This is a genomic window from uncultured Sulfitobacter sp., from assembly GCF_947502895.1.
Taxonomy (GTDB): Bacteria; Pseudomonadota; Alphaproteobacteria; order Rhodobacterales; family Rhodobacteraceae; genus Sulfitobacter.
The window spans coordinates 1-115343 of the sequence record NZ_CANNBM010000005.1 but is presented as its reverse complement, the minus strand read 5'-3'; the positions used below and the strand labels follow the sequence as shown (position 1 = coordinate 115343).

Sequence of the window (115343 nt, the reverse complement as noted above, 5' to 3'; positions counted from 1 at the left end):
AAATCCGTGATCCCGATGCTGGCCAGCGCGCCGCGCAAATCGGCATACAGCGGACTGCCTGCTGGCGGCGCGATCCACGGATAGGATGCGATGTCAGTCAGTTTGACTGACGACATTCTTGCAAGAGGATGCGAGGGTGCGCAGGCAATCACATTGCGCCCCCGCAAAATCGGCTTGAACGCAAATCCTGCAGGCACATCTGCACTACGCACAGGACAAATAGCGAGGTCTATGTTCCCTGCATTCAATTGCTCTGCGAGGTCTGGCAGATAGCCGTAGCTTTGATGAATAGTGACATCAGGAAACGCGCCCTGAAACGAGGCCATCATGTTCGAGATCACGCCGTCCATAAAGATAGGCGTTCCTGCGATACGGGCAGTGCCGGACTTGCCCCCTGAATAATGCGCGGCCGCCTGACCTGCGTTCTCGCTGGCTTGCGCAATGATGCGCCCTTGCTCTGCTAAGGTCAGACACAGCTCGGTTGGCCGCAGGGGCCGCCTGCCCTTCTCGAACAACCGCGCCCCAAGCCGTGCCTCAAGCATCGCAATCGTGCGCGATACGCTGGGCTGGGATTTGTTCACAGCACTCGCGCCCTCGCTCAACCCGCCTGCGTCGATGATTGCTGACAGGATATGGAGGTGGTTGGGATCAATTTTCATATCATAGAGTTATATTAACTGCATCATTTTGGATCAACTGATCATTTGTGGGAGGTTAATGATTAGCAACACCACTTTGGGGGGGGAATCCGATGCCATTATCTGAACCAACATTGACGCAGGCTGTTCGCGTCTGTTTCGGCGCGGATATACGCAAAACGATTGCACAAGAGGCGCGGTTGCTTGGCGCATCTCGCGCGCTGGTCCTTTCTACCCCACACCAATGCGATGCGGCGTTGGAGATTGCAGAACTGCTCGGCCCCCTCGCGTCAGGTGTATTTTGCCAAGCGGAGATGCACACGCCTGTGCATGTGACGAATGCCGCGATGGCCCATGTGGCTGAGACGCAGGCAGATTGCGTGATTGCGATTGGGGGCGGCTCGACGATTGGCTTGGGTAAAGCGATTGCCTACCGCACCGACCTGCCCCAGATCGTCATCCCCACCACCTACGCAGGTAGCGAAGCAACCCCGATCCTTGGGCAAACCGAAGACGGTGTGAAGACGACGCTAAATGACCCAAGCGTACTGCCCGAAGTGATCCTGTATGATCCGGAATTGGTCAAAACCTTGCCTGTAGAGATGACAGTTACTTCTGCGCTCAATGCCATGGCTCATGCCGCCGAGGCGCTTTATGCGACCAACAGGACCGATGAAACAGATAAGATGGCTGTTGAAGGCCTCACCGCATTTGTTGAGGGTTTGCCAAAAGTGATTGCCGAGCCAAGTGACCTCGCTGCTCGCGAAGCCACCCAGCGCGGTGCTTGGGCCTGTGGCACGGTACTGGGCAAAGTCGGCATGGCTCTGCATCACAAGCTTTGTCACACGCTCGGCGGATCATTCGACCTGCCGCATGCGGAAACCCACGCGATCCTGTTGCCCCATGCCATCGCCTATAATGCCCGCGCAGCAAGTGCCGAGCTACAACCAGTTTGCGATCTGTTGGGCGGGGATAACGCGGGCCTTGCGCTGCACGGATTTGCCAAGCAGATGAATGCGCCTCTTGCCCTGCGCGATCTGGGCTTGGATGAGCGCGATCTGGACCGTGCCGCTGATCTGGCAACCACCAAGCCATATCCGAACCCGCGCCCCGTCACACGCGAGGACATTCGCGCATTGCTACAGGCCGCATGGGCCGGAGATACACCAATCATCTGAATAAATGACGTCAGGGAGGACATCATGTTTACACGCCGCAAGTTACTCAAGTCGACCGCCGCCACGGGTCTCACGCTCGCCGCTGGGGGCCTTGCCGCGCCCGCTATCGCGCAGGGTGCCAAAATCCGGCTGGGCTATGTCAGCCCGCAATCTGGCCCACTTGCCGCCTTTTCTGATGCGGACAAGTTCATCATTGATGGCTTCCTGAACTCCGATGCAGGTGCCAATTTCGAAGTGATCGTCAAAGACAGCCAATCGAACCCGAACCGCGCCGCAGAGGTCGCCAAAGAGCTGATTATCGACGACGAGATCGACATGATGCTGGTGGCCTCGACGCCCGAGACAACGAACCCCGTTGCAACAACCTGTGAGGCCGAAGAAATCCCCGTGATTTCAACCGTCGCGCCGTGGCAACCTTATTTCATCGGGCAACAGGGTAACCCCGGCGATCCAGGAAGCTGGCGCCCGTTTGATTTTAGCTTCCATTTCTTCTGGGGGCTGGAAGATGTGATATCCACCTTCACTTCGATGTGGAACCAGCTTGAGACGAACAAATCCGTCGGTGCGATTTTCCCCAATGACGGGGACGGCAACGCATGGGGTGACCCGAATGTGGGCTTCCCACCCGTGCTAGATGCCCAAGGGTATACCCTCACCGATACGGGCCGCTACCAGAACCTGACCGATGATTTCAGCGCCCAGATCAACGCGTTCAAATCCGCTAATTGCGAGATCGTGACAGGCGTGCCAATCCCGCCTGATTTCACCACTTTCTGGACCCAAGCCAAGCAGCAAGGTTTCAACCCGAAAGCCGCCAGCATTGGCAAAGCGATCCTGTTCCCGCAGGCTGTCAAAGTCCTTGGCGATCAGGGGCATAACCTCAGCTCTGAAGTGTGGTGGTCACCGTCGCACCCCTTCGCGTCATCCCTCAATGGCCAGTCGGCAGGTGAACTTGCCGCCGCCTACACCGCAGCCACGAACAAGCAGTGGACCCAGCCCATCGGCTTTGTCCACGCGCTGTTCGAGATGGCCGCCGATGTGATGGGCCGTGTGGAAGACAGCCGTGATGTGGATCAGGTCACCTCTGCCATTGCCGCGACACAACTGTCCTCGATGGTGGGCCGCATCGCATTTGATGGCGCAGGTCTGCCGCCATTCGCTGCGCAAAACGTGGCAAAGACGCCGCTGGTTGGGGGGCAATGGCGCCTCAAGGACGGTGGCGGATATGATTTGGTGATCGTGGAGAACAGCGACCATCCGAACATTCCGACTGGCGGAAAGATGGAAGAAATTTCCTGAACCCGACAGATGCGCGGGGGGCGATCCTCGCGCATCAACCCTTTTTGATAGAGACTTAAATCCTCATGCCCATCCTCTCCCTCAATTCAGTGTCAAAAAGCTTTGGCGCGCTGACCGTGACCGATGACGTCAGCTTTGACGTGCCACAGGGGCAGGCCTTGGGGATCATCGGGCCGAATGGCGCGGGCAAATCCACGCTGTTCAATTTGATCACCGGCAATCTGGAAGCGGATCAGGGCTCAGTGCAGTTCGAGGGCCGTGATGTCACGCGCGTCTCCGCGATGGAGCGATGCTTGGGCGGGATTGGCCGCTCGTTCCAAATCCCCCAGCCATTTGAAAAGCTGACCGTCTACGAGAACCTGCTGGTTGCCGCCACGCATGGCCGCAATATGTCGGAGGCCGCCGTGCGCGATGATTGTGCCGATGTGCTGGAGCGGACTGAGCTGATCATGCGGGCCAACACGCCTGCGGGGCAGCTCTCGCTGCTGGAACGCAAACGGTTGGAGCTGGCCCGTGCGATGGCCACCCAGCCCAAGCTGCTGCTGCTCGACGAAATTGCTGGCGGGCTGACCGAAGGCGAATGCCGTGCGTTGATCGGCACCATCAAGGACATCCACGCCCAAGGGGTCACGATCATCTGGATTGAACACGTCTTGCACGCGCTCACGTCGGTGGTGGAGCGTTTGCTGGTGCTGGATTTTGGCAAAGTCATTGGCATCGGGGAGCCTGACGAGATTATGGCCAGCCGCGAAGTGCGCGAAATTTATCTGGGGATCGACGTCTGATGGCGCTTTTGCAGACCCATAACCTGACTGCCCATTACGGTGATTTCCAAGCGTTGTTCGGTGTTGATATTGAACTGGCCGAGGCGGAAACGATTGCAATCATTGGAGCAAACGGCGCGGGCAAGACGACGCTGATGCGTTCCATCGCAGGGGTGCTGAGCAACGCCGCGAAAATGGTCACATTCGACGGAAACTCCATTGGTACAAACCCTGCGGATGAGATCATGGCCCAAGGCATCGCTATGGTGCCCGAAGGGCGCAAACTGTTCCCCTCTCTCAGTGTTGAAGAAAACCTGCTGATCGGCACATACGGGCGCAAGACCAAGGGGCATTGGACGTTAGAGACCGTGTACGACCTGTTCCCGATCCTGCGCGAGCGCCGCGCCTCTCCCGGCACCGCATTGTCCGGTGGGCAGCAACAGATGGTCGCAATCGGCCGTGCCCTGATGAGCAATCCGCGGGTGCTTTTGTGTGACGAGATAAGCCTTGGCCTCGCGCCTGTGGTGATCAAAGACATTTACAAAGCCGTGCCAGCGATCAAAGCGGCGGGTGCATCGCTGATCGTGGTGGAGCAGGATATCGCGCAGGCCATGGCCGTGGCCGACCGTGTCTATTGCATGATGGAGGGGCGCGTGACCCTGTCTGGCAAGCCCGACACCTTGAGCCGCGACGACATCCACAACGCATATTTTGGAGCGGGCCATTGATCTGGGTTGATACAATCATTCAAGGCATCCTGCTGGGGGGGCTTTATGCATTGTTCGCGGCGGGGCTGAGCCTGGTTTTCGGGATCATGCGATTGGTGAACCTTGCGCATGGCGATCTGATTGTGATGGGGGCGTATTTGATCCTGTTGCTGGTCACGCTGCTGGGATTGCCGCCGTTTCTTGCGGCTGCGGTGGCGATGCCTGTGATGTTTTGCCTTGGCTGGGCGCTGCAAAAGTTTTTGCTCAACCGCACCTTGGGCGATGACATTCTACCGCCCCTATTGGTTACGTTCGGTCTGTCGATTGCCCTGCAAAACGCTTTGTTAGAGACGTTTTCGGCCGACAGCCAGCGTTTGCCGACCAGTGCGCTGACAACTGCTTCCATTCAAGCGGGGCCAATCTCGCTTGGCCTCATGCCGCTGCTGACCTTTGCCTCTGCGGTGCTCGTGATTGTCGCCTTGAACCAGCTTTTCTACCGGACCGAGCTTGGCCGCGCTTTTCGCGCCACATCTGATGATCCCGTCACGGCCAGTTTGATGGGGATCAAGCCTGCGAATATCTTTGCCGTTGCAACAGGGATCGCGATGATCATCGTGACGATTGCAGCGCTTTATCTCGGGCTGCGCTCGAATTTCGACCCTAACATCGGGCCTGCACGCCTCATCTATGCCTTTGAAGCAGTAATCATTGGCGGTCTGGGCTCGCTTTGGGGCACATTGTTAGGCGGGATCATTATTGGTGTGGCGCAAACTGTTGGGGCTGCGGTCAATCCTGAATGGCAAATCCTGTCAGGCCATATTGCGTTTTTGCTGGTGCTGCTTGTCCGCCCGCGTGGTCTTTTCCCAAGGGCGCATGACTGATGGCATATAGCGTTACAACCCAAACCCCCGCGTCACGAGTTGCGGCCATTGCCGGTCTGATACTGGTAGTTGTGCTCTTTGCGCTGCCCTTCTTTGCGGGGCGTGGCACGATACAAGACATGTTCTTTATCCTGACCATGCTGGTGCTGGCGCAGTTCTGGAACCTGCTTGCAGGCTACGGTGGTTTGGTCAGCATCGGGCAACAGGCGTTTGTCGGGATGGGGGCCTATGCGTTGTTTGGTGCGGTGATCCTTTTGGGGCTTGATCCTGTGCCGTCGATCCTGCTGGCAGGTGTTGCGGCGTTGATCATTGCGGTGCCCACTGCATTCTTTGCCTTTCGCCTGAATGGCGCCTACTTCGCCATTGGAACTTGGGTCATTGCCGAAGTTGTCCGTCTGCTCGTGGCGCAGTGGAAAACCCTTGGCGGTGGCACAGGCACCTCCCTGCCCCGCGCGGCGACCAAGGATATGTGGTTTGCCGAGCTGATCGAGAACACGCTCGGCGTTCGTTCCGCTGCTGCGCGCGATATTCTGGCCTATTGGTTGGCGCTGGTCCTTGCACTGGCCACCATCGGCGGCATCTATTGGCTGTTGCGCACGCGGCGCGGTCTGGCGCTGGCCGCTGTGCGCGACAATATGGAGGCGGCGAAATCCGTGGGCGTTGATGCCGCGCGGATGAAATGGATCGTCTTCCTCACTTCCGCCTTTGGCACGGGCGTCGCGGGCGGCCTCATCTACATGCAAAAGGCGCGGATCAGTCCTGATGCGGCGTTCAGCGTCACCGATTGGACCGCTTACGTTATCTTTATCGTCGTGATTGGTGGTATTGGCACGATTGAGGGACCGATCCTTGGCGTGCTGATCTTTTTTGCGCTGCAATCCATCCTCGCCGATTTCGGCAGCTGGTATCTCATGACGCTTGGCGTGCTTGCGATCATCATCATGCTGGTCGCTCCCCGCGGCCTTTGGGGTCTGTTCTCGGAACGCACCGGCATTCACCTTTTCCCAATTCGCCGCACGCTTAAGGGCGGCAAACTTTCATCATCTTCGGAGGAATAGATATGGCTGATATTACAACAGAAGTTCTCATCATCGGGACGGGTCCGGCTGGTTCTGCCAGCGGCGCGCTGCTGTCGACCTACGGGATCGAGAACATTGTGATCAACCGCTATCACTGGCTGGCCAACACACCGCGTGCGCATATCACAAACCAACGCACTATGGAGGTGCTGCGCGATCTGGGCCGTGAGGTTGAGTACGAAGTTTACCTCAACGCGACCGAGCAGGACCTGATGGGCGAAAACGTCTTCTGCGAGAGCCTTGCAGGTGAAGAGATCGGGCGGATGAAATCATGGGGCACGCATCCGCTGTCCAAAGCAGAGCACCTGCTGTCCTCGCCGTCATTTATGAACGATCTGCCGCAGACGTTTATGGAGCCGATCCTGTTCAAGACGGCCTGCAAACGCGGGACCCGCGCCCGCATGAGCACGGAATACAAGAGCCATGTGCAGGATGCGGACGGCGTAACCACCACCTGCCTTGACCGCATGACAGGTCAGGAAATCACTATCCGCTCGAAATACCTGATAGGTGCCGATGGCGGTAATTCCCTCGTGGCCGAGAATGAAAATTTACCGTTTGAGGGCAAGATGGGCGTCGGCGGGTCGATGAACATCTACTTCCGTGCGGACCTGAGCAAATACGTCGCTCATCGTCCCTCGGTCCTGTATTGGGTGATGCAGCCGGGTGCCAATGTCGGCGGCATCGGCATGGGTTTGGTGCGGATGATCCGCCCGTGGAACGAATGGCTGATCGTATGGGGCTATGACATAAACGAGCCTGCCCCCGTGGTGGATGAGGCCATGGCAACAGATGTTGCCCGTCAGCTGATCGGTGATCCAGAGCTTGAGATTGAGCTGATCAACGCCAACACTTGGACTGTGAACGACACTTATGCGACCCAGATGTCCAAGGGCCGCGTGTTCATCATGGGTGACGCCGCGCACCGCCATCCGCCGTCCAACGGGCTGGGCTCGAACACCTCCATTCAAGATGCCTTTAACCTCGCGTGGAAAATGGCCGCTGTGATCAAGGGGGAAGCAGGCGAAGCATTGCTCGACACTTATTCAGAGGAGCGTGCGCCAATCGCCAAGCAGATCGTGACCCGCGCCAACCAGTCGATCGGTGAATTTGGCCCCATCTTTGAAGCGCTCGGCATGACAGGCGGCAGCGACATTGAGGCGATCAAAGCCAACATGGACGCGCGGTGCGATTCAACGGCCGAGGCTGAGGCGCAGCGTGAAGCGCTCAACGCGGCGATTGCGTTCAAGAAGTACGAGTTTGACGCACACGGCATCGAAATGAACCAACGCTATAGCTCAACTGCGGCTGTGACTGATGGCCAGATTGAGCCTGACTTTGCCCTTGATGCGACACTGCATTACCAGCCAACCACATGGCCCGGTGCGCGTATTCCGCATGCATGGCTGTTTGATGCGGAGGGCGGAAAACACTCAACCCTTGATCTGGCAGGCGGTAGTGCCTTCACGCTGTTCACGGGGTTGGGCGGCAAAGCATGGGCAGAGGCCGCGCAAAAGGTTGCGGAGAAAATGGGCATCAAATTGCATGCGCATGTCATCGGACCACGCCAGCAATATGTCGACCACACAGGCGACTGGGCGCGTGCAAACGAGATCAGTGATGCAGGATGTGTCATTACCCGCCCTGACCAGCATGTCTGCTGGCGCACGGATGGGGCCGCCGATGATCCCGTTGCAGAGCTGACCCGCGTTATGTCAGCCATTTTGTCGAAGTAGGAGCGCGTTATGAGCACTGAAGAAAAAGGCTACTTCACCGAGGAAAACTCGGCTGATGTTGTGATCAGCAAGATCGGCGCAGACACGGACCCGCGCCTTGCCGAAGTGATGTCAGCAATCATCCGGCACCTTCACGCCGCTGTGAAGGAGATTGAGCCCACCCAAGAGGAGTGGCTGGAGGCGATCAAGTTCCTGACAGCGACAGGTCAGAAATGCGACGACTGGCGGCAGGAGTATATCCTGCTCAGCGATGTGTTGGGTGTGTCGATGCTGGTGGATGCGATCAACAATCGCAAACCAACTGGTGCGTCTGAATCTACAGTGCTGGGGCCGTTCCATGTGCCGGAAGTGCCGGAGCTGCCGATGGGGGCGAACATCTGCCTTGATGGTAAGGGCGAGCCGATGTTGATCAAGGGGCGTATCCTGAACACGGATGGCGCGCCGATTGCTGGCGCAAAGATTGATGTGTGGCAGACCAACGATGATGGTTTCTATGACGTGCAGCAAAAGGGTATTCAGCCCGATTTTAATCTGCGCGGTGTATTCCGCACTGGCGCGGATGGCACCTATACGTTCTGGGGGGCCAAGCCGCGGTTTTATCCGATCCCTGATGATGGGCCGGTGGGCAAAATGTTGGGCGATCTTGGTCGCCATCCCTACCGCCCTGCGCACCTGCATTACATCCTAGAGGCGGAGGGCTATGAGACGCTTGTGACGCACATCTTTGATCCTGATGACGAATACATTCATTCCGATGCTGTGTTCGGCGTCAAAGAGAGCTTGCTTGCCAAGTTTGATTTGATTGAAGATCCGCAGCGTATCAAAACAGAAGGCGCCAAGGGTCCGTTCTTTGAAGTGATACATGACTTTGTTCTAGCACCTGCTTCCTGACCCTCTCAGGACCGAGGCAAAAATTAGGGGTAGCCAGATTGTGTCTGGCTACCCCTTTTTTATGTAATGCCCGACTGGAACTTACTTGCAGCGGAAGTGGTAGATCAGACCACCAAGACCTGCACCAATGATCCATGCATAGCCTGCAAGCTCGCTCAGGAATGGCACCCAAACAGTCGCAACAGAGAAGATCGCAGCAATACCGAAGGCGATCAGCGCATTGTCATGCCAGCCGTTGCCATAGTGGTATTCGCCGCCCTCGGTGTTGTAGAGGTCCGCTACGTTCAGCTGTTGTTTGCGCACGATGTAGTAATCCACAACCAGAATACCAAACAGCGGTGCCATCATCGCACCAAGGGTGTTTACAAAGCCGCTGATCCCGATTTGGCTGATGATTGAGACCCAGAAGCCGCCAATGATCAACGCGAAGGCCGAGGTGATAAGGCCCGCTTTGCGGAAGCTGATCTTGTTTGGGGACAGGTTGGAGATGCCGTTCACCGCAGGGATGAAGTTTGCCACAAGGTTGATGCCCATGGTCGCCGCAAGGAAGGTGATCGCAGCAATAACGCTAAGCACAACACTATCGGCTTTCTCGACGATCTCGGTCGGGTTGATGATTGCCTCACCATATACAACCGCCGCACCCGCAGTGGTCAAAAGCGCCAGTGCCGAAAACAGGATCATGTTAAACGGCAGACCCCAGAAGTTGCCTCTGGTCATCGCTGACTTGTCTTTGGCATAGCGCGAAAAGTCGCTGAAGTTGATCATAACCGCGGCAAAATACGCCACCATCGTGCCAAAGATTGCTACGAAGCCTGTAAATTCAGTGCCCCATGTCCCTTCAGGGTTGGCAAAGATAGTTTGTGCAGACGACAAAAGCTGTCCGTCTGATTTGACCCAAAGCACAACAACCAGTGCGATCATTACGGCGTATACGAAGGGTCCTGCAAAGTTGAGGAACTTCTCAACCCAGCCCATCCCTTGCCAGAAGACATAAATGTGGATTGCCCAAACAATCAGAAACGACAGCCAGCCAATTGCTGTAAGGCCCATAATCTCGGTTCCGCCCGATGTGCCGGTCACAGCGTGGATCAGCAGCGCCAGCGCAGTGGAGGCAAAGTAGACTTGGACGCCATACCAGAACACCGCAACAATCGCGCGGAGAATTGCGGGGAGTTTCGAGCCTGCGGTGCCCATGCTGGCACGTGCAAAAACGGGGTAAGGAATACCGTATTTTTCACCCGCAGCACCGGAAAGGTTGACCATATACACCACGAACAGGCCGGACAGGACCAATGCTGTGAATGCGGTCCAGCCGCTTACGCCAAAAGAGATGAAAAGAGACGCAACCAAGGAGTACCCGAAAAGGGACTGCACATCGTTTGCCCATACGTTGAAAATGCCGAACCATCCCCATGTTTTCTCATTGCTTGTGACTGGGCGCAGTGCATCCTGCTCCCCCGTGACCTGCGTTTCTAGTGCTGCTTTATCTTGCATTTGTTCCCCGTTCAGAAATTTACCCCGGGACAAAAGAGTAGTTGAGTCGATTGATTGTTCGCATGCTATTGGCAGCAAGAACATATCTTTTCAGGAATATATTTTTACTTAGCGTGAAGTAAATGTGCGCAATCCACCAATGCAAAAGCGCGCCGCGCTTTGCCAAGTCATTGGCTGAAGGTTGGACAAACGACTTTAGGCGCTGGTCGTGCTATAGTGGGGAAACTGCTTTCTCATCAACGAGATGGCATGCAACTTTATGGCCGCTCGCTACTTCGTTCAAAGGCGGTTCTTGCGTTTTGCATATGTCTTGCGCGACTGGACAGCGATTTGCAAATCGGCAGCCTTTGGGCAATGCCAGCGGGTCAGGCGGATCACCCGGGATCAGGATACGCTTCGTTGCCTCGCGGCGTTTTTTGTCTACAGACGGCACCGCTGAGAGCAACGCAACCGTATAGGGATGCAACGGATTGTTGAACAACGACATGCGATCTGCATATTCCACAACCTTACCCATATACATCACTGCGATGCTGTCACACATATGCTGGACGACGCCTAGATCATGGCTGATGAACAAGAACGTGAGGCCAAAGTCCGCCTGCAACTTCCGCAGCAGATTGAGAATTTGTGCCTGCACGGCCACATCTAAAGCCGAGACCGGCTCGTCACAGATGATAAGATCGGGCTGGGTGGCAAGGGCACGGGCAATGCCGATACGCTGGCGCTGTCCGCCAGAAAACTGATGCGGGAAAAGGCGTTGCTGCTCGGGATGCAAGCCAACAGCTTCAAACAGTTTGTCGACAATCGCCTGACGTTCCCCTTCAGGCACCGCGTCCAGATTATCAAGCGGTTCGCGCACGATCTTTTCTGCGCGCACGCGGGGATTGAGGCTTGAATATGGATCTTGAAAAATAAACTGCATCTTGGCACGGGCCTGACGCAACTCTTCATCTTTCAGCGTCAGGAAATCGGTTCCCGCCAGATCAACGCTGCCTTTGTAGGCATTGACCAATCGCGCTACGGCCAGTGCAGCAGTTGTCTTGCCCGAACCGCTTTCCCCTACAATCGCCAGTGTCTCGCCGCGTTTGATTTCGAAGGAAATATTATCAACGGCATAGAGGTATCGCGGCTCATTGAAGAAGCCCCCTCCCCCAACGGCAAAACGCACCGTAAGATCTTTTACGTCCAGCAACACTTCCCGTTGAACTTCGTCTTTCATCACACAGCCTCCGCATGCCAGCAGGCCGACATCTGGCCATCATCAAACGCTATTTCAGCAGGGCGCTGATCGAGGCATTTCTGGGTCACCATGTTGCAGCGCGAGGCGAACAAGCACTGGTTTTTGCCAAATTCACGCAACGAGGGCACGATGCCTGGCACTTCGGTCAGAGGCAGCCGCTCTTCAGTGAGAGTTGCCATGATATGCGGCACACAGGAAATCAAACCACGGCTATAGGGGTGGCGCGGGTGCTCGATAATCTGCTCCACTGGTCCCTGTTCTGCATTGCGGCCAGCGTACATCACAATCATCCGCTCGGCCATTTCGGCAACTGCGCCCATATCGTGGGTGATCATAATAATAGCTGTGCCCGTTTGACGTTTCAGGTCGTTAAGCAGATCAAAGATCTGCGCCTGTACGGTCACATCAAGCGCGGTTGTTGGCTCATCCGCGATAAGGATTTTCGGCTCACACGCCAAAGCAATCGCAATCATCACACGCTGACGTTGGCCGCCCGACATCTGGAACGGATAGTCGTTTACGCGCCGCTTTGCGTTAGGAATACGCACCGCGTCCAGCAGTTCGGTTGCTTTGCTCCATGCGGCTGCCTTGCTCAGGTTCTGGTGGGCGCGCAGCACCTCTGCAATCTGTTCGCCCACGGTATAGACGGGGTTCAGCGATGTCATCGGCTCTTGGAAAATCATCGAGATATCATTGCCACGAATTTCGCGCATGCGCTTTTCGCTCGCCGTGCTCAGCTCTTCACCGTTGAAGCTGATCGATCCTGATGCCACCCGCCCGATCTTTTCGGGCAAAAGGCCCATGATCCCGAGGGCCGTCATGGATTTGCCGCAGCCGGATTCACCAACAAAGCTGATGCTTTCGCCTGCGCCCAGCTCGAATGATAGATCATCGATAACGGGAGCAACACCGGCGCGCGTGGTTAATTCAATGCGCAGGTTTTCTACTTTTAAAAGGGGGCCTGTCATCGCTGCCTCAACTTTGGGTTTAGAGCATCATTCAGACCATCGCCGACGAGTGAGATGGCCAACACTGTAATGAAAATAGCCATACCTGGAATGGTCACGGTATAACCTGCATCAAGGATATACTGGCGGTTTGAGCCGATCACCTGACCCCATGAAACAACATTGGGGTCGGTCAGTCCCAGAAAGGACAGCCCCGCCTCGAACAAGATCGCCGAGCCCACCATCAACGCCGCCTGCACGATGATCGGCGGTAGCGCGTTCGGTAGAATGATACGGAACATCAGCTTGGCGTTTTTCGCGCCAGACGCACGCGACGCGGTGACATATTCAAGCTCGCGGATACGCAGAAATTCGGAGCGGGTAATACGTGCTACGGCAGTCCAGCTTACGATACCGATCGCAAGCGTGATCATAGGCAGCGACGCACCAAAGAGTGCAACGATGACCATCGCAAAGAGCAGTGTTGGCAGAACCTGAAAGAACTCGGTGATACGCATGAGCACTTCTTCGACCCAGCCGCGGTAGAAACCTGCAAGGGCGCCAACGGTTACACCGATGAACACGGACATCAACGCTGCCGCAAGACCAATCAGAATCGACACACGCGCACCATGGATGATCGCGGCCAGAAGGTCGCGCCCCAGATAATCCGTGCCGAGGATAAACCCGTCTACACCAGGAGGGGAGAAGGGCGCCCAGACCATATCAAATGGATCGGTCGGATAGATATACGGACCGAAAATGGCCACAAGAATGATAAGGCTAAGGACGACCAACGCGACCATTGCCGCATGATTTCCGCGAAACATTTCCCATGCTTCAGCGGCGGGGTGGCGGGCAACGGGGGCAGCCTCCTCCGGATTGATTTTCAAGTCAGTCATCCTTTGCCCCTCATGCGTGGATCAACCAGCCGGAGGGCCAGATCGGTAAGAATATTGCCCACAATCACAACGAGGGCGGAAAAGAAGAGGATGCCCAGAATGGTTGGTGTGTCGCGTGCGATAATGGATTGGAACGCCAGCGTACCGAGGCCGGGCCAGCTGAACACGGCCTCAACCAGTACAGCGCCCGAGATTACAGCGGAGAACTGTAAACCAGCCAGCGTGATTACAGGCGAGAGCGAGTTTTTCAGCGCGTGCTTATAGACGACCTCACGCTCTGACAGACCTTTCGCCTTTGCTGTGCGCACATAGTCAGAGCCGAGCACCTCCATCATGGTCGCACGCGACAAGCGCGAATAAAGGGCCAAAAAGATGGAGCCGAGTGTGATTACAGGGAGTACCATGTGGCGTGCAACATCCACGAAATGCACCCAAAAGCTGCCATCAATCGTAATGTCGCGCATCCCTGCAACAGGGAAAATCGGCACCTTGAGCGAGAAGGCAATCAGAAGCAGGATGCCTGTCCAGAAGACGGGAGCGGAGTAGCCGAACAAGGCCAGCATGGTCACAAAATGACTTGCGATGCCGTTGGGTTTGCGCGCGGAGATCACGCCCAGAATGACGCCGATAAACAGGGCCAGAATTTGTGCTACGAACACCAAGAGCAAAGTCGCAGGCAGCCGCTCGAGAATAAGCGCCGTCACTGGTTTGTTGTAGAAGAATGAATAGCCGAGATCGAACCGCAGGACATTCCCGATATATGTCCCAAGCTGCACAATGAACGGCCTGTCCAATCCGTAATCTGCACGGATTTGAGTCAACAGCTCTTCGTCGGCACCGCCCATGGACTGGCTGATTGTATCGGCCACATCACCGGGAGCCAGATGCATCATGGAGAAGTTCAGGACCAGAACGGCGATCAGCAAAATGACTGCGTAGAACAAACGCATCAGAATTTTTTGCAAAGAATTCACGGGGTGTATCTTCTCTTGGATAAGAGGGGTGCGCGGCGGAACAAATCCGCCGCGCGCGTAAGTTTCACTATTTCAGGTACAGCTGGTCGATAGGGGTCGATGTGCCCCAGATCCCAATCGGTGGATTACCGATTTTTGCCGTATTGTAGATCGTGTGATACGGCACCGTATTGACGTGATATACAGGTACCTCGTCTGCGATGATCTGCTGGAACTCGGCGTAAAGCGCTGTGCGTTTTGCCGGATCAGCCTCAACCGCTGCCATCGCCATCAACTCGTCTACACGTGCATTGGAATAGCTTTGTGTGTTTGACCAAACACCTTTGAGGATATTTGTGCTGTCGTATGTGCGGTGCACACCGATCACAGGGTCACCCCAGTTGAACACTGTATCCCATGACATGTCAAAGTCGCCCGAGCCCATCTTTTTGGCCCATGTGGGGAAGTCGGCAGAGGCGCGCACTTCAACGTCGATGTCGACCTTTTTCAAAGCTGCCTTTACGTATTCAACCTCGGCTTTCACACCGGGCCAGCCAAAGTCGATGGTCAGCGACATGCGCGAGCCGTCTTTGACAGGGAAGCCTGCCTCGTCCAGAAGGGCCGCGGATTTCTCCAGATCAAGAGCATAGCCCTCTTGTGCCGCATAGAACGGGCTGTCGGGGTGGATGCCAGTGGTACTGTCCGCAGCGGTGCCTTGCATCAGTGCTTTGTGGATAAAGTCCTTGTCCACGGCATAGGCAATCGCCTTGCGCACACGCACGTCAGACAGCGGTCCATCGGCTGTGTTCATGGCAAGCCAGCTGATTGGTCCAATCGCGCCGTAGCCGTTTGGCGTGACTGTAAGGCTGTCAACCTTTTTGAGACGGTTGATAATGCGGGGAAGCGACTCAAACGCGCCCATGTGCAGCTCACCATTTTCATAGGCAATTGCGCGCGCGGCAGGATCAGTGATGATCCGCATAACAACTTTGTCGAGGTAAGGACGGCCCTCGATAAAGAAATCATCAAAACGCTCAAGGATCACATGCTCGCCGTTTTTGAATTCGGTCAGCTTGAACGGACCAGAACCAACGACGTTCTCATTGTTGCGCGGATGCGCTTTGACGTCTGTGATCTCACCGTCGCCGTAAATGTGCTTGGGGATGATCGACATCAACTGACCAGACATGGCCAGCAAAATCGCTGGGTGCGGCTTGGACAGGTTCAAAACTGCCGTGTGTGCATCAGGTGTATCGACGCTTTCAACGGGGGCAAACATAGATTTAAAGGGGTGGTTTGCTTTGATCACGTCAACGGAAAAAGCAATATCTTCAGAAGTGATCGGCGTGCCGTCATGGAATTTTGCGTTCTTCACAAGATTCAAAGTAACGGTCAACCCGTCCTCGGAGACGTCCCATGATTCCGCCAGATATGGCTGCGGCGTCCAGTCATTGTCATAGCGCAAAGGCGACGCGAACAGTTGTGCGCCCGGAAATCCAGTTACGATACCAGACTGGACCGAAGAGTTCAGATTACGCGGGTTTGAACCAAGTACTGTAACCAGCGTACCGCCAGCCTTCGGCTCTTCCGCTTGGCTGAAGCCGGTGAACGATGCGGTCAATGCCGTCGCCATTACCAGACTTTTCATTAGTCTTTTCATAGTTATAACTCCCTTTCAGACATTCATTTTTATTTTTATTATCAAAGCCTAGCCGAAGGCTTTTACAGTACAAAACAGTTTAAATAATGTTCATTGCATCATTTTATAGCTTTAGGGGGTCTTGTATTTCGCGGTTATTTCTTCAAAAACACCTGCGCCCTTTAACTCAATACACTGATTTATAAATGCTTTTACGATTGCAGGCTGGCGCGTGTCAGAGCGGGTGATGATGCCGAAAACAGGAGATTTAACGGGGTTGCGCAGGGGAACAACGCGAAAGGGCGTATTGCCTGTTCCGTAATCAGGCGGGCAAATATTGAGCAGCGAATAGCCATGCCCCCCCAAAACCAATGCACGCACAATCTCGGTTGATCTGGTGGAGTGAACGATATTGGGCTTCAAACCACTCTGCTCGAACATCGCGTTGAAATACTCTTTCGTCCGCGGCAGATCGAGCATAATCATAGGTCTGTCCGCGAGTTCAACCAAGCTGACCGAGGTCTGTTGGGCCAAAGGATCATCAAGCGGGATCAATGCATAGGGCGGTGCAGTGAACAGTGGTGTGAACAGTTGCCGCTCCTCCAGGGTCTCTTCATAGGTAAAGGCAAGATCGGCCTCGCCGCTATTCAGAAACGCCATGATCGTTTCCATATTTCCTTCTAGGAACTTGATCGACGTATTGGGGTAGTGGGATTTGAAATTTTTGAGGATAGGAGGGAGGAAGGAAGGAGCCGCTGTTGCATAGCATGCAATCCTTACCGACCCCGTAGAGTCGCCCCCGATTGCCGAAACTTCGGCCTCGAACTGTCGGCTTTGCGTGATGAAGCTACGGATTAAATTGAGTGTTTCTTGCCCCGCAGGCGTCACGCTGATCCCCTTGGCTGGTGTTCTCACAAAAAGATCAAAGCCGATCTGGTTTTCCAATGCGCCGATTGCTGCGGTAATTGAGGACTGCGAGATGTTCAGCTCAATCGCCGCGTTGGCAATCGAGCCAAGCCGTCCCGTCGCTTCGACATAGCGCAGCTGCTTGAGGGTAAAGTTCACGGATCACTGCTTCCTGCATAAAATAACCAATAAAGAACATTTAAAACTATTTTGCACATCAATAAAAGCGGCATAGCGTGGGGAAACCGTGGAAAGCGGCCAGCCTTAGGAAGGGATGTTCCCATGACCAAAACAACGATTTATTCTGCGCGTAAGATTATCACAATGAATCCAAACCGCCCCGTCGCGAGCCACGTGGCGGTGCAAGGTGACCGTATTCTGGGTGCTGGCGATCTAGCCGAGTTGGCGACATGGGGCGATTACACGCTGGATGAACGCTTTGCCGATAAGGTGCTGATGCCCGGTTTGGTAGAGGGTCATGCCCATGCGATGGAAGGCACGTTGTGGAGTAACGTCTATTGCGGGTACTTTGATCGCGCCGATCCTGATGGCAAAGTATGGGCTGGCTCCACCACAATCGACACGGTTCTCGAGCGATTGAAAGAGGCCGAGGTCAAAATGGAAGACCCCGACGCACCGTTGTCAGGTTGGTCTCTTGATCCGATCTATATGGACAATGTCCGCGTGACGCGCGCTGATCTGGACAAGGTATCCACCAGCCGCCCCATCGGTGTTCTGCACGCTTCGGGCCACGTGATGAACGTGAACACAAAAGCGCTTGAGCTGGGTGGTTATCTGAAAAAAGGCATGAACCACCCGGGCATTCCGCTGGGATCTGACGGGCTGCCAACAGGAGAGCTGTTCAGCCCCGAGGCGATGACACCTGTGGCTGTGCATGTAGGCTTTGACCGCTCCCTTACCGACAGCGACGAAAAGGGGTTGCGCAATTTTGGCAAACTTTGTGTGCGCACAGGTGTGACGACCATCACCGATCTGGCAGCCCGTCTTGGCCCCGACGGCGTTGATGCCATGTTACGCGTTACGGGCGAGCCAAACTACCCTGCCCGTATTGTGCCGTTACAGTTTTTCATGGGTGCCACCGCAAAAGAGACTGTCGAAAAGGTGGTCGGTCTTAAGAAACGCGCAACGGATCGCCTTCGGCTTGGTCGCATCAAAGCTGTGGCCGATGGCTCGATCCAAGGGTTCTCTGCCCGTATGCGTTGGCCTGGATATCACAATGGTGCGCCAAACGGTCTTTGGTACACGGCACCCGAACAGCTGGCCGAGCTTTACCGTCTCGCCTTGGCGGCGGGGGTTCAGGTCCATACCCACACCAATGGCGATGAGGCGACCGAGATGGTCCTCGACACACTCGAACCTGCGCTGATGGAAGTCCCAAGCCGCGATCACCGCTTTACCTTACAGCATTGCCAGCTGGCTGATGCAGCGCAGTTTCGGCGCATGAACAAGCTTGGAATGTGTGTGAATCTGTTCGCCAACCACCACTTCTACTGGGGGGATGAACACTACCGTCTGACAGTTGGTCCTGAGCGTGCTTTGCGCATGAATGCTTGCCGCACGGCTCTCGACACAGGTGTTCCTATGTCGGTCCATTCGGATGCTCCCATCACGCCGCTTGGGCCGTTGTTTACCGCGTGGTGTGCTGTAAACCGCCTGACTGCCTCTGGTCGCACACAAGGGGAGCATGAAAAGATCACCGTATCTGAAGCACTCTATGCGGTTACAATTGGTGCCGCTTATACGTTGCACATGGATGATGAAGTGGGTTCTATCGAGGTTGGCAAGAAGGCTGACTTTGCAGTGCTTGAAGACGACCCAACCGAGATCGGTGGCGAAAACCTCAAGGACGTGCGTGTTTGGGGGACCGTTCAAGGCGGACGCATTTTTGCGGCAGCCGACCTATGACCTCACAGATTCCTGTCACTGTCCTTGGCGGTTACCTCGGCTCTGGCAAAACCACGATGGTGAACCATCTGCTGCGCCACGCAGACGGTGTGCGGCTGGCGGTTCTGGTTAACGAATTTGGTGAGTTGGCCATCGACGAGGATCTGATTGAAGCAGAGGACGATGACATTATTTCCATCGCTGGCGGTTGTGTCTGCTGCTCTTTTGGAAGTGATCTGTCAGGCGCACTCATGGAGATGGCGCAGCTTGATCCACCGCCCGATCATTTGGTGATTGAAAGTTCGGGCGTGGCTATACCGAGCGCGATTGTCGGTTCTGTTTCTCTCTTGGATGGCTTTCGTACAGACGGAATTGTCATCGTGGCAGATGCTGAAACGATAGAAGCAAATGCCCAATCAAAATACATGAGCGACACAGTCTTACGTCAGTTGTCTGACGCAAACATTATTGTTCTGAACAAAACCGATCTAGTCACAGGCAAAGCTCTGGCTGCCACGCTTGATTGGCTAGAAACGCAAAATCCTGATGTAAGTGTCCTTAAGGCTGTGCAAGGTGCCGTACCGATGGCCGCTGTGCTGGACAGGTTTGCGGCACAGCCAGCGACGTCAGGACCGCACCATCACACAGAAAATCTGGAGATGACCGTTCTGACACCCGACAATCCCGTTGATGTTGAAAAGCTCGCACAAGAGTTAGCGAGTGACGCGCGCGGCCTGGTCAGGGCAAAAGGTTTTGCCACTGCTCCTTCTGGTCAAAAAATGCTGATACAGGTTGTGGGAAACCGGTGGGATGTCAGTGATGCCGCTGATCATATGGCTGATGGCATTGTTTGCTTGGGGTACAAAGCAGGTCTTTCCTGAACGCCGCATATTAGTCTTGCAGCATTTGAGAAGCATCCCATCCATGTTCTTCATGCTGCCTCCTAATCAGCAAAAGAATGCAATCGGAACCCCCAGTAAAACCTTGCCAGAACCTTCCACCATATCTCGGGCGCGGCGTGGGTACAGCTCGACAAGACAAGCGCGGATCATGATCCGGTCACGGATGCGATGGGCGCGCTGTTGACCAGTGCGGCCATGACAGGTGCGATGGCGCGGATACTTGATATGGTGTCCGACCACGCCACCACCCGCACCCAGTTCGGCCGCCCCCTAAGCAAGTTCCAAGCCATCCAACACCAGCTGGCCGAAGCCCAAAGCGAGCTGAGCGTGACCGAAGCGGCCCTTGCCAATGCACTGGACGCCCATGATGCTGGCCTTTGCACCACGCTGCTCTGGCGCTCGGCAAAAGCGCAGGCTGGCACCGCCGCCTCTATCGTCGCTGCAACGGCGCATCAGGTCATGGGGGCCGTAGGCTTTACCGTGGATCACGAATTGCATCACTTCACAAAATTCCTGTGGCAAGGCGCGATAGTTGGGGCCGACAGGTGGCATGTGAACGCGCCATCGGCGACACTGCTTGCGCCGCCCCTGACGGGCTTTGGACATATATAACTGAGACAGGTAAGGAACCCGCATGAGCGACGCAGTCTTGATCGAACGCAAAGGACCAATCGCATTGGTCACCCTGAACCGCCCCGACAGCCGCAATGCGCTGTCTGCCGATGTGATCGACGGGCTGTTGAGCTTTCTGGCGGGTGCCAACGCTGATGCCTCGCTGGGGTGCATTATCCTGACTGCGAATGGCAAATCCTTCAGCTCTGGCGGTAATGTCAAGGAAATGCGCGACGGCACGCACCCGATGTTCTCAGGCACCCCTATCGAGATGCAGGAAGGCTACCGCAATACCATCCAACAACTGCCGCGCATGTTCCACCAACTCGACGTGCCCGCCATTGCCGCTGTGAACGGCCATGCGGTTGGCGCGGGTATGGATCTGGCCACCTTCTGCGATATTCGTGTTGCGTCAACTGCGGCGACCTTCTCCGAAAGTTTCCTGCGCGTGGGCCTGATTTCGGGCGACGGCGGCGCGTGGTATCTGCCCCGCGTGGTGGGTAAGGCAAAGGCGATGGAAATGGCGCTCACCTGTTGTGTGTTGAACGCACAACAGGCGCAGGATTGGGGGCTTGTTACCCATGTGGTCGAGCCTGAGGCCCTGCTGGAGAAAGCGTGGGAGCTGGCCGAGCAGATCACTGCATTCCCGCCCAAGAGCATCCGCCTCAACAAGCGGCTCATCCGCCAATCCGCTGAGGTGCCGCTTGAGACAGCCCTTGATCTGGCTGGCAGTTTTCAGGCCATTGTGCAGAACACCAAAGATCAGCAAGAGGCGGTTGCAGCACTTTTGGAGCGCAGACCGCCTGTGTTTAAGGGATCATAAGCGAACCGTGTATGATTGCCTGAATGAATTTTTGGCTGGTGCGCATGTGCACCCGCCCACTAAAGGCAATTCTCGCAAGCGAGACCTAAGCCGGCGTCAGGTTAACTCACCCAGAATTTGATCCATGACCGCGATAATCATCGCAACATCTGCCGCCTCAATGGTGAGAGGGGGCCGTATTTTTAGGATGTTGTCTTTGGGCCCCTCGCTCCCAATCAAAATTCGATGATCACGCATACGGTTTTTAATGTACGAGCAAATCTCGGTGGCCTCGGATCCGTCTGGGTGGATAAGTTCTACTCCTAGAAACAGCCCCATGCCGCGCACATCACCTACGCAGGCATATTTGGTTTCAAGCGTTTTCAACCCCGTCATCAGTTCATTGCCGATCAACCTTGCGTTTTCTTGCAGACCCTCATCGTCAACGATATCCAAAACTTCGCGACCAACACGACACGACAGGGTCGAGCCACCGAAGGTCGAGAAGAACTCGATCCCGTTGTCAAAGCTCTTCGCTATCTCTTTTGTAGTGACCAAAACGCCCAAAGGGTGACCGTTGCCGATGGGTTTACCCAACACAACAATATCAGGCAGAACTTCCTGATACTCGAAGCCAAAATAGTGTTCCCCCAGCCGCCCCAATCCCGTCTGCACTTCGTCTGCAATGCATATGCCACCGGATTTTCGGATTTTCGCATAGACAGCAGCCAAATATCCTTTGGGCGGGATGATCTGTCCTCCGACGGAGGGAAAAGTCTCAGCAATAAATCCTGCGACCCCCTGCCCTTTGGCTTTCAACGCGGCAATGGCAGGGTCAACACAGTCGGCAAATTTCTGAGCGCGATCAGGATCGTCGCGCCTATACGTCCCGCGGTAGTCATCTGCGACTTCAACCAGTTCGACCCAGTCCGCTTGCCCTACCCCGTTAGGCTTGTTGAATTTATAGGCGGAGATGTCGACCGCCCCCGTCGTGTTGCCATGATACCCGTGATCCGGAGTGACAATTCCTTTCGCCCCCGTGTGGGCACGGGCAATGCGCAAGGCCAGCTCATTCGCCTCCGAGCCCGAATTCACAAAGTAACAGACCTGCAAGTGATCCGGCATTTTCGACAGTATCTTTTCAGCAAACCTAGTTTGTGCCGGATGTAAGTAGCGTGTATTGGAATTGATCCGTTTCAGCTGGTCAGCAGCCACAGCCTGAATGCGTGGATGGGCGTGGCCCACATGAGGCACATTGTTGTAGGCGTCCAGATACGGGCGACCCCATTCGTCAAACAGGTGGTGTTTCCAGCCGCGTACCAACATGACGGGGTCATCATAAGTCAGGCTCAGATTGCCGCCAAAATGCGCTTGGCGACCGCGATGCACCATCGCCTTTTCGGTGGGGGTGTAATGCACTTTTCCATCTGGCAGGTTCAGCAGTGCTGCTGGGTTGGGACAAACAGCGCGCCACAGATACATCTCGTCAGGGTCGCCTACACCTGGCCAATCGGCCTCAATGCCTTCGTTGGTCAGGGCCAGTTGGAAATGCACATGTGGCGCCCAACCGCCATTCATAGAGGGATCACCAAGGCGGCAAAATTCCTCGCCCTTCTCGATGGTCTGGCCAACGCGCAGGCGGTCCAAAAACTCGGGGTCCAGATGTCCGTACAGTGTGAAAAATGTATCGCCCTGCGGTGTCTCGTGACGCAGGATGATTACACCGCCATAGTCGAGGTGCCCTGAACGGTACTCGGCGACAAAAACCTCACCCCTCAAAGGCGCAAACATGGGGGCGCCCGCCGTTGTGAATACGTCTACAGCCAAATGCACGGTCCGACGATCACTGGCTTTCCAAGGCCCATTACGAAACGCCGGCTCTGCATAGATCAAGCGCGGCTCATGATAATAGCCCAGCCAGATACGGCCCCCATCTTCATACTCTTCGCCGACGCGGGCGGCCTCGGACAGCGGCATGTGAAACGGGTTCTGTGGCCATGCTGAATTTTCAACCGAGAGTGAGCCCAACGGCGCATCAGCAATATCGCAGCCCATCAGCGGCGCAAAATTTCCGCGTTCTTGCTCCAGCCACTCCCGAACACGGTCCGCGCCGTCAACCACAGGCAAACCGCAAGCGGCCCGCAAACGCGCTGTAAGCAAGCCGCCATGAATACAGATCTCCTCCAGAAACCGCCACGCAGGTGCCTGAGAAATGGTCACATAGGGATCATCAGGGTTATCAGCTGCCATTAAAGTGGAATTCACAACACTCACAGCGAGGCGTGTGCGCAGCAGCGGCCAGATCATATCGACCTCAGCAGCCGTCAGCGGATTGGCGTGATGATATCCAGCCACAAGGGCAGCCAGCGCCGCTTCGGGCTTGGCATGATCCAACACAATATATGCTGCGGCAATCGCCAAATCACAAATGCGCGGTGCCGAACACATATCACCAAGGTCGATGAGACCGGACACATGGCGAGGTGTATTCAACGTACCTGAAACCATGATATTGTAATCATTGGCATCGTTGTGAATAGCCTGATGCGGAAGTGCTGCCAAAGCGGTTTTGAGCCTTGCAAATTGCGCATGAATCTCTTCGAGAACCGCGCGGCGATCAGGCTCTGCAATACACGCGATCTCGTCTTTGATCCAATCGGCACGCATCAAATCCCATTTGAAATCCCGCTTTAGTCCAGCATGGCTAAAGTCAGCCAAGGCCAAAGCCGTACCGCCCAGAACCTGCCCGATTTCATGAATCAAAGCATCGGTTTTCGGGGCTGCGTGGGCGTAACACTGACCAGGCAACTGCCCCAAAAGCCACACCAAACGCGCCTCGCCAGTCTCGTCCTCCAAGGTCAAGAGCGACGCGTCATGCTTTGTCCGAACAACAAGCGGACATGGAAGGTCTGGCTGTTTTGCAGTGATATGCTCGAATGCTTTCACCTGCATATCAACCAGCCACGTCTCGCATCCCGCGCGCATCACCTTCAGCACATAGCCATTTCCATCATGCCCTTTGGCAAGGAAATTCAGGTCATATTCGCCGTCCAGCTGGCTCAACTCTGCAACGATACCCCAATTTTCCTCAAGCGCGGTTTGCCAGTGTTGAATCCCGTCTACTTTTTTCGTCATGATCCACCTGTCCGCTGGTTATTGCGCTTTGTCGTGATGATACCCGAGGACCTACCTGTCAATTAGCCAGCACCTGTATCGGCTGTTCAGGCGGGGCTTTGATGCACTTTGGCCATCAGCCAATTGCAAAATGCGCTCACCTTGGCCTTGCGCAAATGCGCATGGGGGCAAACCAACCAATAAGCAAAATCGCTATGAACAGTCAGATCGAAAGGTCTGACAAGACGCCTCGCCTTCAGGTCTTCGACAACCGCAGAATGGCTAACCAAAGCAACACCTTCACCATTAATAGCCGCTTCAATCGCCATATTTTCAACCGTGAAGCGTGGACCACGCTCAACGGGCAAATCATCAACCCCCGCTGCTTGTGCCCACATCTTCCAATCAGGCGATTGGTTGGTCAATGACCCCCAATCAACGTGCAAAAGCCTATGTTGCTTGAGGTCTTCCAAACAGGTCAGCGCGTCCGGACCCTCCAATAACTTGGGACTACAAACAGGGCCAACCTCTTCGTCAAACACCTTACCGACGTAAAGGCTTGGATAATCACCGATGCCAAGCCGAATGCTGACGTCAATCCCGTCTTGCGTGAAATCACGCATGTCCAACGAAGCGTCCAACCGAACATCAATGTCGGGATATTTATCGGAGAAATCTGTAAGATGATGCACCAGCCATTTGATTGCAAAAGTAGGAACCGTGCTGACGGTAAGTAAACCTGATTTTTCCTCGACCTTAAGGCGGTCAACTGCTTCTGCCAGATTATCAAATCCCTCGGTCATAAGAGGCAGCACAGTCTTTGCCGCGTCGGTCAAGGTGACCGAACGCGTCATGCGATGAAACAACGGCTCACCCAGAAAGGCCTCAAGCTGTTTGATCTGCTGGCTGATCGCAGCAGGCGTGACATGCAACTCATCCGCTGCCTTAGAAAAGCTCAACCATCGGGCGGCGGCTTCAAAAGCTTGCAAGGATTTAAGTGGCGGTAACTTACGCATACTTTGTGTCACCCAAAACATGAATTAGGTTTTCTTATTTATAGGGTAAGAAAACGCAGTTTGTCGAGGCGACCCATTCAGGGCTATCGGGAAGGAGAAAACAGCAACCCTAGATTTCGGAGAGTATCCTCATGAACGGCCAGTTCCCTACTCCTACAGCGTCAGTCGCAATGATCATGTCTGAAACCATCTACAAAGGTATCGTTCATATCGACCACGCCGTTCAATTCTCGCTGGGAATGATCACTGCCAAGAAGTGATCGCTAGCCTCAGGGCCGCGCCCAGATCAAGGGCGCGGTCGAACCAGTCCTGCTTTGTTATCAAAGCCCGGTGCGTAACTGGTATCCGGGGCTGAATAATAGCTTAACTTTGGTCACCGACACTTCACTGTCCCAAGTCAGTCGGTCTATTGCGAACAGTGCACTGTTCTCAGCAACACCCATAATTTCAGCGTCATCAACAGATGCTTGAACCGCAGAAAACGCGATCTCACCGTGTGTGTAAGGCGCGTGTTTCATCAGCCATTCATTTGCACTGACAGATTGGAAAGTCTCGGCTGAAACGGCAGGGACAATCCGCGTATTAATCCACCGATCCTCGATTGCATAAGCCTCATCATCCGCGAGGTGCAGCGCCCGCACATGCAACAGTTTTTCATCCGCCATCGTCTTCATCGCACCGCTGACGCTGAGGGGCGGCACGACGACATCGCGTGCGATCAACTGATAGCCGTATTTGCCTCCATGCTCTTCGACCTCGTGCCGAAGTACCGCAATGTCCAGCGTAGCCTTGGCGACAGGTTGTGCTGCAACACGGGTACCTGCCTTGCGCTTGCGGTCCAACAGACCATTCTCGGCCAAGGACCGCAGCGCACGGTTCACCGTGGAACGGGCGCAGCCGAATTCAACAGCCAGATCAGCCTCATTCGGGATCAGCTCTCCCGGTGACCATTCGCGGGCATGAATCCGGCGCAGGACTTCGTCCTGTACGCTTTGCCAGCTTCTAAAAGTAGGGGCGTTCACAACGCGTCTCTCAATTTATCAATTACTCGCTTATAGGCCGCAACGATAGCGGTTCGATTTTCATGCCTGCCGCCCTTTACCATATGCCGACCCGCAGACCAAACATCTGTTACAAGGCGATCGTCTCCCGCGAAAATCCATGCATCAAGGGCGGTATCCCCCTCCCTGCCCCACATATGCTCAGAGCTTGTGTCAAGCGAGAGCAGGTCAGCCCAGCAACCGACTTCGATGCGGCCGGTTTGACGTCCAGACGCGCGCGCGCCACCTTGCAAAATACCATCGTACATCCGACGACCTGTCGATTTGTCAGGGGATGCAAGCGCCGCACGCGTCCCGTCCCGCAAGCGTTGGGAATAGTCCAGCGTGCGTAACTCTTCACTCAGCGAAATACGAATGTTGCTGTCAGACCCGATGGCAAATTTGCCGTCATTATCCAACCAGCGCACCGCGTCAAAAATCCCGTCTCCAAGACTGCTTTCCGTAATTGGGCAAAGACCTGCAACCGCGCCAGAACGCGCCAAAGCAGCGGTTTCTTCCGGCGTCATTTGGGTACAGTGAATCAAGCACCACCGCGAATCCAGTTCCATGTTTGCGAGCGCCCAAGTCACAGGCCGCGCGCCCCAATGCGCCTCGACCTCAGCGACCTCGGCGCGCTGCTCTGCCAAATGCATGTGGATCGGCCCGCTGGGAAATGCGGTATTATAAGCCTTAAGGTCTTGAATGCCGACGGCACGCAGGGAGTGAGGAGCTACGCCAATCGCGCTATCGGCTGGCGCGTCCTTGAGGCTTGTAGACGCTGCATCGTAAAGCGTTTGGAACTGTTGAAAAGTATTACCAAAGCGAATCTGTCCTGCCGTCAAATCACGTTGGTCACACCCACCGTATTGATAATGAACAGGCAACAGGCACAGGCCCATTCCTGTCTGATCCGCCGCAGCCAGCACACGGTCAGATGTTTCGGCGATGTTTTCATAAGGCACCCCCCCTTGCTGGTGGTGCAGATAATGAAACTCAACTGACGCGCTATAGCCAGCCTCCAGCATTTCCATCTGCACAAAGGCTGTGATCGCCTGAATATGCTCGGGTGTCAGACGGTCAAGAAAGCGGAACATCAGCTGACGCCATGTCCAGAAACTGTCGCTCGGGTCGGGGCCGCGCCGCTCTGTCAGGCCCGCCATCGCACGCTGAAACGCATGGCTATGCACATTTACTGGCGCAGGAAGCAGCGTCGGAACACGGCAGCCATGCGCAGGCGCTTCTGCCTGAACATCGCAAATATATCCCTGTGCATCGACATCAATCCGAACATTTGACGCCCATCCAGATGGCAGCAGCGCAGTCGCAGCCCAAATCGTTTGCATTGTTCACTCCACTTGACAAAATTTTATGTGCATACATAAAAGCATTAAGAGTGAATATAAACAAGTCAGGCAAATCATGCTTCTTACAAATGCGCAGGTCGTTACCCTTGCAGACGACAAGAACTTTGGTTTGATCGCCCAAGGAGCTGTCGCGATAGAGGGCGAGAAGATTGTCTGGGTAGGGTCTGCTGATTGCGTTCCTGATATCTACCTCTCAGGTCCAGTCCATGATTTGAACGACAGGTTGGTAACCCCGGCATTAATAGACTGTCATACGCATGTTGTTTTTGGCGGCAACCGCGCTGCAGAGTTTGAACAGCGTCTTAACGGCGCAAGCTATGAAGAGGTTTCTCGGTCCGGCGGCGGCATCAACTCAACTGTTCGCGCCACACGCGAGGCATCAATCGAAGTGTTGCTTGAAAACACGCTGCCCCGCGTCGATGCAATGATTGCCGAAGGTGTCACGCTTATCGAGATCAAAAGCGGCTATGGTCTGGATCTTGAGACCGAGTTGAAAATGCTACGGGTTGCCCGCCAGATCGGGCAGGTTCGAGATATTGACGTTCACACCAGCTTTCTGGGCGCGCATGCAACACCGCCAGAATTCAGCGGCAGGCCCGACGCCTATATTGATGAGGTCTGTATTCCCACCCTTCGGGCGGCACATGCCGAAGGACTGGTCGATGTTGTCGATGGATTTTGTGAGGGGATTGCGTTTGATACCACGCAGATTTCACGCGTGTTTGATGTCGCGGGTGAACTTGGCCTGCCAGTAAAGCTCCATGCGGAGCAATTATCGAACACAGGTGGCACCCAGTTGGCTGCAAAGTATAATGCACTCAGCGCTGATCATGTTGAATATGCCACCGAGCTGGACGCCCGCGCTCTTGCGAAGTCTGGCACAGTGGCCGTTGTCCTACCGGGTGCCTTCTATACATTGCGCGAAACCCAAGCGCCCCCGATCGAGGCGTTTCGCAAAAACAACGTGCCGATGGCTCTTGCGACCGACTGCAACCCCGGTTCCTCACCTCTATCGTCGCCTTTGCTTGCTATGAACATGGCTTGCACATTGTTCAGAATGACCCCGCTAGAAGCTCTCTTGGGATTCACCGCTCACGCCGCATCAGCATTGGGTTCTTTGGATCGCGGCCGGATTATTCCGAATGCCCGTGCCGATCTGTGCATCTGGGATGTGACACACCCAGCCGAGCTGGCTTACCGCATCGGGTTCAATCCACTTCACAAACGCATCTTCAAGGGGTCGCTATGACAATCACACTCACACCAGGTGCTGCGACGCTGGCTCAGCTACAAGATATCTGGGCGAACAGCTACGCTGTTGTGCTGCATCCCTCTTCTCATGATGGCATCAAAGCCGCCCAAGCGCTTGTGGCAAAGGCTGCTGCTGGCGACACGGCTGTCTACGGCGTCAACACCGGCTTTGGCAAACTTGCCAGCGTCAAGATCGAAGCCAAGGATGTAGCAACGCTTCAGCGCAACCTGATACTGTCGCATTGCTGCGGTGTCGGGGAGCCGTTAGACGCGCCTACCACTCGGTTAATGATGGTTCTCAAACTCTTGTCACTGGGGCGCGGCGCTTCTGGCGTTGCCATGACCACAGTCGAAATACTCCAAGACATGCTCGCAAAGGGCGTAACCCCCGTGATCCCAAGCCAGGGTTCCGTCGGGGCGTCTGGCGATCTGGCCCCGCTCGCGCATATGGCCGCCGCAATGATAGGCGAAGGCGAGGCTACATTTGAGGGCGTTCGCATGCCAGCGGGCGAGGCATTGGGCAAAGCGGGCATTACGCCGATTGTTCTGGGTGCAAAAGAAGGCCTTGCATTGATCAACGGGACACAGTTTTCGACTGCCTGCGCGCTGGTTGGGCTATGGGGTGCTTGGCGCAATGCCGCCACTTGCGTGCTGACTTGTGCGTTATCCACGGATGCAATCATGGGCTCCACAGCCCCATTGCAGGACGCGATCCATACACTGCGTGGTCACGCTGGCCAGATTGCCGTAGCCCGCGCACAACGCGCCCTTATGCAAGGGTCCGAAATCCGCGAAAGCCATGTGGATGGCGACACCCGCGTCCAAGACCCCTACTGCATCCGCTGCCAACCCCAAGTGACAGGTGCCGCGATGGACCTACTGCATTTTGCAGGCCGCACACTTGAGATCGAAGCCAACGCCGTGACCGACAACCCACTCGTTCTGGTCGACGATAATCTGATCGTGTCAGGTGGCAACTTTCACGCCGAGCCTGTGGGCTTTGCCGCCGACCAGATTGCGGTTGCAGTCTCCGAGCTGGGGGCTATTGCGCAGCGCCGCGTGGCGTTGATGGTGGACCCGACGCTCAGCTTCGATCTGCCGCCTTTCCTGACACCTGATCCTGGTCTGAACTCCGGCCTGATGATTGCCGAAGTCACGACCGCAGCGTTGATGAGCGAGAACAAGCATCTCGCCAATCCCTGCACGACCGACAGCACGCCAACATCAGCCAATCAAGAAGACCATGTCAGCATGGCAGCACATGCCGCGCGGCGGCTATTGCGAATGAACGCGAACCTCAATGTGATACTGGGCGTCGAGGCAATGTGCGCAGTTCAAGGCATTGAGTTTCGCAGGCCAATGCAAACCAGTGATGCTTTGAAAACTGCTATGGCCATTCTGCGCGCGAAGGTGCCAACAATTGTTGAGGACCGCTATATGGCACCTTCTATCGAAGCCGCTGCTTCTTTGGTCGAAACAGGTGCGCTCGCCGCCTCCGCCGACCTGCCCGCATTTGTCAAAGGCCATGCAGAATGACGCCGGTCAGCGTAGTACAAGGCACTGGCCCTATCGTGTTTGGGCTCCCTCACACTGGAACCTACGTGCCAGAGGAAATCGCCGACAAGCTAAACGAAAATGGTCGCAAGCTGGCTGATACCGACTGGCACATTGATAAACTCTATAACGGGGTGCTGGCTGAAGCGACCACAGTGACTGCCAATTTTCATCGCTATGTAATCGACGCCAATCGTGACCCGCAGGGCGGCAGCCTGTATCCTGGCCAGAACACCACAACGCTGGTGCCGCTGACGGATTTTGATGGCGTCGATATCTGGGAGACGCCGCCAACCGACGCCGAGATTGAAGACCGTCGGCGCAAATTCCACGCATCCTATCATGCCGCTCTCCGAGACGAGCTGACGCGGGTAAAAGCGATCCACGGCATCGCAATCTTGTATGATTGCCACTCGATCCGAAGCAAAATCCCATATCTGTTCGAAGGCACCCTGCCGGATTTTAATATTGGTACAAACCTTGGTTCAACATGCGACCGTGCCATTGAAACCGCGACCTATGGGCTGTGCCGCGCAGAAGAGAGTTATACCACGGTCCTGAATGGTCGCTTCAAAGGCGGCTGGACCACGCGCCATTATGGCAAGCCCGATACAGGTATCCACGCCATCCAGATGGAACTGGCACAATCCACCTACCTCACGTCCGAAAGCCAGCCTTGGACATACGACGACATAAAAGCCACCCGCTTGCGCCGCCCCTTATCACGACTGCTTGGCAAACTTGCACATATCGCCCTGAATGGAGATCTTACATGACCAACTCCCGCCACAACCTCCGCGACATCTACCCTCCGACAGGGAGTGAGATCACAGCCAAAAGCTGGCTCACCGAGGCGCCGATGCGCATGCTGATGAACAACCTGCACCCCGATGTGGCCGAGAACCCGCATGAACTGGTCGTGTATGGCGGCATCGGCCGTGCAGCACGCACATGGGAAGACTTTGACGCCATTGTTGCCGCGCTCAAGGACCTTGAGGACACGCAAACGCTGCTGGTGCAATCGGGCAAGCCTGTGGGCGTATTCAACACCCACAAAGACGCGCCCCGCGTTTTGATCGCAAACTCGAATCTCGTGCCGCATTGGGCCAATTGGGATCACTTCAACGAGCTCGATAAAAAAGGCCTTGCGATGTACGGCCAGATGACCGCGGGATCGTGGATTTACATTGGCACGCAAGGCATCGTTCAAGGCACTTATGAGACCTTCATGGAAGCAGGCCGCCAGCATTACGAAGGCAACCTCAAGGGCCGCTGGATCCTGACAGGCGGTCTGGGTGGCATGGGCGGCGCGCAGCCGCTTGCGGCGGTAATGGCCGGAGCCTGTTGTTTGGCTGTCGAATGCGACGAAACACGCGCCGATTTCCGGCTGCGCACCCGTTATGTTGACGAGAAAACCCATTCGCTCGACGATGCTTTGGCCATGATAGATAAATGGACGAAAGCGGGTGAAGCAAAATCAGTTGCTCTGATCGGGAATGCGGCGGATGTCTTCCCCGAGTTGGTCAAGCGCGGCGTGAAGCCCGATATGGTCACCGACCAGACGTCTGCACATGATCCCATCCATGGCTATCTGCCCCAAGGTTGGACCGTGGCCGAATGGCGCGCCAAGCAAGAATCAGACCCTAAAGCGGTGGAAAAAGCCGCCCGCGCGTCGATGAAGGTACAAGTCAAAGCAATGGTTGATTTCTGGAACGATGGTGTACCGACCCTCGATTACGGCAACAACATCCGCCAAGTGGCGCAGGAAGAAGGCCTTGAGAACGCCTTTGATTTCCCTGGTTTTGTGCCTGCCTACATTCGTCCGCTGTTTTGCCGTGGCGTTGGCCCGTTCCGCTGGTGTGCTTTGTCCGGCGATCCCGAAGACATCTACAAAACGGATGCGAAGGTCAAAGAACTGATCGACGACCCGCATCTGCACAACTGGCTGGACATGGCGCGTGAGCGGATCGAATTTCAGGGCCTACCCGCCCGCATTTGCTGGGTCGGTCTTGGCCTGCGTGACAAGCTGGGGCTTGCCTTCAACGAAATGGTCCGCACGGGTGAGCTTTCCGCTCCTGTTGTGATCGGGCGTGACCATCTCGACAGCGGCTCCGTGGCCTCCCCCAACCGCGAGACCGAAAGCATGAAAGACGGCTCTGACGCTGTGTCCGACTGGCCATTGCTAAACGCCATGCTGAACGTGGCTGGTGGTGCAACTTGGGTGTCGCTGCACCACGGCGGCGGCGTCGGCATGGGATTTTCCCAGCATTCGGGCATGGTCATTTGTTGCGATGGAACTGAGGATGCAGATCGACGGATCAAGAATGTCCTGTGGAATGATCCCGCAACTGGTGTCATGCGGCACGCAGATGCAGGATATGAGGAAGCCCTGGACTGCGCGCGCGAAAAAGGCTTGAATTTGCCTGGCATCTTGGGCCGCTAGACCAAAGGAAGACGCATATGTTTTTGAAGAACGCTTGGTATGTGGCCGCATGGGACCACGAGATTACCCGTGACCTGCAACAGATTATTGTTTTGGGAGAAAAGGTCTGTGTCTATCGCACAGAAAGCGGCGATCTGGTGGCACTGGAGGATGCGTGCCCGCATCGCAAGCTGCCCTTGTCCAAGGGCCGCATTAAAGGCGACACTGTCGAATGTGGCTATCATGGTCTGACATTCAACTGTGTCGGCCAGTGTGTCTGGGCCCCTGGTTCGGGCGGCATCCCATCCAATGCCAAAGTTCACGCCTATCCGTTGCACGAAAAATACGGGTTGGTCTGGATCTGGATGGGCAATCCTGCGCTGGCTGACCCCTCTGACATCTTCGAGATCGAGAATTACGATAACCCTGCATGGGGTATCAACCGCGGTGCCGCAATGGAGCTGGACTGCAACTATTTGCTCATGTGCGACAATCTGCTGGACCCGACCCATGTCGCATGGGTGCATCAAAGCAGCTTTGCCGCTGCCGCCACCAAAGACACACCACTACGGATCAAAAAGACCGATGATGGTGTGATTGTGCACCGCTGGATGATGGATCACGAACCTGCCCCGTTCTACAAAAAGGTCGTCGAATTCGAAGGTAATTGCGACCGCCTGCAACACTACGAAGTCCGCTTTCCATCCCATGCATTGATTAAAGCCGTGTTTACACCTGCTGGCACGGGCGGGCCTGATGGACCACTTCACGAGAAGACATTCATCATGGACAGCTATAACTTTATGACGCCCACGAACGAAGGGCAAACCCGCTATTACTGGTTCCAGTTGCGCAATATCCGTCCCAATGATGAGGCCATGTCCCAAATGATGTCAGAAGACGTTCAGCATGCCTTTGAAGAGGACCGTGATGTTCTGAACGAGGTGCAGAAGGGCATGGCAAACAAGTCTTCTCCCCATATTGATCTGCCGATTGATGGAGGCCAACTTCGGTTCCGCCGGCAGCTCCAAGCGATGATCAACGAAGAACAACAGGTCGATCAACAGATGGCCGAATAGGCTAGATCAACCAAGACAATCCACGCAAAAGGCTTTTAAAATGACACACCCTCTCCTGACCCAAGATCACATCGATGCCTACACCCGCGATGGCGTTGTTTTGATAAAAGGTCTGTTCAAAGATCAGGTCGAGCTGCTGCGCGCAGGCGTGGAGCGCAACATGGCCGAGCCAGGCCCTTATGCGGCTGAAAACCTCAAAGAAGGCGAAGGCGGGCGATTTTTCGATGACTACTGCAACTGGACGCGCATTCCCGAATTTGAGGCGGCAATCAAAGCCTCACCTGCCGCGGCGGTTGCCGCAGACCTGATGCAATCCAATACCGTGCAGATGTTCCACGATCATGTGCTCGTCAAAGAGCCAGGAACATCCAAGCCGACTCCGTGGCATCAAGACAGCCCATATTACTTCGTTGAAGGAGAGCAGACAGTCAGCTTTTGGTCTCCACTTGACCCCGTGCGCAATGCGTCGTTGCGTTGTGTCGCAGGATCACACCGCTGGGAAAAGCCTGTTTTGCCAACGCGTTGGTTGGCCGAGACCAGCTTTTATCCAAACGATGACGACTATATGCAGGTTCCCGACCCTGACGCGATGGAGATGGACATCCGCGAATACGAGATGGAACCGGGCGATGCGGTGGCTTTCAACTACAAAACACTGCACGGCGCACGCGGGAATGAAGCCGGCACGCGGCGCCGTGCTTTTTCGCTGCGGCTTTTGGGTGATGATGCCCGCTATGTCGAACGCCCTGGCCCCACTTCGCCGCCCTTCCCAGGCCACGACATGACCGCTGGCCAGCGCTTGCGCACAGATTGGTTCCCGATGTTGTTGGATAGCACAGGCTAAGGGGTGAAACTTGAATACCGCCGCCGGTAAATCATCTGCAAGGCCTGACCTCGTACCTGCGGGTGCATTTAGTTATCCCGTCAAGAATTCTAAAGAAACCAGATGGTTTGGCTTTTTACTACTGCCACAGTTCACCTTACTTGCCTTTAGTGCCGCTCTTGATCCACTGCGCATTGCGAACCAGTTAGCCCAAAAGCCACTCTATGGCTGGTTGGTCTATTCAGATGACGGAGCACCGGTATCATCGTCTTCGGGCGTCGATGTCGGAGTACATGCGGGCCTTGGTGATCTGAACTCGGACACATATCTTTTTGTATGTTCGGGTAACAACGGCACGAACGCAGCATCCGATACAGTTCTCGGCAATGTGCGCCACCACGCGCGATTTGGTGGCAGATTTGGTGGCATCTGTACGGGTGCTGCGACGCTTGCCCGTGCGGGGCTTTTGACTGGTAAAAAGTTTACCCTGCATTGGGAAAACCAGCCTGGCTTCAACGAAGCCTTTCCTGATCTGGCCCCGACCCCGCAGCGATTTGAACGGGACGGTGACCTTTTGACCTGTGGAGGTGGCGCTGCAGCTACCGAAATGATGATCTCGCTGATTGCTGCGGACTACGGCGAAGACTTTGCGATCGCTGTCTCGGATATGTGTCTGAATGGGCCTGACATCACGGTGCGCAGTGAACAGAGGTCATCCATTGCAAAGGCTATCAGCTCTCGAAACCCGCGCGTTCTAGCTGTGTTGCGTGCGATGTATGACAACATCGAGACGCCTCTCACTCTTAATGAACTGGCCGAACACGCGGGAATTTCGCGCCGCCAGATAGAGCGTCAGTTCAAACACCTACTGAATGAGGCCCCTGCGCAAACCTATCGCAACATCCGGTTGGATCGGGCAAGAACGCTGCTTATGGAGACGAACATGAGTGTGATGGAAGTTTCCATGGCCGCGGGTTTCAACTCTGACAACGTGTTTTCACGCCATTTCAAAACACGCTACGGCGAATCCCCCTACGGTCACCGCAACAGGATCAAGGTTAAACCTACGTGAAGCCCCACCTAAATCGCAGATTGCGCCAGCCAAGCTGCTTGGGTTTGCTGAAGGTAGTTCGTAAGTAGCAAAGAGCACAGGCAGACCGCAGTCTTGATTGGCTTGCCGGAGGATCCCATCAGGGATGTAATTGACCGTAGCAATACCCATGCCACCATCCCCTAAACAAACGGCCTGCCACACCAATATGGCAACACCATCCACGCAATATTCCAAGGGCTATGGCGTGCTCGCTGACGTCGAACCCCCCTTGCAACGGTTTTCACCTTTGCAAGGGAGACACTATCAAGCGGCCTGACGATCAGTGCTACGCGTCATAGCCGCATAACCACCGAAGCCATACATGGACCGCCATTCACCAAACGGCGATCAAGTGTATGACTTAACCAACGACGTTGAAATCGGGGCCGTATGGATAGCCCGTAATGTTCTCGTTGCCGTCATCGTTGATGATCAGGATATCATGCTCACGGTAACCGCCTGCACCTGGCTCACCATCCGCAATCGTCAGCATCGGTTCCATCGAGATCACCATTCCGGGTTCAAGCACCGTGTCGATATCCTCCCGCAGTTCCAACCCTGCCTCGCGGCCATAATAGTGCGACAGCACCCCGAAGGAGTGGCCATATCCAAAGGTCCGGTATTGCAGCAGATCGCGCTCTGCGAAGAAATCGTTGATCTTATGTGTGATCTCTGAGCACTTGGCACCGGGCACAAGCAAGCTCATGCCGTATTCATGGGCCGCCACATTGGCCTCCCAGATTTTGCGGCTTGCATCATCCACTTCACCCACGAACATGGTCCGCTCCAGTGCCGTGTAGTAGCCCGAGATCATCGGAAAAGTGTTAAGGCTGAGGATATCACCGCGCTCGAGTTTGCGGGTTGTCACCGGGTTATGCGCGCCATCAGTGTTGATGCCGGACTGGAACCAAACCCAGCTGTCGCGTATTTCGGAGTCAGGAAAGCGTTTTGCGATTTCCTGCTCCATCGCGTCACGGCCCGCCATGGCAACATCGATCTCGCGCGCGCCGATTTTGACGGCTTCCTTGATCGCATAGCCGCCGACATCAGCCACATTTGCGCCCGCTCGGATAAGGTCCAGTTCAGCGGCTGATTTGTGCATGCGCTGAAGCATCGTTGCGGGAGCCACATCGCGGGCAGATTTTGGCGATAGGAACTCTTCCAAAAGCGCTTTTTGCACAACGCTGATGTGATCGCCCTCAAAACCGATCGTTTTGCCGGTGCCTGTTACAGATTCAATCGTGCGCCAATAGTTGTTACGCTGCCAGTCTGTATAGGTGATGTTATCACCATGGCTGCGGCGCCAAGGCTGTGCTGCATCGATGCCCGCACTGATCGTGACGCTCTCGCTTGGAGTAACAACGAGGGCGTAGGGCCGCCCGAATGCACAATACAAGAAACCGGAATAATACGCGACATTGTGCATTGAGGTGAACACACAAGCATCAACGCCGACCGCCGCCATATCAGCGCGCAGCTTTGTCAGACGCGCATCATATTCAGAGGATGCGAAAGGGAGGATACGATCCCCTTGGTGAAAGCGATAATTCTGTGGACGGTCCATCATAGGCTCCTTCAAAAGCGCGAGCCGAAGGCCTGCGTGAAGGACAAGAAGCCTCCCTCGCCGGACAAACGGCAAAGCAAGATCCCGGCGTTCAGGAAGATGAAATAGGTCTCGCAAAAAATGCTGGCGACGCCATCGCCGACCTAATGTGCGTAATCTAGCAACTTCGGATTTCTGGCAAGCATTTTTTAATGCCAACACGGAAGGATCAGCAATATTCCGTTAGCCGTAACTCCCGCGCCCGATCAGTTCTACTCGGACGGGATTTGTGAAATCTTGGTCTGGATTGGACGTCTACATTGGTGATGAGGATATCGCAGCATTTCAAAAAATGCGCGATGGGTTGGAGCTGGGTCGGGCTATTGGTCGCAAATCCAATTCCTGTTCGTGACGAAATTCCTGCCGACATCATGAATGACGATATCTCGACAGCGCAGGCGGCGATGACAGCACAAGAATTGAGCGAGAAACAGGTCACGCCCTCCTTGCTGCTATGCGTTTTGAACAGTCCAATTGTGAAAGCCTGAGAGCAAACATTTCGCTGGCCAAAAACAATGCACGCCTTGCCGCAGATATCGCAGTTGCGGTCCATAGATAAGTCAAAGACGACTATCGTGCTACCGATTGGCAAAAGGGCCCGACAAGAGGACCAGTTCGCCCGACAAACTGCGCCTTTCAATCTCGTCGGCATACTGTTCGACGCGCATGATCAATTCGTCCCGAGACGAACGAATAACCTGCCCGTTCAAAACAGCCCTTGGACCCGAATGAACTTTCATGCGGCCAACTGCACCATCTTCTGCCAATGCCAACGAACAAAGAGGCGAGAACTTGAAAACATCCCGTGTATCAGTGGCCACGGCGTAAGCCGCTTTGGGCCATAGGTTTATGTCAGGTGCAAGATCGCACGTCATTTCGCTCGGGGCCAAAGCCTCTGCATTTGTATGCCCTATTTCATCACCAACCGCCGCATGACCCGACTGTGAAACCCGCGCGTAGACGCCCAAAAACCCATGACCGTAGTCATTCACAAGGTCATTTTGCAGCTCTGAATCTCGGTCTCCAGTAGTTGGATCGACGGAAATCGCGGGGCAGCGACGTGCGGGTCTCAGGATAGATATCTTGGCGTCACCAACCAAAAATTCGGCACCATAGAGACCAAACTCTGCCCACGGTGGAAGACCCTCAATAAGCAAATTCGCCCGAAAGCGCCTTGGATCAATCTCGACGCCCCAGTGGCTTTCCAGTTCATGAACAGTTGCGAGGTTTACAATCAGCAGTTCTGAGTCAGGAAAGTCCCAATGTCCTGACGGCCCTTCATCTGGATTTCGGTCAATCAGACAGGGTGTTTTACCATCGTTCTCAATGCAGCTAAAGAACGGCCCAAGCTGGGTATTTACACGCTTCAAACTATCCGCGTCATCCGCATTAAACCGTAAAACCTGCCCGGAAGGTGATGTAATTTCCCACGCGATCTGATCACTGCGTTGTGAGAATTTTAGCAGGTTATCCTTGCGGGAATTAATCAAATAGCTGCGCGAGGTGTACCACGTTCCATCATCTTTCGAAGCATCGATGCCAAACGCAAAACGGCGATCACCGCGCACACCGCGCCCGCATTCCAACGTGACACTGTATAGCTCTTCACCGTTCAACCCTTTGATCGGATATCGGGCAATTCCCGCCAAATGCATGTCTTGCAACCTCCCTACCCTACCATAAAGGCTCTAGGCTTTCGCCGCATCCTTCATCGCATCCTCACCCTTTTTCCAAAGATTACCCTGCCACAATTCCTCTAGTCCGGTTTCACCGCTGGCCCCCTTGGTAGTGAGGTACTCATAATAAGATGTCGGTGCACGGCCCGTCAGATTGTAAAAATCAGGGCTACACCGAGTGTAAAAGCCGTTGGTCAAATATTCAAAAAATTCAGCACGGGTCGCACCGAAGTCTGCCTCAAAATCGACCATGGATTGGGCGCGGTACTCAATAGTTTTGCCCATCGCACGACCAAGATCTTCTGCGATTTCAGACATTGATTGCGGGACAGGTCCGGTGAGGTCATAGAACTTGTTGGCGTGTCGTTCTGGCCCTTCAATCAGAACAACTGCGGCAGCTTCTGCAATATCGCGCGTCGCAACGAAAGAGTTTCGGACATAGCCCAGCGGGTTTGAAAACCAGCCCTCACGATCAATCGTCTCGCAATCCGTCTTCAGCAAGTGGTTCATAAAGAAGTTGTTCCGCAATGCTGTGACGTTCAAACCCTCGTCAATCAGCGCCTTCTCGCCCCACCAGTAGTGTTGCAACATCAGCGGAATCCCCGCGCCAGCGCGAGAGGCATGTTGATCAGCAATATAAGCCGCGGTGTTTGTGTCGGCCCCCATGCAGCTTACCCGTACAACGTGCTTGATCTGATCAGAGCGGTGCCCCAACTCCTTGCAGAAGGCAAGATGGCCCTTGAGCATAGGATCAAGAGAGGCGGAGTAGACAGCGCTGACACTATCAAGCGCTTGATCCCATGTGGCAGGATCGGACAGATCAAATTTGACAACCTCATGCGCGCCAAGGGAAAGCAGGCTCTGCGCTTTATCGTCACTGAAATAGCAGGCGCGCACGTTAAACTTCCCAACAGCACCGAGACGCGCCACAAGCTCTTTGCCAATGCGGCCTGTTGCGGACGTGATGAGGACAGTCTGTTTGGTCATTTGGTCACTTTCTGATCTTGAGATAACGCTATTGGAATTTAGCGCCTCATATTTGCAACCGCATCATCCAGAGTTTTGAACACCCTTACCAGAGCATTGTGTGCCGCCATCAGTTGTTTGGCGTTTTTCGGGTCTGTCAGCCGATCTCGCCTCTACTTTCAAAAGCAGGCCCGTTTCGGGATGCGAACTGGAAAAAGCGAACTGGTACAATCGCCAACGCTGACCAGATAAGATCGCCAGCTGTTGCAAAACGCGCTGAACATTTTCATTGCTTTTTGCAACACGGGCAACTGGCGATCTTCAACTCTCACACCATACAATATGCTTGGAATACTAGATTTTCACCCAACCCTCTGGTGGCTCTTTACCAGGGTGAAGAGCCTTACAATTGGGGCAGGTTCTGTCCTCTTCCGAGGCGTAAAACTTGTTATAGACGGGTGGTAAATCCTTCACGATCGAAGTCAGCTGCATTTCTGCGCGATGCACAAGCGTGCCGCATTCAAAACAGTACCACTCGATTGCGTCCAGTTCTCCAGTTTGGCGTTTGGGTTCGACAACAAGGCCGATGGACCCTTCCTCGGGACGCTGGGGGGAGTGACGGACATGCGGCGGCAGCAAAAAGATCTCGCCTTCACGGATAGGCACATCATAAAACTCTTCGCCGTCATAAATCTTGAGAACCATGTTACCTTCCAGCTGATAGAAGAACTCCTCAACCGGATCATCATGATAGTCCGTGCGCTTGTTCGGGCCACCAACGACTGTCACCATAAGATCAGCATCTTCCCAGATCTGCTGATTTCCAACAGGCGGTTTCAAAAGGTGGCGATGTTCATCAATCCATGCTTGAAAATTGAAGGCTTTTAGTCTGGACATGGTTTTCTCCCGTTACCGTAACTTATTCCGGCTCTGCAATTACAGCTTTAGCCCGCAGCCTTCAAAGGCGGCACGCACAGCATCTTTCTCCGCATCGGTCAATTCCAGCATAGGCTGACGCACACGGCCACCGGTCTGACCCAACAGCTCTTGCCAGTATTTCCCAAAGGCGGTGGGCTTGTCGCTCGGCTTTGACGCCTTCATAGCTTTTCTCACAGGTTCAAGGCTATCGCGCACCTTGCGGGCCTCTTCGAACTTTCCTGCAAAAGCAAGCTGGGTGTATTCGTGCATCCGCAAATCATTCGCTGTCTGCAATTGATAAGGTGGCGACGAGCAGAGGTACAACCGCCACCCGAGCTCTTCGATATTATCAAGCCAATCATCCTCGAGCGACGTTGAGACCTGAATTATATCACCAATCATGTGATGCAGCTTCACATACATCTCGCGCGGTACCGAGTATTTGATCGCTACGATGTTGGGCAATTCCGCAATGCGCGCACATTCCTCGGGCTGCATCAGATAGCCACTGTCAAGGTGGCTCCACATGGCAATCCCGATGTCGAGCTGGTCGCAGAATGTTTTATAGTATTGATACAGCACCTCGCCGCGGTCATGCACAAAACTAAGGACTGGCGCATGAACCACAATGAAATCCGCGCCTGCGTTTTGTGCGAAATGGGCAAGTTCCAGCGCCGTGTCCATGTTTTGGTCAGAAACCGAAACGATCACGCCAGCCTTGCCTGCACATTCGTCCACCGCAATTTCGATATTGCGCTTACGCTCGGCAACGCTCATCGAGAAAAATTCGCCCTGCTTACCAGCCACGAACAATCCCTGAATCTTCAGATCGTCGATCCAGTGACGGATGTTTGCGCGCAACCCAGCCTCATTCAACGTCAGGTCGTCATTAAACGGATTAAGAGCTGCGGCCCAAATCCCGCTCATGTGCTCGCGCGCATAGGCTTTCGCGTCATGTTTTGTGTATTTCATGTGGCAGACCTGTTCTGAGAAACCAAGTTTTGTTCAGTTCAGAGGGCCGCATTCGAGCCAGTTTGCCAAGGTAAAATGCCAAAATCAGGTATCACAAATATCTATATCCGTACTTAGTCAATTTCGTTTAGACGTAGTACAACAAGAGGATATTGGCATGAAAATTGGTTTGATCGGGAATGGCGCAATCGCTAGCTATGTGCAGACTGCACTGGCGCAAAGACCACACAGCATTGCAGCGGTTCTAGTACGGCAGACACGCGTTGCGGATAATCCCGGAACTTATGTAGATTCGGTTCAGGGCTTTCCCGATGATCTGGACCTTGTGATTGATTGCGCAGGCCACGCTGCCCTCGCAGAACATGGCCCAGCGATATTGCAGCGGGGCATCGATCTGGTGACTGTCTCGCTTGGTGCGCTTGCAGACCAAAATGTTCTTCAAAGCCTAGAGGCGGCAGCGCACGCGGGGAATGCAAAACTCCACCTTGCAAGCGGTGCAATCGGGGCGCTGGATTGCCTTCAGGCCGCACGCGTTGGCCAGTTGGAGCAAGTCACATATGTTGGCCGCAAACCACCCGCCGGATGGCTTGGCTCACCTGCCGAAAAAGTAATAAACCTTGAGGCCCTCAGGACAGGCGCCCAGACACATTTTGAAGGGACCGCACGCGAAGCCGCCCTCGCCTATCCCAAGAATGCCAATGTTGCCGCAGCAGTGGCGCTAGCCGGTGTCGGTTTCGACAAGACGAGCGTGCGCTTGATCGCGGACGCGGATGTCAGCGCCAATATCCACGAAATTCAGGCAAGCGGCGACTTTGGTAGCTTCACTTTCCAGATCAACGGAAAGTCCCTACCCGACAATCCGCGCAGCTCGGCTCTTGCCGCAATGAGTGTGATCAGCAGACTGGATAGCCTCAGCGGAGTGATCTCACTATGATCGCGAAACATTCACGGATTGTGGATCGCGCTTTGACACGGCTCAAATTGCGACAACTGCGTTTGCTGGTTGCTGTGGGTAGCCACGGCAGTATCCAGAACGCCGCGCGGGAACTAGGCATCTCCCAACCTGCGGCCACCAAGATGATTCAGGACCTCGAGATTGATTTCGAGGTGACTTTGTTTACACGCACCAACCGTGGTGTTGTCCCTACTGTCTTTGGCGACACACTGATCCGGCATGGCAAGCTTATTTTTGCGCAGGTGTCCAATGCCGCACAGGAGTTGGATGATCTGAACGAAGGCAATAGCGGGCGCGTGGTCGTGGGTACGCTGCTTGCAGCCTCCACAAAACTACTGCCAGCAGCGATTGCGACGGTACTGCAGAACCGTGCGAAAATCGCAATAAAGATAAACGAAGGCACTAACGAAGTTCTGATGCCTGCGCTGCTGTCGGGTGAAATCGACCTTGTTGTTGGGCGCTTGCCCTCGCACCGGCATCGCGACAAGTTGAAACAGGAAAAACTGTTTGATGATCGGGTCACAGCAGTTGTTGGCAATGACCATCCGCTGGCGAAAATCAAATCGCTACCCTTCGACCAGATCAAACCTTTCGGCTGGATATTACCGCCGCCAGAAACAACCCTGCGCCGCCAGATTGACCAGTTCTTCATTGGCCAGAACCAGTACGCGCCTCCCTTCGCAATCGAATCCGTATCTTATCTAGCCAATAGAGCATTGCTGCAGTCTCGGGATTGGATCGGGTTAATGCCTTCCGAAGTCGTGCAGCAAGACGTCGAGAACGGCTATCTCACTGCGCTCGATTGGGACGTGCCATTCGGTCAAAGCCCGATTGGCCTGACATACCGCAGCGACAACAGCCTGTCCCCTGCTGGGCACGCCTTCAAAGACGCGCTGCATCTGGCAGCAAAAGAGAGGTGATCCCTGATATTCTTGAAACTGATATCAGTATCCGCTCAATTCACTTGAATAGGCATCCAACATTGACTGATTTGGATGGGAGAAATTAAGGAGTGCGAGATCAATGTATCCTGAGCTGAAGTTGTTTATTGCAGGCGGCTGGCGCACAACACGTCGCGATATGGCCGTTGTAAACCCCGCGACCGAGCAAGAGCTTGGGCGTTTGCCTTGTGCCGATATAAGCGATCTTGATGACGCATTGAAAGCCGCTGAAGAGGGCTTTCGCATCTGGTCTGCGACCTCGCCACGCGAGCGCGGTGATACGATCCTGCGCGCCGCAGCCCTTATGCGCGAGCGGCAGGAAGATATCGCGGAGTCGATCACGCTGGAGCACGGCAAGCCAATTGCACAAGCCCGGATGGAAGTGATCCGTGGCGCCGAGTTCTTTGAATGGGACGCAGGCGAAGCAATGCGGACCTATGGCCGCGTGATCCCCGCCGCAAAAGGCCACAAGTTCTCTGTCCATCATCAACCCATCGGCGTTGTTGCCGCATTTTCTCCTTGGAATTTCCCGATGAGCCAACCTGCGCGCAAGATTGCAGGCGCTTTGGCTTCCGGCTGCTCGATCATCCTCAAGGCTGCGGAAGAAACCCCAGCAGGAGCCATCCACATCGCCCGTGCGTTTGAAGATGCAGGCTTGCCTGCTGGCGTGCTTAACCTCGTGTTCGGCGACCCTGCTGAGATCTCCAGCCACCTGATCAAGCAAGACGCCGTGCGACTGGTCGCCTTCACTGGCTCGACCCCCGTAGGCCGTCATCTGACCACGCTGGCTTCCGAAAATATGACCTCTGTCTTGATGGAGCTGGGCGGCCATGCGCCAGTCATCGTCTGTGAAGATACCGATGTGCAGGCCGCTGCCGTTTCCGGGGCCGTCCGCAAAATGCGAAACGCGGGACAGGTCTGCACCTCGCCCACACGGTTTTTTGTGAACGAGGCAATCTTTGAGGAGTTTGTTGAAGCATTTGTTGCCCGCGCCAAACAAACCGTTGTCGGCAATGGCATGGATGCGGGCGTGGAGATGGGACCGCTGGCCAATGACCGCCGCGTCCCTGCCCTAGCCGCTCTTGTGGAAGATGCCCGCGCCAAAGGGGCCACTGTCGCCACAGGTGGCGCACGTCACGGCGACACCGGCTATTTTTTCGAACCGACCGTGCTGGTCAATGTGCCTGATGATGCAGACATCATGCAGGTAGAACCCTTCGGTCCAATTGCAGTAATCAACCCTGTGTCCTCGCTCGATGATGCCATCGCGCGGGCAAACTCAGTCCCTTACGGTTTGGCAGGCTATGCCTTTACCAACCGCGCCGATTATATTGACCGCATGATCGATGAGGTCGAAGTTGGTAATTTTTCAGTCAATACGCTAGAAGCCTCCATGCCCGAAACACCATTTGGCGGTGTTAAATCCAGCGGCTATGGCCGCGAGGGTGGCTCTGAGGGGTTGGACAACTACATGACCATCAAGAATGTGTGGCATTCGGCAAAGATCGTATAAGCCTGCCTAAAATTGAACCTGCATCAGGAATGAAAACAGTGAACGCACCATCAGACAAAATCACCCGCGCCGATACCGAGAAGATGGACGGGAATGATCCCATCGCCCATCTGCGGGACCGCTTTATCCTTCCCGAGGGTGATATCTATCTCGACGGGAACTCTCTTGGCGCGCTCCCGCACGGCGTGATGGAGCGGCTGGAGGTGGCCGTCAAAGAGGAATGGGCCCATGGCCTCATCCGCAGCTGGAATGATGCCGATTGGTATCCTGCCCCCCAACGTGCTGGCGCTGCGATTTCGCGGCTGATCGGTGCTGACAAGGACGAGGTGATCGTCTGCGATTCCATTTCCGTGAATCTCTATAAGCTGCTGGTTGGCGCGCTGCGCATGCGCCCCGATCGCAAGATCATCGTCTCGGAAATCGGCAACTTCCCAACAGATGTCTACATCAACGCCGAAGTCGCCAAGATGATGGGTTGTGAGCTGCGCTGCGTGATGCCCGAAGAGGTCGAGCAGGCGATTGACGAGGCAGGCGATAACCTCGCCCTCGTACAGCTGACCCACATCCATTATAAGTCAGGCCGCGTCTATGACATGGCAGGCATCACCAAACGGACACAGGATCTGGGCGCCTTGGTGATCTGGGATCTGGCCCATTCCGCAGGCACATACCCTGTCCAGCTCAACGGCTGTAACGCGGATTTCGCGGTGGGCTGTGGGTATAAATATCTCAATGGTGGTCCGGGCGCACCCGCGTTCGTCTTTGTGGCACGCCGCCATTTCGAGACCATGAACCAGCCGCTTGTTGGTTGGCATGGCCATGCCGAACCTTTCGCATTTACGCAAGAATACAAACCCCACCCCACAATCGACCAGATGCTCACAGGCACGGCGTCCCAGCTTGCAACACTGGCCCTAGAGGCGGCTTTGGAGGTGTTCAAAGACGTTGATATGAATGTCCTGCGCCAAAAAAATATGGCTTTGGGTGATCTCTTCATCTCGCTGGTCGAGCAAGAGCTTGGCGATATGGGTTTCACCCTTGCCAGCCCAAGGGAGGCAGAGCGCCGCGGTTCGCAAGTATCCATGACCCATGAAGAAGGCTATGCAATCATGCAGGCTGTCATCGCGCGCGGCGTTGTCGGCGATTTCCGCGCACCGGACATTCTGCGCTTTGGATTTGCGGCGCCCTATGTGCGCTACGTCGATATCTGGGACTCTGTCGCTCATATCCGCGAAGTGATGGAATCTGGCGAGTGGGACCAACAGAAGTTCAAAGAAAAACGTGCCGTAACCTAATTCGGCAGATGGCTCCCGATGCGTTTGATGCACATCGGGAGCTATCGATTTATTTAGGTTCTGTATTATTTTTTGCCTTCCAAGCGGCAAGCTCGTCTTCGTCCCAGAACCCAAGATACACACCCTCGACAGCATCATCATGACACATATCGTTATCGATTTTTTCGTCTGATAGCGTGACGCGGTTGTGCTGTCTGCGCGCCCAGTCAAACATAGCCGCAGACAGGCGTGCAATCTGGGGGGCATAAGCCTCGTCCGCGCCGAGGTCGATAAATTCGTCAGAATCAGTTTCCAAATCAAAGAGCATCGGGCGATGCCCTTCGACCCAGACCATCTTCCAACGTCCGTCAAACACCATTGTCAGAAGACACGATTTTGCATTCGGACTGAGATGGCGCAGATGAATGCGCGTGGAATAATCATACTCTGAGATGGCATATTCACGCGGGGTCGTAGCGCCACCGTGGAGCGCAGGCAGCAGTGAGTGCCCCTCCAGGATATGATCGCGCGCTTTGCCGCCAAAATACTCGACAAATGTCGGGGCCAGATCGATCGCTTCGGTCAGATCGCTTACGACCTGCCCCCGCGTGGTGTCGGCCTGTTCGCTGGGGTCCACGATAATCATCGGGATGCGGGCAGACTGATCGTGGAACAGATCCTTCTCCCCCATCCAGTGATCACCGAGGTAATCGCCATGATCAGACGTAAAGACGATCAGCGTCTCGTCCAACTGACCACTATCTTTAAGGTAGGTCATAAGCCGTCCGATTTGGTCGTCAATCTGGGTAATCAGACCCATATAGGCGGGGATCACGGCCTTGCGTACCTCGTCACGGCTGAACGCCTGCGAATACCGATAGCCATAGTAGGCCTCCATCAAAGGATGGGGATCCTCCAGCTCAACTTCGGAGCGTTTGACGGGTAGCACGTCCGCCTCACCATACATGTCGTGATAGGGCGCAGGCACGATGTAGGGCCAGTGTGGTTTGATATAGCTTAGATGCAGACACCAGCTGTCGTCCTTTGCCTGCTCCATAAACTCGATGGCGCGGGTCGTGGTATAAGGCGTCTCGGAATCCTCTTCGGCCACTGCCGCAGGCTCGGTGCTGTGCTTTAGCAGCCAGCCGGACAGAATATCACCGTCGTCGGTCTTCCCCGAGTTGGCAGCAGAGTGCCAGGGATTGTGTCCCTCATAACCCTTGGCCTTCAGGTGTTCCTTGTACTTCGACGGGTTCGCGGCAGCACCCTCCGGCACAACGCCATCACTGCGATCCCAGACCTCAAAACCACATTCCGCCACCAGCGCACCAATGTCGCTGGACATATCAATACCCAGACGCTCCATACCCTCAAGGTCGGCACGCATATGGGTCTTGCCGCATAGCACTGTACGCACGCCCAAGGGCCGCAAGTGGTCGCCTAGTGTCATCTCCCCCACTCTTAAGGGGTAGCTGTTCCATGTTGATCCATGACTGCGCACGTAGCGTCCTGTGTAAAAGCTCATCCGGCTGGGTCCACAGATTGGCGACTGCACATAAGTCTTGTCAAACCGCACCCCACGCGCCGCCAAGGCATCAATATTTGGCGTTTTGATGCTGGGATGACCTGTGCAGCCAAGATAGTCGAAACGCAGTTGGTCGCACATGATGAACAGTATTTTCTTTGGCATGACAGCTCCTTAATTTCCCTGCGCCCGATCCTGTTTTCAAACGGTGCTCTGCCGCTTTTTGACGCCCAGCCAGTAGATCGAAAAAACCGACATTGCCAACAAGATGACAGCAACCGGATGATTAACAAGGTTTGTGATATCCCCCCGCAGGATTGTTGCGGTTTGCCCTAGTGAAAGCTCGAATCTTGGGCCAAGGAAGAAGGCAATGATAAAGACAACCAGTGGATAGCGCAGCACCGTCATAATCACGCCAAGCACCGCGAATAGGATCATTACAAAGACACCAAACGCCCCACCCGTAGCAAGGTAAACTCCGGTCACACAAAGCACGAGCGCCACCGCAAAAACGACAGATTCAGGGGCCGTGATTAGTTTGCTCCACAGGCGCAGGCCGAACAAACCGCACACCAGATTACAGGCATTTGCCATAATCATCGCACCAAAGATGCCATACACCAGCTGCCCCTGCTGCTCGAACAACAGGGGGCCAGGTTGAAGCCCTTGGATCAGAAACGCACTGATCATGATAGCGGCAGACGCACTGCCAGGCAGGCCCAGCGTGAGCAACGGCATGAAATCTGCCCCCGCAACCGAACTGTTGGCGGATTCTGTGGCAGCGATACCGCGCAAGTCCCCTTTGCCAAATTTCGACGGGTTCTTGGCAGATTGTTTGGTTGACGCATAGCTCATAAACGCCGCCGCTGTGGACCCCATGCCAGGAACCGCACCAATGAACGTGCCGATGACAGACCCTCTGAGCAGAACAAAACGGCAAGCCCAATATTCGGCAAAGCTGACTGAGGTCTGGTCTTTGGTTGCATCTTTGGGAAAGACAACAGCGGGCAAGACAGCCCCGCGCATGCGGGCAATGCGTAGGGTGATTTCGGACACCGCAAGCGACCCGATCGCTACCGATGCTATTGGAAAACCGTCATACAGCTGGAACATGCCGAACAAAAATCGTGGCGTCGAGTGTTCAGGATCAAGGCCGACAGTTGCGACCAACAAACCAAACGCCGTGGCGATGATCCCTCTCGTGATTGATGCGCCAATGAGGCCAGAAATCAGCGAGAACGCAAAAATCATAAGCGCAAAAATCTCGACCGGACCCAGCTGCAATGCAAGGATCGCCAAAGGTGCCGCCAGCGTTATCAGAACGATGTCACTGAAGGTGTCGCCAGTCACCGACGAATAGAGCGCCATTTTCATCGCTTTGAGCGGCTTGCCCTTTTTGGTAAGTGGATAACCGTCCAGCGCAGTTGCTCCCGCATCAGGCGTGCCGGGTGTGTTAAGCAGGATCGCGGGGATCGCCCCGCCAATCAAACCGCCTTTGTTAACACCAACTAGAAATCCGATGGCTGGCAAGGGGCTGAGTGCGAAGGTGAACGGGATCGCAATTGCCATAACCATGACCGGCCCGATCCCTGGCATTGCACCTACAAACTGGCCTATGAACACTCCCGCAAAAACAAACATAAGATTTACTGGTGTCAGGGCATCTGTCAGTCCCGCGATGATCGTTGCAAAGTCCATTTATGGCCTCTCTAGGGCAAGACGCGGTTAAGGACGTTTTCAACAAGCAGCCAAATGCTCAGCGGCATCGCAAGGGCCGCGAACAAGAGCCAGTACCAGCGGCGCTCTCCCATAAACAACATGATGGACAGTGCAAAAATGGGAGCGAAATATTCAAAGCCGAATTTCTCCATCAGCCAGACCGCCGCAATAAACATTGCCATAAATGCGCTTACCCTAAGGCTGTTGCGCAAATGCAGGTCAATACATTCAGTGCTGTTGAATAATTGTACAATACCCGCGATGACGATGATCCAAAGAGCGATGGATGGAACAGTTGATGGGACAATGCGTCCGTACTCAACAGTCTCCACTTGTTGCGGTAAAACGAAGAACAGAAAACCCAGACCAAGCAAAACAAGAACTGTAGTAAAGACGCGCTCTACTGTCATTTTGGCTCCCCATATCAAAAAATGACCGAGCCAAAGAGCTCGGCCAAGTGTACTTTTTTATTTCGCCGCCTCGATCAAGTTGAAGGCATCTGCCAAACTGTTGTTCAATTTAGCCTCCGTGCCTTCCGGCCCCAGATTGCTTGCTTTGGTTTGCATGACGTTCTCGATCAGCTGATCCAAAGCGTCGGAATTGATGGCATCATCAATTGCTTTAGCAAGTGCAGTCTTGGCCTCGGCATCCAAACCAGCAGGCGCCGCAAGGTAAAAGTAAGGCTCAACAGAAAAGGGATATCCCTGCTCGACCAGTGTTTGGGTGTCTGGGGAATAGGAATGGCGTGCCTGAGTGGCGACACCCAGCATCTTTAGGTCACCAGATTCCAGATACTGGATATGCGCCCCTGCGCTAAATCCAGCGTCCAACTGTCCGCCCAAAAGACCCTTAATGATTTCGGCGCCACTCTGGTTTGAGACAAGCTCAACCTGACTACCAACTGTGTTGTTGATGGATTGCATGATCAGACGTTGTGGGCCGCCATCAAAGCCCATCAAAGAGCCCCCACTGCTCTTTGCTGAACGCGATGAATTCGGCAAACGTGTCATACGGCGCGTTCGCAGGGGCAACAATTGAAACAGGGGCCAAAACGACAGTAGCGAGGTGATCAAAGCTGTCGATTTTGAACGGCAGCTTGTCGCCTCGCATCGCGAGGTTCATGATCGTTGCGACCGTAACGCCCATGCCGATTTTCAAGCCATCAGGCTTGGCATTCACCAAGGTCGACAACATGGCAACCCCGCCGCCACCAGGTTTGTTTTCAACAATTACGTCCCAACATGTGCTGTCCTCAACGGCTGCTGCAATCGCACGACCAAGAGTATCCGTCGAACCACCTGCGCCAAAACCAATTTGCAATGTGATCGGGCCGCTTGGTGCCCATTCTGCAAATGCTGCACTAGGTATGGCAAACGTGATCGCGGTCGCGGTCACCTTCATCAATGACGTAAATTTCATTTCATTCCTCCGTTGGATTCAATCAGATTTTATCGCGTGCCATTCGGCCTTCGTTTTTAGTGCCATCGCGGGGCATCGGCTGCTTGGCGTGGGAGAAACGCTTGGATGCGTCGTTGATTTCTAGCTAATTTGCCAAGAGCACTTCACCGAAAGGGTGGCTTACACGTCTGAACTTCTGTGATCCGGATACGAAATCCCAGTATATCGAACAGATATAGTTATTCTAAAAATCTATACCAAAGCGATGCGTGACCGTGATCGTGCACCGTGCCAAATTGCATCAGGCAACCGGCTTGTGCATTTACTCCAGAAACCCAAGCAACCTGTAGTCTCTGCATATGTACAACCACGAACGGCGGCGATGATCCATCAATGGAAAACGTGCATGGCCTGAGGGCGCATCCGGTGTGTTCATGCGAGGCAGCCGGAATGCACTGGAAGTCGATGAGCAGAAGCTAAAAGAAGGCGTCAGGAAGTGGACTACGTTCCGCAACCACAAGCGTCCGCATCCTGCCCTTGGCGGCAAGCCACCCGCTGTGGTCTACTGACAGAAAAATTGAGCCAGCCGACCCCGATCAGTTAGTCCAAAGAATAGCTCAAATTACGCAAGATCCTGTCCAACAAAATGTGAAGTAGCTCAGCACACCTAACAATTTGCGTTGGTAATTTCTGTGTGCCACACCTTTTCCCACTTGCCGCTTCTGACAAGAAGCGAACTTCGCACTGGTTTCAAAAATTTCTCATTAGGAACATAAAGTCATGCCGCGCAGCACCTCAGACCTCATTCAGGACCGCGCGAGGTTAATGGGCCCCAATGTTGCTACGTTTTACGATGACCCTGTACATTTTGTGCGGGGTGAAGATGTCTGGCTATGGGATGCCGAAGGCCGCAAGTATCTAGATTGCTACAATAATGTTCCACATGTTGGCCATTGCAATCCACGCGTGGTTCAAGCGATCTGTCATCAAGCGAGCACACTGAACACCCACACGCGATATCTACACGATGGTATTCTTGATTATATCGAAGCGCTGACCGCGACGATGGACGCCACGCTGAGTACCGCAATCATGACGTGCACAGGATCAGAGGCAAATGACATCGCCTTACGGATGGCCGAAGCGATAACCAAAAAGCGCGGCATCATCGCAACCGACGCGACCTATCACGGCAATACTTCATTGGTCAGCCAACTTAGCCGATCCAACATACCCACTGTAGGTTTTGGATTAGGCGACTACTTTCGGTTCGTTGACGCGCCGGACAGCTACCGTAATCCCGATCCGGACGGCACTAAGTTCGCACAGAATGTAAAAGCACAGATTGCCGCACTTGAGGCCTCTGAGACAGGTTTTGCTGCACTTGTGGTCTGCCCCTATTTCCTGAACGAGGGCTTTCCCGACAATCCAGATGGATGGCTGAAACCCGCCGCGGATGTTGTCCGCGCGGCTGGTGGATTGCTCATTTGTGACGAAGTTCAATCAGGATTTGGTCGCACAGGGTCGCACCTATGGGCATATGAGAAAATGGGCGTGATCCCTGATATCGTGACGTTGGGCAAACCGATGGCAAACGGGCATCCTGTTGGGGGCCTCGTAACACGGATGGAAATTGTCACCGCTTTCCGCGAAGGCTATCGCTATTTCAACACTTTCGGCGGCAACCCCGTCTCGAGTGCTGCAGCAATGGCCGTTCTACAAGAAATACAGGAACGTGACCTTGTCACACATGCAAAGTCGGTTGGGGACTATGCCCGCGAAAGACTGGAGCTGCTCAAAACGAAACACGCATGTATCGGGGATGTGCGTGGTTCAGGCCTGATTTTTGGTGCTGAGATGGTTCTGGACCGTGATCTGAAAACTCCTGCCAGTGCGTTTACTGATCGCGTGATTAACGTAATGCGCCAACGCGGGATTATTCTCTCCAAGCTTGGGCGTCACAAGAACACGCTTAAAATACGGCCGCCAATGGTTTTTAGCTATGAACATGCCGATCTATTATTCGACACTCTCGATGAGGTACTGGGAACAGTACCACTCAGCACGTGAACGATATTGTGGAACAGGCGTTGCCTTTCTGGCAGCTTGACGGGGCGACATATGCTCTCGTTGCTGCGCGTGAAAATGCTGTCTTCCGGATAAATCATAAAGGCCGGCAGGTGGCCCTGCGGTTGCACAGACAAGGATACCGCACAAATTCAGAGCTTTGGTCAGAGCTTAAATGGATGGAAGTCGTGGCAAACGGCGGGATAACCGTTCCCGTACCCATCCCAAGTGTATCGGGAAAAGTACTCCACATCATTGACGGCGTGCAGGTAGATGTCCTCAGTTGGCTGTCTGGCCAGATGATGAGTGAAATACGACAATTGCCGTTTGACAGGATCAAGCTGTTCGAAAACCTCGGCGCAACAATGGCGCGTTTGCACGAAACGTCAGATGCTTGGAACAGACCCGAGACATTTGAGCGGCGCGCTTGGGATCTCGATGGTCTGCTGGGTGACGCGCCCCTATGGGGCCGCTTTTGGGAGAACCCCCAGCTTGCCCGCGACGACCAGCAGCTCTTTAGACGCTTCCGAGACAAGGCAAGTGCGGCGCTTTCGAAACAGTCAAAGCATCTGGACTATGGTCTGATCCATGCCGATCTAGTGGGTGAGAACGTGATGCTGGACGCAGAGAATATCCAACTCATCGACTTTGATGATGGCGGTTTTGGTTACCGCCTTTTCGAGATTTCAACCGCCCTGCTCAAACATATCAGCGCGCCCGATTATCCAAAGCTGCGCACAGCGTTGCTGACGGGATATGGATCAGTGAGAGCTATTGACCCCACGCTACTGGACCTTTTCCTAGCGATCAGATCAGCAACTTATGTCGGATGGATAATGTCCCGCATGGGTGAGGAAGGCGCAGGCGCGCGTAGCGAAAGGTTCATCACCAGAACCCGCAATTTGGCTACACGCTACCTCGCGACCTGAGCCATGCTTACCATGGGATCAGCATCAGCGTGATCACTGGAAACGCCACGAGGATCACTACCCGCACCAGATCGGAAAGAACGAAATACAAGATCGCTTTGTAGGTCTCGACCATCGGCGTTTCACGGTCCATGGCATTTATAACAAAAAGATTCATACCCACGGGCGGTGTGATCAGGCCAACCTCGACCACGATCAAAACAAGAATGCCGAACCAGATCGCTGTCCGCTCGATGTTGATACGGTTCAAAACACCTTCAGAGACGCCACGCAGTCCCAGCTCGCGCGTGACCTCGCGCGTGAGTTCCTGACCGCTTGCGAGTATCGTTTGCGCCTCGGCCAATAGGGCGGCGGGTAGATCAGCACCGCTTGCCACCAGATCAGACAGGCGGGCAGATTGCAGATCAACCATGCTTACCAATGCGAAATCAAGTTCTTGCACTACTGGCCAGAAGATCGGAATCGTCAGCAAGATCATCGAAAGGCTGTCCATCAGGCAGCCAAGCAACAGATAGAACACAAGGATCACGACCAAAATGACCCATGGGTTAAAGCCGCTTCCACCAACCCACGCCGCCGCCTCTTGTGGCAGCTGCGTGAGAGCGAGGAAGCCGTTGTAAAAAGCGGCCCCCAAGACAATGAAAAAGATCATCGCAGTGGCGCGCGCGGTGACGTAAAAGCTCTCCGCAAGCGTGGTGCGGGTAAGGCCACCTGCAAGCCATGCAATAAATCCCGTACCAAATGCGCCCACGGCGGCCCCTTCGGTCGGGGTGAAAATACCCGCATAGATGCCACCAACGACGGAAAGAAACACCAGCAGCACGGGCCAGACGGCAAACAGCGCCCTGAAACGCTCCGCATACGGGGCACGCGGGCGTGTCCCCGCAGAACCGGGGTTCATGCGCACATAGACAGATATCGCTATCATATATCCTGCCGCAGCAAGGATGCCGGGAATGAACGCTGCAAGAAACAGCTTAGCGATGTTCTGCTCTGTCAGGATTGCATAGATAACCAACACAACAGACGGTGGAATTAGAATTCCAAGCGTACCACCCGCAGCCAGCGTGGCCGTCGAAAACCCACCTGCATATCCATAACGCTTCAATTCTGGCAGCGCGACGCGGCTCATCGTGGCAGCAGTGGCAAGTGATGAACCACAAATTGCCCCGAAGCCCGCACAGGCCCCCACAGAGGCCATCGCAACGCCGCCCTTTCGATGTCCAAGAAAGCTGGACGCCGCATTAAACAACGACTGGCTCATCCCGCCCAAAGTGGCGAAATGGCCCATCAGCAGAAACATGGGTACAATCGACAAAGAATAATTCGAAAAGGTCGAATATGTTTCCGCCTTAAGGCGTGCCAGCGGAAGGCTTGCATCGCCAGTGATTATCATAAGGCCAACCATACCCGCCAAGAACATCGCCAACCCGATGGGCACGCGCAAAAAGATCAGGGTAAGAAGCGCGGGAAATGACCAAAGCCCGATCGCGATATCGCTCAATGGTCTGCTCCCATCTCGTCGGGTAGGATCACAGTGCGTGTCAGCACTTCAGTCACCCGCGCTGCAGCCACGTAAACAGCAACCAAGGCTGCTACAATCGCGCCCAGAACGCTCAGCGCGTAGGCCCACCAGATTGGAAACTGCAGCAAAAACGTCGTCTGCCCAGACGATTGTTTACTCAGCATCCCCAGAAAAAGCTGATACGCAATGATGACAAGAACGCCCGCAAAGACAACTTCGATGATCGTGCGCAGCATTTGATTGGCACGGCGGGGCAGCTTGGCCGTAAAAATATCAACAGAGGCATGTGCACCATTGATATGGCACAACGGCAAAAATGCGAAAATAGCAAAGGCCATCCCCGCCTCCACCAACTCAAAATCCCCGTTTATCGGGCCGACGCCTGTCGCCAGCAACGCACTTGCGACACCAGGTAGGGTTGATTGCATAAAGTCGCCGTTCAAAACCGAATTTACCGCGCGTCCCAAGACCGACAAGCAGACCAGTAGGATTAGAACCGAGAGAACAATACCCCCCAGTACGGCAAACAGCCGCGACAGCTTTTCTATAAAGCTATGCATTTACTGCCCTTCCCAAAGAAAGCCGCCGCAGCCCTTAACAGACTGCGGCAGACCCCATTTACATCTCGGATTTTGCGCCTTTGCATTCGCCGCCCATCAAGGATTTTGCCTGATCAATCAAGCCTTGTCCGTCAATGTTTTTGCTCTGCATATCAGCGACCCAAGTATCATAGATCGGGCTGGTAAGGTTCTGCCATTCGGTAGTGTCCGATACGGTGATAATATTATTTCCCGCATCTACTGCCAGATCACGTGACGGGCCATCCGTGTCAGACATAACACCGCCTGCAAAGATCGAAAAATCGAGACCCGAGTTTTCATCCACAACCTTTTTCAGATCATCGGAAAGGCCGTCATAAACACCCTTGTTCATCGCCAGAACGAAGGTGAGCGTATAAAGCGCAGGGCCTTCAAATTCTGTGTGGTTCTCAACCAGCTCCGGCACTTTGAGCGCACCTGTTACTTCCCAAGGGATCGTGGTGCCATCAATAACACCCTTGGACAGACCTTCGGAAATGGCAGGAACAGGCATGCCTACCGGTGTCGCACCCGAAAGGCTCAGCAATTCGTTCACCAACCGTGAGCCGCCGCGGATTTTCATGCCTTGCAGATCGGCCGGTGTCTCAACCGGATCAGCAGTATGGATCACACCAGGACCATGTACCCATGTACCAAGAATTTTGACGCTCTTGAATTCGTCTTCTTTCATATGCTCTTCGAACATCTTCCAATAGGCACAAGACGCGGCCCGCGCATCGTCCACCATAAAGGGCAGCTCGAAGACTTCGGTTGAAGGGAAACGGCCCGGTGTGTAACCCACAACTGTCCAGACCACATCAGCAACGCCATCAATCGCCTGATCCATCAGGCCGGGAGGCTTGCCACCAAGTTGCATCGACGGAAAGCGGTCGATCTTGATACGCCCCTCAGAGGCGCCCTCGATACGGTCTGCCCAAACGTCCAGTACCAGCTTTGGCACATTCGCTTGTGCGGGCAAAAACTGGTGCAATTTCAATGTCACTTCCTGCGCATGCGCGCCGGTTGCCAGCACCGCAGCAGTGGCTACGCCGCCCAGCAAACGCTTTATGGATTTAGTGATCGTCATATGTGTTCCTCCCTTAGAAACTTTCATTGGCAAACCATCGCCGGAATCTGCGTGATGTTCTGGCTTGGAAAGACTGTGACAGCAAGTCCGAAACGCCTCAAGCGCCTTTGCGCAGGAAGGTGCCGCGCGTCGCAGGTGGCGCAGGTATTGGCGTTCATACAATCAAGCCGCACCTTATGCTTAGCAACACAGTGTATAAGTGCATTGCCTGTTGTAGTTCATCACTGCATCTTACTCAAAAGAGATATCAACACTTCCAAAGTCGCCAAAGTCAGCAGTGATCTTTGCCCCTGCAGGACATTCTACAGGACGAATGAAACTGCCCGACAGGATGATCTGCCCCGGCTCGATGCTTTGGCCATACTGTGCCATGCGGCGGGCAAGCCATACGACACTTTCAACAGGATCGTTCAGTACCCCGGCACCCAGACCAGTTTCCTCAACTTCACCGTTGCGCGAGGTGATTGCACCCACCCAACGCAAATCAAAATCATCAACGCAGTGCTTTTGTTGGCCAAGCACCATACCTGCGTTGGCGGCATTATCGCTGATGGTGTCGAAGACAGTGCGGGTCCTGCCAGTCTCTGGATCCATGCGCGAAATGCGCGTATCCAAAATCTCGATTGAGGGCGCGACATAGTCGGTTGCCGCCAGCACATCGTTACGCGTGACATCCGCGCCACCAACTGACGATTTCATGACAAAGGCAATTTCAGCCTCGATACGAGGTTGGATGAAACGCCCCTTCGGTACCATACTGCCATGGGCAAAAACCATATCATCGAACAGAATTCCACTATCGGGAATATCAATGTTCAGCGCATATTGCATCGCCTTAGAGGTCAGTCCGATCTTCCAACCAACAACACTCCGCCCCTCAGCCAGCTTGGCACGATAAATAGCATTCTGGATGGCATAGGCGTCATCCATCTCCATTTCCGGATAGGCTTTTGTGAGCAGGCCAATCTGCCTACCTGTCTTTTCGGCGTTCAACAAATCAGCAGCGGCTTGGGCGTGTTGTTCGGGCGTCATACCATTTCATCCTCGACCGTGTTGCGCAGGATGCCGATGCCATTCACTTCGACCTCAACCACGTCACCAGGTTTCAGATATTGCGGCGGATCAAGACGCGCACCTGATCCTGTCGGCGTGCCTGTGACAATGATGTCGCCCGGCTCAAGTGTCATAAAGGTAGAAATATACTCAATCTCGCGCCGGATCGGATGCATCATACGACTCAGCACATCGTCTTGACGCACCTCGCCGTTTACCCGTGTAATGATACGTGCGTTATCCAACTGTGCGGTATCTGTGAACGGCACCAGCCACGGGCCAATGGCACCTGAATTGTCCCAGTTTTTTCCTTGGGTCACGTTAAATTTAGCATGGCGAACCCAATCGCGGATTGTGCCTTCATTGCATAAAGTCAGTGCGGCAATGTGATCATAGGCATCAGCCTGCGCAATGCGGCGTCCCCCTTTGCCAATCACGATTGCAACCTCGCCTTCATAATCCAGCGTGTGGTTTTCAGGCGGGCGGATCAGCGAGCGGTTATGGCCTGTAAATCCACTGGCAAAACGCGGAAACAACGACATATATTTCGGCTGCTCACTGCCATCCTTGTATTCGGCGTTACGGTCAGGGAAATTCACGCCCACACACAGGATGCGGCGCGCATTGGGCAATACCATCTCATAGGTCACATCTGTATGCGTGACCGCCCTGCCCTGCGCAGCAGCACCAAGTGCCGGCAACCCGTTCGCCTGCACTGCGTCAAACAACGTGGGCCACTGCGGAAAATCAGCCCCCAGCGCAATCATGCCTTCGTCGGTCACTGCGCCATAGTGCATTTCACCCTCTGCCGAATACGTTGCAAAGTTCATTTAATCTGCTCCCAAACTTCTTTGATCACCTTATGCGCCATCATGACATCATCCCGTGTCGCATCGAACTGCCCCACCTGAAAGCGGATGATTTTCTGACCCTCGAACGCGCCCTGCGTCAAATAGATACGTCCATCATCGTTTAACGCATCCACCAGCCGCTGCTGCATCTCGTCGTCTCCTGCACACCGAAAGGAAAACAAGCTTAGAATCGGCTCTGTCACAATCTCGAAACCGTCGAGAGTGCGGATTTCCTCACACAGCTCTTGCGCCCATTTCACATGATTACGGATGCGCAGGCGCAACCCTTCCAACCCATAAGACCGGATGAGAAACCAGATCTTCAATGCACGGAAACGGCGGCCCAAAGGGATCGTCCATTCGGAATAGTTCGTAACGGCATCGCCCGTCGTCTTGAGGTACTCTGGCTCGATTTTGAGAGTGTTCAATTGTGGCGCCGCATCCCGCAGGAACTGGACCGAACAGTCAAACTGAGCACCCAGCCATTTGTGCGGATTGAATACTATACTATCAAAGCCATCCACATCCGCCCAGAATTCATCACGGTATTCAGGGCAGATCATGGCCGAACCGGCCCATGCGGCATCAAGGTGGGTATAGAGATCATGCGCCCGCGCCACCTCGAGGATCGGGCCCAAACTGTCCGAGCCGCCAATACCCGTACCGCCCGTAATTGCGATGATGCCCGCGGGCGTGTGCCCCAAAGCAATGTCAGCGCGGATCGCAGCTTGCAATGCCACAGCATCCATTCCGTACATCGGCCCTGTGGTCGGTATCTTGACCAGATTGGCCTGCCCGATCCCTGCAACCCAACAGGCGCGATCAATCGAGGAATGGACCTCGGTCGAACAATAGATGCGCAAGTGCCCCTTGCCTGACAGACCGTCACGGTTGCCCGTATATCCTGTCGCACGCTCACGCATGGTCAGAACAGCCGAGAGTGTCGCTGACGATGCGCTATCCTGAATGACGCCTGTGAACCCTTCCGCCAGCCCAAGTGCCTGACGCAACCAATCCACCATCACGCCTTCCACCTCTGTCGCAGCAGGGGATGTTTGCCAGAGCATGCATTGCGAAGCGACTGTATTTACCAACTGTTCGGCCAACATAGACGGCGGAGCGGCATTCGCAGGGAAATAAGCAAAGAAGCGCGGGTGCTGCCAGTGGGTGATCCCTGGCATCACGATCCGTTCGAAATCTGACATGATCGCATCCATCGCCTCAGCCCCTTCGGGTGGGGCGGTAGGCAATTGTGCAGCAGTTTCGCCCACAGCAGTTTGCGCGCGCACAGGACGGTCGCGCAGTGTTTTATGATACTCCGCTGACCAGTCTGAAATATGCTTGCCCCAATGGGCGAATTCATCCCAATTCATCTGTCACTCCCTGCGTTATGACTTCCCTGTAGTGTACTGATCGCGCAATCTTGCCAGAGTGTCATGGTGCGATAATCGGGCTGGCTTTGATTTGGGATTCCTGCGTCTCTACCCCGACAAATTTAGTGCCGTGCTTGAACCAGCTCTCGGGTGCTGCAGCCCCCCAAAGGGTCTGGCGCTGTGGGTCTTGCAGGTCCCATTTGATCGGTTCCAGATCAGGATCGACAGTTTGATAGTCCGAGCAGTAGATCTCGATCCTGTGGCCGTCAGGGTCGAGGATATAGAGGAAGAACGCATTGGAAATCCCGTGCCGCCCCGGTCCGCGTTCGATGTTGTCCACGTAGCCAGTCGTCGCCATCAAATCGAGCAGATCAATGATGTTAAGCGGTGTCGGCACCCAAAACGCCACGTGATGCATGCGCGGCCCTGTACCATTTGTAAACGCCATATCATGCACGCCGCCTTTGCGGTGCATCCATGCCGCCCAAAGCTTTTTGCTCTCGTCATCTTCGGTATATTCAGTCACGCGGAAACCAAAGTCGCTATAAAACGCCACAGAAGCATCAACATCGTTGCTAAAACAGTTGAAGTGGTCGATCCGCAGCGGTTTCACCCCGCGATACAGCGCATATTTCTGATGAATGGGATCAAGCCGATCCATTCTGTGATAGAACTCAAGCGGGATGCCCATGTTGTCAGAAGTTAGCAACGTGCGACCCTGATACGGGCGTTCCACCCATGATGTCGGGCGGCCTTTCGCTTTGAAGTATACCTCCGCACGGTCCAAATCACCCTCGTCGAATGTTTTGAAGCCCATCACCTCTACAGTACCTGGCTGGTCGGATTTTTGCAGGATGATACAGTGGTGTCCCCGCTCCTCCATGGCGCGCAGATAGACGTGACTATCGCTCTCGTCGGTGACCTGAAGGCCGACGATTTCGGTGTAGAAGGTCGTGGACGCAGCAAGGTTTGCCACGTTCAGGCATACATGGCTGAGGCGGATCGTGTTGAAATCAGGATAAAGGTTTGGGGCTGGTACAGGCATATTCTCTCTCCGTCAAAGTGCGCCGAGGCGGGTGATCTTGTGCTGGCCAGTGGCAAAGCCTACGTGCTTTTGCTCCATATAAAACTCGAACGACCAGTCACCGCCATCGCGGCCAATCCCGCTTGCCTTGACCCCGCCAAAAGGTGTTGGCAGGTGGCGCACATTCTCGGAATTGACCCAGATCATCCCCGCCTCAAGCGCATCGGTAAAACGCAACGCGCGGGTCAGATCATTTGTCCAGACATATCCGGTCAGGCCGTAAGCCGTGTCATTGGCCATTTGCAGTGCTTCAGCCTCGGTCTTGAACGGAATGGATGTCAGGACGGGGCCAAAGATTTCCTCTTGCGCAATCCGCATCTGGTTGGTGGCGTTTGTGAACAGCGTGGGGCGAATGAAATAGCCCTCGTCACCGACCGTTTCGCCACCTGCCGCGATGGTAGCACCATCAGAGCGGGCGATATCGAAATAGCTGGTCACCTTGTCGAAATGCTCGCTGCTAACCAGCGGCCCTATCTCGGTTTTGGGATCAAGCGGATGCCCTACCTTGATGTTGTTTACACGGGCGACCAGCTTTGCCTCGAACTCCTCACGAATTGTGTCCTGGATCAATAGGCGCGACGAAGACGTGCACCGTTCTCCATTGATGGAATAAATCATAAAAATCACTGCGTCGAGCGCACGATCAAGATCGGCGTCATCAAAGACGATCACCGGGTTTTTGCCTCCAAGCTCAAGGTGGTTACGCTTGAGCGTGTCTGCGCCCTGTTTGGTGATCAGACTGCCTGTGCGGCTTTCGCCAACAAAGGCAATCGCCTTGATCGCGGGATGTTCACAAAGGGCTTTGCCTGCCCCTTCACCAAAACCGTTCACGGTGTTCAGCACGCCGGGCGGTAGGCCCGCTTCTTCGGCAATTTCAACCAAAAGGCGCGCCGTCAGTGGCGATGCCTCAGCAGGTTTATGTACAACCGTACAACCCGCTGCCAACGCAGGCGCTATTTTCCACGTCGACAGCATGAACGGCGTATTCCAAGGCGTGATAACGCCTACAGGGCCAATCGGCTTGCGTGATGTCACATTCATCAGCGTCGGAGACTGCAAATGCTGACCATCACGCGCCTGCACAACCTGATCCGCAAAATAGCGGAAATTCTCTGCGCCGCGCAGGGCTGCCTTGGACATGAATTTCAACGCTTGGCCCGTGTCCCAACACTCGCACAGCGCGATCTCTTCCGCACGCGCCTCAATCCCCTCGGCGACTTTGATCAGAATTTTCTTACGCTCAAGCGCCGGCATATCGCGCCAATCCGCAAACGCTGCATGGGCCGCATTTGCCGCCTGATCAATGTCATCAGCCGTACCATGCGCCACATCGCAAATCACGGATTTGTCAACGGGTGAGGTCGTCTGAAAGACGCCACCGCTGCCCGCGACATCAACACCCGCGATGCGGTTTTGTATCCCCATTTCGCGAAAGCGTTCCAAATGGCCGGTCAGCTTGACCAGATTATCGTTGAGCGCGCTCATGCGGTGTCCTCCAGATGGTCGCAGCCCGAAGGGTCGCGAAAAATTCAGTATTTTCAGAAGTGGCTTGCCTCAACATTCCGCATCAGCTGTACGGGCGCAAGTCATGTCGCTTCTATTAACATGTTAATTATTGCGTAGTTAATTTTTCGAAGAGATATTGTCAAGTTGTAGTTGGTACCACTCGACTGAAATATGACACCTAAACCTAACACAAAGGACCAACCAAGATCTGAATTAGCCCACCGTTTGCATTGCGCTCAGCGGCATACTCCCAGAGCTGGATTATGCAGGTGTATTGCACGGCACGGCGTATTTCTTGCGCAAAGCTGCACCCGAAAACACAAGACAACCTACAAAAACGGTGCTAGAGGGTAGGAAAACTGTTAGCGCTATCATCGCCGGAGAACACGACATGTCACTGAACCCCATCGTCGAACAGGTCACAAAACGCATTATCGCGCGTAGCGCTGCCACGCGCGGACCGTATCTGGAGCGCATGGCCGCCGCCACATCCAAAGGCCCCGCACGTGCGCATTTGTCTTGTAGTGGCCAAGCTCATGCCTATGCCGCTTCTGGCGCTGATAAGGATAGTCTGGCAACAACCAATGCAGGCAATCTAGGTATCATAACCGCCTACAATGATATGTTGTCAGCTCATCAACCCTTTGAGACCTATCCCGACATCATCCGTGATGCTGTCCGCCAGATTGGAGGCACAGCGCAAGTTGCAGGCGGTGTGCCCGCTATGTGTGATGGCGTGACACAAGGCGAAGCGGGGATGGAGCTGAGCCTGTTTTCTCGCGATGTCATAGCCCTTGCTGCATCAGTCGCACTCAGCCACAACACATTTGACGCAGCCGTTTATCTGGGTGTGTGTGACAAGATTGTTCCCGGCCTTGTTATTGCAGCGCAAACATTCGGGCATCTTCCATCTGTCTTCTTGCCGGCTGGGCCCATGACCAGCGGCCTGTCCAATGATGAAAAAGCAAAGGTTCGCCAGCAGTTCGCCACAGGCGAAGTAGATCGCGCGGCCCTTATGGCGGCCGAGATGGCGGCCTATCACGGGCCAGGCACATGTACCTTTTATGGCACCGCCAACACCAACCAGATGTTAATGGAGTTTATGGGCCTGCACCTGCCCGCTGCCAGTTTTGTCACTCCGAATACAGATATGCGCGCAGCCCTGACGCGAGAAGGGGCGCAACGCGCACTTTCGCTGAGCGCTCTGGGAGAGAGCTATACTCCTGTCTGCGACATTCTGGATGAGCGCGCCTTTGTAAACGGGATCGTAGGGCTGAATGCTACGGGTGGCTCCACCAATCTGCTTATCCACCTGATTGCAATGGCGCGGGCGGGCGGAATTCTTCTCGACTGGCATGATTTTGCAGAACTGTCAGAAGTCACACCCTTACTGGCCCGCGTCTATCCAAATGGTCTGGCAGATGTGAACCATTTCCACGCTGCGGGCGGGCTGGGCTATATGATCGGCCAATTGCTTGAGGTGGGTCTGCTCCATCCAGACACCCAGACTGTTGCTGGTCAAGGTCTGCACCACTACACCCAAGAACCCCAGTTGATAGATGGCACACTGATCTGGAAAGAAGGCGCAGGCCAAAGTCTCAATACAAAGATCCTGCGTCCTGCAAATGATCCATTTCAGCCGACTGGTGGCCTATCGCGGCTGACGGGGTCGCTGGGTACCGCAGTTATGAAAATCTCGGCAGTCGCACCTGAACACCGCACCGTTGAGGCACCCGTGCGAGTGTTCAGCACCCAAGACGACGTAAAAGCGGCATTCAAAGCGGGCGAACTTACAGGCGATGTAATTGTTGTTGTCCGCTTTCAGGGACCGAAAGCAAACGGCATGCCAGAACTGCACAGCCTCACGCCCTTGCTGGCCATTCTCCAAGGTCGCGGCCAAAAAGTAGCTCTTGTGACCGACGGTAGAATGTCTGGCGCATCCGGCAAAGTACCCGCAGCGATCCATGTTTGTCCGGAGGCCGTTGACGGTGGCCCAATTGCCCAACTGCAAGACGGCGACATTCTGCGTGTTGATGCTGAAACAGGCGTGCTAGAGATTATCACGAAGGGTGTAACCGATCGCCCTATCGCCACTACAGACCTTGCGCCGAACCATTTTGGTACAGGCCGCGAACTATTTGCAAACTTCCGCCAAAAGGTCGGTGCCGCCGACACAGGCGCCACAATATTCGGAGACTAACCCATGGCCATTACCCCTGCTGACGCAAGCCGACGCACCCGCGAAATTTGCAATCTTGCTCCGATTGTTCCTGTTCTGGTCGTGAATGACGCCGCGCACGCCCGCGATTTGGCAACTGCGTTGATTGCGGGTGGCCTGCCTGCGCTGGAGGTAACGCTGCGCACTCCAGCAGCCCTTGATGCAATCCGCGAAATGGCCAAAGTGCCTAACGGGTACGTAGGCGCAGGCACTCTTGTAACGCCCGAAGACGTCATTGCCGCCAAAGAGGCCGGCGCGAGTTTCGGGGTCTCCCCTGGTGCAACAGATGCGTTGTTGGAGGCGTGCGAACGCGAGGGGCTGCCCCTGTTGCCCGGTGCAGCAACAGCAAGCGAAGCGATGCGGCTGTTAGAGCGCGGATACAACATGCTCAAGTTCTTTCCCGCAGAGGCATCAGGGGGGGCACCCGCGCTAAAAGCCATTGGCGCCCCCCTGCCACAGATTACGTTTTGCCCCACAGGCGGTGTCAGCCCCACAAATGCGTCCGACTATCTAAGCCTTGATAACGTGCTCTGTGCGGGTGGAAGCTGGGTTGCACCTGACAGCTTGATCCAAGCAGGCGCATGGGATGAAATTACCGCGCTCGCGAAGGCTGCGTCACAACTGGCAGGGCGTTAATTCCGCCAGCAACAGTGGGCGATTGTTTGCCGTACCAAGTGGCACCTGCCACCTGACTGTCCTATGCTGGCGATGCGATCAACGATTACACTCGCTCAGGAAAGCCAAATCATGCTTATACGAAGCCTCGCTCTTACCACGACCTGCATCGCCCTTTTTGCGGGCTGCGCCACCCTATCCAACGATCAGCGCGAAGCAATCAAGCGCGGTCAGGGCATATACGTTAAAGAGTGCGCGCAATGTCATGGACCGACAGGCGCAGGCGGCGGCGAAGCATCACTCGGGCTGGGCGAGACACCCCCTGATCTGACCCGCCTGTCCGAGCGTAATGACGGCGTGTTCCCACGCGAGTTTGTGCGCCGCTTTGTTCTGGGGCTGATTGACAAAACCAACCCGGATGCCGCGATGCCGGAATTTGCCAAGGTGGGATTGGCGCATGTTTATCCAAAAGGTGGCGCTGACGGTGAAGTTCTTGAAGCCGACTTTGCCGACCTGCTGGAATATCTGGAATCCATACAAAAATAACCCCGTCGATACTTTCGATATGCGCGGCTTTGGCAAAGCCACGACAAACAACTTGTGCTTGCATTGGATCACGTTAATTGGCAGCACCATCCTGCAATCAAAAGGCCAACATTATCATGAAAAAGCCGCTTCCCGATACCGCGCGGTCTTTGCCTATCGCATTGATCCGCGCCCGCGAAGGCGTGATGGCCCCTATCCGTGAGATGCTTTCGGAAACCGGCATTACCGAACAGCAATGGCGCGTCCTGCGGGTGCTGGCCGAACATGGTGAGCTAGACACAAGCACATTGGCCGACCGCGCAAGCCTGCTGTTCCCAAGCCTCACACGCATTGCAACGACCATGCGGAACAAGGGGCTGATCACCCAAACCCGCGACGAAAATGACCGCCGTCGCCAGATTGTCGCCATCACGCCTCAAGGGCAAAAAATCATCGACGACAATATCGAGCAGGCGGGCCGCATCGTTGAAGGCTTCAAGACCACACTCGGTCTAGCGCAATACGAACAACTGCTGGATCTGCTGGCACTGCTGGATCCACATAACCGCAACTGAGGCAGCATTTACAGTCCGCGATAATCGCGCAGACCTTGGGAGAGCCGTTGCAAACCCTCATCCAAATTCGCCGCCGCACCGCCACCCACACCCAGCCTGATGTGACCGTTTTGCCCGTATGCACTGCCCGGGAGCAGAAATGTCCGGTACGGATCAGCGAGCAAAAACCGCGTGAACGTATCGCTCTTAATCCCGTCTGGCAGACGCCCCAAACCTATCAATCCTGCCCGCGGACTGACCCAGCTCAGACCTTCCTGATCGGCCAACCACGCGTTCATATGAGCAAGGTTCGCGCGGCCCTCGGAACGGGCCTTTTCCATAGCCGTGGCATACCGATCAGGACGCAAAGCGATCTCGGCAATCACTTCGCCCATGATGTTCATTATCTCTGACGAATTCTCCCGCAGAATTACTGCATCGCGGATCAGCGCGGCATAAGGGCAAATGATCCAACCCGTGCGCAGCCCTTGCAGGCCCAATGCTTTGCTCACCGAACCTGTTGTAATGCCCCGCGCATACATTCCCGCAACACTGGGCGCGCGTGGGCCATCCCACTCCAATCCTGCATAAACCTCATCCACCAACAACCACGCGCCCACGCGGTCAGCCATAGTGACAACTTGTGCCATTGTATCCGCATCCATTACCTCACCCGTCGGGTTGTTGGGGTTGGTCAAAAATATCATACGCGTACGCGACGTAATCGCATCGGCCAATCGGTCCAGTGGCAGGCGCCAGCCTTCGGCTTCCTGCCGCTCAACAGTAACAACCTTTGCGCCAATCGCTTTCGCAAGAACCTCCGCCTGCGGCCAGCCGGGCGTCTCGACCACTATCTCGTCATCAGTCTGCAACAGCTGCATGATCGCCAGATAGTTCGCCTCGGCTGCTCCAGCAGTGATAAGGACATCCGAAGGCGTACAAATGTCACTCAGCCCCGCTTGCCTCAACACATGGTCTTTCAACTCGGGCAAGCCGCTAAAATCACGATTGTTCCAGTCGAGCGGTAGATCAGGATCGAGATCATCCATAAAATCCCGCAGGCGCGGTGATTGCGATAGTGAAAAACCCACAATCGCCTCGGGGGCGCTCTGGGTCGTCTCTAATAGATATTCGAACAACGTGTGAATCTTGACTTTCATGCACGGCCCCCTTTTGGTCTTGCGTATGAGAAACCAACTGCGCCTCAAGGGCAAACCCATTCGTTTGGCTGTGCTGGATTATGGCCTGTTTCAGGTCCACGCCAATGGGCGGATCATCGGAATTTGCGGCTATGTCATCCAGACAGACGCAAACGAGACCGTTTTGATCGACACTGGCTTCCCCTCGAAATACGCGACGGATGCAGAGGCTGCCACCGCCGAAGACGATCTTGGTAGCTTTGGCTCCGTGCTGTCCGTGACACCCGAAAATATGCCGCAAGCACAACTTGCCAAATTGGGGATCAGACCCGAGGACGTCACGCTGATGATACAAAGCCATACCCATATCGATCATGTGGGCCATATGCATGCTTTTCCCGATGCGCCTATTCTGATCGCCGCTGCTGAACGTGCCCTGCCCCGCCCCATGTACTGGTCTGGCAAACAGCCAATGGAATGGCCCGATGCCCAATATCATCTGGTTGACGAAGATTTTGACCTGACCGGCGGGTTCACAGTTCTGCTGTGCCCCGGCCATGCGCCGGGACAGCTGGCATTTATGATCGATCTGCCAAATACAGGTTCAGTGTTACTCACTTCTGACGCTATTAGCCGCGCCGCCGAGATTGACGAGAAATTCGCCGGATCATGGGACGTGCCGTTGGCTATTCAGCACGGCGCACGCCTTATGAAGATGGCCGATGCGCAAGATGCCACTGTGATTTTTGGCCATTCGCCCGAACAGTGGCCGACGTTGAAAAAAGCGCCTGACTGGTTCGTTTAATGGCGGCCCGAGGACGAAAACAATCGGGAACTTGTATGGCTCGACACCCTAACGAACGTCACGGCCTTGGTTGAGAATGATCACATTACCGCTCGAAATATCGCCCGCGCTTGAGACCAGAAAGCCAACCCATGCGGCGATCTCGGATGGTTTCATCGCACGACCATGGGGCATTTGCGCGATTGCTTTGTCCAAGACTTCTTTGCTCACCACACCAAATAGCGGTGTCTCTGTCATGGCGGGCGCGATGGAATTAACCGCAATTTTGTCAGTTGCATAGCGCCGCGCGAGGTCTTTGGTTAGCGTATCCAATGCAGCTTTGGAGGCGCGGTAATGCGGCGGATCAAAAGCATCGAAGTTATATGCTCCATTGCTAGAGATATTGACGATCTTGCGCACGCCTTCGCGCCCTTCCATCAACTGAATAGCCGCCTGACAACAATGAAACGCGCCCGAAAAATTCAGCGCCATCTGCTTTTCGAACTCTTCCACAGGAATGTGCGGAAACTCCGACATAAAACACGTGCCTGCGTTGTTCACCAAGGCATCTACGCCGCCGAAAGCTCTACCAATATGGGCGAAAGTCTCGGCAATGATCGACGCATCTGTCAGATCCGTTTCTATTCCTGTGAAACCCGATATCCCGTGCATTCGCGCCAGCGCGTCTGCATCAATGTCCAGCCCGATAACAACCATATCATCGGCAATCAGACGGTCCACAATTGCGCGGCCCATGCCACCAGCAGCCCCTGTTACAACAGCAATTCTCTGCATCTTTCCAATCCACTCCATTCGTGCTCGGTTCAAACCTACGCACCTATCCAACGCCCTGCAACGCGGCATGAACAATCACAGCCTTCTTGCAGGACGTGCCCATCCGCACTAGGTCAGCAGAATGACCCAACGCCCCCCTTCCCGACATATCGTTATGCGCGGTGCCTATAACCTCCGCGATCTTGGCGGCTACATAAATGCCCAAGGCACATCTGTACCATGGCGGCGCTTTCTACGCGGCGACTGTTTGCACCGTCTCGACGAAGGAGAGCCGGAGCGGCTGCATTTCGAGGGACTGCGCATGGTGATCGACCTGCGCACTGCCCGAGAGGTCCGCGATGCGCCCAGCCGTCTTGCCCGACAACGTGGTGTTGAATGGGTGAACCTGCCGTTATTTGACGCACTCTCCCCTGATGCGCTAGCCGAAGTCGAAGTACCCGATGGCCACCCGCTGCTTGCCATGTATGTCACCGCCGTTGAAACGCGCGGCGAAGCGATCTGCACGATCTTGCGCCGCATGGCCGAAATTCGCGAGGGGGCCATACTGTTCAACTGTACCGCAGGCAAAGACCGCACTAGCGTAATCGCAGCGATGCTGCTGGGTCTTGCAGGCGTTTCGCATACAGACATTATTGGCGACTATGCCCTAACCCAGGAGTTCATCCCGGAACTGGTGAGTGAGTTCTTGAGCAGGGCACGCGCTAACGGGGCAGACGTGGAAAGCTACGCGACACTGCTAGAAAGCCCTGCCAGCGCAATGGCAGGTATGCTGAGCCATATCGACGAGAAATACGGCTCTGTTATGGGGTATTTGGATCATATCAACGTGGATACCCACACACTGTCGCGCTTACAGGTCAGGCTCGGCGTTACGGTCTAGAATGCACTGCGTGTGACTGAAATCGCAGGCAGATCCAGTCCCGCTACGCTATGGGCAGTTGTATCAAAGTTGAACCAGAACCGCTCAGCACCCGTATCGCGGCACCGCACGCCATCGGGCAGTGAAATAGTCTCTAAACCGGCATTATTGCAAAGCGTGTCGAACAATCGCCGCAGCGCGGGCTGATCGCCCCACCCGGCCAGGTAGTAGAAATTGCCCTGCCGCACAAACGCAGGCTGACCATCAGCGCAATACTCCAACACTTCCGCGTTCGTCTCGATCTGCTCTCGGTAGCCCGTAAAATATCCGCCACCACGCAATGCAACGGGTGTGTCACTTCGCAAGCTCTCAACAGCGGCGACAGTCACGTCCAGCCCCGCCCAATCGGGTGGCAAGGGCACCGGAATTGCCATCTCGCTATTTCGGGCCCCTGTGCGCGGCCCCAAGACGACCTGCCCTTCACAAAGATGCAGCGCTCTCTTTAGCGCATCCGGCACATACAGCATCCCTGGCAAAAGGATCAGGGTATAACCCGCAAAGTCCCGTTTGGACGGTGGAACGATATCCACTGACAAGCCAAGACTGCGCAAAGCGCGATAGGTTTCAAATACGAGCCCAAAATAGCTTAGCCCCGCACCATGCGGCTGCACTGCCCAAGCAAAATCAGCATCGTAGTCAAACATCAAAGCGACCCGCGCTTGTGCAGGTACAACATCAGGCGTGTCCGACAGTTCACGCGCAACCTCGCAGGCCTCGGACAATCCAGCAGCCGCAACACTATCAGGGCGCAGCAGTCCTGCATGCATCTGTTCTTGGGCAAAGGGCGCTTGGCGCCAACGGAAATAACACACAGCCTCCGCACCATGGGCGAATGCTTCCCAAGTCCAAAGGCGGACCATGCCGTCCAGCGGTGCAGGGTTATGTGGCGCCCAATTCACGGGACCAGGTTGCTGCTCCATTACCCACCAGCGCCCGCCACCAACTGATCGGTACAGATCATGATGAAACGCCTGAAAGTCAGGATCGCCCTGTCTTGCAAAGTGTTTTTGGTGGGCAGCATCCATACCACTGCGATCTTCAAGAAAGCCGAGCGGGTAGCTGTCCCAACTGGCAAAATCCAGATCGGACCCCACAGCAAAATGGTCGAAATCTGTGATCCGACCCATGTAATTGTGGGTAACAGGCGCATCCGAATGGGCGCGAATGATATCGACCTGTGCGCGATTGAACGACACCACCTGATCCGAGCTGAATCGACGAAAGGCCAAACTGTGGGCTGGATTAGGCTCTGTTACGGTCAAGTTGGGTAGGTCAATCTGATCAAAATCATCATATGTCATAGACCAGAATACGTTGCCCCATGCGGTGTTTAGCGCGTGGATATCGCCTTCATATCGCACCCGCAGCCACTGCTGAAACGCTGTGCGCGCGGCAGGGGAATAGGAGATCGTTGTATCGTGGCACCCGTATTCATTGTCTGTCTGCCATGCCGCAACATAAGGATTGGCCCCATAGCGTTGCGCGAGTTGTGTCACGATCTGCGCGGCTTCCTTACGAAAACCATCATGGCTAAAGCAGTAGTGCCGCCGCGATCCAAAACCGCGCGGGCGGCCCTGATCGTCATAGGCCAGCATATCGGGATGCTTTGCAAGTACCCAACGCGGAGGCGTTGCTGTCGGCGTGCCCAGCACCACCTTCAGGCCCGCACGCCCCAATACGTCTATCGCATCATCCAGCCACTCCAAACGGTAGTCGCCCGCCGCAGGCTCTAGCGATTGCCACGCGAATTCACCGATGCGCACCCAGGTCAACCCTGCCTCGACCATGCGCTGTGCATCTTGCTTCCATATTTCACGCGGCCATTGCTCGGGGTAATAGCAAACACCCAATGTCCGCTTTAGCGTGCTCACAAGATTACCCGATGTTCTCGCTGGCCCTGCGCCTGCGTTTCAATAAAATAGGTCTTTCCCTCATCGGGTCCGTCCAGCCCGACAGCCGCTGAGGTAATGTAAAGTGTGCTCAGATCAGGGCCACCAAAGGCGGGACAACTCGCCTGTTTCGCGGCAATGCTTACCGCCCCCATGAAGACACCATCAGGACCGTACCTTGCCACACGTGATGCGCCCCATTGCGCCACCCATAAACATCCTTGTGCATCAATCACTGCCCCATCCGGATTCAACCCTTCGGTCCGCGTATCGATAAAAACCTCTGGTGCGTCTTTGGGCCAGCCCTCTGCATCCAGCGCGACACGCATCACCCGACGGCTGTGCGTATCGGTGTAGAGGGCGAATTTTCTGTCAGGAGTAAAACAGATCGCATTGGATACGGTGATCCCTTCAAACAAGACTTCGACGGCACCACGATAATAGCGATGGATCGTGCCTGCATATTTTTCAGCCTGCTTTCCCATTGATCCGATCCAGAACCCACCGAACGGGTCGGCGCGTCCATCGTTCGAGCGGGTCACAGCATTGTCTGCTTCCAACGGAGCGATGTGAGTTTGCGCACCTGTTTCTAGATTATAACTAAACAGCTGCGTTTCCGAAGCGATCAGTAGCGTATCATGGTCAACCCAACCGGCAGCCGAGACGTGTTCATCAAACTGACGGACAGATCCTTCACCATAGAGCCGCATTTCAAGGATATCGAACCAGAACAACGAGTGCCGCTCGGGGTGCCACAACGGCCCCTCCCCCAGCGCACATTGGGTCGCATCAAAGACTTTCACGATGTCACCAATGCGTCATACGCCGATACAATTGCCTGAGCGCGGCGCGTCACTTGGGCCAGATCAAACCCCGGCTGAAAGAGACCGCTTCCGATGCCAAAACCATCTGCACCTGCCTCTAGCCAAAGCGCGAAATTGTCTGGCGCAGCCCCACCAACAGCATAGCATGAGACGTTGGCAGGCAGCACTGCACGCAGCGCTTTTAGCCCCGATGGCCCGATCAGATTGCCAGGAAAGAACTTAAGCCCATCGGCACCGTGGCGCAGCGCGGAAAATGCCTCGGTTGGTGTCATCACCCCAGGAAAGCTCTGCATGCCAGCGGCTTTGGTCGCCTTGATCACCGAAGGGTTACAGTCGGGGGAGACGATTAGCTTGCCCCCGACTCCTGCCACGCTATCAACCTGATCTGTACTAAGCACTGTGCCTGCACCAATCAACACACCCTCACCTACCGTTTCGACCAGCCGCGAGATGGAAGTGAGGGGATCAGGCGAGTTCAATGGCACTTCGATGCGGGTGATCCCCGCCTCCACCAATGCCGCGCCAATCGGGACGACTTCGTCAGGGGTGACACCCCGCAGGATCGCAATCAGCGGTCGGCTCATGTCTCAGGTCCCCTTCATGGCGGTATATGCACTGTACAATCCGCGCAACGTCATCGCATCCGCATCTACCGTTTGCGTTGGAACACCTTGCGCCTGCAATGCCGCAGCATAAAGACTGGCAAGTGTCCCGTCACCGATCAATGCAATATTCTGCCCCAACCAATAGGGCCGCGCCGCAGCAAGCTCCATCCCGATCAGCATACCCGACAAACGCGCGCGCGCCGTGGCGGGGTCCAGTCCGTCTAGCAACGTCTCGGCCCGTAGCGAGAAAAGCGCACCCGCCATACTTTCTGGACGCGACATGGTATCGCCGACAGCGGTCTTGAATGCCTCAGCATCCAAGTCTTGCGCATCAACCGAATGGCGCAAAACAGACTGTTTTGCCAGCAGCGCAAACATCTCACCCGTCATGAATGTCCGAAAGCTGACGATTTCACCTGCACTGATATGCACCCATTTCGAATGTGTTCCAGGCAGACACAACACGCCGTCCCACTCTGGCTGCGTTGCAATAAATCCTGCGATCTGAGTTTCTTCACCGCGCATGACATCAGCGGGTTGCAGTTGTGACATGCCCGACAATATCCGCACATCCATGCGCGGATCAGTTCCGGTCACGCGCTTAGCTCCCGTCGCATCAGGCGGGGCAGCAGGAACGCTTCGATAGGGCGCTTCTGACCAGCCTTGGCGCGCACCAACCATACCGCAACAGATCACAGGCGTGACGACATCCCGACGCAAATGCGGCTCTATCAAAGACAAAAGTGCGCGTTCAAATTCGGCAGGGGCAAGCGTGCCCATGCCATCATCGCTGCTCAATGCAATCACCTGTGCATCATCATGGATCCAAACCCGCAGACGGCTTGTCCCCCAATCTACTGCAATCCAACTCATCCAGTGACCACCACACCACCATCCACTGCCATCAGCTGTCCCGTCATCATCTTGCTACAATCAGAGGCAAGGAACAGAACCGGACCCAAGATATCTTCTGGTTCGATAACGCGCTTTAGACACTGTTTATCAAGATGCTCTTGGCGTATTGCAGGATCACCAAGACCGTGCGCGCTCAATTGCTTTGGGGTCTTTACCCAGCCCGGTGCCAGTGCATTCACGCGAATGCCATCTGGCCCGAATTCACGCGCCAATGAGCGGGTCATGGCGGTAATGCCACCATTCGCCATGACATATAGCGGATAGCCCGCATTCCCCATGATGTAGCTCACTGAAGAAAAGTTGATGATCGTCCCACCACCCTGCGCCTGCATCCCTTTTAAGACAGCCTGACAGGCAAAAAAATATGGCTTTAGATTAATGCCCGTATTTTCGTCCCACATTTGGGGCGATACCGCATCGGTTGCATGACGCACGTCATCAGCTGCGTTATTGACGAGAATTTGCACAGGCCCATGCGCCGTATCCGCCCGTGAAATCGCAGATTGCAAGGCATCGACATCAGAGACATCACAGTGCATTCCCAACGGACGCGTACCGTGCTTTGCCTGTAGCGCATCAGTTGCTTCTTCGACATTTGCGATATCAACGAAAGCAACCCTTGCGCCCTGTGCCATAAACCCGTCTGTGAGGGTCGCCCCTATCCCAGAAGCACCGCCAGTTATGAAAACACTTTTACCTTTTAGATCGTGAAATTCAGTATTCATTGCATGGCCCTCATGTTCGGATAGAAATTTGCCATCTTCATATCGCAACCCCTTCGATCACCCACATTGTATCTGGAAACGACCACGGCAGCGTAATTCCGTTTTGCATCAGATACGCACCACTCACCTCCATGCTGCCCTGCTTGAGCAGGGGACTTCCCCGCGACAGTGTAGGCGCGTCGGCGCGGTTCAGCACAGTAATCCGATACATTTGCGCCCCGTCCAGCTGTGTCAGCCTCAACGGACGCGGCGCGATTTGGGCCGAAGTATCAGCAAGACCGGCAAAAACGACAAACCGTCCGCCATCTGCTGCCTGCTGCTGTTCTGCAATCACTGAAGGGTCCGCACTGTCCAGTCGCAAGATATCAGCGTCTTGTCGCCAGTCACGGTTTGCTTTCCACCACGATGTTACCTCACGCAAAACCTCTGCTTCCTCCGAGGTAAGCTCCCTCGGGTCCATTTCGAACCCCATGTGCCTAGCGGCAGCAACCCAAGCACGAAAGCGAATATCAAACACCCGTCCAGAGGTGTGACAGGTGCGCGGGCCTACATGACTGCCTGTCACGACCATCGGCAGAAACAACGCCGCATTGTGCTGGATGCGCAATCGCTCGCGCGCGTCGTTACTATCCGACAGCCACACGCGTTGGGTCCGCTCAAGAATGCCAAAGTCAACCCGCCCGCCGCCCGAGGCACAGCTTTCAATCTCGGTCATCGGGTGCGCCGCACGTAAACGGTCGATCAACGCATATGTCCCCTCGGTCTGCACTGCATCGGGATAGGGCAGGACACGGTTATGATCCCATTTGATATAGTCGATCTGGTAGTTACGCAGCACCGTATCAATCCGCGCAAACAGATAGTCGCACACCTGTGGCTGCGCCATATCCAGCACCATCTGCTGACGTCCAAGTATCTGGTCTGACCCGCCCAATATCCAATCGGGATGCGCCTTGTAGAGGTCGGAGTGCGGGTTGACCATTTCAGGTTCAAACCAAATTCCGAACCGCATGCCCAACCCCTGAACGTGGTCAATCAAAGGGGTCAACCCATCTGGGTATTTTCGCGCATCAAGCAGCCAATCGCCAAGCGATGTCGTGTCGTCATCGCGCACACCAAACCAGCCGTCGTCCAGCACAAACCGCTCCGCCCCCAGAGCAGCAGCGCGCGTGGCGAGGTCTTTTAGAACGGTGACGTCATGATCAAAATAGACTGCCTCCCAGCAGTTGTAATGCACAGGGCGCGAACGATCCCGATCAGGCCATTCTACAATACGGTCACGCAAGTGGCGCTGGAAACCTACGGCACATCCGTTCAGACCCGTATTTGAATAAACAGCATAAAGTGTTCCTGTTTCAAAACGGTTCGCAGGCGTGATCTGTGTGCCGCTGGCATGGCCGAACTGCACCTGACGGCGACCATCAGGCAATTCTTCGGCAATCATACGGTGTCCACCAGACCAACCGTAGTGAAACGCATATGCCTGCCCTTGGGTGTTGCTGGCTCCGCGGCACGGCACAATCAGTGCGGGGAAGTGGGCATGGTCACTACGTCCGACACGGCTTTCGCGCATGCGGATGCCCGCAGACCAAGGCGTGATGTTACTTTGAAACTCCCCCACCCAGCGGCCCGAAAAATCCAGCATCGTGTCGCTCAGTTGTGGCGCGGGCATTACGGGGGCTGCCAGCCAATCAAGACGTATCACCACGTCAGACTCTAGCTCCGCGCGGGTGCTGATCATGCGCGTCTCCGCATCAATTGCGAAATGCGCAACATAGCGCAGGCCTAAATCTACATCCCTAAAATGCAGAGCCAGAGCCCCCTGCCCTTCGTCAGCCCGTTCGAACGAGAATTTGGGCATCAATGGCGCACCATCTTCGCCACGGATTGTCATACCGGGCTGGCCCGGAAAACTGTCACTGGCCTGAGGGCAAACCGACAAGGCGGGGTTCACATCCAACATCCCGCCCGTCACGTCCAACTCGCCCGCGCGGGCGATTGTTTGCAGATTCTCGCCATCAGGCAAGGACGCACCCCAGTACACAATCGCAGCCAAAGCGCTATCGCGCACAGCCAACACCAGTGTCTGATCTGGGCAGTCCAACCGCCACGTCTGGATCATTTGACCGCACCCAACGTAAGGCCCGCAATAAAGTGCCGCTGCATCGCAAAGAACATCAGCACAGGCGGCATCGCAGCCACGATGGACCCCGCAGAGACCAAATGCCACTGCGCCACCCACTGCCCGTTGAGAGAATAGAGCCCCGCTGTAACTGGCTGCACATCCGCCCCCTGGGTCAGAACTGTGGCCCAGAAATAGTCATTCCAGATGAAGGTAAAGATCAGCACACTGAGCGCCGCGATCGCTGGCTTCATCAAAGGCAGGACCACATACCAGAAAATCTGAAACTCCGACACGCCCTCAACCCGCGCCGCCTCGATCAGTTCTTGCGGGAGGGCGCGGATGAAATTGCGCATAAACAGCGTACAAAACCCTGTCTGGAAGGCGATGTGAAACAACGCAAGACCAGCCGTTGTGTTGTACATTCCCAAATCCAGCGTCAGGTCGCGCACGGGCACCATCAGGATCTGGAAAGGAATGAAGTTACCGGCCACAAACATGAAGAAGATCAGCAAATTACCCTTGAAGCGGTACACCCCGAGAGCAAAGCCCGTCATGCACGACAGCGCCACTGCGCCGATCACCGTGGGGATCGTAACCTTGAAACTGTTTAGGATGTATTTGCCTATTGGCGTGTTTTCAAAAATCGCGGTGTAGTTGGCCAGCATGTTAAACGATGTGGGCCAACCCCAATAATTGCCAGCCGTGATATCCCCTGCTGAGCGAACGGAGGTCATCGCAACCGCGATCAGCGGCAACAACCACAAGATCAGCACGACGGGTAGCGCCACTTTGTACGCGAATTGCGCGCGCGATGATGTCTTTTCAATCGGGGTCGGAAACATCAGTGCGCCCCTTTTTCGTCGCGGTACATTTTCCACAAGAAGAACGCGATGTAGATCATCATGATAGCGAACAACACCACTGCGATAGCTGCGCCATACCCCATGCGAAAGCCGTACTCCGAAAAGGCCTGCTCATACATATAAAACGCGAGCACCCGAGACGAGCCATAAGGCCCACCGTCTGTCATGATCGAGATGAGATCGAACGAGCGCAGCGCGCCGATGATCGTGACAACCACAGCAATGAATGTGGCTGGCTTTAGCTGCGGCAAAACCACGTACCACAACAGCTTGAGACCTTTTGCGTTGTCTAGCCGCGCAGCCTCGATCTGTTCGGGGTCTACGGCGTTCAAACCTGTGAGATAAAGGATCATGCAATAAGCCGTCTGGGGCCACAGCCCTGCGGCGATGATACCGTAGGTCACGTAACGCTCGTCTGCCAAAACAGCGATGGGATCAACACCGAATACCCCCAGAAAAATGTTCAGCAAACCATTGCTCGGATCGTAGAACCACGAAAACACCAACCCAACAACAACTTGGGAAATGACAAAGGGAAAGAAGAACAACGATTTGTAGATGCGGATACCGCGTACTGTCTGGTTGAGAAACAGCGCCACAAACAACCCTGCCGGGATTGCCAGCATATACAGCACCAGCCAGATCACGTTGTTCTTGAGCGAGGTATAGAAATCCTCGTCGTCCATTAATTCGACATAGTTGTCGGTCCCAACATATGTCGCTTTACCCAGACCGTCCCACTCATAGAAAGACAGACTGACGGACTGGAAGATTGGAAAAATTACATAGACGGCAAACATGAACATGCCCGGTGCGAGGAATATCCATGGCGCCAGTCGCTGCTGGTTACGCTTCCAATAGCTTTGCATGTTGCCCCCTACCCTAGAAAAGCACCCCCGCATTTGCGGAGGTGCTTTTGGTCTTATTTGTTGATGCGCATCCGCACTTTCTCAAGACGCTCAAGGATTTTATCCAGACGTTCGGGCTTGACCATGAACTCCTGAAAACCTTCCATACCAGCCTTTGCCATTTCGGCAGGTGCGTCACGGTCAAAGAACTGTGCGATGCCGCCATCGGTATTGCTCAGCATTTCGTAACCGGCTTGCAAGAATTTGTCGTCACCGACAGACGAGTTCTTGTTGATCGGCAACTGGCCCATCGTTTCGTTGATCTGGGTCTGAACATCCGCGCGTGCGAGATAGGCGAGGAATTTCTTGCCATTCTCCTTGTTCTTGCCGTTGGCTGTCAGGTGGATCGTATCTGTCGGGGCTTCTTCGGCCATCGGCACGTCAGAGTTGATCATCGGGAACTGGAAAAAGCCAAGCTGATCATCCGTCAGGCCAGCCTCGCGCAGTGGTGCCACCGCGAAGTTACCCATTACATACATTGCTGCTTCACCCTGCACCATTGGTGCCAGTGCTTCCTGCCAGCTAAACGCGGCGTGGTTTTCAAGGAAGAAGCCTGCGTCCAGAAGCTCTTTCCAGTTGGCCATGGTGGCGCGCACACGGTCGTCAGTCCACGCAATTTCGCCGCGTGTCAGTGCCATATGGAACTCGTACCCGTTGGTGCGAAGGTTGAGGTAGTCAAACACACCGCCAGCGGTCCACAGATACTTGGTGCCGATGGTGATCGGCGTGATGCCCGCCGCTTTCAGCGTTTCACCAGCGGCCTTAAACTCGTCCCAGTTTTTTGGCACCGCGATGTTGTTCGCCTCGAACAGGTCTTTGCGATAATAGACGCCCCACTGATAATAGGTGTACGGCACACCCCAGATTTTTCCGTCAATCGTCATCGACCCTTTTGCAGAAGCGAGGGATTCGTTCAGTCCGTTCTCTTCCCAAACATCATCCACAGCCTCGAACAGGCCTGCATTCACATATGGCAACATCCGGTTGCCCGCGTACCAGTTGGCCAGATCAGGCGCATCCGCCGTAAGAAAATTGCGGATCGACGTTTTGTACCCTTCGTGATCGAACAGGTTCCATGTCACCTTGATATCAGGGTTTTCGGCTTCAAACCCTGCAATGACTTCCTCAAACGCTTTCTTTGGCGCGGGGTCGGAAGTGTCGGTATTGATAATCAGCTCACCCGCGAATGCTGCGGCTGTCAGCATCGTGCTGGCTGCAAGCCCCGCCAGCAGCGTTTTGGTACGTTGGAACATGATGTCCTCCCTAGTGGTTTTCATACGAGACACCGACACGGCACGCTCCTCCGTCACCCTGCCGCGAGGTTCCAAATAATGAAACCTGATCTCAACTATTGAAAATATGCGGTAGCACGCATAGCCTGTCAACGATTTCGTGCCTTATCGAGACACGGAGTATCAGTCTGAGAGAGCAATGAACGAACATGTGAAAAGTGATGGCACAGTTGGAAAAGCGATGGATGTTCTTGATTCCGTCGCAGCCTTTGGCCGCCCTGTTCGCTTCTCTGAACTTTTGGCCAAGAGCACGCACCCCAAGGCAACGCTCTATCGTTTTTTGCAAACTCTGACCCATCAACGCCTACTGACCTATGCGCCTGAAACCCAAACCTATCACCTCGGCTTGCGACTGGTGCAGCTGGCACATACGGCTTGGGGGCAAAGCTCGCTCGCCCCTCTGGCCGCGCCTACGATGGAGGCGCTCGCCGCACAGACGGGCGAGACAGTGCATCTGGCGCAGATCGACAACGGACAGGTAATATTTATAGACAAGCGCCGGTCTGACCCGCTGTTTGAAACGCTGGCCCAGCCTGGCCGTGTCGCACCTGCGTTTTGCACGGGTGTCGGCAAAGCCATCCTCGCATTTCTGTCAGAAGATCGTCGCACGCGTGCGCTGCGCCAACAGGCATTCTTAAGTTATACGCCCAATACGCACACCAGCGTTGAAACCCTTCTGCCAGAGCTACGTGAAATTGCCGCCGATGGAGTAGCCTTTGACCGTGAAGAGCACGAACAAGGCGTTATCTCCATTGCCGCACCCATACACGGGCGGGCGGGAAGTGTGATTGGCGCGCTCTCTATCGCAAGCTCCACAAACCGCAACAGCCTGTCAAATCTGAGTGCCCTGCGCCCTGCCCTGCTCACTGCATGTGCGCAAATCGGCGCAGCCGCACAAGATTGGCAATTTCCCGCACATCCCTGAGAGGAGACGACCCATGTCTGGCGTGACCCTGAAAAACGCGATCAAACGCTACGGCGAAACCCAAGTGATCCATGGCATCGACCTCGAAATTGCACATGGAGAGTTCTGCGTTTTCGTTGGCCCGTCCGGCTGCGGTAAATCCACGCTTTTGCGCATGGTCGCGGGGCTGGAGGCGACAAGCGCTGGCGAGATCCATATCGGCGCCCGCGATGTCACCCACGCCGAGCCAGCAGATCGCGGTGTCGCGATGGTCTTCCAGACCTATGCTCTCTACCCACATATGACGGTCGCCGAAAACATGGGCTTCGGCCTCAAGATGAACGGCGTGCCAAAGACCGAGATTTCCAAAAAAGTAGCCGAGGCGTCCTCTATTCTACAGCTGGATGATTATCTGGCACGCAAGCCCAAAGCACTGTCAGGTGGTCAGCGACAACGGGTGGCGATTGGGCGCGCCATTGTGCGTGGACCAGAGGTATTCTTGTTTGACGAGCCGCTTTCGAACCTCGACGCCGAACTGCGCGTGGACATGCGCGTGGAAATTGCCCGCCTGCACAATGAAATCGGCGCAACGATGATCTACGTCACACATGATCAGGTTGAGGCAATGACATTGGCCGACAAAATAGTCGTGCTGCGCGCGGGGCGCATTGAGCAGGTAGGCTCCCCCATCGCCCTTTATGATGATCCAGATAACAAGTTCGTGGCGGGCTTTATCGGCTCGCCTGCCATGAATTTTCTGCGCGGCATGGTAAAAGGCGACAAGGTTTCTGTACCCGCCTTGGGCGGGAAGCTGATTGATGCGCCTGTAACCTTACCTGCTGATGGAACCGAGGTATTTATCGGATTGCGTCCGCAGCATCTGCATGTGGCACCCCAACCCGACAGCCCCATCACCCTCGACATCCGCGAGCATCTGGGCGGCGTATCCTATGACTATCTCACCACCCCGACACGCGAACGGGTGATTGTCGAAAACCGAGGCGACACATCCGCACCGGAAAATGCCGGCCTCAAATTAGACTTTGAAACAGCACATGTCATGTTGTTCGATGCCAAAACCGAAGCCCGTATCCGGTGACCCCCAACGCCCCAAATCGGCCTTGCTGCGATTAGTCATTGCATTTAACGCCAAACCTGACCTAATACAGGGACTAGGAGGCAATACACCCTCCGAGAGGCAGCGTGCCGTTCAGAAACCACGAAAAATCGTGGGCAGCGGCGCATAGGTGAAACCGATCATGGAGGGGCAGAACATCCAGCAGATCCCATAAAACAAAAGGCTCGAATGGTTGCAGCCATCCGAGCCTATCCGTCAATGTCAGCAATGACACTGTCCGTTTGCTTGTTCCTGACAGTATCATTGCGCCCGAATCGCCGCAAGCCCTGCTTGCAGCGCATGGAGCTTTTATGTCTGAAATTCTTGATTGCGACCCTAACAAAGGCTTTGTCGCCTTTCCTGTCGCCCTGTTTGACCTCGACCTCACTCCAGGTGCGTTTCGCACACTTGCAGAACTTTGCAGAATGGCGAATGCATCCGGTCAGTGCTGGCCCTCTCTTGCCCAACTTGGTCGCCGCCTTGGGCGATCCCGCGCGGCTGTCTCCGGCTACATCGCCGAGCTGCGCACAGCGGGTGTGTTAACAACCGAAGAGCAAAAGATGGCTAACGGCTATAATTACCGCCTTCGCTATACCGTGACTTTCTGGAAAGAATGGCGGGCAGACCTTAGCAAAGACAAAGCTCGCGCGACGACTGTGCCTGCCAAGAAACATGAACGCAGAGTTCAGCCAGATGAACGCCCGTTAGAAACTAAAAATCATATCTATAAAAAACAACAGTTAGGGTCCTTTGATGATCTCGTTTCACAATGGAAATCACTTGCAGGCCAAGCGCCCTACCCTGGCTTTGCTGCATGGCCAAGCGATGAACTGGTAGCCCGCACAGGTACTGCGCTTACAAAAGAACCCGACCAACCACCCATTATATCCGCGGATATTGCAAAAGCGCTTTCGATGTTTGCGGCCCACCACCAAATAGAGCAACCCTCCACCGAAGTTATAGCAGCCGTAGAGCAACACCTAACATCAATGGAGATGCTTGATGCACTGATGAAAGCACTAAACGAACAATGGCAAACGTACTGGCGAAAGCCGCCGAATGTGTATCAGATATTGCGGATCATCAAAGATCTGCCTCGCTATGATGGCGAAAGCACCAAATACAAACTTCTGAAATCCTATCTGCGGCGGTGGAAACTCTACCAGCGGAGCTTGCCCTCACTGGCGATAAGCTCCAAAGTCGCAGCATAGCAATATCCGCGGATATAAAGATAATGGCATACGGGCAATTCGAACAATTCATCCGCAATATGGGGCGGGTCATGGCGCAGGTGAACACCAAGCTCCAGCGCGACCTCACGATGCGAAGCCGCGTAGCGCGCAGGTTCTCTCAAACTGAGGTCGCCGAGTTCCTCGGGGTTGATACGACCTACCTCACACGCATCGCCAAGGATGAGCCGCACTATCCGGAAGGTGAGCGGACTGGGCGTGAGCGGAGTTTTTCGCCCTCTGAGATCATCACAATACGCGGCATTCTTGCCAGCCGACCTGGTGCGCGTCGCGACCACCTATACTGGCGTCAAGCCGGCGATCCTGTGAAGGTGATTACGTTTGGTGCGCAGAAAGGCGGCACAGGAAAATCGCTCACCGCTGCGCACTTTGCTCAGTATCTGTCGCTGTTCTACGGTCTGCGTGTTGGTATCATCGACGCCGATCCGCAAGCCACAGCCAGCCTCTACTTCGCAGATGCAGACCTCCCATTGTTCGCGCCGGATACCCCCACCCTAGCCGAATTTATGGGGGTGGATGACCCGGGCGCATCAGAATTGTCCAAGCGCACTCCCGAAGAGTTGAATGAGATTTGGCGCGCAACGCCGTGGCCCGGGGTGCGGCTTATCCCTGGTGGTGCAAATATCCAGAACGGTGACATCAGTTTGTTCTTCTTGTCCCAGCGTGGGGGCGTGCCTGTGTACCGCGTCTTGCGGGATGCCATAACTGGATGGAGCGCTGCCTATCCGCCAAAGACCTCCACGGCAGATCTTCGGGATGGTGAAGGTGCCTTTGACCCTGCCCGATTTGAGGCGGCATTGAATGAAACGCTCGATGTGATTGTTATCGATCAGCAGCCATCCTTGACCCTGATGCAGTTGAACGGGTTGATCGCGGCAGATAGCGTTGTGATCCCGCAGACGATGAAGGGTTTTGATCTGGCCACGCTCGCGACCTACATCGGTAACATTGGTGAATATCTGGAATTCATCATGGGATTTGAAGCTGATCTTGAGATCGGGAACGGTGCTCATGTTGTTTTGCCGACGATTGTGCAGGAACAGAACAACCAAGATACCGACCAGATACTTGATCTCTACCGCCGCTCTCCGCGCGAGATTAGTCAGGTTTGGTACAACCGCTCTGACGCGATTGCCAATGCCGCTGAGGAATACAAAAGCATCTATGAATATCTTCCGCCGCGTACACGACGCACGTCAGCCAAGGCATTTATGACCAATGCGAATGCCGTGAACGACAGCCTTGTGGCGCGGGTGCTGCCGCACTTGCCGGTGCGCGGATTTGCTGAACAGTTTATTAAAGAAAGGTGGGGTTGATGGCACGCAAGCGCAAACTCGATGCGACAACGATTCCGTTAGAAGAAGATACGGGAGAAACAGGGAAGCCCGGAATGGGAGGTATGTGGGGCGGCACAGCCATGAATATGCTGCGCCAGCGACTTGACGATACCCGCGCAACATTTGCTGATGGTATTCTGAACGGGACTGTCGCGATCGAGTTGCAGCCTGATCAGGTTGATGACCCCACGGGGAGTGACCGACAGGAAGGGTGGCGTGACGAACCCGAATTTCAGGCGCTGATCGACAACATCGCACGCCGCGGGCAGACACAGGCAATTCGCGTGCGGCCAGTTGACCCCGCATGGCAGCCAGACCGCGATAATCCGCTTGAGACAGGTGATCGTTTCATCATCCAGTCCGGCCGCCGGAGATTGGCTGCGTGTCAGATCCTTAACCGCAAGGTCATTGCGGTCATTGCGACTGTTGAAGGTGAAGCGGCGCTAGCTGATTTGGAAGAGCGGTTTCACGAGAATACAATGCGCAAGAACCTCAGTGGCTTTGAGGAATTGCTGTCTATCGGTTTGATCGCAGACGCTCTTGGTGATCTCAGCCAACAGGAAATTGCACAGCGCCTTTCGGTCAGTCAGAATGACGTATCTCTTGGCCGTGCATGTGTCGAATTGCATGACAGAATTGTAGCCGAGGTTGATATCGTCAATACACCCAAGCGTGCCTTTCGGGAGATCATCCCGCGGCTGCGAGGCGGTGCTCCAGACAAACCCAAACCAACGGCACCTTCAAAGCCATCGAAAGCCAGTAACGGCGCTGTTCAGGTCTCCGTAAAGGCTGCGGCGAACGGGGCTTTGTCGCTTACCCTGAAAGGGGCGTCGGTTGATCCAGACTGGTTGGCGCAGGCCGTCGCTGATCTGGTTTCCAAGCAGACAACACACTAAGAAGGGCGCAGCCCAGACAGGATTTCCCATGACACAAACTACCTTGCGCCAACATTTAACAAGCCAAAGCATTGAAACCGATCTGATGATCCTGATGGAGGACATCGCAACCGCATGCCGCATGATCTCAGACCGTGTGCGCCATGGTGCTTTTGCAGGAGTGTTGGGCGCTGCTGAAACCGAAAATATCCAAGGCGAGACCCAAAAAGAACTCGATGTTATCTCGGACGAAATATTTCAGCAGATCGTTGGTGGTAATCCGGCGCTAGCGGCGTTGGTGTCAGAAGAAGTTGATGAAGTGAACTGGTGCAAGACGAACCCGCAAGCGGGTGATTTTGTAGTTTACTATGATCCGCTTGATGGTTCATCCAATCTGGATGTGAACCTGTCTGTAGGTACGATTTTTTCCATCGTGCGCCTTGGTGACGCGGTTGAGCCGTCGGCAGAAGCAGTCCAGATAAAAGGGACCGAGCAGATAGCAGCAGGCTATGCGATTTATGGCCCATCTACAGGGTTGGTGGTGACAACGGGGCAGGGGGTCGACGGTTTTTCCCATCACCCCGGATCTGGAGAGTTTTTGCTGACCCAGGCAGAAATGACCATACCACCACAAACGCAGGAGTTTGCGATCAACGCTTCGCGATATGATTTGTGGGAAGCGCCTGTGCGCCAGTACATCGATGATTGTTTGCGCGGCGAAAATGGACCGCGCGCCAAAAAGTTCAATATGCGGTGGTGCGCGTCAATGGTGGCGGATGTGCACCGTATACTCACGCGGGGTGGGGTGTTTTTGTACCCCAAAGATACTGGCAACGCGGGGCAGGGTGGTAAGTTGCGCCTGATGTATGAGGCAAACCCCATGGGAATGTTGGTTGAACAGGCCGGGGGGGCATCCTCAACCGGGACAGGGCGCATTTTGGAAGTCGCGCCAACGGGACATCACCAGCGTGTTTCGGTTATTCTTGGATCACGCGACGAAGTTGCGGTGATTGAAGGGTACCACAAATAACAGGCTCTATTCTGCTGCTTCGAGACCTTGGGCGATGTTTGCATGACCCTGAAGAATATCGTTGTGGATAGCTTCGCCTACGGCTTCGTAATCACCATCGCGCAATGCTGCTATGGCGACTTCGTGCATGTCCGGTAGTGGGGTAGTTTCGTTGCGTTTGACCATTCCACGCAACGAGGGGCCCACCCGCAGCCAGTGCGCGGCTGCTGTTGCCATTAGAATTTCAGCTTCCGAATGGGCATAAAGCGTCCAGTGGAATACATGATTGTAGCGTAGATAGTCATGGATGTTGCCAGCCGAAAGGGCGGCATTTACTTGGGCGTCAATCTTCTCTAACGCGTCGATTTCAGCAGATGTAATGCCCACGGCAGCAAGCCGAGCGATCTGCGGCTCGATGCCTGTGCGCGCATAGGTCAGCTCTTGTAACTGCTCCATCGTCAACTCAGGCACCATGAGGCGGCGGTTGTCGCTGGAGCGTAGCGCGCCTTCGGCGGTGAGGCGGCGTATTGCCTCGCGGGCCGGCGTGATGCCTGTGCCCAAACGGTCGACGATCCCCTGAATGGTCACCGCTTCGCCGGGGGCGAGTTCTCCAAACAGGATCAGATCGCGCGCCTTGCGGTAGGTAATCTCGTGGTCGGGTAGGGGGGCTGTGGTCATGAGCGTCCTGACGGGTTTGATGCTTCGTTCTAGTCGGGCGACACCAAAGGCGCAAGAATGGCAGCGCGTGGTTAGGAATTGCGCAGGCGCTCCAGCGCTTCGATCAGCGCATCGGGTTGCTCGTATAAAACCAGCTGGCCCGTATTTTCCAGCTCGGTCAGGCGGGCGCGGTTGCTGTGACGTGCTTGGAAGTCGCGCACAGAGTCGATGCTGACAACAGGATCATGCACGCCGTGCAACAGCTCTATCGGAATATCTGTGTCTGCGACTGTGGCGCTCCAATTACGCACCACATGGTAACTGTCGATCTCAAACGCACTATGGCCCTGCGTGATGGTAAAATAAAAACCGGCAACGACGATATCGCGGATTTCCAGATCTGCAACAGTGCGCATGTCACACGGGCTGTTCTGATAAAGCGAATGGAGGAATTGCCGCTCTCCTGCATTATCAAGCTGGTTGATACCTGCCCGCACGACGAACGGTAGCACGCGTGGGGTATAGCGTGCCGTGAGTGCTACCACTCGTTGCCGGACAGACATCGAGGCAAATTGGGAAGGCGACACGATTGGCACGCCGCCCGAGACGTTCAGTACCGCACGCACGCGATCGCCCAAATGGGCGGCTGTCGCAAACGCATAAACCGATCCGGCCATATGCCCCAGCAGGATAGGACGTTTTGCGCCCGTTGTATCCAGCAGCACTTCGACATCACGGGCAAGTCTTTGGGGGGCGGTTGAAATCGGTCCGGTATCATCGGGTGTGGCGTTGCCAAAAGAGGGGCGGACCGGACAAATCAGGTGAAAGCCATGTTCATGGAGGAGCCGTCGCAAGCGATCCGTCATAGTGTTTCCGTCCAACATGCCATGGAAGAAAATGATTGGCGTGCCGTTCGGATCACCAAAAGTTTCGACAGGCATGACGCGGTTCGCAAGCTGCACATTCAAGACACGGTCGGGAATTTTCGCCTCGGGGATTTGATCGGGCGTGTCGTCTTCTGCCAGTCGCATGGTTGAATGCAGCAGGCTGACCAATTCAACTTGCCCCGAAGAGTCCGTTTTTTGCAGGATTTTTTTGATTTGCGTGCGCACAGTTCCCAAAGCGCTTTTGCGGGTTTGGGCAATTTCTGCGGGGTTCTGCCCTTCAATCAAGAGTGCGCAGATGTCGATCTCGGATGCGCTGAGGCCGAATCCACTGGCCAGCAATGGGCCTGTTGTTTCCGGCCAGCTCTGTCTAACCTGAGTTGCCATAAAAAGACGCTCTTGCGCCGAGGTGGTGGAAAGCTGGAACGCCATAGGCAGAGGTTTTTCACCATCGGCGGGCATTACGCGGACAAGTACCGTCCGCGCGGTGAACTGCCCTGACAAGAGTTCGCGTACTTGTGTGCGGTGGGTATCTGACAGAGTGAAATCATCCAGCGTTGCGCCGTGCCCTATGCCGAATGCCGTACGGGCGGCATTGTTGTGCCAGACCAGCATGCCAGAGCTGCTGAAGACCAGCTGCGGAACACTGCTTCGGGTTGTTTCTGGCTTGTTCGCTATTTCGGGTCGACCTGCTTGTTCCAGCAACTGCATGGCAATGGCAAAGTGGTTTGTTATCTCGGTTTCGCTCAGTGCTGTATTAACGGCAGCTGTGCTGGCTTGCAGTGTGTTTAGTTTGGATATCTGCTCCAGAATGAACTCGTCCCAATGGCCCATAAAGCTGTCGTATGTCTGTGGCTCTAATGCGATCCGATAAATGCTCTCGATCAGTTCGCTTTTGGTTTTGGGGTCATTTGGTGCAAGGTGCTGGGTCATAGAGGGTGCTTTGCCTGAAAGATAGGGTGCGGATCGCATCAGATGAAAAGCATACCCGATATGGGGTACGGGCAACAATCTGCCTTTGCAGGAAAGTGCATGTAGGTTCTCGCTTGAGGGGAATTGTTGCAACAGATTTCGGAAAAGTGATTAGGGTGTTTAAAAGGTTAATTATTCCCCTTGCCCCAAACAGCATCAGATCTGCATACCCGCTGAAAGCTGGGGCGTTACTGGGGAAGGTGCGCGGCTGATATAAGGCTAGAATTTGCCCGTGATGTGGCACGTTATAGCTGAAGTGTCTTCTGCGTAGCGGCTATAAGATGAAGCGATTTAATTGGTGTAAGGCAGCAGGTTTGCTGCTTGTGGTTCTATTTGCGTTGACAGCTGCGCGTACAGCGGACGCGACAAACTTTACTTCCACGGTGCCGGGCACGTCTCTGTCGTTGCCAAGCGAATACCCCGAGGCGGGCGGTGTCGCCTTTGTATTGGTTGGGGTGAACGGCAACGTCTATTACCAGTTTTCCGATCCCACTGGCGCTTTTGTGGGGTATCAGAACAACGGTAGCCCGCGTGCGTTTCGGGGTAACCCCTTTACAATTAATGACCCTATCCAGCTTGATTGTGGCTTTTCCAGCTGTTCGGATTATTTCGGCGGCGCGCTCTCCAATGTCTATATACGCTTTTCGGCCTATGATGGTGATACACAGGTCGGTGGTTTTGACGAAGACGAAATCACGCTTCGCCTGAATGGCTTTACAGTTGGCAACTGGTCTGATGTGCGCACCGAGATCACCAATACCAGTGGCACCACCGGCTTTGGGCAGGTCGACGGATTTGGCAATAGAACTTTTAACACAGGCTGGTTCAGCAGCACTAATTCCGCTCTGATGGCGAATATTCTGACGACTGGTCAAACATCAACACAGGTATTTGACCAATCCCCGAACGACAATTACTGGGATTTTACCCGTGGTCCAACCCTTGGCAACACTGACATTGTCACTGTCGCACCAGGATACACGCTGGATAAGTCAGCAGACCGCACAACGTTCTCTGCGGTGGGTGAGACAGTAAATTACACCTACACTGTCACCAACATCGGCTCTGTGCCGATCCGTCAACTGGCAGTGCAGGACGACAGGATCTCATCAGTGTCGTGTAACAAGTCAATCATTCAGGATACAAATCCCGGTGGTGTGGCTGATTTTGCAGTTTGTACGGCAAGCTACGAGATCACGCAGGAAGACTACGATAATCAGGAAATCACAAACATCGCCAGTGCGACTGGTGTGCCAGATTTTGGCAACCTCGGTTCTTTGACTGATACGGTGACAGTGACGGGACCAGCAGCGAACCCCGTCTTGTTTGTGGAAAAGTCCACGACCCTGAACAGCTTTGGCAATGCGGGTACTTCGGTACCCTATAGCTTTTTGATCCGCAATGATGGTGATGTCACGTTGCGCAATTTTACCGTGAGCGACAGTTTGATCCCCTCGCTGACCTGTAATGTGCCCGACCTTGCCCCGACCGAGGATTTCACATGTGTTGGTAGCTATACGGTTTTGCAATCGGACGTGGATGACTTTGTCGCCAATCCGGCGGATGAGCTAAGCAATACAATCACTGTTTCTGCTGACACGCCGCTGGACGGGCGGATCACGCAAACCGATACAGTCGATTTGCCTGGTCCTGCTGCTGACGTATCGCTGGAGTTGACCAAGACGGCGTTGACCAGTGATTACGATGCGGTGGGCGATGTGATCAGCTATCAGTTGGTTGTCCGCAATACGGGCAATGTCTCGTTTCCCGCGGCGCCTGTGGTTACGGACCCGAGTGCTGGTGCAGTTACTTGCCCTGCGGGCCGCGTCCTTCCGGGCAATAGTGTGACATGTACGGCCAGCTACAGCGTGATGCAGGCTGATATCAACGCTGGTGAATTTGAAAACACTGCAACCGCGCAAATTACCATTGCTGGCATGAGCGACAGCGATACCTCCACGGCAACTGTACCTGCTGTGCGAACCACCGGCCTGACGCTGGACAAGCAGCTTGATGCATCGTCCCCCAGCCAGTTCGACGCTGTCGGTACCGGGCTTGAGTATGACTATATTCTGACAAACACTGGCAATGTCGATCTACTGAGCCCTGTTGTGAGTGATGATCGCGTTGGTGTGACCTGTCCGGCGACATTGATTGCGCCGGGTACATCTATCACGTGTCAGTCAGCTGTTTATGCGACGCTCCAAGGTGATCTGAACAGAGGCGGTGTTACAAATACGGCAACAGCTTCTGCAACTATTGCCGGTCCCGATGGTGGGACAGTCACCTCAAATTCTGACAATGTCACTGTGCCTGCGGTACAGTTGCCTGCGATAGAGCTGACCAAAACGGCACCAACAGTCGCGGCAGCAGATTTTGCGGCCGGAAATACCGTGACGTACACATTTGATGTTCAGAACACGGGGAATGTCCGTATCTCGACAGGCAGCATTGGCGTGTCTGAGATCACAGTTACCGATGACAAGATCGGCAGCTTCACATGCTTTGCTGCACCGCTGGCGCGGGGTGAGACGCAAAGTTGCACGGCGGACTATGTGCTGACAGCAAATGATGTCGCTGCGGGTGTTGTCGTGAACACCGCAACTGCATTCGCAGGATCCACAACTTCCAATCAGGTAAGCGCGCAGATATCGCCGAACTTCAACCCCGAAGTATCCTTGGCCAAAGTGGCAACAACTCCGTCGGTTGGTTTGCTGACAGATAGCATCAACTACACCTTCACTGTGACCAACACTGGCGACCGTGTGTTGCGCAACCCAGAAGAGCTTGTCACAATTAATGATACGCTTTTGTCAGCGCCTGCTGTTTGTACCCAGCCGACAACGCTGGCGATCGGTGCCAGCTTTACCTGTAGCGGTACGCGCAACGGCGTCACTCAGCCCGAGCTTGATGCAGGCGAAGTTGTTAATACGGCGACCGCCAGCTTCCCGTTTTTGAACAACGGGATCACCAGCACGATCACATCGGACGCAGCACGTGCGACTGTGCCGGTTATCGCCAACCCGCAGGTCGTTCTGGCCAAGCAAGGCCCAGCGACCTACGACACAGTAACTCAAAGTCTCACCTATACTTTTATTGTATCCAATCCAGGCAATGTCACGCTGCGCACAGCCACCGTGACCGACCCGTTGATCCCTGAACTAAACTGTACACTCTCGGATATTGCGCCCAATAGCAGCGACAGCTGTACCGGCACCTACGCGGTCAGTCAGAGCAATATCGACCTTGAAACATTTACCAACACGGCCAGTGTCACCGCCCAACCCGTACAAGGCCCACAGCAGACAGCAACAGATAGCAGCACTGCTACATTGCAGGCGGGCGCTGGGGTAAAAACGGCTACCATCGAAAAGCAGGCAGATATCAACAGCTTTGCCGCCGTTGGCGAGCAAATCAATTATACTTTCGAGGTTGAGAATACAGGCACACAAACGCTCACCAATCTGCTTGTCAGTGACAGCCTTGATGCAAATTATAGCTGTATCATTGCCACGCTTGCGCCCAGCTCGACTGACCGGACGTGCCGCTATCAACACACAATTGTGCAAGCTGATATCGATGCGGGCGAGGTGATCAACACTGCCACGCTCAGTTCTAGCGAGATTGCCACGGTAACTGACACTTCTGATATTGACGGGCCGGTGCGTGCTGCATCCTACACGTTTGAGAAAACAGCCCCTGCGGCCTTTACCGCTGCAGGTCAGACGGTCGATTTTCTGTTCACTGTTGTCAACACGGGCAATGTCACGCTGAGCAATCTGGAAATCAGCGACCCGTTCTTTGGTTCGCCTGTCAGCTGTACCATTCCAACGCTCGCTCCCGGTGCGACCGATCGCAGCTGTACTGCCAGCTATGTCACCACCCAACCTGACGTTAACGTGGGCGAGATTTCGAACACGGCGAGCATCACGGTAGACGCACCCGCGGGTGTGGGGGATCCTGCGGATCAGACCTCCACCGCTGTGCTGGCCGGACCTGCCGAGATTGCCGGTATCAGCATCACCAAGTTGAGCACTGACGGTGAATATACAACGGCGACCGACAGTGAAGACTATACCTTTTTGGTAAGCAACACAGGGAATGTCACGCTCACAGGTTTGGTGCTGAATGACCCCGACCTGAATTTTTCCTGCCCCCTAGATGATCTGTTGCCAGGTGCCACGACCACAACCTGTTCGGTTGGATCGGGTGGTGCGAACCTGACGGCGACCAAATCGTTCGACCAGACCGATGTCGATCTTGGCAGCTACACCAATACTGCCGAGGTGACTGGCGCGTCATTGGGGCAGGGCACACCCGTCCGTGCAGAAGATACTGTTACAGTTTCTGGCCCGCCGCAGGTTCCTGCGTTGGCGATCGACAAAGACACGACCTTTGTCGGTACGTTCGACACCCTTGGCCAGACCCTCGATTACACCTACCGCGTGTTTAACCGCGGTAACATTACGCTAACGGGCCCAATTACCGTCGAAGATGATCAGATTGCATCGGTAAGCTGCCCAGAGTTGCCGTCTGCGGGCCTTGCGATCAACGATTCCATTCTGTGTACTGCCAGTGCGACCGTCACACAGCCGATGCTGGATGCAGGGTTCATCAGCAATATTGCCACAGCATCCGTCACACAGCCCGTTATCTCGCAAACCTTAAATGGTCCTACAGCTGTCACGGTCACTTCTGCGCCTGATACTGTACGCATTGAGGGTACACAGACACCGCGCTTGCGGATCGACAAGCGCGTCAAGACAGGCTCCGCCGCCAGCTATGATGCTGTTGATGACGAGATCACGTTTGAATATGTCATCACAAACATCGGCAATGTTACTTTGCTTAACCAGTTGACGGTCAGTGATGACAAAATATCGGGCACGCTGAATTGCGGCACACCGCCTCTTGCCCCGACCCAGTCTGTGACATGCGAGCAAATTTATACAGCAGATCAGGGCGCTCTGGATGACGGATCGGTAACGAACGTCGCAACAGCCGATACAACCTTTATCGACAAGACTGGCGTATCCATCGCCGTTGCGTCAGCACCAGATAGCGTCACTGTAAATGCGATCCAGACGGTGTCACTGGTTGTGGAAAAGACGTTTAGCGGTCCGGCAAACGCCAGCTTCAATCTCGGGCAGCAGCTGAATTATGATGTTGTAGTTACCAACAACGGTAACGTGACAATCGACGGGCCGATCACCTTCGACGATAGTCTTGTGCCGTTTCCTGCGGGTTTCACCTGTGATCCACTGACGAACAACGAGCTGCTTCCAGGTGAAACGCTCGAATGTACTTCCGTGCATAATGTAACCCAGAATGACCTTGATCTGGGCGCTGCGACCAATGTGGTAACAGTCACAGGCCAGTTCAGTGGCCAGCCTGTCACATCCCCAAGCGATGATGCGATTTTCCCTGTCGATGCAGAACCTGCTTTGACGCTTACGAAAGTGGCGCTGCCCGTTACAACTACACCTGCTGACGGCACGGTCGCTTATGATAGCACCACCGATGTTGTGACCTATCGGTATACTGTGACCAACACAGGCAATGTGGGCCTGAATGGACAGATCCTGATCGAGGACGACACGATCACTGGCCCGCTTGAATGTAAGCCCGCCAGCATTAATCTTCCCAGTAGTCCTGATCCGACAAACCCGTTGCCCGCAAGCTCGGTCAGCTGTGAATTTACCTATGTTTTGAAGCAGGACGATCTTGATCTTGGTTCTGTCACCAACAATGCCACTGCGCAGACTGTGTTCGCCCCTCTCAGCCCGACACCAACCAGAGTTGTATCGCCCAATGCGGATGCAACTGTGGTGATTGACGAAATGCCTCGGCTGACAGTTCTTAAAGAGATGATAACGCCGATCCCTAATGGGGCTGTGTTTGATCAAAACCTGACGTACCGTTTGACAGCTACGAATGAAGGCAACCAGACACTGTTCGGGGTGACGCTTAGCGATCCTTTAGTCCCTGATCTGACCTGTTTCGTTAACCCCGGCTCTACAGTTGCACCCGTTAACGTAAACCTTGCCCCCGGTGGCGCGCTGGAGTGTACAGGTGTCTATCAAGTGTCCCAGACAAATGTGGATGCGCAGGTGCTTGTGAACACCGCCACAGCCACGGCAACCGACCCCCAAGGTGTGACTGTTGGCGACACGGATGATCACGAACTGACGCTTGTAGATCCTTTGGTCACGATGGTGGTCGCCAAAACCATCAACCGTGTTGGCAACTCCAGCTCTGATTTTAACGCAGTGGGCGAGCAGGTTTCGTTCAGTGTATCGGTGCAGAACACCGGCAACATCACTTTACAAACAGCGACGATCACAGATGATCGTCTGGTTGTGCCAACGAGTTGTACAGTCGGTCCAATTGCGCCAGGCGACACCGATAACAGCTGTGAGTTTGTCTATACGATTACGCAGGGTGACATTGATAATATAAACACGGACGGTAACGGTGTCTTTGGTGGATTTACCAATACCGCAAATGTCGTTGCTACACCCAATAACCTTTCACTTGATCCAATCACCGGCAGCGGCGACGTGTTTGTGCGCGGTCCTAATCGTGAGCCTGATTTCACTCTGCTTAAAACAGCTGACACCGCGCTGATTGATACCTTTGGCCAAGTGGTGACTTATAGCTATCTGGTGGCGAATACTGGCAATGTAACCCTGACAGAAGTGCCGAAAATCAATGATGACAAGATCGGCGTATTTGACTGTGCGCCTTTCCCCAGTGGTGGGTTAGCACCGCTGACAGATTACACCTGCACCGCGACCTATCCAGTGAGCCAAGCTGATCTGGATACGGGTGGCGTTACCAACACTGCGACGATAACGAGCACGCAGGTTGTCCCCACACCTGATGATACAGCAACTCTTACCATCGATGCGACACAGACACCGGGTGTCTCGATTGTGAAAACACCTGCGCCTGCCACCGCTTTGGCCGTGGGCGAGGACATTACCTATACCTATGTTGTCACAAATACGGGCAACGTCACGCTTACTGATGTGACCGTAGACGACCAGCACACCGCCGCGAACGGAGTGTCAACGCTGGCGGTTGGTGGTGATACGCTCACGACGGATGTGCAGGAAATCGGAACATCTGTTGACAGCGCCGCGGCTGGGATATGGAGCACGCTTGGTCCCGACGATGTCGTCACCTTTACAGCGACTTACCGCGTGACCCAAGCGGACATTGATGCGCAGTTCACGCTGAGCAATATTGCAACGGTGCGGGCCAATGGTCCGACAGGCACACAGCCGCCAACAGATCAGGATAGTGCATCGGTTACGACCGCACCCAAAGCGCCGTCGATCGAAGTGAACAAAACCGCCGATATCTCGAATATCACAACGCCCGCGGTTGTTGGACAACAGGTGCCGTTTCGCATCACGGTTGCCAATACTGGCAACCAGACGCTTGATCCGCCTGCTTTGACTGACACGTTGACTGATCTTGACGGTAATACTGTACGAATGACAGTTACGCCCGCACTGGCAACGTCTGATAATGGTGATACCAATAATAACAACCGTTTGGATGTAGGTGAAACCTGGGTTTATGAAGCGCGGTATGACGTAACCCAACCTGCAATCGACGCAGGTGGAATCCGTAATGCGGTTTCGGTGACTGCAGATGATCCGCAGGGCGACCCTGTCGGCGATGACGCGGTCACGCCTGATATTATCCTCAATGGCATTCCCAAGATTGCGGTCGTGAAAACGGCTGTGACGGATGATGGCGGCGACGGTGTTTTGGATGTTGATGATACGATCACCTATACTTACACGATCACCAACACCGGCCTTCTGGATGTGTTGGATGTAGCTGTAATCGAAACAGCCTTCGGCGGTTCTGGCACCGATCCTACGCCAATCTATGCAAGCGGTGGCGCTGACCTCGGTGGGGTTGCTGGTATTCGTGACTTGCCTGTCGGTTCTGGCACAATGACCTTTACCGCTACCTATGCGTTGACCCAGATTGATCTGGATGCGGGTGAAATCAGTAACCAGGCTACGGCATCAGGCGTCAGTGCAGCTGGCGTCCCAGCGATTGATGTCTCTGATGATGACAGCACTGGCGACGGGGCAGAGGATGCAACCGTAACGCAATTGGGCCGAGAAGGCGCGCTGATAGTTGAAAAACGGATCGGCGTGACCGATCTGTCGACACCGCCAGCTGTGGGCGACACTGTCAATTTCATCATTACTGTATTCAACGATGGCAACCAGTCCCTGACGGCACCTGTGCTTGTTGATACGCTGACCGATGCGGATGGTGGTCCGCTGACCATGACAGTCGCGCCTACCTTCGTAAGTAGTGATGGTAACGCGGATAATATTCTGGAAGTGGGGGAAACATGGACTTATGCGGCAAGCTATGACCTGACCCAACCTGCGTTGGATGCTGGCGGAATTGCGAATACGGTAGAAGCCACCGCAAACGATCCTGACGGAAATGCCGTAACTGATGTCTCGGATGATGATGGCGGCACTACAGATGCCAATGGTGATGGTGATCCCGCGAATGACCCCACACCATTTGCGCTCACGACTGCGCCTGCCTTGGTTGTCGAGAAACGTAGCGATGCATCTGCGCTCAGCGATCCGCCGCGCGCGGGTGAGCAGGTTGGCTTTACCATCGAAGTGACAAATACAGGCAACCAGACTCTGAGTGCTCCTGTTTTGGCCGATACATTGACCGATGCAGATGGCGAGGCGCTGACGCTCACGGTTTTGCCAGCGTATGATAGCGGCGATGCCGATACAGACGGCGACTTCGATGTGGGCGAAACCTGGGTTTTCCTTGCCTCTTACGATCTGGACCAGCAGGCGCTGGATGCGGGTGGAATATCGAATACCGTTACCGCAACAGCGACTGATCCAGACGGGGCGCCGATTACTGATGTATCTGATGATGATGCCGCTGCTACAGACGCAGACGGGGACAATGATCCGTCCAATGACCCTACCATGGTGCCGCTGACCGCTGACCCGATGCTGGTTGTAGAAAAGCGTGCAGACACCTCGGCGCTGAATGTGCCTGCTGAGGTGGGCGATATCGTAAACTTTACGATCACACTGGAAAATACGGGTAACCAGACGCTGACCGACCCGCTGCTTGCGGATACGCTGCTGGATTCCAACAACGAGACGCTGACACTGACAGCAGGACCAACGCTTGATCCCAGCACGGATACAAACGCGAATGGTGCGCTCGACGTTGATGAAGTCTGGGAATACACCGCTAGCTTTGCGCTGGACCAACAGGCGATCGACGCGGGCGGGCTTAGCAACTCGGTACTTGCCGTAGCCAAAGACCCTGATGGCAACGATGTATCAGACACATCTGACGACGATGCGGGTGCAACCGATGGCGCGGATGGCGACAGCGATCCGTCCAACGATCCTACAGTTGCGACCTTTGGGACTGATCCTGATCTCGATGTGCTGAAAACAGGTGTCGTCAACACTGGCAGCGATGGCCGTGCGGATGCAGGTGATACCATCACCTATACATTCACCGTGACGAACACAGGGAACCAAACCCTGTTTGATGTGATTGTGACCGAAACGGGATTTGCTGGTACGGGCACCGCACCGGTTCCTGTTTATGCAAACGGCGGTGTGGCCCTCGGCGGCGATGGGGCAGTGCTGGATTTACCAGTCGGCAGTGATACGATCATTTTCACCGCGACGTATTCACTGACCCAAGAGGACATTGACGCAGGCGCTGTAGTGAATCAGGCCACGGCAAGTGCGACTGACCCGTCAGGGAACGACCTGAGCGATCTGTCCGATCCCGCCGATCTTGATGGTGACGCTCCGACAGAAACTCCGATTGTGCGCGCTCCTGCAGTTCAAACGGTTAAGACGGCATCGCCGAACCTGAGTACCCCTGTACAGGTTGGAGATGTGATCAATTACACGATCTCGCTCATCAATACGGGCAATGTCACGCTGAGCGATCCGACGGTCACCGATACGCTGGTTGATGCTGACGGGAATACACTGACGCTGACAAGCGGCCCTACATTCGACGGGGGCGATCTGGATGGTGACGGCCGCGTGGATGTGGGCGAGACATGGGCCTATCTGGCACAATTTGTACTGAACCAATCTGCGATTGATGCAGGCGGTGTGGCCAACACGGCAATCGGTGCTGCTGTTGATCCGGCAAATACCTCCGTAAGCGATGTGTCTGATGATGGTGCTGGCACTCCTGCGGATGACGACCCGACTGTTACGGATCTGCCCGCAGCCGCTGCAATCGGCTTGGTCAAAACATCGCAACTTGATCTTGGTAGTGATGGCGTTGCTTCGGTTGGCGATGTTGTCACCTATACGTACTCGCTGAGCAATGCGGGTAATGTTTCGGTCCTTGATCCTGTAATCACCGAAACAGCCTTTGGTGGATCGGGCACCGCGCCTGTCCCGGTTTTACAAAGCGGTGGTGCGCCCCTCGGTGGCGGTGCAGCGCTTGATCTGCCTGTTGGTGACGGGGTGATGGTCTATACCGCCACCTACGCGTTGACCCAGATCGACATTGATGCAGGCCAGATTAGCAACGAGGCGCTTGCCAGTGGTGATCTGCCAGGCGGTGGCACGATTAGCGACGCGTCTGATGATACAACGCCGGGCGTAGGAGAAAGTGATCCGACCGTCACGATCATCCCGAACGAGCCAGCACTGGAAGTGACGAAAACTGCCGATACAAGCGGCATCCAGACTCCGGTGGGCCTGGGTGACATTATTGAGTTCACTATTACTGCGCGCAATACGGGCAATGTAACCTTGGGCAATGTGCAGTTGACCGATACATTCACGCGCCGTGATGGCACGACACTTTCCCTCATACCGACTTTGCGGAGCGGAGATAATGGTACATTGGGCAGCATCGATGTGGGCGAGGCGTGGGAATATCGCGCGCAATATGCGCTGACCCAGCAAGACCTTGATGCAGGCGGTGTGCGCAACGCTGCACTGGTCGAGACAACTGCGCCCGATGGCACGCCGGTGAGTGACCGCGCTGATGATGGCGATGACAGTGATGGGAATACCTCTGACGATCCGGTGGAGGTAAACCTGCAAGGGTCGCCTGATATCGCTATGGTCAAACGTCTTGCATCTGGCGCGCCAGTGCCGTTCGACGCGCTAGACCAGATCATTCCGTTCGAGTTTATTGTGACCAACACGGGCAACATTACGTTGACAGCGCCGGTTACGATTAATGATCCGATCATTGATGCACAGCTTTTGGGCGGGGTGACTTGTCCTGCGCCACCGCTTGCGCCAGGGGCCAGCATGACCTGCACAGGCAGCTACCGTGTTGGTCAGGCCGATCTTGATGAAGGCACATTGGTAAACAGCGCCACGGCAACGGTGACGCAGCCACTGTTGCCAGTCGCGCCGGGTGATCCAATCAGCACAACGGTTACTACCGATCCGTCCGAAATCACGTCTCCTGCTACGCAGTCACCTGCGTTGATAACGGCGAAAGGCATCGCGCCTACATCGCCTGGCAGCTTCTCGGCGGTGGGCGACCAGATCACGTATACCTTTACCGTGACCAATACGGGCAACGTGACACTGGCAGGTCCGGTTACTGTTGATGATGATCAGATTGGTACTGGCCTTGCATGTGCAGCGGGCCCAGTTGCGCCGCAGGCCAGCGTTTCTTGTTCTCATATCTGGACCGCCCAGCAGGAAGATCTTGACCTTGGCGAAGTCACAAACACGGCGACGTCGCAGGCAGTGTTCAACAACACCCCCGTCCAATCACCTGCTGTGACGGCCACTGTACCTGCAGTGCAGACCAAATCACTGGCAATGGAAAAGACACTGCTCAGTGCTGCTCCTGATCTATTCGATGTTGGCAGTGTTCTGTCCTATCAGTTCGCCGTGACAAATACGGGTAACGTCACCATCGATGGTCCGATTACAATCAATGATGTTTTGGCCGCTGATGCTACTTGCCCCGCTTTGCCCAACGGCAAGCTGCCACCACAGGCAAGTCTCACATGTACAGGCAGCTATGCGTTGCGGGTTTCCGACCTTCAGCTGGGCTCTACCAACAATACGGCTACGGCGTCGGGTATTTTTGACGGTGTGCCTGTCGTATCTCCAAGCGACAGTGCGATCTATCCTGTTGATGCAGCCCCTGCGCTGAGTGTCACAAAAGACAGCGTGCCAAGCGACATCACGTTCGCTACCGTTGGCGATATCATCAATTATACCTACAGCGTCACCAACAGCGCCAACACAGGTCTGACGGAAGATGTTACGGTAATGGATGACCGTATCCCAACTCCGATTGTGTGCCATGATGCCGCTGCTGACGGGGTGTTTGGCGTTGGCCGAACCGCGACGTGCGAGGCCAGCTATGCGGTTACGCAAGCGGACCTTGACGCCGGCTTTGTCACGAACGAGGCATTTGCCCAGACAATATTTGCACCCGGTACACCGAATGAGGTCACTGTGCTGTCTCCTGCGGTTACCAAGACCGTACAAGGCGATGTAGCGCCTGCGGTATCACTCGCAAAAGAGATCGCAGCACCCGTTGGCGTTGTGTCTGTTGGTCAAGACATCACCTATCGTCTGACAGCGATGAATACTGGAAACCAGACGATCAATGGTGTGGTGATTAGTGACGCGATGCTCACCCAGCTTACCTGTACTGTGGATGGTTTGGCAGCTCCTGCAAACACTGTGCTGGCTCCGGAACAGGCGCTGGTTTGCGAAGGCATCTACCGTGTGACCCAAGCCGATGTCGACGCGCAATCGCTGATCAATCTGGCCAGTGTCGCAGGTCAATCACCGCAAGGTGTTCCTGTCGTAGCAAGCGATGAGATAGCAGCACCGGTTGTGACGCCTGCGCCTGAATTGACGATTGTCAAAACGCTTGTCCCTGCGCCTGCTGATGGTCAGCCGGCATTTACGGCAGCTGGCCAGACAATCCAGTTCCGCCTGACTGCGCGGAACACAGGCAATGTGACGCTGAACAACGTAGAGCTGAGTGATGCGCGTATCACAACGCCTACCAGCTGCGATATTGGCACGCTTGCGCCTTCTCAGGAAAACGGCAGCTGCCTCGTAAGCTACCTGACAACGCAGGAAGACGTGAACGCAGTCAATGGCAACGTACAACCGTTTGGTGGTTTCCTTAATGTTGCTAACGGCACTGCTGTCGCGGCGACACCCGATGCACCTGCCGTTACAGGCAGCGGCGAGCTGTTTGTGCGTGGTCCGGATCATGTGCCGGCATTCAGCCTGACCAAATCGGCTGACGTGTTGCAGGTGACTGCGGCGGGCGAGACGATCAATTACCTCTATCTGGTGACAAACAGCGGCAACATTACTGTGACATCACAGCCGCAGGTGACGGATGACCGTATTGCGAATGTCACCTGTGCTCCGATCCCCGCAGCAGGGCTTGCCCCCGGTGAAGTACTGCGCTGTGAAGCCCCCTATGTGGTGACCCAAGCGGATATGAATGCGGGCGAGATCACCAATATTGCGCGTGCCTTTTCAGACGAGGCACCCTTGCCTGCGAACATCGGGTCGGAGACAGCCACAGTGACTGTTCCTGCCATCGCAGACCCACAGATTGTTATCGAAAAGACAGCCGATATGGTAACAGGTGCCGGCGCGGGTGATGTGGTCACCTATACCTATACGGTAACCAATACTGGCAACCTGACGCTCACCGACGTCATCGTGAGCGACATGCACACCTCTGCTGCGGGGACAGTTGCACTGGCTGTAACGGGCGATCGCCTTGCTGATGATATTGTACCTACCGGTGATAGTACCGATGCTGTGGCGGATAACGGTCGTTGGAGCAGTTTGGCGCCAGATGATGTGGTTCGTTTCACCGCCCAATATACAGTTACACAACAAGACGTAGACACCCAAACCGTGTTGCGCAACACGGCGCTGGTCACAGCTACCGGACCCGATGGCAGCACACCGCTTTTCACCGACACGCTTGAGGTAACGCCGCAAATGAGCGCCCCTGCGCTGACTGTTATCAAGACAGTAGACGAGGGCGCACTTTCTACACCGCCCTTGGCGGGTGACGTGCTGGATTATACAATCACTGTGGCCAACACGGGCAATCAGACCCTGCGCAACATCACTCTGATCGACACGTTGCGCCGTTTGGATGGGGCAACGGTAACGCCCGCACCGCGCCCTGTATTTGTCAGCGGTGATGCGGACGCTGACGGCATAATGGAAGTTGGTGAAATCTGGACATACGCTGTGCAGTATACACTGGCCCAAGAAGACGTGAACGCGGGTGGTATCAGCAATCAGGTTACTGCACGCGGTGTCGCCCCTGATAATGCACTTGTGCTGGATGCATCAGATGATGGGATCACAGCCAATGGTGAGACCAACCCAACCACCACCTCTATCCCCAGCATGCCTGCGATCGAAGGTGTCAAAACCATCGCATCCGGTGCGCCAGAGGTTGGTAGTGTTATCGGGTTCGAGATCGCAATCCGTAACATTGGCAACGTAAGCCTGACAGATGTTGGTGTGGCCAGTGATACACTTACGCGTGCAGATGGCGAAACACTTTTGCTGGACAGCGAGCCGGTATTTGTCGGTGCCTCCGCAGGGTCTTCTGTTGGGCTGTTGTTGCCAGAAGAAGTAGCGACTTACCGCGCGTTCTATACGCTGGTTCAGGCCGATATTGATGCAGGTGGTATTGTAAATACTGCACGCGTAATAGGGACGCCGCCTGTCGGCTCACCGCTGACGGATGTCACTGATAATGGCGACGATGGCGATGGAAATTCAGAGAGTGACCCAACCGTTCTGACTGTTCCGCCCGCGCCTGCGCTTGGCTTGCTCAAGCGTTTGGATGATGACGCGCCGGCCAGCTATGACACTGTAGGGCAGACGCTTGATTACGTCTTCGAAGTTACCAATACAGGCAACATCAGCCTTGCTGGGCCGATCAGCATTGATGATCCGCTTATTACTGAAGCTGGTGGCGCGATTGTTTGTGCTTTGGTGCCTGAAGGTGGTTTGTTACCCGAAGAAATGCTGACCTGTACTGGTAGCTATGCAGTAACGCAGGCGGATATTGATGCAGGCCAGATCGACAATTCTGCTACAGCTGCCAGCGATGGCGTAATTTCCGAACCCGCGACATCAACCATCCTTGCACAGCAGATGCCATCGCTGGCACTCGACAAGGTGGCCAGCCCGATCTCTTCGATTGATTTCGTGACCGGAGCTGTCGTGAGCTACACTTACACAACGACCAACACGGGCAATGTGACAATCTCGGAAACCGTCATTGTGACGGATAATATCATTGCTGCAAGCGACATTACCTGTGACGCCTTCCCAGCAGATGGGCTTGCACCTGGTGCTGAATATGTGTGCCGCGCGGACTATTCCGTCACGGCAACAGATGTGGATCTGGGTAGTGTTACCAATTTGGCAAGTGCGACAGACGGTACGACCCAATCCCCGCTGACATCCGAAACGATCCCCGATCAGGGTATCCCCGCACTCAGCGTTGTTAAAACCGCGCAAAAGGATGCGACATTCTCTGATGTTGGCGATGTGTTGAGCTATAGCTTTGCTGTCACGAATTCGGGCACGCGTACTTTTGCCTCGCAGGTGACGGTAACTGACAGTTTGTTCGGCGAAGTGGTTTGCTTTGATCCGTCCGCCCCCGATCCTGATCTGGCAGCGGGTGAGACCGTGACATGCGGCGGCACTTATGCCGTGACGCAAGCCGATCTGGACCGAGGATTTGTGGTGAACGAAGCCTTCGCTCAGACCCTGTTTGGCGCAGATGACACGCCTGTCACCTCACCGCCCAGTGCAGTTATAGTGCAGGCTGATATCGCTCCTGCGCTGTCACTTGCGAAAACAGTGGCCACACTGCCGGTGACGCAAGCGGGCCAGACGCTGACCTATACGCTGACCGCAACGAATAGCGGCAACCAGACGTTGCGCGGGGTCTCGGTCCTTGACCCCATGCTCAACGATTTCACCTGTGCGCAGGACACGCTTTTACGCGGTGAAACCCTCGTGTGTTCCGGCTCGTATGTTGTGCGGCAAACAGATGTAGATGCTGGGAGCCTGACAAATGTTGCCGATGCGCGTGGTATCACACCACAAGGTAATGCTGTGGAGGCACAGCAAACGCTGGTTGTTGATATGCCTGCCGCCGCACCTTCGGTGCGCCTGACCAAAACTGCAACACCGGCACCATTTGGGGCAGTAGGAAGCACGCTCACCTATCTGTTCGAGGTCGAGAATACGGGCAACGTGACTCTGACCAATCTTGTTGTCACCGACGTCATGGATGCGGATTATCAGTGTACAATTCCGGTATTGACCCCGAATGCGGTCAACAATGGATGCACCATGATGCGGGTGGTCGAGCAGTCCGATGTTGATGCAGGCACAATTGAGAACACGGCCACGGTGACAGGGGACGCTCCTGGTGGTTTGGACGCTAGCGATACAGTGACAATCGTTACTGACGGACCAACGCGTGTAGGTAGCCTAGAAGCGACGAAAACAGTTGGCGCTGCAGCTTCTGTTGCGGGTGCTTCTGTTACGTTTACCTTGCAGGTCGAGAATACAGGCAATGTCAGCCTGACCGACGTTGCGATAATCGACACGATGAGCACGTTTGCAGGGGCGACTATCACGCTGGACGCGCCATTTGCTTTGCGTGGGACCAGTGATGCAAATGCGAATGGCATTCTGGATGTGGGTGAAGCATGGATTTACACTGCCACACGAACCTTGCGCCAAAGCGATCTGAATTCCGGTGGACTGCGCAATCAGGTGAGTGTCACGGCACGCGATCCAGAAGGGCAAGCCCTGAGCGATTTGTCTGATGACGGCATAGACAGTGACGGGGATACCACAAGCGATGTGACGGAATTCACTGTGGCAGCCGCACCGGAGCTGAGCGTTGTTAAAACAGTTGTCAGCGCAGGCAATCAGGTGGGTGAAACCGTTACTTTCCAGATTGATGCGCTCAACACAGGTAATCAGGATCTTTCGGACCTGCGCGCGGATGATAGCATGACCCGCATTGATGGTACATCTGTGCCTGCGGATGTGACTGCAGTAAATGTGCCTGATCTCTTGTCACCGGGTCAGACTGCAGTTTGGCGTGTGATCCATGTGCTGACGCAGGACGATATCGATGCAGGCGGCCTTGCAAACAGCGCATTGATTACCAGCACTGACTTGGCGGGTAACGCTGTCACTGGGTTGTCGAACAACGGTATTGATACGGATGGAAACCTCACGGACGATCCGACTGTTGTGATGATTGATCTGGCCCCTGGTCTGGAAGTCATCAAAACAGCGCCAGTCGTTGGTGGTGGGGCAGGCGAAGTGGTCGAATATCTGATCACAGCGCGCAACACAGGCAATGTAACGCTGAATGGCATAAACCTGACCGATAGCACGACCGATCTGCAGGGCGAGAGTGCCCGAGCCCCAAGTGTGGTTTTCGTCAGTGCAGATGGCGCGCCTGCGTCACCCGCGGGTTCGCTCGCTCCGGGTGAAACAGCAACCTACCGTGTTGATGTGCCGCTGACGCAGTCTGACGTGGATATCGGTGGTTTGATCAATACTGTTACTGCTCGGGCATTGACGCCAACAGGTGCGGCATTGCTGGAGATTTCGGATGACGATGGTGTGGGTTTGGACGATCCGACTGTGGTGATGGTCGCTCCCGCGCCCAGCTTTGACATCAGCAAGGATGCGGGCACCAATACGCTGATCTTTCCCACGGTTGAGCGTGCGACATTCACTATTTCGGTTACCAACACGGGCAATATCACCCAGTCGGGTATTCAGGTAAGCGACGATCTGGCAGCTTTCGTGGCTCCGGCGACACTGTTGGCAGAAGCCTATCCACCAGAGGTGCGCATCGAAGGCTTTACGGACGGCAGTGCAAATGCGGCGTATAACGGCACTTCGCAGACTGCATTGTTGAGTGGTGACGCAACCCTTGCGCCGAACGAGACAGGGACCATAACCCTGACGCTGGTTTATGCAGCGGCTGCAGGGCAACCTGCAGCGCCGAACACGGCAAGCGTGATATCGTCCCAATTGGCCATTCCGACAGAAGACGATGCAATTGTGCAGACAACCGATCAGGACGGCGATGGCATCCCCGACTATCTAGAAAGCCCGACCAGCGACCGTGATGGCGACGGTACGCCCGACAGGTTCGACTATGATCCCACAGGTGCATTCTATTGCGAGGATGATGGCCGCTTGTTGACGGGTGGGATGGTTACTGTGTCCGGTGGTGGGTTCACGCAAACAGGTGTCGGCAGTTCTGGCCCGATCACTATCGTGCGCAGCGGCAATGACGGGACCTATCAGTTCTTTGTAACGGCGGCGGGTACTTATTCGCTAGGGCTGACCTATCCTGACGGTACCCAAGCCTCGACCGCACGTCAGAGCGGTGGCAATCTGGATGCAACGCGATATGCACCTGCGTCTGTGGGTGTGATCGGTGCCTCTCCTGCGGGTGAAACGCGTCTGTTGACCGATTTCTCGGCAAGCGCCAATCCGTTCTTCACCAGCTTTACCATTGCTGAGGGTGATCCGATCCTGATCGGTAACAACATTCCGATCCGTACCTGTGAAGGGCTGACTGATGTTGTCGCCACCAAGAGTGTAGACCGCCGCAGCGCCGTATTTGGCGAGACGGTAAATTACACGCTTAGCTTTACCAACAACACGACTGTCGCGATCCCCAACGCACGTATCGTCGATATGTTGCCATCGGGTATGCTCTATACCCCGGGTTCGGGGCGCGTGGATGGCGTGGCGGTTGACCCGACTGTAGCGGGCCGCCGTTTGGAATGGCGTAGCGATCTGGGCGCAGGTGCAACCACCGTTGTCACGCTGTCTGCGCGGGTTGCGCGCACAGGTGAGTTTGGCAAGCGCACCAACCGCACCTTCCTTGAGGATCGTTTTGGCAGGGCCTTGTCTAACACAGCTGAAGCGATTGTTCGGATTGAGCCAGAGCATGTCTTTGACTGTTCGGATGTAATCGGCCGTGTCTTTGATGACCGCAACGGCAATGGCTATCAGGACGGACCCGGCACATTGCCCGAGCCGATCATCGAGGACAGCTATGTTGGCGGCGGCAAGTTCGGCAAGCTTGATCGCATCCCCCAGCGCGAAGACCAGTCCGAGCCGGGCCTGCCGGGTGTGCGTCTGGTGACACCAGACGGGATCAAGATCACGACAGATGAGCATGGCCGCTATTCACTGCCCTGTGCAGCATTGCCGCGCAACATCGGCAGTAATTTCATGCTCAAGCTGGATACGCGAACCCTACCTACAGGCTATAGCGTGACTACGGAAAATCCCCGTGTGGTGCGCCTGACAGCGGGTAAGTTTGCCAAGATGAACTTTGGCGCGCGTCTGGGCAATGTGGTGGATATTGATCTGACAGCTGCTGCATTTGTCAGCGGTGGTACAGCGCCCAAGCCGACCCTGTCGGGCGCGGTGGATGGGCTAATTGGCCAGATTGCGACGACACCATCGGTCCTGCACCTCACTTATGTTCTGGGCAATGGCGAAGCGCCCGATCTGGGCCGCGCGCGCCTGCGCGGAATGGAGAAACTGATCCGCCAGCGTTGGCGAGGCAAAGGCAGATACAAGCTTGTGATCGAAAAAACAGTGACGAAAACGAAGTGAGGGAAAAGTGATGATTAAACGGTTCAAACTTCCCCGCTTCGCGATCCTGACGGGTGTGTCCCTATTCGCGATGAGCGTGATGTCCCAAGCGCAGGAAGGCTCCGGCTTTAGCATTGCGATTGACGGCAAGACTGTGTCGGGCGATCCGCGCTTGTCCACGACCAAGGCACGGCAAGACCGTGTGTTGGAACGTGCCAAACTGCGCGTGCAATTCGACGGTCTTGAAGTAGAGCCACGCCTGACGGCACTGATCACCAATGCCCGCACTCCGCGTGCGGGTGAAGTGATGGATGTGCAAAGCCAGATGAACTATCCGGCCTACGTCACGCGCGGCGAAATCCGCGTGATCGACACAGCAGCGCGCGGCGGCCCGCGTGTGGTGAAGACAGTTCCGATTGCAGCAAATGGGTCGGCCAGTCTGCGCGTGCCTGAAGGTGAAAACCTGATTATGACTTACCGCGTCTATGATGCGAACGGTCGTTTTGACGAGACGAACCCGATGCCGTTGCGTCCGCAAAGCGGCAGAGAGGAAAGCGATTTCGATACCCCGCCCGAGCTGGGTGTAGATGCAGGGGGTATCCGCCGTATCCCGGTATACGGTGGCGCAGTGACAATCAGCGGTACAGACGTGCGCCCCGGTGCCGTAGTCAATACGCTGGGCGAGAAGATCCGCCCCGATGCATCTGGTGCCTTTGTTTTGCAACGTATTCTGCCTGCGGGTGATCAGGCCGTTGCAGTGCGTGTCACCGGCGCAGGTGAGGATACATATATCGAGCGTGACATCCTGATTCCGCGCTCTGAATGGTTCTACACCGCGATTGTTGATCTGACGTATGGCGCGCGGCTTGAGGGTGGTGTTGATGCGGCAGGGGCTGAGTATGACAAGACTTTCAGCTATGGCCGTATTGCCGGGTATGCCAAGGGCAAAACGCAGAACGGTTGGGTGCTGACAGGCTCCGTCGATACGGGCGAGGAAGAGCTGTCAGACATTTTCCGCAAGCTGGATGAGAAAGATCCGCGCGATGTGCTGCTGCGGTTACAGCGCGAAAACGCTTATCCCACATACGGTGATGACAGCACATATGAGGAAGGTGCGCCGACGGACGGCAAATTTTACCTGCGCGCCGAACGCAATGGCAGCCACATCATGTGGGGGAACTACAAGGCGACTGTGCAGGGCGGTTATTACCTGCGCAACGAACGCCAGCTGTATGGCTTGCAAGGTGTCTACCGCAGCCCCGAGACCACGTCGCGCGGCCAGTCGCGCGTTGCGCTGGAACTATACGCAGCCAACCCTGACAACCTGCCAGGCCGTGAGAGTTTCCTTGGCACAGGTGGATCGGTTTATTTCTTGCAGCGTCAGGATATCTCGGTCGATTCCGAAACACTGCGGATAGAAATCCGTGACCGCGACACAGGTCGCGTTGTCGAAACACGCACACTCACTGCGGGACGGGATTACCGGATCAACTATGTGCAAGGTACGATCCTGCTGGCAGAGCCTCTAACCTCGTCTGCAAATGCAGGCACAGTTGTTACCCAAGCGGGTGGTGATTTTGATGTGCTGCTGGTGGCCAACTATGAATACACTCCCGTTGCGGGTGATGTGGATGGCTACAGCTATGGTGGCCGTGCCGAGGCTTGGGTCGGTGATAACGTCCGCCTCGGCTATACGGGCATTGTCGAGCAGACAGACGTAGCCGATCAGCGGGCGCAATCGGTCGATTTGTTGTGGGAGTTGTCCGAGCGGAGTTATCTGGAGCTTGAGTACGCCGAAACAGAAGGGCCGGGCTTTGGTTCAACCTTCTCGACGGATGGTGGCCTGATTGTGCAAAGCGATCCCACCGCCGGAGTTACCGATGGCACCGGAGAGGCATTCGCCGCGCGCGCGCAGATTGACTTTGAAGACGTGGGTCTTCGCCTGCCCGGCACTTTCTCGGCCTACTACGAGACCCGTGATGCAGGTTTTTCGACGTTGGATTACGAGACCCGCGTGGACGAAGAACTGTGGGGCGTTTCGGTTGATGTTCAGGCTTCCGAGCGCATGGCGTACCGCTTTTATTTCGATAGCTTCGAGGATGCTGACGGGCAAATCAAACGCGAAGGCGGGGCAGAGCTGGCCTATTTGCTATCCGAGCGCGTTAAGCTGGAATTCGGCGCGGAGCATCTTGAACGGTGGACACCGGCGGGGGACACGGACGAGAATGGCCGCCGTACCGATGTGGCCTTGCGGGCAACCATTACGCAAAGCGAAGATTTTGCGTGGTATGTCTACGGCCAAGGCACGGTAGACCGTGCAGGTGGTCTGGAAAAAAACAATCGTGTAGGCGCAGGGGTGCGCTACCGCTTTGCCCAGCAGTGGACGTTTGACGGCGAGATTTCGGACGGATCTCTGGGTGCTGCCGGATCGGCATTATTGACCTATCAGCGCAACGAGACGGACAATGTCTATTTCGGGTATCGCCTTGACCCGGGTCGTGAATTTTCGGGTACTGATCTTGTTGGTCGGGACCGTGGACAATACGTGGCGGGCGGCCGTCGCGCGTTGAGCGCGGATGTGGATGTGTATGGCGAGAACACATATGATATGTTTGGCCGCCACAAGTCGCTGACCAGCGTTTACGGTGTTGAATACCGCACAACCGAACAGTTGACCCTGTCGGGCAGCTATGAATACGGGCAAGTGCGCGACACATTTAACGGTGATTTTGACCGCAAGGCGCTGTCGCTGGGCGCGCGGTACGAAAATGAAGGTGGCCTATCTTGGCGCGCTCGCGCCGAGTTCCGCCGTGACCGTGGCGAGACGTCGGGCAGCAACCGCGATAGTGATGCTTTCTTGTTTGTAAGCTCGGCTCGCTACAAGATCGATGAGAGCCAGCGTTTGCTGTTCTCGCTGGATTATGCCGATACGGATACTGACAACAGCTCGATCCAGTCGGGCGAATATGTGGATGCGCAGGTCGGCTATGCATTCCGGCCTGTGGATAACGACCGTCTGAACCTGCTGTTCAAATACCGCTATTTGAAAGACACCGTTGGGCAGGACATCGACAGTTCAACCGAACGCGGGCCGCGTCAAACAAGCCATGTTCTTTCGCTGGATGCCGATTATGATCTAAACCAGCAGTGGACCCTGGGTGCAAAGCTGGGCGGGCGTTGGGGGCAATCGGCACCTGACGATACGATCCCGCTGGCAGATAATGATGCCTATCTGGCCGTGCTGAATGCACGCTATCACCTGACGCATAAATGGGATCTGTTGATCGAGGGGCGCTATCTGGATGCTTCCGATGCGGGCATTTCCGAGTTTGGCGTTTTGGGTGCGGCCTACCGTCATATCGGCAACAACGTAAAGCTGGGGATCGGGTATAACACAGGCCGCTTCTCGGATGATCTGACCGACCTGACATATGATGATGAAGGCGTCTTTGTGAACTTCATTGCCAAGTTCTAGTCCCTACAGAATCGTTTGGCGCGCGGGGCAGGGATGTTTCCGCCGCCAGCTCTCCATTTTTTGTTTTGACCGTGTCGGTGCGTGTTACAGAACCTTCGCTTTTTGACACCGCTTGCACATTTAGGACTGCAAACGTGCTGATGCGTGTTCAGGTCGCTAGATAGTTCTTGCGTCTCTATGCCGGGTAAGCGAAATTGCGCACACTTCGGTGCGGACGGTCAGCCGTCTGTTTAAAAGGGAACGTGGTACGGCGCATTCGCCAAATCCACGACTGCCCCCGCAACTGTAGGCGGAGAGCGAAGCCGGTAAATGCCACTGTCCCGCATTGCGGAATGGGAAGGTCCGGCCGAGCATTGACCCGCGAGTCAGGAGACCTGCCGAGGTGTTCACCCTGTTCGGGCGCGTGGGGCGTCAGAACTGCGGTTTTTCCGCGCGTGGTGTTTTCACCGTCTGCGGGGGGCTTCCCTCAAATGACACGTTCATCTGATTGGTCCGATCCGGACCTGACCCGAGGGTTACACTATGCTTCGCTTTTCTTTATTCGCTTCTGCGGCAGTCACGCCGTTTTTGCTTTCGCCCGCACTGGCCCAAGATACCTTTGATCTGGGCACAATCGTTTTTTCCTCCAATTTGTCACCTGTGGAGCAGGGGCGCACGGGTGCCACTGTAGAAGTGCTTGAGGGCGTCGATGCAGGCACGCAAGACAGTTCCGTGATTACACGTTTGACCCGTCTTCCAGGCATCTCGTCTACCGCCAATGGGGGATTGGGCGCACAGGCAAACATCGCTATTCGCGGCCTGTCATCGCGCTATGTTGGTGTCCGGATCAACGGGATTGATGTCACCGATCCGTCCACCACACAGACCTCGTTCAACTTCGGCGGGTTGATCGGTGCAGGCGTTGACCGGATCGAAGTCCTTAAAGGCTCGCAGTCCGCGCTCTATGGTTCCGAGGCGATTGGCGGGGTTGTAAATATCTCTACCTTCCGCCCTACCGAAATGGGCTTTTCGGGCCAGTACAATGTCGAAGCAGGCAGCTTTGACACGCAGTCAGCCAGCTTTGGGATTGGGCAGAAATCTGAACGGGGCGAGATTGCATTAACCTATAGCCGCATCAAGACAGATGGCATCAGTGCGCAAGCCTCGAACGATGAAAAGGACGGCTTCCGCCAGACGACAGTCACCCTGAGTGGTGAGTTTGAAGCGACCGATACAGCGACAGTGGGCGCGTCGATCTTTTACCGCGACCGCTTTCTGGAATTTGACAGCTTTAGCAATCTGTTCGAAATCAACCGCACGCAGGAACGTGGCGCGAGGGTCTACACCACGCTTGAGACAGGGGCGGTAACACACACCTTCAGCTACACCCAATTCGATATTGACCGTCAGACAGGGGGCGGCGCGCTTACCACGATCGAAGGATCGCGCCGTGAAGTTGCCTATCTGGGATCTGCTGATCTGGGCAACGGTATGACTTTGAACTTTGGTGTCGACCGCACCGATGAAAACCTCGATAGCAATACCACTGTCGCGTCCGAGGATACAACCAGTATCAAAGCCGAGCTGCTGGCAAGTCTGGAAAATAACGTCGATCTGTCCGCGGCCCTGCGGTACGATGATAACTCCGATTTCGGGGGCAAAGCGACGGGCCGTCTGGCCGCGGTCTGGCGACCGCGTGAGGATCTGGCGATCCGCGC

85 protein-coding genes and 1 riboswitch (1 of these 86 running past the window's edge) are annotated in these 115343 nt (G+C 55.0%); of the genes, 42 read left to right on the top strand and 43 right to left on the bottom strand.

The annotated features are described in order from the left end of the window. Window positions 1–659: the 5' portion of a LysR family transcriptional regulator gene (locus Q0903_RS17145; RefSeq protein WP_299417355.1), read on the bottom strand. Its footprint begins 292 nt before the window's first position; 659 of the gene's 951 nt are visible here — the first part of the coding sequence; it begins with the start codon at window positions 657–659; its stop codon lies off the left edge, out of view. 92 nt (window positions 660–751) lie between these two features. On the opposite strand from Q0903_RS17145, the gene Q0903_RS17140 reads away from it, so the two are divergent. From Q0903_RS17140 to Q0903_RS17105, 8 genes are all read left to right on the top strand, one after another. After that, window positions 752–1816, top strand: coding sequence for a maleylacetate reductase (locus tag Q0903_RS17140; RefSeq protein WP_299417353.1), 1065 nt, complete (start codon window positions 752–754; stop codon window positions 1814–1816). A gap of 24 nt (window positions 1817–1840) precedes the next feature. After that, window positions 1841–3115 carry an ABC transporter substrate-binding protein gene (locus Q0903_RS17135; protein ID WP_299417351.1) on the top strand — a complete coding sequence of 425 codons (1275 nt, stop codon included), beginning with the start codon at window positions 1841–1843 and terminating at the stop codon, window positions 3113–3115. 65 nt (window positions 3116–3180) lie between these two features. Next, a complete protein-coding gene (locus Q0903_RS17130; RefSeq protein WP_299417349.1) occupies window positions 3181–3900 on the top strand; it encodes an ABC transporter ATP-binding protein in 720 nt (239 codons plus the stop codon). Further along, window positions 3900–4607 (top strand): ABC transporter ATP-binding protein, encoded by a 708-nt coding sequence (locus Q0903_RS17125; protein ID WP_299417347.1) that lies wholly within the window; start codon window positions 3900–3902, stop codon window positions 4605–4607. The genes Q0903_RS17130 and Q0903_RS17125 overlap by 1 nt, the downstream gene beginning before the upstream one ends. Beyond that, the gene (locus Q0903_RS17120; RefSeq protein ID WP_299417345.1) at window positions 4604–5467 is read left to right on the top strand and encodes a branched-chain amino acid ABC transporter permease; all 864 of its coding nucleotides are present in this window, start codon (window positions 4604–4606) and stop codon (window positions 5465–5467) included. The genes Q0903_RS17125 and Q0903_RS17120 overlap by 4 nt, the downstream gene beginning before the upstream one ends. Next, window positions 5467–6525 carry a branched-chain amino acid ABC transporter permease gene (locus Q0903_RS17115; RefSeq protein WP_299417343.1) on the top strand — a complete coding sequence of 353 codons (1059 nt, stop codon included), beginning with the start codon at window positions 5467–5469 and terminating at the stop codon, window positions 6523–6525. Before Q0903_RS17120 ends, Q0903_RS17115 begins: the two co-directional genes overlap by 1 nt. A gap of 2 nt (window positions 6526–6527) precedes the next feature. Next, window positions 6528–8282, top strand: coding sequence for an FAD-dependent monooxygenase (locus tag Q0903_RS17110; protein ID WP_299417341.1), 1755 nt, complete (start codon window positions 6528–6530; stop codon window positions 8280–8282). Between the two features lie 9 nt (window positions 8283–8291). After that, window positions 8292–9173: an intradiol ring-cleavage dioxygenase gene (locus tag Q0903_RS17105; protein WP_299417339.1), complete on the top strand. Its 882-nt coding sequence runs from the start codon at window positions 8292–8294 to the stop codon at window positions 9171–9173. Window positions 9174–9254: 81 nt separating this feature from the next. On the opposite strand, the gene Q0903_RS17100 is transcribed toward Q0903_RS17105, so the two are convergent. The 7 genes from Q0903_RS17100 to Q0903_RS17070 all read right to left on the bottom strand — a co-directional run bounded on the left by Q0903_RS17100 (window position 9255) and on the right by Q0903_RS17070 (window position 17419). After that, a complete protein-coding gene (locus Q0903_RS17100) occupies window positions 9255–10670 on the bottom strand; it encodes an NCS1 family nucleobase:cation symporter-1 (RefSeq protein WP_299417337.1) in 1416 nt (471 codons plus the stop codon). A gap of 211 nt (window positions 10671–10881) precedes the next feature. Next, on the bottom strand, window positions 10882–11892 hold the full coding sequence (locus tag Q0903_RS17095; protein WP_299417335.1) for an ABC transporter ATP-binding protein: 1011 nt from the start codon (window positions 11890–11892) through the stop codon (window positions 10882–10884). Next, a complete protein-coding gene (locus tag Q0903_RS17090) occupies window positions 11892–12881 on the bottom strand; it encodes an ABC transporter ATP-binding protein (RefSeq protein WP_299417333.1) in 990 nt (329 codons plus the stop codon). The genes Q0903_RS17095 and Q0903_RS17090 overlap by 1 nt, the downstream gene beginning before the upstream one ends. After that, complete coding sequence (locus Q0903_RS17085) at window positions 12878–13762, bottom strand: ABC transporter permease (RefSeq protein WP_299031013.1); 885 nt, start codon at window positions 13760–13762, stop codon at window positions 12878–12880. Before Q0903_RS17085 ends, Q0903_RS17090 begins: the two co-directional genes overlap by 4 nt. Further along, on the bottom strand, window positions 13759–14736 hold the full coding sequence (locus tag Q0903_RS17080; protein WP_299417331.1) for an ABC transporter permease: 978 nt from the start codon (window positions 14734–14736) through the stop codon (window positions 13759–13761). Before Q0903_RS17080 ends, Q0903_RS17085 begins: the two co-directional genes overlap by 4 nt. A 67-nt stretch (window positions 14737–14803) precedes the next feature. Further along, window positions 14804–16375 (bottom strand): ABC transporter substrate-binding protein, encoded by a 1572-nt coding sequence (locus Q0903_RS17075; protein WP_299417329.1) that lies wholly within the window; start codon window positions 16373–16375, stop codon window positions 14804–14806. A gap of 111 nt (window positions 16376–16486) precedes the next feature. Next, window positions 16487–17419 (bottom strand): LysR family transcriptional regulator, encoded by a 933-nt coding sequence (locus Q0903_RS17070; protein ID WP_299030854.1) that lies wholly within the window; start codon window positions 17417–17419, stop codon window positions 16487–16489. 123 nt (window positions 17420–17542) lie between these two features. Here Q0903_RS17070 and Q0903_RS17065 point away from each other — a divergent pair, with 123 nt between their 5' ends. The 4 genes from Q0903_RS17065 (at window position 17543) to Q0903_RS17050 (ending at window position 21502) form a co-directional block, all read left to right on the top strand. Next, window positions 17543–19186 carry an amidohydrolase gene (locus tag Q0903_RS17065; protein ID WP_299417327.1) on the top strand — a complete coding sequence of 548 codons (1644 nt, stop codon included), beginning with the start codon at window positions 17543–17545 and terminating at the stop codon, window positions 19184–19186. After that, a complete protein-coding gene (locus Q0903_RS17060) occupies window positions 19183–20046 on the top strand; it encodes a GTP-binding protein (protein ID WP_299417325.1) in 864 nt (287 codons plus the stop codon). The genes Q0903_RS17065 and Q0903_RS17060 overlap by 4 nt, the downstream gene beginning before the upstream one ends. Window positions 20047–20235: 189 nt before the next feature. Further along, entirely contained in the window at window positions 20236–20679 is a 444-nt protein-coding gene (locus Q0903_RS17055) for an acyl-CoA dehydrogenase family protein (protein ID WP_299417323.1), read from the top strand. A 22-nt stretch (window positions 20680–20701) separates the two neighbouring features. After that, window positions 20702–21502: an enoyl-CoA hydratase-related protein gene (locus tag Q0903_RS17050; protein ID WP_299417321.1), complete on the top strand. Its 801-nt coding sequence runs from the start codon at window positions 20702–20704 to the stop codon at window positions 21500–21502. A 96-nt stretch (window positions 21503–21598) separates the two neighbouring features. Here Q0903_RS17050 and Q0903_RS17045 read toward each other — a convergent pair whose 3' ends face one another. Next, window positions 21599–24616, bottom strand: a complete 3018-nt coding sequence (locus Q0903_RS17045) for an aminotransferase class III-fold pyridoxal phosphate-dependent enzyme (RefSeq protein ID WP_299417320.1) — start codon at window positions 24614–24616, stop codon at window positions 21599–21601. Window positions 24617–24702: 86 nt separating this feature from the next. Next, window positions 24703–25611, bottom strand: a complete 909-nt coding sequence (gene gcvA, locus Q0903_RS17040) for a transcriptional regulator GcvA (RefSeq protein ID WP_299417318.1) — start codon at window positions 25609–25611, stop codon at window positions 24703–24705. Between the two features lie 131 nt (window positions 25612–25742). Here gcvA and Q0903_RS17035 point away from each other — a divergent pair, with 131 nt between their 5' ends. Then, entirely contained in the window at window positions 25743–25871 is a 129-nt protein-coding gene (locus Q0903_RS17035) for a hypothetical protein (protein ID WP_299417316.1), read from the top strand. Between the two features lie 60 nt (window positions 25872–25931). On the opposite strand, the gene Q0903_RS17030 is transcribed toward Q0903_RS17035, so the two are convergent. Both Q0903_RS17030 and Q0903_RS17025 read right to left on the bottom strand, forming a co-directional pair. Beyond that, entirely contained in the window at window positions 25932–26633 is a 702-nt protein-coding gene (locus Q0903_RS17030; RefSeq protein WP_299417314.1) for a GntR family transcriptional regulator, read from the bottom strand. Further along, window positions 26630–27994: a formimidoylglutamate deiminase gene (locus tag Q0903_RS17025; protein WP_299417312.1), complete on the bottom strand. Its 1365-nt coding sequence runs from the start codon at window positions 27992–27994 to the stop codon at window positions 26630–26632. The genes Q0903_RS17030 and Q0903_RS17025 overlap by 4 nt, the downstream gene beginning before the upstream one ends. 76 nt (window positions 27995–28070) lie before the next feature. Between Q0903_RS17025 and hutI the strand changes: the two genes are divergently transcribed. From hutI to Q0903_RS16990, 7 genes are read left to right on the top strand one after another with little or no spacing between them, the layout of a single operon-like run. Continuing rightward, the gene (hutI, locus tag Q0903_RS17020; protein WP_299417310.1) at window positions 28071–29264 is read left to right on the top strand and encodes an imidazolonepropionase; all 1194 of its coding nucleotides are present in this window, start codon (window positions 28071–28073) and stop codon (window positions 29262–29264) included. Next, window positions 29261–30802 (top strand): histidine ammonia-lyase, encoded by a 1542-nt coding sequence (hutH, locus tag Q0903_RS17015; protein WP_299417308.1) that lies wholly within the window; start codon window positions 29261–29263, stop codon window positions 30800–30802. The genes hutI and hutH overlap by 4 nt, the downstream gene beginning before the upstream one ends. Continuing rightward, the gene (gene hutG, locus Q0903_RS17010) at window positions 30799–31596 is read left to right on the top strand and encodes an N-formylglutamate deformylase (protein ID WP_299417306.1); all 798 of its coding nucleotides are present in this window, start codon (window positions 30799–30801) and stop codon (window positions 31594–31596) included. Before hutH ends, hutG begins: the two co-directional genes overlap by 4 nt. After that, entirely contained in the window at window positions 31593–33263 is a 1671-nt protein-coding gene (gene hutU / locus Q0903_RS17005) for a urocanate hydratase (RefSeq protein WP_299417304.1), read from the top strand. The genes hutG and hutU overlap by 4 nt, the downstream gene beginning before the upstream one ends. Before the next feature lie 17 nt (window positions 33264–33280). Then, a complete protein-coding gene (locus Q0903_RS17000) occupies window positions 33281–34321 on the top strand; it encodes an aromatic ring-hydroxylating dioxygenase subunit alpha (RefSeq protein ID WP_299417302.1) in 1041 nt (346 codons plus the stop codon). A 40-nt stretch (window positions 34322–34361) separates the two neighbouring features. Beyond that, complete coding sequence (locus Q0903_RS16995) at window positions 34362–35165, top strand: phytanoyl-CoA dioxygenase family protein (RefSeq protein ID WP_299417300.1); 804 nt, start codon at window positions 34362–34364, stop codon at window positions 35163–35165. A gap of 10 nt (window positions 35166–35175) precedes the next feature. After that, on the top strand, window positions 35176–36216 hold the full coding sequence (locus Q0903_RS16990) for a GlxA family transcriptional regulator (RefSeq protein WP_299030870.1): 1041 nt from the start codon (window positions 35176–35178) through the stop codon (window positions 36214–36216). Window positions 36217–36598: 382 nt separating this feature from the next. Here the strand turns inward: Q0903_RS16990 and Q0903_RS16985 are convergent, their stop codons facing one another. After that, entirely contained in the window at window positions 36599–37801 is a 1203-nt protein-coding gene (locus tag Q0903_RS16985) for an aminopeptidase P family protein (RefSeq protein ID WP_299417298.1), read from the bottom strand. A 338-nt stretch (window positions 37802–38139) separates the two neighbouring features. On the opposite strand from Q0903_RS16985, the gene Q0903_RS16980 reads away from it, so the two are divergent. Continuing rightward, window positions 38140–38328, top strand: coding sequence for a pseudouridine-5'-phosphate glycosidase (locus Q0903_RS16980; RefSeq protein WP_299417296.1), 189 nt, complete (start codon window positions 38140–38142; stop codon window positions 38326–38328). Between the two features lie 90 nt (window positions 38329–38418). Here Q0903_RS16980 and Q0903_RS16975 read toward each other — a convergent pair whose 3' ends face one another. From Q0903_RS16975 to Q0903_RS16960, 4 genes are all read right to left on the bottom strand, one after another. Then, window positions 38419–39495, bottom strand: coding sequence for an MOSC domain-containing protein (locus Q0903_RS16975; RefSeq protein WP_299417294.1), 1077 nt, complete (start codon window positions 39493–39495; stop codon window positions 38419–38421). A 33-nt stretch (window positions 39496–39528) separates the two neighbouring features. Beyond that, complete coding sequence (locus Q0903_RS16970) at window positions 39529–40503, bottom strand: NAD(P)H-binding protein (RefSeq protein ID WP_299417292.1); 975 nt, start codon at window positions 40501–40503, stop codon at window positions 39529–39531. 333 nt (window positions 40504–40836) lie between these two features. Next, window positions 40837–41379, bottom strand: a complete 543-nt coding sequence (locus tag Q0903_RS16965) for a 3-hydroxyanthranilate 3,4-dioxygenase (RefSeq protein WP_299030875.1) — start codon at window positions 41377–41379, stop codon at window positions 40837–40839. A gap of 39 nt (window positions 41380–41418) precedes the next feature. Further along, on the bottom strand, window positions 41419–42372 hold the full coding sequence (locus Q0903_RS16960) for a dihydrodipicolinate synthase family protein (RefSeq protein ID WP_299417290.1): 954 nt from the start codon (window positions 42370–42372) through the stop codon (window positions 41419–41421). Window positions 42373–42529: 157 nt separating this feature from the next. Between Q0903_RS16960 and Q0903_RS16955 the strand changes: the two genes are divergently transcribed. The 4 genes from Q0903_RS16955 to kynU all read left to right on the top strand — a co-directional run bounded on the left by Q0903_RS16955 (window position 42530) and on the right by kynU (window position 47076). After that, window positions 42530–43306 (top strand): aspartate dehydrogenase, encoded by a 777-nt coding sequence (locus Q0903_RS16955; protein ID WP_299417288.1) that lies wholly within the window; start codon window positions 42530–42532, stop codon window positions 43304–43306. After that, window positions 43303–44247 carry a LysR substrate-binding domain-containing protein gene (locus Q0903_RS16950; protein ID WP_299030878.1) on the top strand — a complete coding sequence of 315 codons (945 nt, stop codon included), beginning with the start codon at window positions 43303–43305 and terminating at the stop codon, window positions 44245–44247. The genes Q0903_RS16955 and Q0903_RS16950 overlap by 4 nt, the downstream gene beginning before the upstream one ends. Window positions 44248–44350: 103 nt before the next feature. Next, entirely contained in the window at window positions 44351–45781 is a 1431-nt protein-coding gene (locus tag Q0903_RS16945; protein WP_299417286.1) for an NAD-dependent succinate-semialdehyde dehydrogenase, read from the top strand. Between the two features lie 38 nt (window positions 45782–45819). After that, a complete protein-coding gene (kynU, locus tag Q0903_RS16940; protein ID WP_299417284.1) occupies window positions 45820–47076 on the top strand; it encodes a kynureninase in 1257 nt (418 codons plus the stop codon). 49 nt (window positions 47077–47125) lie between these two features. On the opposite strand, the gene Q0903_RS16935 is transcribed toward kynU, so the two are convergent. The 5 genes from Q0903_RS16935 to Q0903_RS16915 are packed head-to-tail and all read right to left on the bottom strand — an operon-like array spanning window position 47126 to window position 51718. Beyond that, window positions 47126–48745 (bottom strand): alkaline phosphatase family protein, encoded by a 1620-nt coding sequence (locus tag Q0903_RS16935; RefSeq protein ID WP_299417282.1) that lies wholly within the window; start codon window positions 48743–48745, stop codon window positions 47126–47128. Window positions 48746–48781: 36 nt separating this feature from the next. Next, window positions 48782–50278 (bottom strand): tripartite tricarboxylate transporter permease, encoded by a 1497-nt coding sequence (locus tag Q0903_RS16930; RefSeq protein WP_299417280.1) that lies wholly within the window; start codon window positions 50276–50278, stop codon window positions 48782–48784. Between the two features lie 11 nt (window positions 50279–50289). Beyond that, window positions 50290–50709: a tripartite tricarboxylate transporter TctB family protein gene (locus Q0903_RS16925; RefSeq protein ID WP_299417278.1), complete on the bottom strand. Its 420-nt coding sequence runs from the start codon at window positions 50707–50709 to the stop codon at window positions 50290–50292. A 57-nt stretch (window positions 50710–50766) separates the two neighbouring features. After that, window positions 50767–51255, bottom strand: a complete 489-nt coding sequence (locus Q0903_RS16920) for a tripartite tricarboxylate transporter substrate-binding protein (RefSeq protein WP_299417276.1) — start codon at window positions 51253–51255, stop codon at window positions 50767–50769. After that, window positions 51245–51718, bottom strand: a complete 474-nt coding sequence (locus tag Q0903_RS16915) for a tripartite tricarboxylate transporter substrate-binding protein (protein ID WP_299417274.1) — start codon at window positions 51716–51718, stop codon at window positions 51245–51247. Before Q0903_RS16915 ends, Q0903_RS16920 begins: the two co-directional genes overlap by 11 nt. 759 nt (window positions 51719–52477) lie before the next feature. Between Q0903_RS16915 and Q0903_RS16910 the strand changes: the two genes are divergently transcribed. Further along, window positions 52478–53767, top strand: a complete 1290-nt coding sequence (locus Q0903_RS16910; RefSeq protein WP_299030885.1) for an aminotransferase class III-fold pyridoxal phosphate-dependent enzyme — start codon at window positions 52478–52480, stop codon at window positions 53765–53767. After that, complete coding sequence (locus tag Q0903_RS16905; RefSeq protein ID WP_299417272.1) at window positions 53764–54693, top strand: phosphotransferase; 930 nt, start codon at window positions 53764–53766, stop codon at window positions 54691–54693. The genes Q0903_RS16910 and Q0903_RS16905 overlap by 4 nt, the downstream gene beginning before the upstream one ends. A 7-nt stretch (window positions 54694–54700) precedes the next feature. Here Q0903_RS16905 and Q0903_RS16900 read toward each other — a convergent pair whose 3' ends face one another. From Q0903_RS16900 to hpaE, 8 genes are all read right to left on the bottom strand, one after another. Continuing rightward, on the bottom strand, window positions 54701–56197 hold the full coding sequence (locus tag Q0903_RS16900; RefSeq protein WP_299417270.1) for a TRAP transporter large permease: 1497 nt from the start codon (window positions 56195–56197) through the stop codon (window positions 54701–54703). Beyond that, window positions 56194–56778: a TRAP transporter small permease gene (locus Q0903_RS16895; RefSeq protein WP_299417268.1), complete on the bottom strand. Its 585-nt coding sequence runs from the start codon at window positions 56776–56778 to the stop codon at window positions 56194–56196. The genes Q0903_RS16900 and Q0903_RS16895 overlap by 4 nt, the downstream gene beginning before the upstream one ends. A 58-nt stretch (window positions 56779–56836) precedes the next feature. After that, window positions 56837–57883, bottom strand: coding sequence for a TRAP transporter substrate-binding protein (locus Q0903_RS16890; RefSeq protein WP_299030889.1), 1047 nt, complete (start codon window positions 57881–57883; stop codon window positions 56837–56839). Between the two features lie 231 nt (window positions 57884–58114). Next, window positions 58115–58915: a 2-oxo-hept-4-ene-1,7-dioate hydratase gene (hpaH, locus tag Q0903_RS16885; RefSeq protein WP_299417265.1), complete on the bottom strand. Its 801-nt coding sequence runs from the start codon at window positions 58913–58915 to the stop codon at window positions 58115–58117. Then, window positions 58912–59766, bottom strand: a complete 855-nt coding sequence (locus Q0903_RS16880; RefSeq protein ID WP_299417263.1) for a fumarylacetoacetate hydrolase family protein — start codon at window positions 59764–59766, stop codon at window positions 58912–58914. Before Q0903_RS16880 ends, hpaH begins: the two co-directional genes overlap by 4 nt. After that, window positions 59763–61160: a pyridoxal-dependent decarboxylase gene (locus tag Q0903_RS16875; RefSeq protein WP_299417261.1), complete on the bottom strand. Its 1398-nt coding sequence runs from the start codon at window positions 61158–61160 to the stop codon at window positions 59763–59765. Before Q0903_RS16875 ends, Q0903_RS16880 begins: the two co-directional genes overlap by 4 nt. Before the next feature lie 61 nt (window positions 61161–61221). Then, window positions 61222–62205, bottom strand: a complete 984-nt coding sequence (gene hpaD, locus Q0903_RS16870; protein ID WP_299417259.1) for a 3,4-dihydroxyphenylacetate 2,3-dioxygenase — start codon at window positions 62203–62205, stop codon at window positions 61222–61224. A 12-nt stretch (window positions 62206–62217) separates the two neighbouring features. After that, window positions 62218–63729: a 5-carboxymethyl-2-hydroxymuconate semialdehyde dehydrogenase gene (gene hpaE / locus Q0903_RS16865; protein ID WP_299417257.1), complete on the bottom strand. Its 1512-nt coding sequence runs from the start codon at window positions 63727–63729 to the stop codon at window positions 62218–62220. A gap of 412 nt (window positions 63730–64141) precedes the next feature. Here hpaE and edd point away from each other — a divergent pair, with 412 nt between their 5' ends. The 4 genes from edd (at window position 64142) to hpaR (ending at window position 67683) form a co-directional block, all read left to right on the top strand. After that, the gene (gene edd / locus Q0903_RS16860; protein ID WP_299417255.1) at window positions 64142–65950 is read left to right on the top strand and encodes a phosphogluconate dehydratase; all 1809 of its coding nucleotides are present in this window, start codon (window positions 64142–64144) and stop codon (window positions 65948–65950) included. 3 nt (window positions 65951–65953) lie between these two features. After that, a complete protein-coding gene (locus tag Q0903_RS16855) occupies window positions 65954–66604 on the top strand; it encodes a bifunctional 4-hydroxy-2-oxoglutarate aldolase/2-dehydro-3-deoxy-phosphogluconate aldolase (protein WP_299417253.1) in 651 nt (216 codons plus the stop codon). A gap of 111 nt (window positions 66605–66715) precedes the next feature. Beyond that, entirely contained in the window at window positions 66716–67129 is a 414-nt protein-coding gene (locus Q0903_RS16850) for a cytochrome c (RefSeq protein WP_299030897.1), read from the top strand. Window positions 67130–67245: 116 nt separating this feature from the next. Beyond that, entirely contained in the window at window positions 67246–67683 is a 438-nt protein-coding gene (gene hpaR / locus Q0903_RS16845; protein WP_299030898.1) for a homoprotocatechuate degradation operon regulator HpaR, read from the top strand. An 8-nt stretch (window positions 67684–67691) separates the two neighbouring features. On the opposite strand, the gene Q0903_RS16840 is transcribed toward hpaR, so the two are convergent. Further along, window positions 67692–68822 carry a pyridoxal phosphate-dependent aminotransferase gene (locus Q0903_RS16840; protein WP_299417251.1) on the bottom strand — a complete coding sequence of 377 codons (1131 nt, stop codon included), beginning with the start codon at window positions 68820–68822 and terminating at the stop codon, window positions 67692–67694. A 25-nt stretch (window positions 68823–68847) separates the two neighbouring features. On the opposite strand from Q0903_RS16840, the gene Q0903_RS16835 reads away from it, so the two are divergent. Further along, entirely contained in the window at window positions 68848–69606 is a 759-nt protein-coding gene (locus tag Q0903_RS16835; RefSeq protein ID WP_299417249.1) for an N-acyl homoserine lactonase family protein, read from the top strand. Window positions 69607–69654: 48 nt separating this feature from the next. Here the strand turns inward: Q0903_RS16835 and Q0903_RS16830 are convergent, their stop codons facing one another. Further along, on the bottom strand, window positions 69655–70380 hold the full coding sequence (locus tag Q0903_RS16830; protein WP_299417247.1) for an SDR family oxidoreductase: 726 nt from the start codon (window positions 70378–70380) through the stop codon (window positions 69655–69657). 121 nt (window positions 70381–70501) lie between these two features. On the opposite strand from Q0903_RS16830, the gene Q0903_RS16825 reads away from it, so the two are divergent. Next, window positions 70502–71260, top strand: a complete 759-nt coding sequence (locus Q0903_RS16825; RefSeq protein ID WP_299417245.1) for a tyrosine-protein phosphatase — start codon at window positions 70502–70504, stop codon at window positions 71258–71260. On the opposite strand, the gene Q0903_RS16820 is transcribed toward Q0903_RS16825, so the two are convergent. From Q0903_RS16820 to Q0903_RS16780, 9 genes are read right to left on the bottom strand one after another with little or no spacing between them, the layout of a single operon-like run. Then, the gene (locus tag Q0903_RS16820) at window positions 71257–73170 is read right to left on the bottom strand and encodes a beta-galactosidase (protein WP_299417243.1); all 1914 of its coding nucleotides are present in this window, start codon (window positions 73168–73170) and stop codon (window positions 71257–71259) included. The genes Q0903_RS16825 and Q0903_RS16820 overlap by 4 nt on opposite strands. Beyond that, a complete protein-coding gene (locus Q0903_RS16815; RefSeq protein ID WP_299417427.1) occupies window positions 73167–73994 on the bottom strand; it encodes an SMP-30/gluconolactonase/LRE family protein in 828 nt (275 codons plus the stop codon). The genes Q0903_RS16820 and Q0903_RS16815 overlap by 4 nt, the downstream gene beginning before the upstream one ends. Continuing rightward, window positions 73988–74596 (bottom strand): 2-dehydro-3-deoxy-6-phosphogalactonate aldolase, encoded by a 609-nt coding sequence (locus tag Q0903_RS16810; protein ID WP_299417241.1) that lies wholly within the window; start codon window positions 74594–74596, stop codon window positions 73988–73990. Before Q0903_RS16810 ends, Q0903_RS16815 begins: the two co-directional genes overlap by 7 nt. A gap of 3 nt (window positions 74597–74599) precedes the next feature. Then, a complete protein-coding gene (locus Q0903_RS16805; RefSeq protein WP_299417239.1) occupies window positions 74600–75490 on the bottom strand; it encodes a 2-dehydro-3-deoxygalactonokinase in 891 nt (296 codons plus the stop codon). Beyond that, entirely contained in the window at window positions 75487–76257 is a 771-nt protein-coding gene (locus Q0903_RS16800) for an SDR family oxidoreductase (protein WP_299417238.1), read from the bottom strand. Before Q0903_RS16800 ends, Q0903_RS16805 begins: the two co-directional genes overlap by 4 nt. Window positions 76258–76294: 37 nt before the next feature. Further along, window positions 76295–78379 carry an alpha-galactosidase gene (locus tag Q0903_RS16795; protein ID WP_299417236.1) on the bottom strand — a complete coding sequence of 695 codons (2085 nt, stop codon included), beginning with the start codon at window positions 78377–78379 and terminating at the stop codon, window positions 76295–76297. Further along, entirely contained in the window at window positions 78376–79224 is an 849-nt protein-coding gene (locus Q0903_RS16790) for a carbohydrate ABC transporter permease (protein ID WP_299030908.1), read from the bottom strand. The genes Q0903_RS16795 and Q0903_RS16790 overlap by 4 nt, the downstream gene beginning before the upstream one ends. Next, window positions 79224–80114: a sugar ABC transporter permease gene (locus Q0903_RS16785; protein ID WP_299030909.1), complete on the bottom strand. Its 891-nt coding sequence runs from the start codon at window positions 80112–80114 to the stop codon at window positions 79224–79226. Before Q0903_RS16785 ends, Q0903_RS16790 begins: the two co-directional genes overlap by 1 nt. A 53-nt stretch (window positions 80115–80167) precedes the next feature. Continuing rightward, window positions 80168–81406 (bottom strand): extracellular solute-binding protein, encoded by a 1239-nt coding sequence (locus tag Q0903_RS16780; protein ID WP_299417233.1) that lies wholly within the window; start codon window positions 81404–81406, stop codon window positions 80168–80170. Window positions 81407–81584: 178 nt separating this feature from the next. Here Q0903_RS16780 and Q0903_RS16775 point away from each other — a divergent pair, with 178 nt between their 5' ends. The 6 genes from Q0903_RS16775 to Q0903_RS16750 all read left to right on the top strand — a co-directional run bounded on the left by Q0903_RS16775 (window position 81585) and on the right by Q0903_RS16750 (window position 87958). Next, window positions 81585–82370 carry an IclR family transcriptional regulator gene (locus Q0903_RS16775; protein ID WP_299417231.1) on the top strand — a complete coding sequence of 262 codons (786 nt, stop codon included), beginning with the start codon at window positions 81585–81587 and terminating at the stop codon, window positions 82368–82370. Window positions 82371–82383: 13 nt separating this feature from the next. Continuing rightward, a complete protein-coding gene (ugpC, locus tag Q0903_RS16770) occupies window positions 82384–83448 on the top strand; it encodes a sn-glycerol-3-phosphate ABC transporter ATP-binding protein UgpC (RefSeq protein WP_299417229.1) in 1065 nt (354 codons plus the stop codon). 329 nt (window positions 83449–83777) lie between these two features. Beyond that, complete coding sequence (locus Q0903_RS16765; protein WP_299417227.1) at window positions 83778–84677, top strand: helix-turn-helix domain-containing protein; 900 nt, start codon at window positions 83778–83780, stop codon at window positions 84675–84677. 23 nt (window positions 84678–84700) lie between these two features. Continuing rightward, complete coding sequence (locus Q0903_RS16760) at window positions 84701–86032, top strand: ParA family protein (protein ID WP_299417225.1); 1332 nt, start codon at window positions 84701–84703, stop codon at window positions 86030–86032. Beyond that, window positions 86032–86949, top strand: a complete 918-nt coding sequence (locus tag Q0903_RS16755) for a ParB N-terminal domain-containing protein (protein ID WP_299417223.1) — start codon at window positions 86032–86034, stop codon at window positions 86947–86949. The genes Q0903_RS16760 and Q0903_RS16755 overlap by 1 nt, the downstream gene beginning before the upstream one ends. Window positions 86950–86977: 28 nt before the next feature. Beyond that, window positions 86978–87958 carry a class 1 fructose-bisphosphatase gene (locus tag Q0903_RS16750; protein WP_299417222.1) on the top strand — a complete coding sequence of 327 codons (981 nt, stop codon included), beginning with the start codon at window positions 86978–86980 and terminating at the stop codon, window positions 87956–87958. Between the two features lie 6 nt (window positions 87959–87964). Here Q0903_RS16750 and Q0903_RS16745 read toward each other — a convergent pair whose 3' ends face one another. Beyond that, complete coding sequence (locus tag Q0903_RS16745) at window positions 87965–88615, bottom strand: GntR family transcriptional regulator (RefSeq protein ID WP_299417221.1); 651 nt, start codon at window positions 88613–88615, stop codon at window positions 87965–87967. A gap of 71 nt (window positions 88616–88686) precedes the next feature. Next, complete coding sequence (locus Q0903_RS16740; protein WP_299417219.1) at window positions 88687–90411, bottom strand: alpha/beta fold hydrolase; 1725 nt, start codon at window positions 90409–90411, stop codon at window positions 88687–88689. 320 nt (window positions 90412–90731) lie between these two features. On the opposite strand from Q0903_RS16740, the gene Q0903_RS16735 reads away from it, so the two are divergent. The 3 genes from Q0903_RS16735 to Q0903_RS16725 form a co-directional block, all read left to right on the top strand. Beyond that, window positions 90732–110192, top strand: a complete 19461-nt coding sequence (locus tag Q0903_RS16735) for a hypothetical protein (protein WP_299417217.1) — start codon at window positions 90732–90734, stop codon at window positions 110190–110192. Window positions 110193–110202: 10 nt separating this feature from the next. Next, window positions 110203–113646 (top strand): hypothetical protein, encoded by a 3444-nt coding sequence (locus Q0903_RS16730; protein WP_299417216.1) that lies wholly within the window; start codon window positions 110203–110205, stop codon window positions 113644–113646. Window positions 113647–113835: 189 nt separating this feature from the next. Continuing rightward, window positions 113836–114043, top strand: a riboswitch (cobalamin riboswitch). A gap of 125 nt (window positions 114044–114168) precedes the next feature. Next, window positions 114169–115343: TonB-dependent receptor plug domain-containing protein (locus Q0903_RS16725; protein WP_299417214.1), on the top strand; the 1175-nt coding region annotated here is incomplete at its 3' end.

Bases quoted from the DNA above. Each gene is read 5' to 3' on its own strand.
- hpaE (WP_299417257.1), bottom strand. From the start codon at position 63,729: ATGAGCGCGCTCAACGATAATCTGGTCAAGCTGACCGGCCATTTGGAA.
- Q0903_RS16765 (WP_299417227.1), top strand. From the start codon at position 83,778: ATGTCTGAAATTCTTGATTGCGACCCTAACAAAGGCTTTGTCGCCTTT.
- Q0903_RS16925 (WP_299417278.1), bottom strand. From the start codon at position 50,709: ATGACAGTAGAGCGCGTCTTTACTACAGTTCTTGTTTTGCTTGGTCTG.
- Q0903_RS16785 (WP_299030909.1), bottom strand. From the start codon at position 80,114: ATGCAAAGCTATTGGAAGCGTAACCAGCAGCGACTGGCGCCATGGATA.
- Q0903_RS17035 (WP_299417316.1), top strand. From the start codon at position 25,743: ATGAACGGCCAGTTCCCTACTCCTACAGCGTCAGTCGCAATGATCATG.
- Q0903_RS16935 (WP_299417282.1), bottom strand. From the start codon at position 48,745: ATGCCAAAGAAAATACTGTTCATCATGTGCGACCAACTGCGTTTCGAC.
- Q0903_RS17065 (WP_299417327.1), top strand. From the start codon at position 17,543: ATGACCAAAACAACGATTTATTCTGCGCGTAAGATTATCACAATGAAT.
- Q0903_RS16950 (WP_299030878.1), top strand. From the start codon at position 43,303: ATGATCGCGAAACATTCACGGATTGTGGATCGCGCTTTGACACGGCTC.
- Q0903_RS16760 (WP_299417225.1), top strand. From the start codon at position 84,701: ATGGCATACGGGCAATTCGAACAATTCATCCGCAATATGGGGCGGGTC.
- Q0903_RS17075 (WP_299417329.1), bottom strand. From the start codon at position 16,375: ATGAAAAGACTAATGAAAAGTCTGGTAATGGCGACGGCATTGACCGCA.
- Q0903_RS16970 (WP_299417292.1), bottom strand. From the start codon at position 40,503: ATGACCAAACAGACTGTCCTCATCACGTCCGCAACAGGCCGCATTGGC.
- Q0903_RS16915 (WP_299417274.1), bottom strand. From the start codon at position 51,718: ATGAAATTTACGTCATTGATGAAGGTGACCGCGACCGCGATCACGTTT.
- Q0903_RS17110 (WP_299417341.1), top strand. From the start codon at position 6,528: ATGGCTGATATTACAACAGAAGTTCTCATCATCGGGACGGGTCCGGCT.
- Q0903_RS17140 (WP_299417353.1), top strand. From the start codon at position 752: ATGCCATTATCTGAACCAACATTGACGCAGGCTGTTCGCGTCTGTTTC.
- Q0903_RS16840 (WP_299417251.1), bottom strand. From the start codon at position 68,822: ATGAAAGTCAAGATTCACACGTTGTTCGAATATCTATTAGAGACGACC.
- Q0903_RS16955 (WP_299417288.1), top strand. From the start codon at position 42,530: ATGAAAATTGGTTTGATCGGGAATGGCGCAATCGCTAGCTATGTGCAG.
- Q0903_RS17135 (WP_299417351.1), top strand. From the start codon at position 1,841: ATGTTTACACGCCGCAAGTTACTCAAGTCGACCGCCGCCACGGGTCTC.
- Q0903_RS16930 (WP_299417280.1), bottom strand. From the start codon at position 50,278: ATGGACTTTGCAACGATCATCGCGGGACTGACAGATGCCCTGACACCA.
- Q0903_RS16850 (WP_299030897.1), top strand. From the start codon at position 66,716: ATGCTTATACGAAGCCTCGCTCTTACCACGACCTGCATCGCCCTTTTT.
- Q0903_RS17055 (WP_299417323.1), top strand. From the start codon at position 20,236: ATGGGCGCGCTGTTGACCAGTGCGGCCATGACAGGTGCGATGGCGCGG.
- Q0903_RS16740 (WP_299417219.1), bottom strand. From the start codon at position 90,411: ATGACCCAGCACCTTGCACCAAATGACCCCAAAACCAAAAGCGAACTG.
- Q0903_RS16965 (WP_299030875.1), bottom strand. From the start codon at position 41,379: ATGTCCAGACTAAAAGCCTTCAATTTTCAAGCATGGATTGATGAACAT.
- hutU (WP_299417304.1), top strand. From the start codon at position 31,593: ATGACCAACTCCCGCCACAACCTCCGCGACATCTACCCTCCGACAGGG.
- Q0903_RS16780 (WP_299417233.1), bottom strand. From the start codon at position 81,406: ATGTTCCAACGTACCAAAACGCTGCTGGCGGGGCTTGCAGCCAGCACG.
- ugpC (WP_299417229.1), top strand. From the start codon at position 82,384: ATGTCTGGCGTGACCCTGAAAAACGCGATCAAACGCTACGGCGAAACC.
- hutI (WP_299417310.1), top strand. From the start codon at position 28,071: ATGCTTCTTACAAATGCGCAGGTCGTTACCCTTGCAGACGACAAGAAC.
- edd (WP_299417255.1), top strand. From the start codon at position 64,142: ATGTCACTGAACCCCATCGTCGAACAGGTCACAAAACGCATTATCGCG.
- Q0903_RS16755 (WP_299417223.1), top strand. From the start codon at position 86,032: ATGGCACGCAAGCGCAAACTCGATGCGACAACGATTCCGTTAGAAGAA.
- Q0903_RS17000 (WP_299417302.1), top strand. From the start codon at position 33,281: ATGTTTTTGAAGAACGCTTGGTATGTGGCCGCATGGGACCACGAGATT.
- hutH (WP_299417308.1), top strand. From the start codon at position 29,261: ATGACAATCACACTCACACCAGGTGCTGCGACGCTGGCTCAGCTACAA.
- Q0903_RS16735 (WP_299417217.1), top strand. From the start codon at position 90,732: ATGAAGCGATTTAATTGGTGTAAGGCAGCAGGTTTGCTGCTTGTGGTT.
- Q0903_RS16730 (WP_299417216.1), top strand. From the start codon at position 110,203: ATGATTAAACGGTTCAAACTTCCCCGCTTCGCGATCCTGACGGGTGTG.
- Q0903_RS16910 (WP_299030885.1), top strand. From the start codon at position 52,478: ATGCCGCGCAGCACCTCAGACCTCATTCAGGACCGCGCGAGGTTAATG.
- hpaH (WP_299417265.1), bottom strand. From the start codon at position 58,915: ATGACGCCCGAACAACACGCCCAAGCCGCTGCTGATTTGTTGAACGCC.
- Q0903_RS16750 (WP_299417222.1), top strand. From the start codon at position 86,978: ATGACACAAACTACCTTGCGCCAACATTTAACAAGCCAAAGCATTGAA.
- Q0903_RS16880 (WP_299417263.1), bottom strand. From the start codon at position 59,766: ATGAACTTTGCAACGTATTCGGCAGAGGGTGAAATGCACTATGGCGCA.
- Q0903_RS17085 (WP_299031013.1), bottom strand. From the start codon at position 13,762: ATGACTGACTTGAAAATCAATCCGGAGGAGGCTGCCCCCGTTGCCCGC.
- Q0903_RS16890 (WP_299030889.1), bottom strand. From the start codon at position 57,883: ATGACGATCACTAAATCCATAAAGCGTTTGCTGGGCGGCGTAGCCACT.
- Q0903_RS17100 (WP_299417337.1), bottom strand. From the start codon at position 10,670: ATGCAAGATAAAGCAGCACTAGAAACGCAGGTCACGGGGGAGCAGGAT.
- Q0903_RS16985 (WP_299417298.1), bottom strand. From the start codon at position 37,801: ATGGACCGTCCACAGAATTATCGCTTTCACCAAGGGGATCGTATCCTC.
- gcvA (WP_299417318.1), bottom strand. From the start codon at position 25,611: ATGCGTAAGTTACCGCCACTTAAATCCTTGCAAGCTTTTGAAGCCGCC.
- Q0903_RS16795 (WP_299417236.1), bottom strand. From the start codon at position 78,379: ATGATCCAGACGTGGCGGTTGGACTGCCCAGATCAGACACTGGTGTTG.
- Q0903_RS17090 (WP_299417333.1), bottom strand. From the start codon at position 12,881: ATGACAGGCCCCCTTTTAAAAGTAGAAAACCTGCGCATTGAATTAACC.
- Q0903_RS16825 (WP_299417245.1), top strand. From the start codon at position 70,502: ATGACCCAACGCCCCCCTTCCCGACATATCGTTATGCGCGGTGCCTAT.
- Q0903_RS16805 (WP_299417239.1), bottom strand. From the start codon at position 75,490: ATGAGTTGGATTGCAGTAGATTGGGGGACAAGCCGTCTGCGGGTTTGG.
- Q0903_RS16810 (WP_299417241.1), bottom strand. From the start codon at position 74,596: ATGAGCCGACCGCTGATTGCGATCCTGCGGGGTGTCACCCCTGACGAA.
- Q0903_RS16790 (WP_299030908.1), bottom strand. From the start codon at position 79,224: ATGTTTCCGACCCCGATTGAAAAGACATCATCGCGCGCGCAATTCGCG.
- Q0903_RS16855 (WP_299417253.1), top strand. From the start codon at position 65,954: ATGGCCATTACCCCTGCTGACGCAAGCCGACGCACCCGCGAAATTTGC.
- Q0903_RS16895 (WP_299417268.1), bottom strand. From the start codon at position 56,778: ATGCATAGCTTTATAGAAAAGCTGTCGCGGCTGTTTGCCGTACTGGGG.
- Q0903_RS17095 (WP_299417335.1), bottom strand. From the start codon at position 11,892: ATGAAAGACGAAGTTCAACGGGAAGTGTTGCTGGACGTAAAAGATCTT.
- Q0903_RS16835 (WP_299417249.1), top strand. From the start codon at position 68,848: ATGAGAAACCAACTGCGCCTCAAGGGCAAACCCATTCGTTTGGCTGTG.
- hpaD (WP_299417259.1), bottom strand. From the start codon at position 62,205: ATGCCTGTACCAGCCCCAAACCTTTATCCTGATTTCAACACGATCCGC.
- Q0903_RS17060 (WP_299417325.1), top strand. From the start codon at position 19,183: ATGACCTCACAGATTCCTGTCACTGTCCTTGGCGGTTACCTCGGCTCT.
- Q0903_RS16800 (WP_299417238.1), bottom strand. From the start codon at position 76,257: ATGAATACTGAATTTCACGATCTAAAAGGTAAAAGTGTTTTCATAACT.
- Q0903_RS16975 (WP_299417294.1), bottom strand. From the start codon at position 39,495: ATGCATTTGGCGGGAATTGCCCGATATCCGATCAAAGGGTTGAACGGT.
- Q0903_RS16775 (WP_299417231.1), top strand. From the start codon at position 81,585: ATGAACGAACATGTGAAAAGTGATGGCACAGTTGGAAAAGCGATGGAT.
- Q0903_RS17125 (WP_299417347.1), top strand. From the start codon at position 3,900: ATGGCGCTTTTGCAGACCCATAACCTGACTGCCCATTACGGTGATTTC.
- Q0903_RS17130 (WP_299417349.1), top strand. From the start codon at position 3,181: ATGCCCATCCTCTCCCTCAATTCAGTGTCAAAAAGCTTTGGCGCGCTG.
- hutG (WP_299417306.1), top strand. From the start codon at position 30,799: ATGACGCCGGTCAGCGTAGTACAAGGCACTGGCCCTATCGTGTTTGGG.
- Q0903_RS17025 (WP_299417312.1), bottom strand. From the start codon at position 27,994: ATGCAAACGATTTGGGCTGCGACTGCGCTGCTGCCATCTGGATGGGCG.
- Q0903_RS16745 (WP_299417221.1), bottom strand. From the start codon at position 88,615: ATGACCACAGCCCCCCTACCCGACCACGAGATTACCTACCGCAAGGCG.
- Q0903_RS17115 (WP_299417343.1), top strand. From the start codon at position 5,467: ATGGCATATAGCGTTACAACCCAAACCCCCGCGTCACGAGTTGCGGCC.
- Q0903_RS16875 (WP_299417261.1), bottom strand. From the start codon at position 61,160: ATGAATTGGGATGAATTCGCCCATTGGGGCAAGCATATTTCAGACTGG.
- Q0903_RS16920 (WP_299417276.1), bottom strand. From the start codon at position 51,255: ATGGGCTTTGATGGCGGCCCACAACGTCTGATCATGCAATCCATCAAC.
- Q0903_RS16960 (WP_299417290.1), bottom strand. From the start codon at position 42,372: ATGAAATACACAAAACATGACGCGAAAGCCTATGCGCGCGAGCACATG.
- Q0903_RS16830 (WP_299417247.1), bottom strand. From the start codon at position 70,380: ATGCAGAGAATTGCTGTTGTAACAGGGGCTGCTGGTGGCATGGGCCGC.
- Q0903_RS17105 (WP_299417339.1), top strand. From the start codon at position 8,292: ATGAGCACTGAAGAAAAAGGCTACTTCACCGAGGAAAACTCGGCTGAT.
- Q0903_RS16945 (WP_299417286.1), top strand. From the start codon at position 44,351: ATGTATCCTGAGCTGAAGTTGTTTATTGCAGGCGGCTGGCGCACAACA.
- Q0903_RS17045 (WP_299417320.1), bottom strand. From the start codon at position 24,616: ATGACGAAAAAAGTAGACGGGATTCAACACTGGCAAACCGCGCTTGAG.
- hpaR (WP_299030898.1), top strand. From the start codon at position 67,246: ATGAAAAAGCCGCTTCCCGATACCGCGCGGTCTTTGCCTATCGCATTG.
- Q0903_RS16980 (WP_299417296.1), top strand. From the start codon at position 38,140: ATGGGTTGGAGCTGGGTCGGGCTATTGGTCGCAAATCCAATTCCTGTT.
- Q0903_RS16995 (WP_299417300.1), top strand. From the start codon at position 34,362: ATGACACACCCTCTCCTGACCCAAGATCACATCGATGCCTACACCCGC.
- Q0903_RS17050 (WP_299417321.1), top strand. From the start codon at position 20,702: ATGAGCGACGCAGTCTTGATCGAACGCAAAGGACCAATCGCATTGGTC.